We start from the raw sequence: 85,516 nt of genomic DNA, 5'->3' as shown, positions 1-85,516 counted from the left end.
CCATTATCATACTCTCCTCTAGCAGTATTTGGCAATAAGGTAACAGATTCTATGTCCTGCTTTTCCCGGGCTAAGTTTGCGATGATCTCACGCTTAATAGCAGTCTCATGATTTCTGACGAAATTCCCATCATCACTATATCCAGGATGCTCACTAAGAGAATAGAAAACAATGACCATCAGAAAGGGGAGAGAAATTAAAAAAATGATTAGCTTATTTGATTTTAACATGGAGGTTCCGCATCCTACTTATAAAAAATCTTGACCCAATCCTGCTTTGCACTAAGGATACGAGCAACATACACCCTATGCTTCTCAATATAATAAAATGTAAGATAGTTCTCTATTGGCATATAACGATAGGGTTTTCCATCATTCGTCATCTCACCATAGCCCCGGCTTGATACCAGAGGACAGGCTTCTGGAAAGAGTTCTAGGGTCTCAAGAGCGCTCAATAGCAAATCGACTTTGCCATCTGCAGCTTGCTGGCTATAAAAATTCACAAGAATATAGTCGTGAATGTCACGCAAGTCCTGCTTAGCACGATCTGAAAGAAAGACCTGATAACGTTTCAACTTAGTCAAGACCAAATTCCTTTCTCACATCGGCTACAGAAGTAACTTTTCCTTGAGCGATTTCCTGGTGCCCAACTAAAATCTCCTTCTTCAAATCTTCAAAGGCTACCTGATACTGTTTGTCCTGCAAATCACTCGAAACAAATTCTTCTGGATCCACAGTCCCATTAGCAATTTTTCGAAGTACTGCATTTAGGACATCTGACACAGAAATTTTTTTATCCGCAAGCACCTCTTTTGTTTTTTGGTAAAACATCGCATCTGCTCGAAAATTCACTGCTTTCGTGTTTGCCATTTCTACCTCTCCTTTGTACATACAATTTGTATATACATACTACCATAAGATAGAGAGGGGAATCAAGTAAAAAATGGATTCTTCTTTCACTAAATCTAATTAAGAGATACCGATAGCTAATCTATATTCTTTCTCTCGTGTCATCTGATACCTCCTAGAATCAACAATTTAAGTAGATTCCACATCTTAATTTGACAACTCCAAGTAATTGTAGTCAATTATATTAGATATATTTTATTAATTTCTTTATAGTAAATTCCTATTTTTCTAGCCAAGAGAACGCTTGGTTTAGCATTTCTTTTGCTTGTCCAAGTATACACGGTCCATGAGAAATAATAATATTCTTAGGTTCCCATTTCTTTACTATACGATAACTCTTCAATGCCTGTTTTTTACTAAATAAAAAAGTCATTCTTAAATCTCTTGGTGTTTTACCATTTGGATAGTGATTATCGCCTATTTTAAACAGTAGCTTTTCAAAAATCGATACATTCTCAGTTTCTATGTTTTCAATAAGATCCGTTAAAATCAGAGTTGAACTTTCATTATGGAAAAAAACAACCTCTTTTACATAAAAACTTCCCTCAAATGTTGTAAAACAAATTTCTTCGTTCCAATTGGCCTTGCTTAATTCCTGACCATAATCCAAACTCATTCCCGATTTTCTGGCACGCTTTTGAACACCACTAGCTAGCCAAACTTTTGCTTCAGGAAATAGTTGATGCCATTCATCTATATAACTATAATGTAAGACATTGGGTGCAATAAGGTGTTTTACCTCACCTAATCGCTTGATTTCAAAAAGTAAATTGTCATTAGGCTTAGTCGGTGAATGCACCCAAAGACCACCGTTCTGTAGACGGATAACTGTCATTCTAGTTGAAAAAGGCACTTTGAAGAATTTAAAATCCATCAGTACTTCTTCCCCATCCACAATCCATAGATTATCTGCTATCTTTTTTAAGGAATTGAGGGGACTATATTTTCTGACTTTCATGAAACTCTGCTTTCTAAATTAATAAAGTATAATCAATCGTTATTCTCCAAAAATGGGACAACCAACTTAATCCACTCTTGGGGCAGGTAAGCCGACAAAAAGCCATGATTATAACCCTTTGCTTCAAACAAGATCGTGTTGGGATGTAGCTGCTGAAATAATTTCGCCGATGCTTTCACACAGTTCAATTCTTTTTCACCATAGATATACAGAACCTGCGCCTTACTAGCAGAAATCGTATCCTTGAGCTTGTAACGCCCCATATAGGTTTTGTAAATAGTCACCAATGTTTTGATAGGCGTCCTTGGAAGATCCTCCAAATAATAAGCTTTTATCTCCTCTGGATAAGCCAGTTTAGGATAGAGTTTGTCCATCATGCTTAACTGGAGTTTGCAAGAGAATTTACTGAACATCAGTTTACCAAATAGGGATACTAGAAAGATGCTGATTTTAGCTAACCTTGGTTGAGGAATACAGAGGCTTCCGTCTATGATGGCCTTCTCAGCAATTTCACTGTCTAAAGACAAAAGCTCCATGGCAATTTGACCACCCAGTGAAACACCACCGATTGCTAACAATTTCCCACCACAGTTTGCTTTGATATAGTCTAGAATCTCCAAAGCAGAATCTTCAGTAGAAACATAATCGATGTGATATTCTTCACCGTGACCATTCAAAGTAGGTAAAATAACACGGTAGTCTTTTGATAAGATCCGTGCTTGACGAAGATAATTCCACCAAGAACTGCCACCGCCATGTATCAGCAAGATAGGAGGCAAATTCTTATCCCCAAATTCATGGAATTTCATATTTAAACTCCTTACTGTACCACTCCAACCTGTAGTGATAAAAATCATTTGTATTAAAAATAGTTAGATGTGTTTGAATTTGAGCAAATAATTGTGGCATATTTCCCAAATTGATATTCCAACGTTTACATTATTCAGTCTTCTTCTTGTTCAAGTACCAACTAGGAATGATTTTCTTCATATCATCATACCATTCTAAAATTTCCTTAGCTTGATGTTGCATTACTGATATTTCTTCAGCTCCGTATGGTACAGCCCATGGAAGAGCACCAACTAGGTTATTTAGAATATAGATAGCGAGAAGCTTCCAAAATAAATCCGGAACCTTATGATCAAAATATCCATCTATCATACCAGACGCAAAAGAGGGAGAAACTTGAGCAGACCATACAATACGATTGAATTCCTCCCAAGGATCCCCGACGTCAAAGCGATCAAAATCAATGACATAAATTTTACGATCTTCACCAATCATGAAATTTCCTATATGATAATCTCCATGTTGGAAAACCTGAGGTCTATCTTTTAACAATTCTCGATTTGCATTTAAAAAATCAATAAAGATCTGACCATTTTCATATTGAACGGGACATTCTTTGTATTTGGAGATTTTGTCATCAATTTTTCGATTATAAAAGACCTCCCAATCTTCACGAACTTCTGTAACAGAGAGTGAATGAATTTTTTGAAGGATTCTTCCTGCTTCTACACCGTATGTGTATTGTTGTTCTTTCGAAACAGTTAAAATGGTTTCTCGAGCATCTTTTCCGTCAATCCATTCGTGTAAAGAATACACTTCGTCACCACAGAGTTCTATGCTAATCGGTTTACACATCGGAACTCCAAGAGAAGCTACTTTCTCCATCATATCAAATTCAAATTTTTTAGAATCTAACTTCTCCTTATCAGAAACACGCAAGAAATATTTTTGCTGTTTTTGATCTGTCACACAATATTTTTTATCATCTGACCAGCCTTTATTTATGGCTATCATACTACTAAAATCCACCAATAACTCCTCGATTAACTTTACAACATTACTATATTCTTAACTAATGAAAAGTAATTCGTAGTCCGTCCATTCTTTCACACTTCCTAAAGATACATAAATTTTGACCACGTTCTGAAATTATAATGTCTTCTTAAAGTGAATAATTCTATTTGCCTCCTGAAATCCAATATTGAGATGAAATCTTATAGAATCCGTATTCGTTAAAGTACAGTCACTTGCAAATTCCTTACATCCTTTATTTTTCGCCCATTCCTCACATTTTGTACAGAGATTTTTAGCAATATCCTTTAAACGATATTCCTCGTCGACAATAATCCCTTCTAAGAATCCAACAGGACTATATTTACAACCTTCAACATAATCAAATCTGAGTGAACATAGTGCTAACCCTACAATTGTGTCACCTTTAACTTCTGTAAAGATTGCAGTATTTTTGCCATTCGTATATTTTTTTACTTCATCAATAGCTTCTTTATCTGTCAATTGGGGCCATAATTGTTTCATTAGTTCAGCCGTTTTTATAGAATCTTTTGTTATTCCATCCATATTGATGTTCCTCCGCAAATTACAAGCAAATGTTTCGAATCATGCTGTTACTTTGTTACTCATTGATTGATACCAATACCATCCCCTTCTACTTTTCGACTGTCTCAGATCGGAAGAGCAGAGCCACGCACTCAGCGGTTCGGACTTACCGTATCATTTCGTCGGTTTCCCCCTCATTCTACGAGTCCTATACCCCAGGGCACCTTCTCGACCTTCGGTCTCACCTTGTCCCATGGGCAGAATATCTACTTCTAATTCGCTGAAGCCTCAGCTCCTACAAGCAGTGATACCGCCTCAACATGGAACGAGTGAACACTAATTATGCCAGGTAGTCTTGTCTGTTCTATAAACTTTTTAATGATAACATAAGGTTATCGTTAAATGGTATTACCTCGGCAAACTGGAATTTTCCAGCTCGACAAGCTGTTTTTTAAGCTTTAGTTATCGGAATCCAAAGTTCCATTTTATAGTCTTTGCTGTGCATATCACCTTCATAGTAATATTCAAAGTCAGGTTTTTCTGAATGAATATAGCCATGCTCAGGGAAGAATACTTCCATCGCATATTTCCACCCGTTATGAATGCACTCCGGAACACTTCCTACTAATTCTACAACTGCATACTCTGCTTCTTCCACTTCCAAAACATCTAAGCCCATACTTGTGGCTTTATCTACATCATTAACGATATAACCAGCCATATAATTTATTGTGCTTGGATTTTCCACATCATGGCAAACGCCCATACTTTGATTGCTTCCCAAACTTGCAAGTTCATCGTGGCTATATTTTTTATATAGCTTATTCCATACACTCGGACATAATGATGAATTGATGCTTTGTTCATTTACCCCTGCAACTGTAAATGCTTGTTTCTTTTGAATTGTAATGTTCATGCTTCTTCCTCCTCTTACACTTAGTGCTAACTGCACTCGTGATACTAATTTGAATGGTTTTCCATTTCTTACCTCAGAAGGAGTAAAGCCATGAAAATTTTTAAAAGCTGTTCCAAATGAATCTGATGACTCATATCCAAATTTGAAAGCAACATCAATAATTTTTTCATCCGTATTTCTTAATATAACGGCTGCTTCCGTCAATCTTCTGCTTCTTAAATATTCTGAAAGCGTTGTTTCGGTTAGAATAGAGAACAAGCGGCTGAACATAGAATAAGAGTATCCGGATAGCTGAGTTACTTTCTTTTCGTCAATCTCATCATCAAGAACTGTTTCAAGATAATCAATCGTATTGTTAAATGACTTGATAATATTCATTTCAATCCCTCCTTTCTTTCGGTTTATTTTAGTATAGAGGAAGACTTATTTTCTTACCCTACAGTATCCGTACAAATTTTATAGGCTTCATCTCATAGAAACTTATACCTTGCTAAGTTCAACAAACTGAAGCTTGTTTGTCTCATTTAGCTTTCTTGGGTTTCTTTTCTGGCAGTTCCGCATACATACCTTTCAGTAGTTCAGTAATCAAATCCATATCCTCAAATCTGTCGAATGCATACATCAATGTCTTTGAACCCTCATACGGATAACGCAATTCTGAGTCTGCAAGAAGTTTGTCCGATGTCGGCGTTCTCTTTAAAAATAGTTCATTATCGCAAATGTCACCTATCAGCTTACCGTTAAAATATATAAGGTATCCGCCCATCATGGATCTTATGACAATATCACCTGCTGCGGAAAAAATCTCACGAACTAATTCATTAAATTCATTCACCATGATTACCTCCTTCAAAATCAAATATACCTTACTTTATGGCATACTATTTCCCTATTTATCCTCAAAATTTCAGCAATCCATTTTCATCAAATTGAAAATTCGGTCCCCATGAAACTTCCCAATAGTATCCATCTAAATCCGAAAAATACGAGTGATACCACCACAGAAAAGTTCCTGTAGATCTTTTACAATTTTTCCACCTGCTTTTTCTTACTAATTCTATTACTCGCCAATATTGTATAAACTAAATAAACAACAAAAATGATAATAAAAATAACATAGCAGCCAGTCTTACAACTTACTACTTTTCATATGATAATTTACAAATGTCTTTCCAGCCACTCGATCTTTTTAAAATCCTTATTGTTATTGTGATCATTACGATAGGAGTCTTGAGAAGAAGCTTTGTAAATACTTAGATACTGCTCCAGACTTGGAAGACGAAAAGTGATGCCTTCAATGTGAATAAGCTCTATATCCGATTCCGAAACTCCTGCAAAATCAGGTAAGGAATCGATACTTCCAAATTCAACACTCACTCGATCCTTTTTGAATTCATGCTCATGAATATCTATTAAGACATAGCCTATGTCTTTCATCACTTTCATTATCTTGTCCCAGTCATAAATTCTGAGATGATCAGGTGCTTCCCAACCTCTAGGGTCACCAGGAACATGAATGTCAATGTCAGACGGCCCCCAATTTTCTTTCGTTCTAAACTCCAATCCCAAAGACCCCATCAGTGTCGGTGTAATTCCGAATCGGTTTAAATGGAAACAAATGGTTTTAAATTCTTCAAATAAGAGACTCATGTTTACTCAAAAACTTTCATATAAATGTTCGTTATTTCTACTTTATTACCTTGAACAAAATCATCTTCATTTTCTAGAGTATATCCAGTTATTTTGGATACAAATTCTTTTCCTTCTTTTAAGGACCCAAGTGCGACTAGATCTTTATAAGAAGGAATTTGATATAATTCCAACATATACATCTCTAGTCCTTCTGATTTTTGAACGATTATCCACATTTTACTAACAAGCTTACACACTCAACATGGTGCGTTTGTGGACTCAAAAGGTTTGGGTGAACCTTTTGAGGATTAATTGCGTTTCACTAACAAGCTCACACACTCGGCGGTTCGGACTTACCGTATCATTTCGTCGTAAACTCCTTACTCTACGACAGCTATCCCATGGGCAAAACATCTGTTTCTACTTCGCTGATGCCTCGGCTCGTACAAGCAGTGATACTGCCTCAACATGGTGTGTTTGCGGGACTCAAAAGATTTGGGTGAACCTTTTGTGGATTATCTTCGTTTTACCAACAAGCTTACACACTCGGCAGTTCGGACTTACCGTATCATTTCGTCGGTCCCCCTCCTCATTCTACGAGTCCTATCGCATGGGCAGATCATCTACTTCTACTTCGCTGATGCCTCAGCTCGTACAAGTAGTGATACTGCCTCAACATGATGCGTCTGCGGAAAAAGATCCACCGGCTGTACTTTCTTCAATTCATAGCCCAACTCTTGGTAGAGTTTGATATCACGCGCCATGGTGGCGACGTTACAGGAGATATAGGCAATGCGGTCAGCGCCTGTTTGGGCACTTGCTTTGATAAAGCTTTCGGTCAAGCCCTTGCGTGGTGGGTCGACTAGGATAGCAGTTGGTTGGATGCCTTCCTTGAGCCAATTCTTCATAGCATTTTCAGCTGTGTCACATACATAGTGGGCATTGGTGATACCGTTTAAGCTAGCATTCTTCTGGCTATTTTCTACTGCTTCTGGGATAACTTCCACCCCGTAGACTACCTTGACATGTTTAGCGACTGATAAGCCAATAGTCCCTATTCCTGAGTAGGCATCGATGACCACATCATCTTCACTTAGCTCCGCAAAGTCAATAGCTGTTTGATAGAGTTTCTCTGCCATTTCAGTATTGACCTGGTAAAAAGCTGGTCCAGAGATTTGGAAATCATTGCCCAACATTTGGTCTGTGATAAAGTCTTGACCATAGAGAACCCGCCATTCTTTCCCAAAAATGGCATTGGTATTCTGGTCATTGATATTTTGCATAACGGATTTGATGGCTGAAAATTGCTTGATCAACTGCTCGATCAACTGGTCGACACGGAAAACCTTGGGACGAGTGGTCACCAAAATGACCATAATTTCTCCTGAATGGTGACCTCGGCGGACCACCAGATTGCGAATCAAGCCAGATTGTTCCTTTTCATCATAAGGCTTGAGGTCAAACCGACGAATCAAATCCCGAAGTGCCAAGACCACTTGGTCAATGACTGGATCTTGGATATAGAAATCTTCAATCGGCATCAAATCATGAGAGTTCTTGCGAAAGAAGCCTGTCTCTATCTGACCATTGACACGACGGACAGGGACCTGGGCCTTGTTGCGATACTGGACAGGATGGTCCATCCCCAAGGTCAGGGGCACTTCGATATCGGAGATACCTGCCATCTTGTAGAGACTATCCTTAACCTGTTTGGCCTTGAATTTCAGCTGCTCCGGATAAGCTAGGTGCCCCAAGTCAGCAATGCCGCTTCGCAAGTAAGCCAGGTCTAGCTCTTCATTGCGGTGCGGGGATTTTTCTAAGTACTCCTCTACTTTTCCGTAGCCGATCTTCTTGTTGACCTTGAGCACGCGCATGCGGATGACTTCTCCTGGCAGGGCATTCTCCACAAAAAAGACCAGGCCATCGACCTTAGCCACTCCTGCTCCTTCGTGGGTCAAATCGACAATTTCAACCGTTACAATTTCATTTTTCTTTAACATCGTTTTCTATCTTTCTACAAATTAAAAGGGGTGGAGTCCAAAACTCCTATCCCCTTATTATATCATCTCAGTCCCATTTGGTACAATTTCTTTTTATAAGCATCAAAATCGACCAGCAATCCTTGGCCACCGTACATATCGTAGGCATCGACCCAATCCCCATTTTCTGGGATGGTCACTCGTTCAATTCCTTTTCCAGCACTTCCGACTAGTCCAAGTCCATTGGTCAATAGGAAGGAGAAAGGAACATTGGTAGACGTCATGGCAAAGACTTTCCCAAGTGCTTCAGAACCCGTAAAGAGTTTGGTTGGATCCTTGATCTGATGCATGATAGCGGACATGACTTCTTGTTGGCGACGGGTCCGCCCAAAGTCCCCTTCATCGTCCTTACGGAAACGCGAGTAATTGAGAAGGGTCCGGCCATCCATCCGTTGTTTTCCAACCTTGATGGTTTGCTGCGGAACGACACCGTCTTTCATGTTCAAATCGTCTGGAACTTCTACTTCACTGACCTTTTCACCATCAACCGTTGAAAACTGCGCATTCATCTCGACCCCATTTGGGAAAAGAGTATCGATTGCTGTCGCAAAGGTCTTGAAATCGACCATGGCGTAATATTGGATGTCAATGTCAAAATTGTCCTTGAGCATCTGACGCACCAATTCAGCCCCTTGGTTGTTATTTTGCTCCCCGATGGTGAAGGCAGTATTGAGCTTCTGGTCGTAGTAGCCATCATATTCAGGAATATTTTGCTGGCTGACACCATCGATATGGACCAATGTATCCCGCATGAAGCTGACCATCTTGATCTTGCCTTCTTTGTTATTGACATTGACCACCATGATGGAGTCTGTCCGTGTCTCATCTGACTTCTCACCGATCCGACCATCTGTCCCCAAGATCAGGATATTGACCCCATCTCGCGACTTCTTGCCGTTAAATTTCTCGACGACAGCTGGTTTAGCATCTGGACCTGTCGGCTTGCTGTTCAGGCCTTTCACAAACATGAAGACCATGCCACCGATAATGAGCAAGAAAAAGAGAGCAAGCCACTTGAGGATCCGCTTGACGCGGATCTTTTTCCGTGGTTTCTTAGGTATATCGCTCGTCGCAGCAACTGCTTTCTTCTTAGACTTTTTGCTACGTGATTGGTAAACAGGGAGATCCCCAATTGGTTCAGCAATCTCACCTTGCACTTCTTCTGTAGCTTCTACCTCAGGTTGAAGGGCTTCTGCTTCTTCATAAGCTCCTTGGCTCTTCTTGAGCAGGTAATTGTATTCTAGTTGTTCTCGTTCATTCAAATAATGAAAATTTGAGTATAAGTACTCTAATCGCTTTCGCTCATGGTGAGATAGAAAGTTGGATTCGTTACTCATCTTTTCTCCATTCCGTTATCTTTTAAAGTATAGACCTGATACTGACCCAAGACTTTTGTCTGAATACCCAAACTGTCTAATTCTAGATAGGCAAACTGCAGAAGATCAGGCGCTTCATTCAGGAGGTCAATAATGAAAAAGTATTCTCCTAAAGCTGTTTTTAGGGGGCGACTTTCAATCTTGGTTAAATTGATCCCCCGCCAAGCAAAAGTAGACAAGCCTTTATAGAGGGCTCCTGCCAGGTTACTTGGTAAGGTCAAGGCCAAGCTAACTTTTTGCAGTCCCGGACTTAAAGTTTCTGAGATCGCTGGCTCTTTGGCTCCTAAAATCCAAAAACGTGTATAATTGTCCTCGATTTCTTGGATGTCTTTGGCCTGGACTTCCAAGCCATACTCACTGGCTGCTGCCAGAGGGGCAATCGCTGCAATTTCCAAGTCTGGATGCTCTGCCACATAGCGAGCCGCATAGGCTGTTGAAGCCGTCATTTCCATAGCCGCATCTGGATAATGGGCCCTTAGAAAAGCCTTCCCTTGGGCCAAGGCCTGTGGATGCGAATAGACCGTTCGAATGGGGCGATCTTTTTTAGCCACCAAGAGCTGTTGCTTGATGGGATAGACCACTTCTGCAACGGCCTGGATGGTCCCTTGATGAAAGAGGTAATCAAGGGTCTCATGGACACTGCCTTCAATCGAGTTTTCAACTGGGACGACTGCAAAATCAATTTCTTGATTCTCATAGGCCTTAATGACATCTGTGATCGTCCGATAGGCGATGCGTTCAGAAGTCGGAAAGCTATGAGTGGCCACATCATGGGTAAAAGATCCCTTAGGACCAAGATAGCCTACAAGCATCGAATGATCTCCGCAATTTCTTCAGGTGTTTTGTCCTCAACATCCACAATATGGGTAGCAATCGCTTCATACAAAGGCAAACGACCATCAAAAATCTTCTTGAATTCTTCTTTTGTGTGGTTTAGAAAGAGGGGGCGTTGCATGGCTTTGTCATTTTGAATGCGTCTGTACAAGGTTTCAAAATCTACCCGCAGATATATGTTGTGAGGATTTTTTTCCAAGAGTGCACGGTTATGAGGGTTGACGATAATCCCGCCTCCAGGAGAAATGATGGCCGCTTCATTTTCCAATAAACGCTCTAACATTTCAGCCTCGCGGCGACGAAAGGCAGCTTCTCCTTCCACTGCGAAATAATCATTGATCGACATGCCGATCTCTTTAACAATTAATTCATCCATATCATGGAATTTTGGATCAAGAATGCGACCAACAGTCGTTTTCCCAGTTCCCATAAAACCAAGTAAAATTTTAGCCATGCAGTAAGGTCTCCAAATCTTCAAAAAAACTAGGGTAACTGGTGTTAATGGCCTCTGCCCGATCCAGCATCACATTTCCTTCACTCACTAATAAGGCAGCAATGGCAGCCATCATCCCAATCCGGTGATCTCCAAAGGTCTCTAAGTCAGCTCCATGTAGAGGTGTCGGTCCAGTGATGATCATGCCGTCTTCCGTTGGCACGACATTGGCTCCCATAGCATTGAGACTATCTGCTACGACCTGGATGCGGTCCGTTTCTTTCACACGAAGCTCCTCAGCATCTGCAATCACGGTCTGACCATTTGCTTGTGTCGCTAGTAAAGCAATAATCGGCAATTCATCAATCAAGCGTGGAATCAACTCCCCATCAATCCGAATCCCTTTTAAGGACGAAGTCTTAACAGTGAGACTTGCAGAGACTGCTTTTTCATCGCGATCCTCCATGGTAAGATCTCCCCCCATTTCTTGAATCACATCGAGAATCCCTGTCCGCGTTTGGTTGATGCCCACATTTTCAATCTTGATCACACTATCTGACAGAATGAGGCCAGCCACTAACCAAAAGGCTGCACTGGAAATATCTCCAGGAATGATGACTTCTTGACCTTGGAACACTTGTCCACCTTGGATGCGGATGGTTTTTCCGTCCACCTGGATCTCTCCGCCAAATTGGCGAATCATATCCTCCGTATGGTCACGAGTCTTTTCCTTCTCGATAATCGTCGATTCACCCTCAGCCTGTAAAGCCGCAAAAATGAGGGCAGACTTGACTTGGGCCGATGCCACTGGCAAACGGTAATGAATCGGTTGGAGCTGATGGGTTCCTTTTTCATGTAAAGGTGGGCAATCGCGCTCTCCCTGACCAGCAATCTCTACTCCCATCTGACGCAGTGGGATCGCCACACGATCCATGGGGCGTTTGGAAAGACTATCGTCTCCAACCATGGTCACTGCAAAATCCTGACCTGCTAGGACACCTGATATCAAACGAATAGAAGTCCCTGAATTGCCCATATCAAGGGGAGCTGACGGAGCTTGAAGGCCTTGAAAGCCTACCCCTTGGATCCGAATCACATCCCCATCATCTTGGATAGAAACTCCCAAGTCTCGAAACACCTGGATGGTAGAAAGCACATCTTCGCCTCGCAAGATATCATAGACCTTGGTTTCGCCCTTTGCAAGACTTCCAAAAATAATGGAGCGATGACTAATCGATTTGTCACCAGAGACACGAATGGTGCCCTTTAGACCCTTGCTATTGGTTTTTAATTTCATTGCCATCTCCAGAGTGCTTTTCCACATATTCTATCATAAATAGGACATGAATTCAATTTTTGATCAAAAATTTGGAACAAAAAACGAATGTTTACAAGCATTTTTTGAGCTTCTTTTGATCTAGTGGCGAACGAAAATACCAGAGTGAATTCACAACTCTGGTAGCATTCTTATTTGTATAAATCTTGAATCGGCTCAAAGATGATCTTTTCAAGATCTGCAAGATAAATAGACAATTGTTGTTGTTTGGTGAAAAATTCATTCACAATCGGACTTGCTTGGATTTTTTCCATATAGTCCTTCATTTCTTGTTGCACAGCTTCTGTTGGAAGTTGACCGGATTGCATCAAGCCTTGCAGTTGATTTTGGAAAGCGACGTATTCGTCAAACAGTGTTTTCGCTTCTGGATTTGCTTCGATCGCTTGCTTGCTTTCTACGACAGCCTTGTATTCAGGAAGATCTCGAAGGGTCCGAGAGAGTTCATTTGCTACATCATAAATATTTGCCATTTTCTAGGCTCCTTTACTGATAAGATACTTCTATTACACTGTTTTTCCTTCAATATTCCTAAAATGAAGCAGGCCTTTTGATGCAAATCCTTCTGTAGACCTAGCGAGCAAGGACGGTATAAGACGTCGCCTGGCTGATCAATGTTTGAGCCCGCTCTTGATCCTCTGCATTTTTAAAGGTCAGCTGCAAATTCCCGTGGATATCTTCACGATTCTCTTCATTGATGTGAATATTGACTAAGGAAATCCCTTGTAGAAGTTGTAATATTTCGAGAATCACACCTTCCTGATCTGGGACATCGATAAAGAGATCATAGGCACTATCGCGTCCAGCACGCTGATGGATCTGCATTTCTTTTCGGTGCTTGCGCCCCTCATGGAAAAAGGACCAAAGGGCCTCTGCGTTATCTGCTTGAATGGTCTCAGCCACCTGATCCAAACGGTCTTTGAAATCTGCAATCCGCTCTAATATCGCTTGAGGGTTGGACAAGAGAATAGAAGTCCACATGCCTGGCTCACTTTCCGCAATCCGTGTCATATCCCGAAAGCCACCAGCCGCAAAACGGCGGGTCATTTCATGCTCTTCCCCATAAGCTACGGCCTGCTCGACCAGAGTTGAGGCTAAAATATGAGGAAAATGGCTGATCTGGGAAGTCACTCGATCGTGTTCCTCGGCATCGATTTCAATAAAGCGAGATCCCAATCCACTCAGAAGCTCTTTCAACTCTTCCATGGCACCCCCTGTCGTCAAGCTGGAAGGGGTAAAAATATAATAGGCATTTTCAAATAAGGTTGCATCTGCTGCTGCAGCACCTGTCTTATGACTACCAGCCATGGGGTGTCCTCCCACAAAGCGTACATCCTTATCTGTAAACACTTTTTCAGCTTGTGCGACAATTTCTGCCTTGGTAGAGCCTGCATCTGTCACCAGTACCCGGTCTTTCAAATGCAAGCTAGCTAAGGTTTCTAAGTAAGACTTGGTTTGCTTGATGGGAAGGGCCAAAATAATGATATCTGCTAAAGGGGCAAAGGCTGCGAAATCATCCGTCACCTGATCCACCATTCCTCTTTCAAGGGCGATGGTTCGAGAGGCTTCACTACGATTGTAACCAAGAATCGTCACGTTTGGGTGGGCTCTCTTAATGCCTAGAGCGAGTGAAGCACCAATCAAGCCCAAGCCTGCAATATATACAACTTTCTTCTCCAAAGGAAAACTCTTTCTCTTAAAAATTCTTCGTAAAGTCCCGGTGCTTAGCAACAGCTTCTTTCAATTCTTCCAAGTTATCGGATGAGAATTTTTCAAGCACTTCTGTAGCAAGGACCGTTGCGACCACTGCTTCCATTACCACTCCTGCAGCTGGCAAAGCCGTTGGGTCGCTGCGCTCAACCGTTGCCTTATAGGGCTCATGGGTTTCAATATCCACACTCATCAAAGGTTTGTAGAGGGTCGGAATAGGCTTCATGACGCCACGAACCAGAATGGGCTCACCATTGGTCATGCCCCCTTCAAAACCACCAAGATTATTGGTGCGACGGGTATAACCGGTGTCCTGAGACCAGATGATTTCATCCATGACTTGACTACCTTTTAGGCGACCTGCGTCAAAACCAAGGCCAAACTCAACTCCCTTAAAGGCATTGATAGAGACCACTCCTTGAGCGATTTTGGCATCCAATTTCTTGTCCCATTGCACATAAGATCCTAGTCCTACAGGCACACCACCAACCAAGGTTTCCACAATTCCCCCGATGGTATCGCCATCTTTTTTCACTTGGTCAATGTAGGCCTTAACGCCTTCTTCTTGTTCTGGCACAACGATCGAAACTTCCGACTGACCTGCCTTTTCCTTGATTTCTGAAACGGTTAGATTCTCGGGAATTGCAATCTCGATTCCCCCAAAATTAACAATGTGGCTGGCTACTTCAACGCTGATCTCTTCTAAAATCCGTTTAGCAACAGCACCAACGGCTACACGCATGGTTGTCTCACGGGCAGAAGAACGCTCTAAGGAATTACGGAGATCATCGAAACGGTATTTGATCCCTCCGACTAGATCGGCATGACCAGGACGTGGCTTGGTGATCTTACGCAGATTTTTCTTTTTCTCTTCGACCGGTGCTACATTCATGATCTCTAGCCATTTTTGGTGATCCAGATTGGTCACGTTCAGAGTAATCGGACCTCCCATGGTCAAGCCATGACGGACCCCTGATGTGATCTCGACACGGTCACTCTCGATTTTCATCCGAGCACCACGACCATAGCCACCTTGTCGACGTTTGAGCTCTTTATTAATATCCTCTTCAGATAAAGGAAGGCCTGCCGGAATCCCCTCGATGATGGCTGTTAGTCGAGGTCCATGGGACTCTCCTGCTGTTAAATATCTCATACGACCTTATTCCTTTCTTTCTAAAAAGTCCTTCATTTCTTGAAGAGGGATTTGATGAATCGCTGCTTGCCCCAACTCTGGAACAATTACTAATTTCAAGTTCGTCCCACGCGCTTTTTTGTCATGGGTCAAGGCTTGATAAAGGGCTTCTTTATCCCAGTTCTCATAGGTAACCGGAAGGCCAAATTTCCGGCACATTTCTTCGATTTTTTGAGTGATTCCCTTTGGCATCAAACCCTTTTCTTCTGCAACTCGTGACAGCTGCACCATGCCCATACTGACAGCTTCTCCATGCATAACCTGCCCATAACCAGCTGTCGCTTCAATGGCATGCCCAATGGTATGCCCAAAATTGAGATACAGTCGAATGCCATTGTCCAGCTCATCTGCTACAACATGGTCTCGCTTCACCAGGCAAGAATGAGAAATGATGCTCTCTGCATGCTCTAAAATACTCTCGATGGAACCATCCATGGATTCCAATTCTTCCCAAAGTTCAGTATCTTGGATGAGGCCGTACTTGATGACTTCGCCCATCCCCTCGATCAATTCACGTTGCCCCAAGGTGCTCAACACTTCAGGATCAATAAACACACCATCTGGTTGAGCAAAGGTCCCTACCATGTTTTTAGCAAGTGCTGTGTTGACTCCCGTCTTTCCACCGATAGAAGAATCCACCTGTGCGGTCAAGCTAGTCGGGATCTGAACAAAGGAAATTCCCCGCATATAGGTCGAGGCAGCAAAACCAGCCAAATCACCAACTACGCCACCCCCAAGAGCAACGATTCCATCACTGCGCGTCATGCCCTGGGTAGCTAGAAAGTCATAGACTTTTGAAACAGTGGTTAGATTCTTACTGGCTTCTCCTTGAAGAAACTCAAAGCGCACCATTTGAAAACCAGCTTTCTCAAGGCTCTTCTCTACGATAGAGGCATATAGCTTAGCCACGCGGTTATCGGAAATAATGGCGACTTTTTTATCGCCCCAAAGAGTGCGCAACCAGTCTCCAACCTGGTTGAGACCACCTCTTTCAATCACAATATCATAGGAATGTCCTGGAATAGGTACCGATACGTTCATAGGAATCTCCTTCACGTTTTTCTTTGATTCTATCTTATCATGAAATAGGGCACATGTCTCAATCAAAATGAAAAAGAGACTAGAGCAAGACTGTTTTTTAAAAAATCAGTTCCTGTTCTAATCTCATAAAGCTTTTTCAATAGGAAAAGGTAAAACCCTCTCTTAGTCACATACAAATTGGCGATATTCTGTTGTCAATGCTTCCCATACAGACTCTGTAGGAAATACTTTCCCAGTCATTAATTCAAAGGCAGCTTCAGCTTGATAAAAGAGCATTCCCAGCCCATTTACCCTCTGGTTTCCTTGATTCACTGCTAATTGCAGAAAGGGGGTCACTGCCGGATAGTAAGCCATCTCTACGATTAAGGCCTGTGGGGGAAAGGTCAAGTGACTCGCTATCGGAAGAGACTGACCATCCATCCCAACACCAGTGGCATTTAAGATGAGATCGGCTTGATTAAAAGAGTTTTGAACTTCTTCATCTTTCTCAATCGCATACAATTCTATCAAGAAATCAAAGCCATCTTCAATCAACTGAACTATTGAACGATAATGAACCAATCTTTCCTCTCTCACAAAGACAAGGATACGTTTCACACCTAGATGAATCGCCTGTGCAATAATCGCTAAAGCTGCACCACCTGCACCTAAGAGAACCATTGTTTTTCCCTCAATAGAGAAAGCAGGAGGTAAACTACGAAAGAAACCAATCCCATCCGTATTATAGCCTTTAAGCTTACCATCGCGGTGAACAATAGTATTGACAGAACCGATCTTTCGGGCCATCTCATCCACTTCATCTAAGTAAGGAAAGACCTTCTGCTTGTAGGGCATGGAGATATTGGCCCCAATCATATCCAACTTACGAATTTGGCTGATGGTGCTTTCTAAGTCTTCTTCAGCAATATCCCAAGCTAGATAAGCAGCATTGGTCGCTGTTAATTCATAGGCTAGATTATGGATGAAAGGAGAGATACTATGACGAATGGGATGGGCAATGACCGCTACCATCCGAGTATATCCGTCAATCTTCATTCAATAACTCCCGAATTCTTCTCATATTTTCAAGAGGGATTTGACCTGGAGCACTTTCATCTCCGACTCTAGCATAAGACCAGGAAGAGCCTGTCAAATCAGCTGTCAAACGTGAAATTTTCCCGACCTTGCCCATGGAAATGGTTACATACTCTTGCTCAGGATTCAGCGTCTTGAAACCACGCGTATAATTCATCAAATCAAGGACATCTTGTTCATTGTGGGCCATAACGGATACCTTGACTAATTTTGGAGAAAAGCTGGTCAATTCCGATAAGATCTCCATCATATTTTCCGGAGTTTCTTGGAAATTATGGTAGCTGAGAACAAGATTTGAAAATTCCAACATCTCTTCAAAGACTTCACGGTGACTATAAAACTCGAAATCGATATAATCCGGATGATAGATAGATTGAATATCTTTTAGGATCCCAACATATTCTTCATTAGTCAGCTCCATCTCCCCACCTTCAGCTCGAGTCCGCAAGGTGAATAAAATCTCGCGTCCAGCAAATTTTTCAAATACTGCTGGAGCAACGGTTAAGATCTCGCTTTTTTCTAAAAAGTCCGCACGCCACTCAATAACATCTGCATCCTCGTAACGCGAACCATCTAGTTGTTGCGCCTCTTCTAAGGAGCGAGGCATAATCGAAACAACTAACTTCATACATCCACCCTAATCGTAAATACTTTTAAGTAATTACTACTTTCTTCTTTCTTGTTCCATCGAAAATCTCCCGGAAGTCCGTATTCCGCTACATAGCGATGCTTACGGCCTTGAAATCCCTTTTCGATTTGTTTTTTAAATTTTTCTTTGGTCACATTTGCCGCATTGGTACTGAGAATCAAGGTCCCACCTGGATTTAAAATCTCAAGAGCCTCGCTGACCAACCGATGGTAATCTTTAGCGACTGAAAATGTCCGTTTTTTATTCCGCGCAAAGCTAGGCGGATCGAGCACGATCACATCATAGCTTAGGTCATGGCGTTTGGCATATTTGTAATAGTCAAAGACATCCATCACGACAAAACGATGAGCATCCAGCGCCAAGCCATTTGCCACAAAATGCGCTTCTGATAATTCTCTACTTCTCTTAGCCAGATCGACCGATGTTGTCTCAACTGCTCCACCCATTGCTGCAGCAACAGAGAAGGCCGCCGTATAGGAGAACATATTGAGCAAGGACTTGCCAGCTGCTAAGCCCTCTACCAAGCTACCTCGAACTTCATGCTGATCCAAAAAGATCCCCGTCATCAAACCATCATTGAGAAAGACCTGGTAAGAAACTCCATTTTCAAGAATCAAAAATTCTTGCGGAGCTTCTTCTCCATAGACATGAGCTGATTCATAGTCCAAGCCTTTAAAGCGAATCTTTTCATAGCCACCTCGGACTTCTGGAAAAGCCTCTTGAAAGGCCGCTAGAATGGTTTCCTTGATCTGAAATACGAAGGGATTGTACCAAGAAAAGACAACAAACTCACCATACAAGTCAACCGTGAAGCCACCAAAACCATCTCCCTCTTGGTTAAAAAGACGAAAGGCTGTCGTCGTTTCATCCGCATAATAAGAACGACGGTATTGCTTGCCCTTGATGAAAAACTTTTTAAAAAAGTCTTGATCAAAAGCGACCAACTCTTGCGAAACAAACCATCCAATCCCTTTATTTTGTTCAGATAAGTATCCGACCCCGAGGGATTGTCCATCTCCTGAAAGCAATTGAACCGCTTGATCCAAAGCAGGAAGTGAATCAAAATCTTGCTTTTCAAGAAGAGATTGTCCTTGTTTAATTTTTGTTGCGACTTGGCGACTGACTGTGAGTTTTTTCATACCCTCTATTATAGCAAAAGTCTGCAGTTTTCACAAAGGGAGGCTTTATTTACTAGAACTTTTTTTGCTATTTTATTTAAGCTCTCATCCTTTAGCTTTTTACGATTTCATATACCTGATCTTTCCTATTTCTTTCCTCTCCTTTACAGTCATTTTTTTCTTTCTCCATAAAATTGTGGTATACTTGTATATGAAAATTTTTAGGAAATAAGACAAGGAAGTAACATTTTGTGAAAAAAATTACGAATTCGATACTCAATTTCATGAGTACCAGACTAGGATTTGTCTTGACCCTTCTGTTGCTCTACTGGTTCAAAACCATGTGGGCTTATTCAGTTGATTTTAACTTAGACATTCAAGGACCCTATCAGATTTTTCTAGCAGTGATCAACCCATTGCCGATCAGTCTGCTCTTCATCGGTCTAGCACTCTATATCAAACGAACCAAGCTCTTTTATAGTTTGGCCTTTGGGATCTACCTTCTCTTATTTATTTGGTTGATTTCCAACTCCATCTATTATCGAGAGTTTACAGACTTCGTAACGGTCAATACCATGTTGGCTTCTAGCAAGGTTTCTGCCGGCCTCGGAGCTGCTGCTTTAGAATTGTTCCGCCCTTGGGATGTGATCTACATTCTAGATTTCCCTATTCTCGCTTTCTTCTTCTTTAAGAAATGGATTCGAATGGACAATCGTCCCTTCAATAAACGAGCTAGTTTTGCGGTTACCTCTTTATCGGCCATGCTCTTTTCGGCCAACCTTTTCCTCGCAGAAATTGACCGACCTGAGCTCTTGACTCGTGGGTTCTCAAACTACTATGTCGTTCGTGCCCTAGGCTTACCAGCCTTTCTAGGTTATAGCGCTAATCAGACCTATGCTGCTAACAAAGAACGTTCCAAAGCCTCTGAAGCAGATCTAAAACCGGTGGAAGAATATATCCAACAGCATTACGCCAAGCCTAATCCTGAGTACTTTGGAATGGCCAAAGGCCGTAACGTCATCTACATTCACTTGGAAAGTTTCCAACAATTCTTGATCGATTACAAGTTGAAAGTAGATGATAAAGAATATGAAGTAACACCTTTCTTAAATTCACTTTACCACTCGAAGGAAACCTTTGCCTTTTCAAATGTTTTTAACCAAGTCAAGGCAGGGAAAACGTCTGATGCTGAGACCATGATTGAAACTGGGCTCTTTGGGCTCAACCAAGGTTCCTTTATGGTGAACTATGGTGGAACCAATACTCAACAGGCTGCACCATTTATTCTTTCAAAAAATGGTTACAACTCGAGCGCTGTTTTCCACGGAAATGCTGGAAGTTTCTGGAATCGAAATACCGCCTATAAACAATGGGGCTACAATTACTTCTTTGATGCCAGCTACTTCACCAAACAAAACAGCAGCAATTCCTTCCAGTATGGTCTTAATGACAAATACATGCTCAAGGATTCCATCAAATACCTAGAAAGATTGCAACAACCTTTCTATACGAAGTTCATTACGGTTTCCAACCACTATCCTTATACGACCAGCTTGTCAGGAGATGATCTTGGCTTCCCTCTAGCTAAGACACAGGACGAAACCATCAATGGCTATTTTGCGACCGCTAACTACCTAGATTCTTCGATCAAAGCCTTCTTTGATTACCTGAAAGAATCTGGTCTTTACAAAAATTCCATCATCGTTCTCTATGGGGATCACTACGGAATTTCAAACTCTCGTAACCCAGCTCTTGCTCCTCTACTTGGAAAGAACTCTGAAACGTGGTCAAGCTATGACAACGCCATGTTGCAACGCGTACCTTATATGGTAGTTATTCCAGGTATGGATAAGGGTGGCATCATTGATACCTATGGTGGCGAAATCGATATGCTCCCAACCTTGGAACATTTGCTAGGTATTGAATCCAACAAATTCCTCCAAGTTGGTCAAGATATGCTCTCACCAGAACATGATCAAATCGTCGCCTTCCGTTCTGCTAACTACTTTGTTACTCCAGAGTATACGAGCTATAGTGGCCGGACCTATTACACCAAAACAGGTGAGGAAATCACGAACCCAGACGAAAAAACCAAGGAAGAACTGGACAAGATTAGGGAAGCTGCTAACCTGCAATTGAAGATTAGCGATAGCATCCAGACCGGTGACCTCCTTCGCTTCTTCAAGGGCAATGATCTTGGAAAAGTCAATCCAGAAGATTATTCCTACACCAATTCCTTCAAGGCATTGAAGAAGATTGAAAAGGAAAAAGGTGACAAATCAACCAGCCTTTATAACCAACGTGGCAACCAGTCTACCGTTGATCTCTTCAAGGCACCAACTTATAAAGAATTGCACCCAGAAGACGATAGTTCTTCCTCAACAGAGACCAGTAGCAGTTCTTCTAAATAAAAAGAATCCCTGAGTTTAAAAACTCAGGGATTTTACGATTTCTTTAAAAAGAACTTAGTCTAGGACTTCAAAAACAGAAGCTGTTAAATTCTCCACGTAGAATGGTCGTTTATGACGACTATTCCCAACCATCAATTTCAATTTATTTGAATTTTGGAGGTAATATGGAAGTCCGCTGGCGTTGAAGATGACCAAGTACTTCTTGTTTCCTGTAAGTTCATAGATGACAAGACCACTGGTATCAGTTGCAGATTGAATAAAGATTTGTTGGTAGATTTTATCATAGCTTTCAAGCGCTAAGAAAGGAAGACTTGTCTTCAAGGCGATTAAGCTTCGGATATAGGCAATTGATTCCTTGTTCTGACTGACCAGATCCCAATTGACCTGATTCACAAAATCTGGAGCATTGTAGGAATTCATGGCCCGTTCACGATCCAAAGGTGTGATTTCTCCATCAGGACCTGTCGCTACCAATTTGGTCCGCATAAACTCTTGACCCAATTGCATAAAGGCCATGCCCTGAAAGAGCAGATTCATGGCCGTAGCCAACTCTGAGCGCTTGACCAATCCTGCTACTTCTTCATTCGGATGAAGGGTCTGAAGCAAGTCATAGAGATTATAATTATCATGAGCCTCCACATAATTCAAGACCTGATTGGGACTTAAATAATTGCCAAGCTCTGCACTACCTAGAACAGCACGCGCAACGATATTCTCCGTCGATTTTCGGCTGACAAATCCACGTTTGATGGAACCATAAACCTCAGCCCCTTTAATGGCATCGCGCTCCGTATCATTAAAGAAACCAATTCGTGGCAATTGCGCTGCATTGTCTTTCTTAGCCTTGTCCTCTGGTGCGAGACCTGTTCCCATGTCCCAACCTTCTCCGTAAAGAAGAATCCGAGGATCCAGAGCGTCCATTGCCTCCCGAATAGCATTCATCGTCCTTACATCGTGAATCCCCATCAAATCAAAGCGGAAGCCATCGATCTGGTACTCCTTGACCCAGTGCGTGAGGGAATCAATCATGTACTTGCGGTACATTTCATGCTCACTAGCCGTTTCATTGCCGACACCTGTCCCATTTTGGAAGCGACCATCTGGCTCCATCCGGTAATAATAATCTGGTACTGTATTTTGGAAAGGACCATGTTCAGTCGAATAGATATGATTGTAGACCACATCCATGACCACAGAAATTCCTGCCTCATGATAAGCCCGGATCATGGTTTTGAGCTCTTTCATGGTTTGTTTCGGATTGGATGGATCCGTTGAAAAGCTAGTTTCTGGTGCAGAATAATTCTGAACGTCGTAGCCCCAATTATAGGTCACCTGGCCTTCTTCGTCGTACTGTTTAAAGCGATCAGAGATGGGCTGCAGTTGCACGACATTAACCCCTAACTGACGAATATAATCAAAGGCAGTTGCATCACCATGGCTATTGACGGTTCCTTCTTGGCAAGCCCCCAGATAGGTCCCACGTAAAGACTCGTCCACACCTGAAGTCGGTGACTTGGTCAAATCTCGAAGGTGCATCTCATAAATCACTGCTTGACCAGGATTGTCCAAGCGCCAAGGAGTCGCATCAGCGCCTTTTTTAGGACCCCAATCAAACTGACGATCTGCCCTCGAAAGAATGGCAGAGCGCATCCCGTCCGCTGTCGTTGCAATACTATAAGGATCGCGCGTCACTTGAGTATGGTGTTCAAAATGCACACGATATTGATAGGCCATACCACTTAAATTTCCAAGAAAATCTAAAATCCAAACACCATGGGTATTCTCTGGGTGGTAGCTAGACTCTTGTTTGCCACGTGTCATTGGCATGCTCTTCCAAATAGGCGCATCCAAGTCTGTAGATTGATAGAGCAACAATTCAACTTTCTTGGCAGTAGGAGCCCATAGTTTAAAGCAATGCTCCCCTTCTTCCTCCCGATGACCGAGCCATCCTTGATACGCCCATTTAGCATCAAACTCTCTAGGGCGCATCGCCATATCGTAGGCATGAGGCTGACGATGGCTGTATGCATGACTCGTCAAAGCAGCTTGCAAAGAATAATAGACTGTATCGTCTCCATCGAGAATCCACACTTCTCGAACATGCCCTTCTGGTAAGAGTTCGATTTCAAAATCACGGGTCTTGGTGAGCCAATCCCCTTCTTTAACCAGGACATGGCCCCGGTTCAAGGCATCCTCACTCTCGTATACCAGATTTCCCTCTACTCCAAAATAATCCAACTTGGAGAAAGAGACTGATTTTCCTTCTACTTGATCCTGCCACTGCCACATATCATAGGCAAAATAATTTCCTTTTTGCTTATGAAAATGAAGCTTTACATGGTATTGTCGCATAACATTTTCCTATTTCCAATTTAATACCGAAGGAACCATTCCTCGTAAAACACGTACATGGCTCAACTATTTGTTTTTATTCTTCAGATGGGTGAACCAAAGCATCGTTGTTGATTTCATCAATATTTGCAAAGAATTCCAAGTGGTTATGGAAGACTTCCAATTCAACTGGAGTATCTCCTCCGTACTCCCCATCTAGATTGATGCGGAATGGTTGAGCATTTTTTCCTAACATTTCGATCGTCAACTTCTTGGTCTTGAGATATTCTACATTTTCATCGTGCACATGTTTGCCCCCATTAATGGCTTGAATCATCAAGGACAACATGTTAAAGAGCTTAGCAGTTTTTACGATAATCAAGGTAAAGTTCCCATCATCAAGCTTAGCATCTGGCGCGACACTTTCAAAACCAGCAATGGAGTTGGTAAGAGCCACAAAAATCATAGACGCTGGCCCTTCAAAGACACCATTGTCGTGCTCAATCCGCACCTTTCGAGCCTTGTTTCGTGGCAACATTTTAGCTGCTTCAGCCACATAGGCAAAGTAACCCAAGCGAGATTTAACACTGCTTGGAACACTGAAGGTCAATTCTGTCATGGTTCCTGCTGCAGCAATATTGATGAAATACTTGCTACCATAGGCACGACCAATATCCATCTGAATGGTTTGATTTTTTTCAATAATGCGAGCAGCCGCCACAGGATCTCCCATCGGGATCTTCAAGGCACGCGCATAGTCGTTGGTGGTACCGGTCGGGATGAAGGCCATCTGCGGACGATTTTCCAGACCTGCAACCCCATTGACCACTTCGTTAATCGTACCATCTCCACCAGCGGCAATGATTAAATCAAAGCCTGCTTTAGCGGCTCTTTCTGCTTCATTTTGGGCAGAAAATGGTTCTGGAGTCGTTTGATAAGCGCTGGTTTCATAGCCCACGTCTTCAAGTACGTCCAAGACTTCCGCAATATTTTTCTTGATAATTTCTTGCCCAGAGGTCGGATTATAAATTAAACGGGCTTTTTTGATTCGTTCTACCATAAAGATCCTCTACAAACTTTCAAGCCAGGCCTCATCTTCTACCTGGATTCCTAATTCTTGTGCTTTGGTTAACTTGCTACCAGCGTCACTACCTGCAACGACTAAATCTGTTTTTTTGGAAACCGATCCAGTTACCTTAGCGCCTAGACTTTCTAATTTCGCCTTGGCTTCTGAACGAGTGAGTCGTTCTAGCTTCCCAGTCAAAACAACTGTCATTCCTGATAGGGCCGCATCAGCAGCGACTTTCTCACCAAGATAAGCCATATTGACACCAGCTTCTTTAAGCTCTTGCAATAGGCGCTTGGATCCTTCTTGTGCAAAATAACGCTTGAGGCTTTCAGCCACGACCATACCGAGACTGTCAATGCTGGCAATCCGTTCTGGATCAGCTGTAGCCAATTGATCGAGGCCATGGAATTCTTGGAGCAAGATTTGACTAACCTTGCTACCGACATGGCGGATCCCCAAACCAAAGAGTAACTTCTCAGCTGAATTCTCTTTTGAAGCTTGAATGGCTTCATGGAGTTTTTCAGCAGATTTTTCTTTAAAGCCTTCTAAGGTCAATAGATCCTCTACGTTTAGGCGATAGATCCCTGCCACATCCTCTACTAACTGAGCTGCAAAGAGTTTCTCTACAACAGCTGGACCCAAGCCTGTGATATTCATAGCATCCCGGCTGGCAAAGTGGTTCAATCCTTCCTTAATCTGTGCTGGACAGAGTGGATTGATACAGCGAAGGGCCACCTCATCCTCGAAATGAAGCAACTCACTCTGGCAACTAGGACATTGAGTTGGAATGGCTAATGCTTGATCAGAGACTCGCTTATCTTTGGCAACACGCAAGACCGCAGGAATGATATCACCCGCCTTGTAGACAATGACGGTATCATCCTGATGAATGTCTTTTTCAGCAATATAGTCCACATTGTGCAAGGTTGCCCGACTAACAGTGGTTCCGGCTAGCTGGACTGGAGTTAGATTGGCAGTTGGGGTCACAACTCCGGTCCGTCCAACCGTCCAATCCACCGATAAGATTTTCGCTTCTTTTTCTTCAGCTGGAAACTTATAGGCGACAGCCCATTTAGGAGCTTTTACGGTAAAGCCTAGTTCTTCTTGAACAGCTAGGTCATTGACCTTGATGACGATCCCATCGATATCGTAGGGAAGATCCTCTCGAAGCTGAGCTACTTTTTGGATGAAGTCCCAAATTTGCTCCATATCCTCAGCCAGCACTCGCTCTTGGTTCACGACAAAGCCTAAGCGGGCTAATTTCTCAAGCACGCCTTCCTGACTGCTTTGATCAGTTGGACTCACTTCTTGATACAAGAAGGTTGCGAGATTTCGCTTGGCCACGATTTTCGTATCCAATTGGCGAAGCGTTCCTGCAGCAGCATTTCGTGGATTAGCAAACTCTGGCTCGCCGTTTTCTTGACGGATCTGATTGACCCGATCAAAGGAAGCCCGTGGCATATAGCACTCGCCTCGAACTGTAATGTTCACTGGCTCTGGTAACACTAAAGGAATGTCCTTGACCCGCTTGAGGTTCTCTGTAATATCCTCACCGACAGAACCATCCCCACGTGTCGCCCCCGTTACGAGGACTCCATTTTCATAGGTGAGGGAAATGGACAAGCCATCGATTTTCAGCTCACATACATAGCTGATAGAAGGAAATTCCTTACGGACACGCTGATCAAAGGCTTCTAATTCTTCACGCGAAAAAGCATCCTGCAAACTATAAAGGGGATACTGGTGCTGGTATTTGGTAAAGCCTTTTAAAACCACCCCACCTACACGGTGAGTTGGACTCTCTGGTAAGATCTCATCAGGATGAGCGGTTTCTAGTTCCACCAACTCCCGATATAATTGATCATATTCACTATCTGAAACAGATGGAGCGTCTTTTGTGTAATACTCGTAAGCATATCGATTGAGTAATTCCACTAATTCTTTCATTCTGGTTTTCATGTTCTTATTTTATCATAAAATCTTAATTTAGCCTTGAATTTACTGCATTCTTAGCATTAAAAAAAGGAGCCAAAGCTCCCTTTTCTTATTTTGTAAAATCGATCCGTTTAGAAAGTTGATTGATCACAATCGCTCCAAAAATCAAGGATGCAAATTCACCCAATCCCATGGTCAACCAGTTATAGAAGAATGGTTGGCCTTGAAGGTAATAAAGTTCCAAGGCAATCGTAAACATGGAGATGGAAAAGAAAATCGCAAACAAGAAATGGTCCAAGCGAATAAGACCGTCAAACAAGAACTTGTTTTTGAATCGACCAAATAGAATGAGTCCAAGTCCTAAGAAGACAAAGGTTGAACCTCCACCGACAAAGACATCGATCCATCCAAAACTAAATAAGTTAGCAATCATACAACCAAGCGTCACCGCAATCAAGTACTTCTTATTGTAAAAAGCTAAGAAATTCATCATTTCCGAAACACGGAATTGATAGCCATAGTAGGCCATAGCGTTGAGAGGTGGGGTAATGGTCAATACGATATAAATCGCAGCAACAATGGCAATTTGTGCCATATCACGAGCAGTTAACTGTTTCATTTATTCTCCTTTAGCGGTTTTTCCGCGTGTAATATGCTTGGCGAAAGGATCTTAAGCACCAAGGGTTGAAGGTTTGATTTCTTCAACCTTTCAAGTATAGCATATTTTGAGGTTTTATGGTAGACTGAATTTATGAAAACACTAATTAAAAAATTTTTTGATAATGAGATTTTGTCCTATCTCTTTTTTGGAGTTGCCACAACCATTGTTTCCGTCGGAACCCGCCTCTTCATCTATCATGTGTCTCGTGATGAACGATTAGCGACCGCAATTGGAAACATTGCCGGGATCCTCTTTGCCTTTGCGACCAACGATACCATTGTCTTTAAGCAAGAAAGAAAGGGCTGGTTTCAGCGCTTGATCCGATTTGCAATTGCGCGCTCTGGGACCTTTATACTGGACATGGCCTTGACCGAAATCTTTGTCAAGCAGTTCCCAGGAATTATCGGGCAATTCGTCCACAATAACAAGAGCCAAATCAATCTGATTGAAACCCTCTTTGCACAAGTGGCCATTGTAGTCCTCAATTACGTATTTAGTAAACTCTTTGTCTTTAAAAATAAAAACAAGGCTTGAAACGATTGTTTCAGCCTTATTCTTTTAAACTTCTATACTTGCATGCTCTGCACTTAATTGATAGATGGTGCCTGCAACCCCAAAATAATCTTTGGCTAGATCTTTCAATTCCTGCATAGCTGTTTGTGCCCGTTTGGCCTGCTCCTCATTGATGGCTTCAATAACTAAAATAGCGTCCTTGGTATCTTCTGTTAACATAGTTCTTTGTGCCTCACGCCAATTCAAGCAACGGCAAACAGCTCCGTCTTGGTCGTAGTAGATAATCTCCCCTTCCAAAGCTGGAGCATCTTCTTCAGCACCTAATGGAAAGAAAGGTTCGCCTCCTTTCGCTTGTCCTAGAGAGAGTCCACCCACCAATTTATCCATATCTTCTCCCCCACAAGGAAGGGCATAAGCCATAGAAACACTATTGTAAAGATCCACCAAAGGATTAATCGGATAGAATTCACGTCCCTGATGAACCCGTTTTAAGAGCGCCTCGATGGAAGATCGGGCTCCTTTTTTTGTTTTAAACTTGCTAAAAGCCTGACGCCACTCTTGGACAAATTCACTCTGGGTATAGTTTTCTTCATCGATAAATTCCCATGCTCGCTTGGCACCCTTGTCCAACAATTCTTTGAAATAAGGATCCTTGGCTTCATCTACTGTATTATCAATACCATACAAGGACATCACTGTAATTCTAGCTGTTGGAAATAATTCCCAAAATGCTTGATCGACTGTCACTTTCATTGCTTTACCTCACTATAATTTCTTTTTTGACCTTTTTTGACTAGCTCCCAATCCAAGGTGATATTCTCACGAACTCGGATGAGATACTCCTCTAACTGTGCGACTTCTTCTTTGGAAAATCCTTTTAAGGCAGTTTTTTCAGAGTAAAGATGCTCCCCTAAAATGAAGGGGTAAATCTGCTTACCTTTTTCAGTTAATTCCCATTCCTTGATTTTAAGGTTTTCACCCCTTGGACGCTGCTGAATCAGTCCTCGTTCTTCTAGTTTTTTTACAGACCTTGCAACGGTGGATCGATCTACTTTCAAGACTTCAGAGAGTTCTTCCTGAATCATTCCAGGTTGCTCGGCAATTCGCACCAGGTAGAGGTATTGACCACGCGCCAGATCCAAATCTCGAAATTCAATATTTGCTATAGAATCCAGTGCTCTCGCAATGATGCCAATCTCGCGCAAAATACTCATCTCACTCCTCCTTTCCTATTGACAATAGCATAACACATTTTTGTTGCAAATGCAATAAAAATAGATAAGAAAAAAAGAGGCTGGGACAAAAGTCCTAGCCTCTCAATTATTTTTGGATTGTCGAGCAAGACGCAGTGGTTGAGTGGGCTCTACTACGCTGATTTCATCAGCTTTTACAGCCCTACTCAACTGTGCGGAGGTGGGACGACGAAATCGAATTCTAACGAATTACCGATTTCTGTCCCACTCTCCCTTATTCCGTTTTTTCTTTTTTTATCAAGCGTAACCGACGCTTTAATTTTTGTGAAACTTCTCTATGCCGAAAGTCCACTTCTTCTGATTTTAACTTAGAGACAATTTCTCCACTGCGCGTTTGGAACTTTGCTTCTCTAGCAAATTGGATACTGGCGTTTAAAATACAACCAATAATCATGATTTTTGCCACCAAGATAAACCAGAACATGATGACCGCTAGGACGACCGAACCGAAGAAACGAGCATCTAAGAAATGACTCACATAACGATCCACATATTTCCAAAAGATATTCAAGATCGCATACAGGACAGCAACAACAAAGGTCGCCCCTGGCAATACATATCTAAATTTCGGAATTTTGACATTTGGAAGGGTGTAATAGAGCAAGACCAGACTAACAAAAAGCAAGAGATAGATGGTCGGCTCTGTCAAATTCAGTAAGCGCACATAAATCGTCCGATCAAATGAAAAGGTCCGATAGAGATAGCGAACGATCATTTTCCCAAACATGGAAAGGATGAGCGAGAGTCCAAACAAGCCCTGCAAGGCAAAACTGATCAGGAAGCTAAAGAGTCGCCCCCAGATAATACCACGCTCTTTTTCCACCCCATAACTCTTGTTATAGGCTTTTTGGAGGTAGGCAATGCTCTGAGAGAAGATCCACAAAGCAGAAATAATCGAGAAACTCAGTAAGCCTGTCGAAGGTTTGGTCAAGACACTCGAAATCATCTGTGCCACTATTCGATATAAGGAGGCTGGCAAAATTTTTTGTAAGCTTAATAGAATCTGAGTGGGACGAATATGAAAGTAGGGTAAAATATTGGCTGCAATCAGCATCAAAGGGAAAATGGAGATCAGCAAATAATAAGCCACCGCAATGCTGGTGATATCAGACTCTGCACTTTGATAAAACCGCACGAAGCCCTTTATAAATGGCTGTTCCAGTACTTTTTGTAGGACCTTTTTCATTCGTCACCTCCCCATTTTACTAAAAAAGAGCAAAGAGCGAAACCAGACACTAGCCTTCAGCTCCATTCTTTCCTCTCTATTTTTTAGTATGTTCCTTCTTCACCTTGACTAGTCAAGATCACTGGACCATCTTTTGTAATCACAAATTGATGCTCGTATTGACAAGAAAGTCCACCGTCGAGGGTCTTATGGGCCCAACCAGTTTCCATATCTGTATCAATCTCCCAAGTACCGGTATTGATCATTGGCTCAATAGTCAAGACCATCCCTTCACGTAAGCGAAGACCGCGTCCAGCACGACCATAATGTGGGACCATTGGTTCTTCATGCATGGTAGGCCCGACACCGTGTCCGACCAAGTCACGCACAACGCCATAGCCCTTGCTTTCCGCATACTCTTGAATCGCTGCGCCAATATCTCCCAAGCGATTACCTACGACCGCTTTTTCAATTCCCTTATAGAGACATTCTTTGGTCACGTCCATCAAATCTTTGACTTCTTGCGAAACATTTCCCACCGCATAAGCCCAGCAAGAGTCCGCCAAGCCACCACTATAAGACTCAGTGTATTTCTTCACTTGGGCTACATTATCAAAATCTAATTTCGATACATCCAAAACAGATTTATCAAGCGGTTCTGACAAGACCATGTCTACCTTGAGGAGATCACCATCTTTGAGAATGACATGACGTGGAAAAGCATGGGCTACTTCGTCATTCAAACCACAGCAAGTCGCATAAGGATAATCCATGAGACTGCCTTCTACACCGATCTGAAGCGGCAAGACATTGGCTTCTTTACAGCGACGACGGACATATTCTTCTACTTCCCAAAGGTCAAGCCCTGGCTTGATCAAGTCACGCAATCCAATATGGATGCTGGCAAGGAAATCTCCCGCACGATCCATGGCTTCAATTTCACGTTGTGATTTTAATGTAATCATTGTCTCCTCATTTCTTTTTGTTTAATTAATCTTAATCGTAATGGTTGCTTTCGCGACTAGCTGCAGATCTAAATACAAGCTAAAATCAACCAAGGCCGAACGTCTAGTTCGCCGAACAAGTTGGGGTTCAATGCGGATCACATCATCCACCTGTACAGCCTGTAAAAAATTGATGATCAACTGTTCGACAATCAAGCTACGCCCACTGTGTTGCATCATTTTGCGAATAACCTTCATCAGCACTTCGATCATGACCCCATTGGCCAAAACACCGCTTTTCTCCAGCATACTTGGCTCCACTGTGAATTGGTAATGGTCGTTCTCTGTCTGAATCTTTTGTCCGATTTGCTCACTAAAAGTTGGTAAGCTTGAAAACTGTACCTTGCTGATCCGATCCATCACATCTCGACGTGTAATAACACCCAGCAAGGTCTGATTATTGCGAATAACAGGAATCATCTCATAATCTTCAGCAATCATCCGTTGGCTAATCGTCGCAATGCTAGTAGACAATTTAGTGGTAAAGATCGTCCGTGACATCACCTTATCAAGGGTCGTCTGAGGCGCCTTATCTCCAGCATCTCTCATGGTCACGACGCCCACCACCATCTGGTGCTGATTGACAACTGGAAAGCGACTAAAGCGATTTTTTCGAACCAAATCCAGATAGTCTCTTACCGTATCAGTCTCTGAAAGATAACCATATTCATGGAAGGGCCGATAGACCTGTTCTACTGTCAAGATATCCGTCTTGATCTGCATGTTAGACAAAGCCTTATTGATCATGGTAGCGACGGTATAGGTATCGTGTGAAGTTCGTATGACTGGGATTTTTACCTGATTAGCCAGATCAATCACATCCTCACTGACCTCAAAGCCACCTGTCACTAAGACCGCATTGTCATGCTTAAGAGCCAATCGTTGGATGCTAGTGCGGTCTCCCACGATCAAAAGGCCTCCTTCAGACACATAGTCTAGGACGTGCTTCTCCGTCATAGCACCGATATAAAATTTATTAAATTCTTTTTCGAGACCTTCCTCACCTGCTAATATTTCAGATCCAGTGATTTCTAAAATTTCCCGATAAGTCAAGTGCTCTAGTACTGCCTTTTGCGATTTGACACGAATGGTCCCACTTCTAGGACGCGTTTCGACAAATCCTTGATTTTCAGCTTCTTTAATGGCACGATAGGCCGTCCCATCACTAACATTCAGAAAATTGGAGATACTGCGGACACTGACCCGTTTCCCAATTGGTAATTTTTCGAGATAGTCTAAAATCTCTTGGTGTTTACTCATAGAAGTCCCCTCTACCTAGGCGGAAATCATAATAATCGCGCATTTTACGCGTATAGCGGTCACTCCCTTTGAATTGACGAAAGAGACGAAATCCAGCCTTTAAAGCGACCTTTTGACTCCCTATATTTTCAACATGGGTGACAATCTTAAGTTCCTTTAGTTGAAATTTCTCAAACGATAAATTGACCAGTTCTTTGACTGCTTCTGTCATCAGGCCCTTTCCCCAAAAATCTTTACGTAAAAAGTAACCTAATTCAGCCTCACTCTTGATTTCATCCAACTTTTCAAACTTGATGGAGCCGATCATCCGATTGGTTTCCTTATCACAGATCGCCCAAACCCCCAAAGGATTTTTCATGAAATAGTTGGCTAGTACATATTGAGTTTCAGCAAGATCAGCTTGTGCAGGAAAGATAAATTGTAGGTTATCAGGATTCGAAGCAATCTTATAAAAATCTTCCGCATCCTCAAAGAGAAAAGGTCGTAAGTACAACCTTTGTGTTTCAATCAGTGAATAGGCAGCTAAGTGCGTCCAAATATTCATTTCAAACTCCAATGTTCATGTATCCAGGCACCACTACCAGATCTCAGATTCAATCACTACTCTTCGATCAACTGGATATCTGCTCCAAGTTGGGTCAATTTATGAATAATATCTGAATACCCGCGAAGGATGTATTCCACATTTGTAATTTCTGTTGTTCCAGAAGCCATGAGACCTGCGATCACTAAAGCCGCACCAGCTCGAAGATCTGTCGCTTTCACACTTGATCCCGTCAATTGATTTGGCCCTTCATAGATAATGTGGTCGTTCAAAGTCAAGATAGTAGCCCCCATTTTAGCCAATTCTGGCACATGGTTAACCCGTTTTTCATAAATCGTATCAACGATTCGCCCACGTCCTGCAGCCGTTAAGAGCAAAGGTGTGATCGGTTGTTGCAAATCAGTCGCAAAACCAGGATAAGGAGACGTTTTGATCTGGATGGCCTTCAAGTCCGTCTGCTTTTCTACAAAGATGCTATCTTCAGAAATGGTCATGCGCACACCCATTTCCTCTAATTTGGCAATATAGCTCTCTAAATGCTCGTACAGGACATTATTGATCTGGATACCTTCCCCAATAGCAGCTGCAAGAGCAATATAGGTTCCTGCTTCGATGCGATCCGGAATTACTTGATGTCTAGTCCCATGCAAATGCGGAACACCATCAATGATAATAATATCTGTCCCTGCTCCACGAATATGAGCTCCCATGTTGTTGAGCAAGGTCACCACATCGATAATTTCAGGTTCCCGCGCAGCATTTTCGATCACTGTCCGACCTTTAGCTTTGACCGCTGCCAAAATCGTATTAATCGTTGCACCGACACTAACAGTATCCATATAGATGTTAGCTCCTTGAAGAGGCTTGCCATCTGTCGCAAGTTTCATACTAGAGCCATCCATAGTCATAGCGGCTCCCATCGCTTCAAAGGCCTTCAAATGCAAATCAATTGGACGTGGGCCGAGATCGCATCCTCCAGGGAGTCCAACAGTTGCCTGACCATAGCGCCCTAACAAACTGCCATAGAAATAATAGGAAGCTCGTAAGCTATTGATTTTCCCAAATGGCATGGGCATATCCTTCACCCCACGTGGATCAATGATCAAACTGTCTTCTTTGCGTTCGATCTTAGCGCCCATGATGGTCATGATTTCAATCAGACTTGCAACATCTGAGATATCCGGTACCCCATCGAGGGTCACGATATCGTCCGCCAGAATGGTTGCAGGAATCAGGGCCACTACACTATTTTTTGCACCACTAATGGTCACCTCTCCTTTTAGAGGGCGACCTCCATTTATTACAATTTTTTTCATCTTAATAATTATTAGCTCTTTCAAGTCTTTTTCCTTTTACTATCGTTTTTTCAACGGAAATAAAAGGGACAATGTATTTAAAATACTCTAACTATTATACCACAGATCGACCTATTTTTCCATCTGTAGGAATTTTCAAAACGAAAAAAAGCTAGGATCATCTTGACCCTAACTTTTCCATTTCAACTAATTATTTTACAGCTTCTTTCAAGGCTTCTACCTTATCCAAACGTTCCCATGGAAGGTCGATATCCGTCCGTCCCATATGGCCATAAGCCGCTGTTTGACGGTAGATTGGACGTTTCAAATCCAACATTTGAATAATCCCTGCAGGACGAAGGTCAAAGATTTGACGCGCTGCAGCTTCTAATTTGCTTTCAGCGACTGTTCCAGTACCGAAGGTATCAATACGAACAGAAACAGGTTGAGCTACCCCAATCGCATAAGCTAATTGCACTTCTGCTTTCTTAGCAAGACCTGCCGCTACGATGTTTTTGGCAATGTAACGAGCTGCATAAGAAGCCGAACGGTCTACCTTAGTCGCATCCTTACCAGAGAAGGCACCACCACCGTGACGTGAGTAACCACCATAAGTATCCACGATGATCTTACGACCAGTCAAACCTGAGTCCCCTTGAGGTCCACCGATAACAAAGCGTCCTGTTGGGTTGATGAAGAATTTGGTCTCAGCATCTAGATAAGAAGCTGGAATCACTTCTTTGATGACCTTGTTAATCACATCTTCGTGGATTTGTTCATTGCTGACATCTGGATCATGTTGAGTTGAAATAACAACTGTATCCACGCGCACAGGGCGGTCGTTTTCATCATACTCAACAGTGACTTGTGATTTTGCATCTGGACGAAGATAGCTAATTTCACCAGACTTACGAAGTTCAGCCAAACGACGAACCAACTTGTGACTGAGTGAGATTGGCAATGGCATGAGTTCTTCAGTTTCATCCACTGCGAAACCAAACATAAGACCTTGGTCTCCTGCTCCGATCAAATCGAGTGGGTCTTGATCCGCATTTCCACGAACTTCCAAGGCTTCATTAACCCCTTGGGCAATATCAGGAGATTGTTCCACCAAAGATGGGTGTACTCCTACCGTCTCAGCTGAGAATCCGTATTCCGTATTGGTATAACCAATCTCTGCAATCGTATCACGAACCACACGGTTAATATCCACATAAGCAGTCGTTGAAATCTCACCGAAAACATGCACTGAACCAGTATAAACAGCTGTTTCAGCAGCAACGTGTGCTTCTGGATCTTGCTCTAAAATAGCATCTAAAATAGCATCTGAAATTTGGTCTGCAATCTTATCTGGATGCCCCTCAGATACTGATTCAGACGTGAAAAGTTTACGTTCTGACATAAAAATGTCCCCCCTTAAAATAAATATTCGTTATAGAGTTACAAAGCACTGATAGAAAGACTATCACCTTATCGGGACCATATAACACTTCATTATAACACATTTCAACTATAATAGACTATGTTTTAAAAAAGGAGTTGATATAGTTTCAATCTATATCACTCCTGAAAGTAGCAGACATATTTCTTTACTAGCAATAAAAATATGAATAGGAAAACAGGTTGTAGTACAAATTCCTTCCAATTCGATAACTAAATTCAAGAAGATTAAGGCTGTCCTTTCTCTTCTACTTACCCAGAAGAATTGAAAATATACCTATCCCCTCATTACAGTATCCATCAGTCTTCACTTCAAAAAAAGTACAAACTAGACCAGTTCTGTCTCTGCAATTGCCTGTTTCACCTCTTCAATCGGTAAATGCATCAGTTCTACTTCTTTTTCACGGTAGAGATACTCGGCATATTCATCAATTCGATACTGATGAATGTATACCACCCGCTTGCAACCAACTTGGAGTAACTGCTTGGTACAATTGAGACAAGGAAAATGCGTCACATAAGCTGTAAACCCTTTTGGAATTCCACGTTCAGCACCTTGCAAAATAGCATTGACTTCTGCATGAATCGTCCGGACACAATGCCCCTCGACCATTAGACAGCCATCCTCTAGACAATGATCTGTCCCAGAAACGGACCCATTATAACCCGTTGCAATGACCTTATTATCCTTAACCAGTACAGCCCCAACCTTAGCGCGATTACAAGTTGCCCGATTTGAAATTAGTAAGGCCTGTGCTGCAAAATACTCATCCCATGCTAGTCGATTGTGTGTCACCTTTAGGTCCTCCATCTAATATGATTTCTCCTATAATTGATTTCATTATAGCATGAAATCAGCAAGAAAAAAAGACTGAGAAAATCTTCCCAGTCTTATAAAAATTATTTACCAAGTTTTGCTTTAGCTGCATCTGCAAGAGCTGTGAAAGCTGCTGCATCGTTAACAGCCAAGTCAGCAAGCATTTTACGGTTAACTTCGATCTCAGCCAATTTCAAACCATGCATCAATTGTGAGTATGAAAGTCCGTTCAAACGAGCTGCCGCATTGATACGTGTGATCCACAATTTACGGAAGTCACGTTTCTTTTGACGACGGTCACGGTATGCATAGTAGTAAGAGTTCATTACTTGTTCTTTTGCAGTACGGAACAAGATATGTTTAGCTCCATAGTAACCTTTAGCTAATTTAAGAATACGTTTACGACGTTTGCGTGATACAACGCCACCTTTAACACGTGCCATTTATATTTCCTCCAATATTTCCTAGAATTCTTTACTTACGAATACGCGATTATTTCAAGCGAGTAAGCATTGCTTTGATACGTTTGAAATCTCCTGCATGCACCATAGATGCTTTACGAAGATGACGACGTTGTTTCTTAGTTTTTCCGTGGAAACGGTGAGAAGTGTAAGCACGGAAACGTTTAAGTCCACCAGAACCTGTACGTTTGAAACGTTTAGCTGATGCGCGGTGTGTTTTTTGTTTTGGCATGATATTTTCTCCTTTTTTTAACTTTCTGACAGATTATTTCTTGTCAGTTGCTGGCGCCAATTGCATGAACATTTGACGTCCATCCATCTTAGCACGTTGTTCGATGATCGCCACATCTTGTGTCGCTTCAGCGAAGTCGGCTAAAACTTTAGCACCAATCTCTTTGTGGGTAATCATCCGACCCTTAAAGCGAATGGATACCTTCACTTTATTTCCTTTTTCAAGGAATTTGCGAGCATTGCGAAGTTTCGTATCGAAATCACCCTTGTCAATCACTGGGCTCAAACGAACTTCTTTCACGGTCACAACGCTTTGTTTTTTGCGTTGTTCTTTTTGCTTCTTCTGATACTCAAATTTGAACTTACCGTAGTCCATAATTTTCGCAACAGGAGGTTTAGCTTGAGGTTGAATGAGAACCAAGTCAACATTAGCGTCGTCCGCAAGTGCTTGCGCTTCGCTAAGTGGTTTGATACCCAATTGCTCACCTTCAAGACCGATTAAGCGAACTTCACGTACACGAATTTCATCATTGATGAATAAGTCTTGCTTTGCTATGGTTTTCACCTCTTTTTTATTATTCGAGAAAAACAAAGAACGGACCTGCAAAACAGGCCCGAACTACATGATGTATTTCATTACTGAAACTTGATCCGTAGGGGCCAGGCAACTTGCGTCACAAGGCGAGAAGTTCTCACTTCTGCTTTTCTCAACTTTTATATGATATCAAGTTTTTTATTCTTTGTCAAGAAGTTTTTTTGCTTTTTCTTCAATAAATGCAACAACGTCTGCAATTCCAACACCCGTCGTATCAAAATGAATGGCATCAGCTGCAGGTTTCAAAGGAGAAACGGCACGGTGGCTGTCCTTATAGTCCCGCTCAGCGATTTCTTTTTTCAACAATTCAAGATCCGCTGTGATGCCCTTTTCAACATTTTCCTTATAACGACGTTCTGCCCGCTCCTCAACAGAAGCGACCAAAAAGATCTTCAACTCTGCATGTGGAAGAACGACGGTCCCAATATCACGACCATCCATGACGATGCCCCCCTCTGCTGCAATTGCTTGCTGTAGAGTGACAAGTTTTTCACGAACTGGCGCAAGTGCTGCAACCCATGAAACATTGTTGGTCACTTGGTTATCGCGAATCGGGTGAGTAATATCTACGTCTGCTACAAAGACAAGCTGCTCTCCTTCTTCCGAACGACCGAAGCTAATTGGATACTGATCTAAAAGGTCTAAGAGGTCATCAACCTGTTCAGCTGTTAAATTATTTTGCAAAGCTAGGTAAGTCGCCGCACGGTACATAGCTCCTGTATCCAAATAGGTATAACCCAGATCCTTAGCAATAATTTTTGCAACCGTAGACTTTCCACTAGAAGCGGGGCCATCAATAGCAATTTGAATTTGTTTCATTCTCTACTCCTACTGAATCTTAACAACATCACCAGGATTGGCGTACCAAGATCCTGTAGACATGTGGGATGGATTTAACTGTTCCAATTGGGCAATGGAAATACCAGCACGCGCAGCGATCGCTGCTTCCCCTTCACCTGCTTGAACAGTGATCGTGCCTTCTTCAGAGTTCTCATCTTTTGAACTATCTTTAGTAGCTGCTTGGTCCGTCTGTGCTACAGGAGCTGATGATGTCTGTTCAACCTTAGTCTCTCCATTGTAGAAACCAGCCATTTGTTTTGATTTGTCGCTCCCTCCGGTAGAAAGGAAAATCAACAAACACACCATAGCCACAACCACCACAAAGAAAATAATCGCCAAAATCGTTAAGAGACGATCAGCCTTCACTCCATTTAATTTACTCGTTCTTTTCAATGTTTCTTCTCCATCATCGTAAATGTCTTCTTCCCATGGTTCTTTTGCCATGACTTCCTCCTTGTTTTTTCTCGTAAAAATCATTACAATAGAAGTATGAAAGTTACGTTAATTCCAGATCGTTGCATCGCTTGCGGTCTCTGTCAAACCTACTCTGAGTTGTTCGATTACCATGATAATGGTATCGTCAAATTTCCCGAAGAGGACGATCTCCTCGAAAAAGAAGTCCCTGTCACAAACGATGTTCTCGAGGCTATCAGAGAATGCCCCACTCATGCTCTCTTAAAAGATTAAGAGGGCTTTTTATTTGTTTGCATAATACATCTCATAGTAGTCCACATGAATAAAGTTATCTGTCAAAACTACTTCCCCCTTAAAATAGGGATTTAAGGCAAGTGCATTGATAAAGTATTTTTTCGGCCATTTGCGCATACAGAATGTCCGACTACGCGAACCATCATTAAAGACGAGTTTGATGGACTTCTTATTCACTTCTACTTTCTCAATGGAAGTGATCTTCACTTTAATTGGGGTAAAAGGATTGGCTGTAATAATCCGTAAAATCCCATCATCATAAATAGTAAAGTAACGATGGACCCCAATCGCGAGCAAGACCATAAATAAAAAGAACGAAAACAAAACTAGCGTTGGCACACTAGAGCTCTCATACATCAAGGCCAGTCCAATAAAGACCGGAATCACTGCAATGGACCAATAAGTCACAAGAATAGATAAGTCCGGTTGCCAATGATAATGGACCTTTCCAAATATCTTAATCATGAGCGTACCCCCATCTAATAGTTTAGCATAAAAAACAAAAAAAAGGGAGCCAGACAGCCAAAATCACAAAGATTTTTACCTGCTAGCACTCCTTTTAATTGGATTTATCAGTTGGGACTTTAAAGAAGTCTTTAGAAAGGTAACCTTTCCCACTAATCAGGTCGTATTCAACCATTTTCAAATCCTCTGCAATTTCTTGTGCTTCTCCTTCTAAGGCCTTTTTATCGACACTTGCTTTTTTCAGCACTTCTGTCAACAAAGCATAGTAAGGCGAAACTTTTGAATTGGTCTGTTCAAAGACCATAGCAGAGAAATCACTTGAATTGACCAAAGGATAATTCAATTTGGGTGCATCAAAATTACTCCAAATAAAGTAGTCTGTCTGATACTGACTCTCTGGATTATTCTTAAAGGCCGACTCAGGATAAAGACCTGGCAAGTGATCCCCATAAAACACCACTGTAATCTTCTTATCTATTTTAGAAAGACTTTCCAAGAAGGATTGGGTGGCAGTGTCGGTGAAGGTTAAAAGACGTGAATAATTTGTTAACTTTGTATTTTCATCATCCGAAAATCCTTTGGCTGTTGCTGTTAAGTCTGAAGGTTCTCCTGCTATAAATGGGGAGTGATTTTGAATTGTAATGACAGAAAAGAACTGATTCTTTTTAGCATCCATCTCTTTCAACACTACCTTATACGTAGATTCATCACTTATATGCACTTCTTGATAACCTAAATCATAATTCTTTTTATCATCAATACTTATAAATTTATTGAATTTCAATCTATTGTAAATTACATTTCTAGAATAATTAATTGGAGATTCGAAATGAATAACTTCTTTATTATTAAATGAATCACTGACTGATATTAGTCTTCTCATTTTAGGAGCAACCTCTGAGTATAATACAGAAACTGTAGGATTGATATTATAAAAAGGTAACCCCGTCAATGTTTGAAACTCCATATTTGCAGTTCCACCACCATAACCATCCGATTGCATTAATCCACTTGTAACTTTGGTCTTAATTTCTTGAATTTTTGGTATAGGGTTTCTAGATAAATTTACTCCCTCTATTCTTGCTGGGTCAGCAAAACTCTCGCTTAAAACATAAACAATCGTTTGATTTTCAATTGACTCATTTCTATTTTTATTGATTTCAAAAGCTACTTGATCATATTTCTTCTCAATTTCCTTAATTTTATCCTTACTGTAACCTTTTGGTTGTATGATTGGATCTGTTGTTATCTGATTCAACCATACATATGACAACGATCGATATCTAGCGTTTATGGAATTTCCTAACCATTTAGTATCTTGGAAATTATTTAACAAGGTAATAATCGGAACATCATCAATAATTTTTCCATTATCTTTTCTTTTAAAAATAGAATAAACATTAATGGACAATAAGAGCATAAGTCCTAATAAAACAAATCTTAAGATCGTTGCACGAATAATTCTACCTGGATAAATATATCTCCGTCCTATTATATAGATAAACGTAAAAATAACTAAGGAAATACTCACAGTCACTAAAACCGAAGTATCTACAAAACTAAATAAAACAGAAGGTTGAAGTACCCAGACCAAATCACTTGGCAAAATTGGTTCCGCACGCATACCATATTTTATAGCATTAGAAACAATAAACAGAACCCCACCAAATAAAATCAATATTGTCGTAAATAAATATCTATTAAAGATTATATATAGGAAAATAAACAGATAAGATAAACATAATATCTGAAATATTACACCTCCAGGAAATATTGAGTATCCAACCAAAGGTTCCCCATGACCTAGACCCAATTGTATTCCTGCATTAAATAATATCGCAAGACTAATACTTGTAAATATAGCTAGCGAAAAACTAGATCTATTTTTTACTATGTCCACTTGTCCTTTGACAAAAAGCAGGCCAACTAAAGACAGGAAAATACTTAAGAGTAGCAAATAAAATTCTAAAATCCAAAATTGGCTCAAGGAATACTTTCCTGCTCCTAATTTCTCAAAATTTCCAGATACATACCATGATGTACGATACAAAAAAGAAAGAATTTTAGAATCAGTAAAAATGAACGAACAAACTACGCTAGAATGTAAGACATATTCGAACATTTTCCCAATAGGTTCTAATTTTTTTCTATTCGCTTTATTATCATATGATTTTCTGATCTGACCCAAAACATAAGAAATCACTAACAATGATAAAATAAATACTAGAGAATTAAATTGCCAAAAATTATTTTTTTCAAAATGATCAATCTTATAACTAGGATTATTAATATTAAGCGAAATATCAATCGAGTATGATAGTATTAAATAGATTACGTATGAAACTAAAATTTTAAGGAAAAAAATCCATTTTAAAGCGTATTGTGAAATTAGTAAAACCAGAATTAGGAAGGCAATTCCAAACCAAATACCAAACTGATTAACTAAGAATAATACAGATCCTGTCGATTTGATCTCTTTAGAAATCAAATTTTGTGTTAAGAAAGTATTGCTTATAAAAAATAAAAGAAAGAGAGATATACAGTACTTTTGTGTTCTTGTTATTTTATTATAAATTTTAAAAAGAAAATCTCTAAAATCTAATTTCCTCTTTCTCTTCATTTTTTATCCTTCCTAAAAAATTTTTATCCCTGCAATTGAGTGTATATTCCGATACTAATTGTTAAAATATTTAAATATACTAACATATATTGCAAACTACATTCAAAATTCGAATCTTCATTCTGAATGGTCATATCTAAAAAACCAAATAATTTTCTAAACCATGATCCACAAAAAAGTGGCAAAAACATCAGAATAAAATAATAATAACGACCTTGTACACCACCTACAGTAATATCACCTTTGTGGTATACCCTCGGATCTCCTGAAATAGCAATTACTATTAATGAAGCAATACCTGCAAGTAAAAGAAGACAGTAATATTTAAAAAATGTTGGCATTTCAATTTTATTTTTTAATGCAATTACAAACATAGCGAAAAAGAAAATAACTATCGAAATTGCAATTAAAAACGGAGACGATTCTGAAACATATTTCAATGGTTCAGAAACAAAGTCATGAATAATACCGTATGGTGCTAAAAGTAAAGTTCTAATTAATGGTAATGGATGTGTTACAAAATATAATAGTCCTGGGCCTTTGCCTGACAAAGCGTTGTCTGAAGCAAACAATTTAATGATTCCAACGTATGTAAAGGAAATTAATAAATTTAAACCAAACAAGATTGAACTGAATTTTCTTACTGATTTATCCTGATAATACTTATTTGGCAATATTGAAAATAGACTTCCAATTAATACAAACGGAAATTTTGCAAATGAAAATAGAAATGTGGAAAATTGAAATGCAATAGTATATTTTTTATCAACTTTATTTTCACCAGATAGTATATTTGTCAATAAAGCAAGACTAATTAAAGTTGCTCCAAAATATAAATAATCATAATGATAACCTGCTATGATGTACAATACTGCAGGGAATGTAGAAAATAAATATATCGCTTCTCTATAAACTTTGCTGATTTTTAATGCAATAAATACTAGAATGGCATATGCTATTACTTCGAAGATTCTTCCCAAATAATAGGAAACAAACACTTTTTTAGATATTAATCTACCTATATTCCATCCAATTGCACTAGGAATGAAGGCTGGATTATCAAATCCAACTCTTACTCCTTTAATTTTACTTTCCTTATGCTCAACATTAAACCAATAATTTTTATCTTTTTTACTAGGATTTCTTAGTGCATCATATTTAAAAACTGAATTATAATCTTCCAATTTCTCATTGGAATATTTAAAAATAGGACTATCAGAAATACTAATTACGTTTGGTAAATGAGACTCTTCATCTAATCCATATTGGACTGGTTTCACTACTGAAATTACACTACCGAAAATAATTATCAGAAAAAAAGCATTAATTGGCAATTTCTTTTTGTCTTTTGGATCAAAAAGAATAAAATATATCACGATACTAATAATTAATAGTATAATTTTAAGATTGATAGTAAATTGAAATAAACTAGCCAAAAACACCCTTGAAAATAATACTAAAAATATAGCGATTAAAATATTTCTAATTTTAGTCTTATCAATAACTCCCATATAATTTACTCTACTTTCTTTTTATCATTCTTTTTAGTATATATTTCACAGCTCTTGCAGGACCGATTACGATATACTTCAAGGCTCCTTTGATCCCCCCAATTTGATTAAAGTCTACAAAGGTATGGGGTTGAAGATCTTCGCGATTGTTCAACTGCTTATTATCGATAAATGGTGTCAGAACATGTGGGTTTTGAGAGATCCTAAAGTCATATTTTTGATCCCAGGCAATATAGATCAACAAACGTTCGATCGCATGCAATATCGAATTTTGAGGAAGAGGTTCTGCTGGAACATCCGCTGCTGTCAAATTCAAATCAAAGAGTGGTTTCAAAGCATCGTATTTAAACCAAATAAAGGTCCCATAACTCATGACAAAGGTATTGAGATTTTTGAAATCAATTGTCTTGGTCGCTCCCATCAGTTGCCAGAGCTTGTTCATCTCTGGAGAAATAAGAGCTTCATTCCAGGCAACCACTATTCGATTGTAACGGAAGAAGGTTGGAATATCTGCGATTGTGATTCCGACTTTTGGATTGGCTTCCATATTGGCTAGGATTTGATCAGCCGGTTTGACCAACATCTCGATCAATTCTTTGCGCCAAGATTCACCCGCCCAGAAATCTGCTTCTTTGGATTTCTTGGTATGGAAATGGCCAACATAATCGTATTTTGAGAGTTGCTCTTTTAAGAGCAGCATTGGTAACACATCTCGTCCAATATTTCCAGTCACCACAACCGTCGCATCTTGTGCCCGATTAGAAAGGATTTGTTCAATAGCCTGCTTCTTCTCTTCTGCATCTGTCGTGATCCATAAGTCATAATCAAAATGAAAGTCTCGAAAAGCATCTAGAAATTCTTCCAAGAGATCCACATAAAAGACATGAAGATGAACCGCAACTTTTTTACCGAACTCTCCAGCTAATTCCTGGTTTTTCAAGTACTTACGAGACAAGAGATAAGGATAATCCGGACGATCAATCATAGACATGTGGTTGAGAATCAAGTCTAACGGATAGTTCGAAACACGCTCCAACTCATCAAAAATATAAGGCATAATCCCTTCGTTATTTGCAATGGTTTTGACTTTGATGAAAGGAACCTTATGATTGAGAATCGCTGTAGGATTATAGTAAGAAAAGTCTGGATAGAGCATCCCTGTGGTGTCTTCATGAATGGTATCAAAGACCGTCTTATAGCGAAAACCAGCATCCAAGAAATTCGTTGTGACCTTGGTTTCATAGTTATCAATCACATCTTGAACATTGGTGAAGTCCTGAACACCTTGCCAAAATTCATGGAAAGCACTTGATGTCAGCACCTGTTTTTTAAAGCTAAGATAATAACTCTGAATATGCTCGTTAAAATCCTTGTCTTTCCGGTAATTGGTCATTCCCCAGAAATCCACTTCATTATCCTGTTCGAACTGCTGGTAAATTGGTTCTAAATCCCAAAGAGGTCCAAAGCAGGTGTCATTCATGAGGGTGACAGAATCAAAATGAGCCAGTTGGTCAAAGCCAACTGTCTTCATTCCATCCCGCCAAGCCGCAAAGTCAAAGCCACTATTTTGGCGCTCAAGAATATCATCCACCAACTGTTGAGAGGACAAATGATCCTTCACACCTTCTGGTAGCTGACTATTGGAGATAAAGACCACCCGTGAGTACAGGGGACGAATGTTTTCTAATTGGTAGAGTACATGCCCACTAATAAAATTAAACTTATTGTAGTGAACATATAAAAGTAAACGTTGCATTTTATTTCCTTATTCTTAAGAATTTCAAGATCTTTGTTGGAATGGTCCAACGACGTGAATGAATGACTGTATTATATGCTTCTTTCGTAGCTTGTAACTCTGCCTCAAGATTTTTCAAACTATTTTGACAATCTAACATTTCGGCGGCAAAAACTTTTCCAATATAATCCGGTGCAGAGGGATTATCTATAGAAATCATTCTATAGCTCAGTTGATACACACCTTCTTCTTCAACTTCATAAATCAATTGAGGATCTGGTTCACTAAAAAGAAACAAATTATCTGTAACGATACCATTACTATAAACTGGCGAGCAAACATTTCCGTTAGAATCTCTCAATTCAACATCAGAGTAATAACTTGGACTTTCAGACAGATCAACTCGGATAACAGAAGTTCCCTTCGGAATTTCGATTGAAAAACTATCTTCTTTTTTAAGTAACGTAGTCATGGTACGATCTTCTGAATAAGTATTATCCTCATCCCCAAAATATATCGTAACAGACTCCATTCCAATGTGTGAAAGAGAATCCATTGGTTTGGAAAGACGGATCTCATAAGTATTATTACGATCTAAAAGGATCTTCGTCATCTCTTTAAAATCGGCATTTGGATATTTATCAAGATACTCAAGTTGCGTTTGCAATAACTTATGAAATCGGCGTTCTAGTTTTCTGAAATCAGTTGGACGAGAATCCGATCCTTGATTAATGGTATAAGCAACTGTCGCTTCATCCAGATATGCTAAAGAAGTCCGTTGAAAGAGCTCCAATTGGAGGTTGAAAGTATCATCTGATGTCGTTAAGTCTAACTCTTGATTAACTTCTAACATCAGATCTCTATCAACTAGCCATGTAGAGGCCATGGTAAAGCCTCTTGTTGCAAGCATCTTTTCATAGGTATCCGCTAACGGAATCGTGTGATTAGCAAAGCCAGCCTTAGAAACGAGAGTTCCTTTTTCATCATAAATATCGAAATCTGTATTGGACCATTTGCAATCAGGTTTACTTTCTAATAAGTCAACCTGTTTCTGAAGTTTTAAAGGATCCAACCAAAAATCATCTCCGTCACAGCGAGCAATATACTGTCCACGCGCTTCTCTACAGATAGAAACCCAAGTTTTAGAAATTCCCTGATTCTCATCCTGATAAAAGGCGCGAATCAGATCAGGGTAGTTGGCTTGATAATCCTGAATGATAGAACGAGATCCATCACTTGAAGCATCATCCACCAAGATAATCTCATAAGAAAACTCTGTTTGTTGGGCTAAGAAGCTATCAATCGTCTTCTTTAACCAGGGCTCTTTATTAAAAACCGTACAAATAATCGAAACAAAAGGCGTCGTTTCCATATTTCCCTCAGTCTAGTCAGTCATTGACCATGTTCCATTACGTTGGATTAAGCCACTTGCCGAATCCATTGCTGATTTATCATCCAAAGCGATATCATCTCGATTGATAAAGATCAGTGGGGTCTGAGTGGCATCTGAAAAGGCCAACATCTGCCCTTCCTCATCCCTTACTGTCACTTCCAATTTCATTTTTAAGTCATTTACAGTTGGCAGTGAACAAGTATAATGAACCGTTTTATGCCCAGTTCCACTCATCAGTTGATTCATAGAATTATCATTGTAGATCCAAATGTTCCGATCGATATCTGTTAAAGACAGAGCGATATAGGTCCTGATATCTTCACGAACATCAAAATCAATCTGGAACTGAATAGGATCTTGAGGACGTAATTTGTTTGAGCTTAACAACTGAAGCTGAAAATTTTCAACCAAGACTTTTTCTTCCTGGTTGGAATTGCCTGCTCCATTAGCTTCTCCTCCCTGTTGCAAAGGAGCTGTATTATCAAAACTGTACTGATTGGCAACATTTTCTGGACTCCCTAAAGCCTTCACCAAACCATTTTCAATCAAAACAGCCTTGTTACAATATTTCTTGACAGCTCCCATATCATGGGTAACCAGGATCGTGGTTTTCCCTGATTTCTTGCGCTCTTGGAAGTAATCGTTACACTTGCGCTGGAAGGCCTCATCTCCTACTGCGAGAACCTCATCCAAAATCAAGATATCGCCTTGGGCCTTAATCGCAACCGAAAAGGCTAGACGAACCTGCATGCCTGATGAGTAATTCTTAAGCTTCTGGTTCATAAATTCATGTAACTCGGCAAAGTCTACGATATCATCGTACATGGCATCAATTTCAGATGTTGAAAAGCCAAGCATGGCGCCGTTCATATAGACATTTTCTCGACCTGTCAGTTCTGGGTTAAAGCCTACTCCAAGCTCGATAAAGGACACCAGTTTCCCATCAATAGTGACAGTACCTTTTTCTGGCACATAGATTTCAGAAATAATTTTCAAGAGAGTCGATTTCCCAGAACCATTTCGACCGAGGATCCCGAAAAAGTCTCCTTTTTCTACTTCAAAAGAAATATCCTTAAGAACATGTTGTTCTTTGTATCCTTTTATTCCTTTGAAGCGATTGACCAGGGCAGTTCGAAGACTATTGGTTGCCTCTGTTGGCAACTTAAAGTACTTGCTGACATGGTCTACTTTTACTGCAATTTGTTTATCTGTCATTAGAGAATCTCCGCAAATTTCTTAGCATGTTTGTTAAAGTAAGCAAAGCCAGCGACAAAAATAAGAATTGGTAAAACATAAGGAATCAAAACCAAGAACTTATTTTCCACCAAAAGCCAGACAGGGGTGTTGGCTTTATCAATCAAGAAGTAACGCATGTCTTGAATAATTTGAGCCAAAGGATTCATCATGACCAACTTAGCAGCCCATGGATTACGGTCTGCAATAAAGGTAATCGGATAGATAATTGGTGTCGCATACAAGCCGGCTTGCAGGAGTACTTCCCATACTTGACCTAAGTCACGGAAACGAACAAAAAATGTCGCTAAGATCAGTGCGCATCCTGTCGCCATCAAGAATAACTCAAAGAACAACGGAATGACCATCAAGGCTGTCCAAGAGAATGTCACCCCATTAAAGAATGAAAAAATCAAGACCACTACAAGGTTAATGACAAAGTTGATGGCTGCTCCTGAAATCGCAGACAAGACAATGATATGTTTGGAGAAATTCAACTTCCGCAACAAGTCACCTCGACTAACAATCGACACCATCCCCATGGATGTTGCTTCTGAGAAGAAGCCCCAGATTACATTGGCCAACAAGAGGGCAACTGGGAAATGGGGCACATCTCCACCCAAGCGTAAGAATCGGATGAAGACAATATACATGATCGTAAAAGTCATCAGGGGCTTTAAAATCGACCAAAGATAACCGATTGCTGATCCTTGGTAACGTAATTTAAAGTCTGTTTTGATTAATTCTCTTAATAAAATTCGATTTTTCTGACTAAAAACGTCAAACATTATTTTTTACCTCGATATGCAAACTTTGTCAGAATCAAGCTGGTAAACACAAAGGTGTGAAAAGCCCGGTTCTTCCGATAACCATACTGACGAATCCGTCTCAGACGTTCTTTTAGTGGAACATCCATAATGGTGACAAAGTTTTCAATAATTTCTTTAGTTTGGGAACTGACAGGCAGATCCAATAGATTTTTTGCTTGTTCTTGACTAGACTCTATGAGATTCCAATACTTGGCAAACAGCACATGGGGTCGAATCCAATTTTTAACCCGTTTTCTGAGGGTACGAGCCCCCAGAACATTGCTACTGTGCTGACGGTACAATTCTGTTGGTTGATCGATATAGATGAGCTTCCCAAAGGCAGTTGCCAACAAGGCCAAATACCAATCATGCATAAGGAGCGCATGTTTTTCTTGACCTGTCCATAACTCCGCCAGAACGTGGTTAATCATGGCTACCCCACCAGTTACCGTATTTTCCGTCAACTCTTGAATCAGTTCGGTATTGGCATGATCAGACTGGGTACGAATCATGCTTTCATGCTGAACATTCAAGTTTTCATCGACCACTTTTAAATCTGTGTAGACCAGCAAAGGCTCTTCTTGAGGATGCTTCTCTGCTTCTGCTACCTGAAGAGCAATCTTGTCTGGTAACCAGACATCATCTTGGTCACTAAAACAATAGAAATCTGCTTCTTCATATTTCAAGAGGGCATGGAAGCTCTTGATGACACCGAGATTTTCGATAGCTCCCTGGTTGATAAAGCGAATGCGCTCATCCTGGGCCACCAACTCTTGAATAATCTTCACCGTACCATCTCTTGACCCATCATCTCGAATCAAGAGTTGCCAGTCTTGATAAGTCTGGTCTTGGATACTTTTAACCTGCTCTTTTAGATACTGTTCACCATTATAGGTGGACAACAAGATATTTACTTTCATGATAAGAATAATTCCTCGTACTCACCTACAATTTTTTCCCAGGTAAAGTTTTGTTTCATATTGGCCTTGGCTCGTTGACCCCATTCAGATACATCTTCTAAAGAATCAACCTGATCAATCAAATGTGCCAAATTCCCAGTTTCTTTAGTCCAATATTGAGCCGTGTCCTTAGCGACCGTTTGGTTAAAGGAGACCCCTAAAACTAAATTCAGATCCGTCTGGGCAAGAGCCTCTAGGAGACCAGGATTGGTCCCGCCCACTTCATGACCATGGATATAGGCAAAGGCTCCTTTACGGATATACTTCAAAAGGTCTTGATCATAAACCGTTCCTACAAACTTAACACGAGGATCCTGATCAAATCCAGTTCGAGCTCGGAGCTCCTCAAAATAAGGATTGCCTTCCTGGTTACAAATAATCACCAAATCCCGCTTGGTTGAAGAGGTCATAAATTCACGAATGGCGGTCTCATAATTATTTTCTGGGACAAAGCGGCCCAAAATTAAGTAATAGTTTTTCTCTTGAGTCTGCCACTTGTGATAGAATTCTCGGGCCTTCCTATCCTGACTGTTTAGGCTGGTCGGAGATAAGTCCGTTCCATAGGCAATATAGGTCGTCTTAGACCAAGGGTAGGCTTCCTTGATATAGGACTCAATACCAGGGTTGTCTGAAATTACCAGATCAGCATGGCGCGTCATGATCTTTTCAGAATACTTGAGATAGGCTTGGATCGGTTTAGCCCACTTAGCCCTCTTCCACTCCAGTCCATCTGGATTGATATAGAATCGACCACCCATCTTATGGATCTTACGCGCAAAAGGCGCCACAAAGGCTCCGATTGTATTGCCCAAGACATAAAAAATCGGCTGTTCAATTCCTTGTTTCTTAATAAGCTTCAAAGCGTAGTTGATGGCCATCATATCATAGGCAATGACACGCGCAGGCCCAAGCTTAGGGGCTTTAATCGTATAACAATCGACACCCTTGTAGTCAAAATGTTGATAAGCTTGATCATTAGAAAGGCAGGCAACATGGTATTGGATATCTGAAGACACTTGATGCGAAACCAATTGGTCCACAAAAGTCTCAAAACCGCCATATTGAGCCGGAAGCCCACGACTTCCGATAATAAAAACATGTTGCATAGAGTTCCCTTTCAAATCATTCACAGTCTATTCAATTATACCATTTTCTAGGCTTTTTGCCTAATACAAACAGAAAAGCGACCCTTTAGAGCCGCTTATTATAAAAACTTCTAATTATTCGAATTTTGACTCTTCACATATTGTCTCATCAACAACTTGGCCATCCATTTAGGCCAGAAGAGTTCATACATGTATAGATCTTCTTTACTACGCGTATTGTCTGCAATGGTTTTTGATGTTTCAGACTCTCCATGGATACGGTGGCACATGAGCTTGTCAGATACATAAGCAAAACGACCTTTATACTCGCTGATCTTATACCATGCGTACCAATCCAAACTCACTCTCATTCCTTCATCAAAATAGAAATTCTTCAAATTTTCACGATTATAGGTAACAGCTGGACAACAAATCGGATTCCCAAAAGCCATCACACGGTTTCGCCAAAAGTGACTAGCAGGAAAAAGATTCATGGTTTTTAACATCAAGGTTTTGATCTTCAGATTTGTATTCGCAGGAATTTTATGGCCGTCTTTTTCTTCAAAATAATCAGAATACCCAATCAACACATCTTGATTTTTTTCCATCTTAGCCAAAACTTTCTGAGCATAGTCCGGTTCATAATAATCATCCTGATGGGCAATGGTAGCATATTTCGTCTCTACAAAAGACATGGCATTGTTCCAATCCTTACCAATCCCACCACCTTGCTTGGTGTAAAATGGAATAGCATAACGCTGACAAAGTTCCTTGATCGAATCCAGTGGTGTTGAACTGTAACAGATAATCTGTGATTGGAGAGTTTGATTCTTCAAAGATTGAATACAAGCTTCTAAGTATTCGCTTTCTCCATAAGCACAAATCACCCAAGTGTGATTATTGTTCATCATTTCCCTCTTTCGTTTCTATATGACTTTTTAGAATAGACAACTCTTGAACTAAATGCTTCATCTGCTCTTTTTGTTTTGACAAAGTCATAGTTTGTAAAAAAGCAATAACCAACAAGAAAAATATAGCAAGCGACAATAAAAAATTCGAAGTCAATTCAAATCCAAGTAAACCAGCAAAATAACCAGGAATAACATCGAAAATGGAAATAATAATCATGACAAAACTGATTACAATCCACATGAATGCTTGTTCAAATAAGATATTATTTTTGTTGATATTTCTAATGACTAGATAAAGGAAAAAGATTGAAGCTACCAACATAACTATAGATAATACTGACATTATTCACTCTCCCTCATAAAGGCTGCGATTAAAATGGATGAACATACTTCAATCATATAACGAATAGACTTGATGGGGGTGATGGAGGACACTCCGCCAGTACGTTCAAACATATTAGCAGGTTTTTCCACAACATTATATTTACGTTTCAAAATGTGAACAATTGTTTCAGGCTCTGGATACTTGATTGGGTAACGTCTAGCAAATTGTTGGATAACAGCTTTATCAGCTAAACGATAGCCTGATGTCGTATCTAAAACTCTTTGTCCTGTTGTCCATTTAATCAGATTGGAAATAACGCCAATACCAAAACGTCTCATAAAAGTCGTTTGAAATTCCGACTTAACATCACCAACAAAACGAGAACCAATTACTAAGTCTGCTTCATTTTTTCGAATTGGTTCTAGCAAATCTGATAAGGATTCAATATCATGCTGACCATCGCCATCAAATTGAACCGCTACATCATAATCATGCTCTAGTGCATATTTATATCCTGTTTGAACCGCACCGCCAATCCCAAGATTCATCACAAGATGAACAGCGTTAAAATGATTATCTTCCAGAATTTGTTTTGTCTTATCTGTTGATCCGTCATTGATCACAACATAGTCCAAATCAAAATCAACTTTCTTCCGGTAATTCAAGATACTTGATACCGTGTCGAAAATACTTTCCTCCTCATTGTAGGCAGGAATTATCATTAAAACTCTCAACTACTTCTCCTTTCGCACATTTCTTTATCACAATCAATCTTTTAATAAAATTATAAAATTCAATTTATCCTCGATACTTCTTATAGAATTTTAATAAATAAGCAAATAACTTAGTTGAAACTTTCAGACCTAGCATTTGACTAACCAGCCCAGTAAATTTAAATTCTTTGTTAGTTAAAATTCTAGAATACTTTAACAAGTAACGATACTTAAATAATAATCGTTTAATCTCTGGATTTGAAATATACTGATTCACATATGGCAAAATAGAAATATACGAAATTGAAAAATAAACATCCAAACCTTTCCGTATATCTTTATTATATTTTTCGATATCTATAAGGCCGAGATGGATACTTTTTAAAATATCATGAACATTTTTTTCTTTCACAATATTTGTGATGCTTCCTAGTCTATTTTGTCTATACATATAGCACATTTCGTTCAAAACGGAATAGCATTTGATATTCTTTAATACATCTGCACAATACAAACAATCTTCTGAAAGTAATCCAACAGGAAAATCCAACCCGTTTTCGAATAAAGCCCTCTTTACACATTTATTCCAAGCAGGTGCAGTAAAAAGTCCCGTAGAGACTATTTTGGAAATATTTGTATCTATTTTTCCATAAACCGGAGCTTTATCAAACCTTACTCCAATAGTTTCTGCTTTCGAATAATATTTTTCATATGAAAAAATCACCACATCACTACAATATTTTTCAATATTCAAGGACAACTTTTCAAGAAAATTCTTAGTACTCCAAAAATCATCACCATCGACAAAGAGCAAATACTCACCTTTAGAATGCTTTATTCCTGTATTTCTCGCTGAAGATAATCCACCATTTTCTTGGTGAATGGTTCTAACAACTTCATATTTAGATGATAGTTCATCACAAAGTTTACTTGTTTGACCATCTGTAGAACCATCATCAACAATAACAACTTCATATTCAGAATTAGGGAAATTTTGATCTGCAAGACTATCTACACATTCTTCTAAATACTCTGCCACATTATATGCAGCTACCACAATTGAAAATTTCATTTTACTTATTCTTTCTAATAAAAGTGTATGGATTCGTTATAAAATAAATGACTAATGAAGCTACTAACCAAGCTACCATTGAACAAAGAAATGATAGAGAGGCTCCAAAGATTTCAAATTTCGATACTAAGGGTTTAGCAGTTAAGAGAGACACAATATATCCTACAATAAAAGAAATTACCAAATAGCGCTGCTTTCGAAATACTGTTAAAATGTTATCACATACAGTTGAAAATGTACTTGCTATCCCCCCAAGTAGCAATACTATAAAACTTGTTTTATATTGCCCTAGATCTGTCCCATATACAATATTTAAAACTGGAATTGCAAGAAAGAAACCTAAAAGGAAAATGAAGGTACACGTACCAAGTAAAATCTTGAAGAGATTATTCTTGTAAGTGACAAAATGAGAAATCTTCTTTTCTTCTAAAAAGACTGCAAGTTGTGTAATCATTGGTCTAAGAAATACAATCATAAGATTCATGGCAAAAATTGGTGTAAACAAAATACTAAAATCCCTCTGAACACCATTTCCAATCAAACCTTGATTAAAAATATCATTCAAAGCATATTTAGGCTGATTATAAATTGAGACCAACAAAAAAGCATTAATAAATAAAGGCAAGCAATCTTTCAATACATTGATAATATTACTCAACCTAACACTATTAAGATTTAAGCGATGGAAGACTTTTGAATTAGGATAATCAAATAGACCAATAAAAACAAATGAACTGATGGTTTGTGCGATCACAGTCCACAATAGATTTTTAGAGATAACTAAAGTTAGAGCAAATATAATTGTTGATAAGGTATTTCTCAGAAAGAGAGACTTCCCAGCAATATCCAAACGTTCCTTCTGCTGAAATAATCCTTGAAAAACATCTGATAAAGCTTCACTGACTCTGAAAAAAGAGACCCAAAATATGATTCCAACATTTGAATGCGTATTCGGATTAAAAATGAGATACGTCACTAAAAGAATAACCATTGCAATATTTGAAATGATCCTCGTAACAAAATAGGTATCAAAAGAATACTTTTCTCTTATATCTGTTGCCTGAAAATCTCTGACCTGAAAACTAGCAACAATAACAAATAGGTTTGCAATCGCATAGGCAAAACTGTAAATATCTGCTGAAGCACTATTCAAAGTACGTGTAACAATAAAAAGAAGAATAACTGAAACAGCTGCCGAAGACATGCTTCCTAAAATATTCCAGAAAAAAACCTTTTGGGGAGTCACATTTTCCAAGTATTACAACTCACTTTCAATCAGTATATTGCTTTTATTATAACATAAACCATATTAAAAAAAATCATTAAAAAGATAACTCTTAATCCATTTTTAAAATTAATTTATAAGTATCTATTTCATTTATCAAAAAATTCTACCAATAGTTCATTTTGAAAGTTTAGCAACAATATACTGAGAAGTTTTTGTTCCAAGCACCAAAACAAAAGTAATCAATATAGATTGCAAGAATAATAAAAATACAATCAAAGGAAACTTCGGCAATATGTTTGAAAAATCTCCCCATCTTTCAATAATCTTAGGATACCAGTAGTAATCTCCGATTACAGACAACAGATAGATTGATAGCGTATTATTTGAGATAAAATAAATAATCTTTTGAAGACATATTTTTTTTACGTCAATATGTAGATGTAATACTAAATAATAAATTAAAGAAGACAAAAACAATACAGGAAGAACTGCGAATTCAACCCCTAAACTCTTTTCTGACACCCCTGCGATTCCAACTATACTTAAAACATCAACTATGATGATAGATAAAAACACCATTTTTATATTCCATTTTTTAGTTAATGAAGCAAGAAATATCCCAAGAAAGTAATAAGTAATAGGCCAAATCCCCTTCCAATAGTCGGGAACTAGATGTTGAATAATGATGAACTTTTGATTATTGTCTATTAATGAAAGTGTAGGTGGTAAAACAGTTAGAATAATCAGAATTAATATCACTAAACCTTGGGCTCTTTGATTTTTTAATGATTTATAACCACTATTTAACAATGGAATCAATAGATACAAACCAATATACATATTTACATACCAGGCATAATGACTGAATGTAAATATATTAACAACTAATTTTTCCAAATATTCTATATTAAAAGCCTTATTATCAAATAATGTATAAACTGAAGCTGTTAAGACATATATACCAAGTACTGGGAGTAATTTTAGAAAATATGCTTTACTATAGGTCTTATCTTTCATTAAACTACCTGTGACCATGATAAACAATGGAACACAAGTCATAAAAATTATCCAAATGAAAGAAGAATAGAAAATACTTTTAAAGCTGAAAGAACGTCCATAATAACTAGTATGAAGAAAAAAATGAACACATAATACAAACATTACAGCAATACATTTTAAGACATCAATATTGATATTCCTCTTTTTCATAACACTCCTTTCAATCAAATGAAAAGATGGCTTACTACCATCTTTTTCACTTTAATTATTTCACTTCTTGTTTATAGAACTCTTTCAAGGCATCTTGCCAAGTTGGAATGACGAATCCTGTGGCCTTAGCCTTAGCCAAGCTCATCGTTGAGTTCAGTGGGCGTTTCGCCTTAGCTGGGAATTGGCTAGAATCCACTGGCTTCACTTCTACATCAGTATCTTTGAGGATTTCAACTGCAAAGTCATACCAAGTTGTATCTTCTGTTGCATCATTTGATAAGTGGTAATAACCATAATCTTTACGATTTTCAGCCAAATAAGTCATAAACTCTGCAAGAGTACGGGTCCAGGTTGGACGACCATGTTGGTCATTAACGACTGTAAGTGTTTTGTGAGTCTTTGCAAGGTTTTGCATCGTGAAGACAAAGTTCTTACCGTAGTTTCCAAAGACCCAAGCTGTTCGGATGATATAGAAGTTAGACACATGCTTCTCAACCAATTCTTCCCCCATACGTTTGGTACGACCGTACTCTGTTTGAGGATCTGGTTGATCGTCTACTTCCCATTCTTGTCCCACCGGTTTTTTCCCATCAAAAACGTAGTCGGTTGAGATATAAACCAAGGTTGCACCATGTTTTTCAGACGCTTTTGCTACATTTTCTGTACCAGTCACATTGATGGCATAGTCCAACTCTTTTCCTTCATCTTCAGCAGCATCAACAGCTGTGTAGGCAGCACAGTGATAAACCAAGGTTGGTTTCACTTCTGCGAATACCTCATCTACTTTTTCTGCATTTGTGATGTCCATTTCAGCTACATCAACAGCTACATATTCTTCATTTCGTTCATCTAACAAATGGCGAAGCTCTGTTCCAAGTTGACCATTCGCTCCTGTAATTAAAATCATGTTAAATTCCTTTCAATTGCTTTTTCCCTATCATTATAGCAAAAAAAGCAGAAGTTTTCTGCTTTTTACTCACTTTTCTCTTTGATAACATAGATTGGACGTTTCTTGGTTTCCATGAAGATCTTACCAATATATTTCCCTAAAATCCCAATGGTCAATAATTGGAACCCTCCCAGGAAAAGAATCACTGTCATAAGGGATGGCCAACCTGAAGTAGGATCCCCAAAGACTAAGGTGCGGATTACAATCAGAATCACCATGATAAAGGCCAAAATCCAAGATAATAGTCCACCAATAAAGGCAATATTTAGTGGGGCATCCGAGAAATTGACAATCCCTTCAATCGAATACTTAAAGAGGGACCAAAAATTCCAGGACGTCTCTCCTGCCACGCGCTCTACATTTTTATATTCGAGGTATTCTGTCTCAAATCCTACCCAAGCAAAAATTCCTTTTGAGAAACGATTGTACTCGGATAACTCCATAATAGCATCGACCATGGGACGACGCATCAAACGGAAATCACGCGCTCCATCGACCATTTCTACTTGACTAATATGATTGATCAATTTATAAAACGTCCGCGCAAAGAAAGAGCGGATCGGTGGTTCCCCATCACGGGTTACTCGTCTCGTTCCAACACAGTCTAGATCTGGCTGTTCCTCCAACCTCTGCTTCATTTCAATCAATAATTCCGGAGGATCTTGTAGGTCCACATCCATGACGGTCACGTATTCACCACTAGCACGCTCAAGTCCAGCATACAGTGCTGCCTCTTTTCCGAAATTTCGAGAAAAAGAAAGGTAGTGCACATTTGAATCTGTAACATGTAGCTTTCGAAGAACGGATAGCGTACTATCTGAGGAGCCATCATTTATAAAAATATATTCAAACTTTTCTCCCATCTCCATCCGAACACGTTCTATTTCTCGATAAAACAATGGAATCGATTCTTCTTCGTTAAAACATGGGACTACAATTGATATGGTCATTCAACTCTCTCCTTGATTTCTTCACTTTCTATTGTAACAAAAAACTCTCATAAACCCTAGTATTTTTCACCCCGCCCCTCCCCCTTTTCATGGTATAATAGAGTGAATCGATTACGGAAGGACACCTTATGTTAAAGCTGGGAATTATTGGTACGAGTTGGATTTCACATGAATTTATTACAGCTGCTCATGAGACAGGCCACTATCACTTGCAGGCTGTGTATTCGAGAAAGATGAAGACGGCTCAAGAGTTTTGTGAGCCTTATGGGGCGATCTCTTGCTACACGGATGTCATCGACTTCTTAGACAGTGAGCTGGATGTGGTCTACATTGCTAGCCCTAATTCTCTTCATTTCGCTCAGGCCAAGCTTGCTATTCTGGCAAAGAAGCATGTCATCATTGAAAAACCTGCTGTGACCAAGCCTTCTGAATGGAAGGAGCTGGTCAAGCTCGCTAATGAGCACCAGGTCTATCTCTTTGAAGCTGCTAGAAATTACCAAGAAGCAGCCTTTCAAGTAGTTAAGAACTTCCTCTCTAACCAGGAAATACTAGGCGCTAACTTCACCTTTGCCAAATATTCTTCCAAATTGCCGGCCCTTCTTGCAGGTGAGATGCCCAATATTTTCTCGGATGTCTATGCAGGTGGAGCCTTGATGGATCTGGGAGTCTACTGCCTCTACCTGGCCATTGGCTTCTTTGGAGAACCGATCTCCAGCCACTATACTGCTCAGCAATTACCCAATTCGGTTGATCTCTATGGCCAAGGTGTCTTGATTTATCCAGATTTTCAGGTTGCCATTCAGGCAGGGAAAAATATCACCAGCCATTTACCTGCTGAAATCTACACCAAGACTGGAACGCTAACTCTCAATGCTGTAGCAGCCATCAACCAGGCCCGCTTCATCAGCCATTCTGGGGAAATCATCGACCTTCCGATCCAGCCCTGCCCACACCAAATGCAAGAAGAGGCAGAAGCCTTTGCCATCGCTCATCAAAAGCCAGCTGCTTATCTTGAGTGGTTACAAACAGCTGAGCAGGTCCATGAAACCCTCTACCAGATGCGTCAAAGCGCTGGAATACAATTTAAGGATGAAAAAGAATGAAAGAACAATTTCCACAAAGCTGGAAAGACCAGTTAGAAACACTCGGATTTGATACATTCACTGAGATTCAGGAACAGATCTTCTCCCCTATCTATGAAGGAGAAAATGTCCTCGGGATCAGTCCTACCGGTACTGGTAAGACACTCGCCTACCTCTTTCCGAGCTTGCTCAAACTAAAACCGAAGAAGGCCCAACAACTCTTGATTTTGGCTCCTAATACAGAATTAGCAGGACAAATTTTTGATGTCACCAAACAATGGGCAGAGCCTCTCGGTCTCCAGACACAACTCTTCCTTTCAGGATCCAGTCAAAAACGGCAAATCGAACGCCTCAAAAAAGGACCCGAAATCCTGGTTGGGACGCCTGGTCGGATCTTTGAACTGATCAAGCTGAAAAAGATCAAAATGATGAATGTAGAAACCATCATTTTAGATGAATTCGACCAATTACTAAGTGATTCTCAGTACCACTTCGTCGACAAGATCAGCCACTATGCTCCCCGTGACCACCAATATATCTACATGAGCGCCACAGCCAAGGTCGATCCAGACCAGCTAGAGGAAAATACTCTTCGCATGACGGTTGATGGAGTTTCTTTGGATAATATCCAACATTTTTATATGCAAGTGGATAAGCGGGACAAGGTCGAATTGCTCCGCAAACTCGCCTACGTCGAAGATTTTCGTGGTCTGGCTTTTTTCAACAGTCTATCTGATCTGGGTAGTGCTGAAGAAAAACTACAATACCGGGGTGTTGAGGCGGTGTCGCTGGCCAGCGATATCAATGTCAAATACCGCAAGGTCATTCTGGAACGCTTCAAAGACCATCAGCTAACCCTCTTGCTGGCCACCGATTTGGTCGCTCGTGGAATCGATATTGAACATCTTGAGTGTGTGATTAACTACGATATTCCCCGTGATGTGGAGACCTATACCCACCGTGCTGGTCGAACAGGACGAATGGGGCGTGATGGCTATGTGATTACCTTTATCACCCACCCAGAAGAACTCAAATCCTTAAAAAAATACGCTTCTGTACGTGAACTGGTTTTAAAAAATTCTCAACTCTTTTTAAATGAATAAGAAAATCCTCTGCTAGTGAATTGAACTGCAGAGGATTTTTACATTAATTTCCATTGTAATAGATGCGATGACTTTCAAGTTGATAATCCAACAACTCATCCACCGTTACAAAGGTATAGCCTTGCGATTTGAGGTAGTCAAGGACGGTCGGTAGAGCGTCAATCGTGGTTTGATGGATATCATGCATGAGGATAATCGAACCCGGTTTGACTTCTTTTTTCACTTCATTGAGAATGGCCGTCGTATTATGTGTCTTCCAATCTAGGCTATCCACATCCCACATGATGAAGGATTGGTCTACTCCGTATTGGATGGCGTTATTGATGGCTCCATATGGAGGACGGGTAATCTTGGTCTGCACACCTGTCGCTTTTTGAATAGCTTCTTGGGTATCCAAGATCTCTTTTTTAGCATTATCCAAGCTCAATTTTGGTAATTGAGGGTGATCCCAGGTATGGTTCCCAATTTGATGACCCTCTTTGCGGACTTGCTTGGCAATATCAGGATTCGCACTAACATTTTTTCCGACCATAAAGAAGGTAGCTTTGGCATTGTATTTCTTTAAGATGGCCAGCGCCTGAGGAGTCGTGGTTGGATCTGGTCCATCATCAAAAGTCAGAGCAATCATCTTACGGTGGCGTTCTTCAATATAGGATTGGTAAGAAGCTAGATCGTCAGGAAGCAAGCGCTCTGTATCAATCACATCATAGAATTTAGACAAGGGAACAGTGAAGGTATCATCTCCCTTAACCTTGCTTGGAAATGGAATGGTAAAATTCCCTTTTTCATATTGGAATTCCCATTGGCTCAAATCCAACTCTGAAAAGTGGGCGACCATTTGATCAATGCTTTCCTCATCCAACTGACGAAAGTCTAGATTCCCTCGCAATTCCTCCAAAAAGATCTGTTTGGCACCATCTGGATCCGCAAAGACCTGACTCAAGGTCAGAGGATTGTTCTCATCATCCACGTAGAAGAGAGGTAGTTTCACGGTCTCATCTTTGATGAATTTTCCTTTCTTGTACTGGTATTCAGCCCGTTTAATTTGGATAGGGTGATAGCCAACAAAAGGCGCTTCTGCTACTTCACTATGGTAGAAGGTCAAATGCTTAGGCTCTTTGGTTTTCTCATCAGATCCTAGACGCTGAAGATCTTCTTGAATCTTCTCTTTAATAATCTCAACAGCTTGTCCATCCTTAGTAGGATAATAAGTGGTCACATAAGATGTCCCAATAATCCCTTCCTGAACTTGAACATCTTTCCCTTTTTCAGAGCTTTTCTCTAGTTGGGTGACCTTGGCAAACTGATCCTGATAGGCTTTTTGTTCACGAACCCTTTGAATCTTTTGATAGCCGATATACAAAAGACTCAGTAAAAGGAGATTTGTAATGATTAATAATATAGTTTTCGTGTGTTTGAATCTCATAACTTTATTATAGCAAATTTCTATCGAAAAAACATTCCTTTTTTGTAAATGGTTTCATAAAAAAGAGGGCGACTGTCGTCACCGGCAGTGGCCCCTATTTTTAATCACTCTTATTTTTCGCGAATGACTTCTACTTTATATCCATCTGGATCTACAACGAAATAGTAATTCGGTTGCGTTCCTGGAAGACCTTTTGGTTCCGTCACTTCATAGCCTTTAGCCTTGTGTTCGGCATTTAAAGCTTCTAGATCAGGAGTACTCAAGGCAACGTGTGCGTAGCCGTCTCCAATCACATATGGACCATGATCATAATTATAAGTCAATTCCAACTCATAGTCATCTCCAGGCAAGGCCAAATAGACAATCGTGAACTTGTAGTCTGGAAAATCTTTCCGACGTTTTTCTTCAAAACCAAAAGCATCTTGGTAAAAAGCGATTGATTTTTCTAAGTTTTCCACACGAAGGCAAGTGTGCAACATTTTTGAACTCATAAGTTTTCCTCATTTCTATTTTTTTAAATTATGAACGATTTTTTTACGACTTTCCGTCTTGATGGATAATTTTACTTCAAAGATGGAACCTTTTGGTTTATTATCTTTAACTTGAATGGTTCCCTTAAAAGCCTCTACAATTTGTTTAGCTAAAGATAGCCCCAAACCAAATCCACCTTTTTGGCGGGTTCTGGCTTTATCCACCCGGTAAAAACGATCAAAGATCCGTTTCTTGTCCTCGTCTCGAACACCAGGTCCATTATCCAGTGCTCTCAAAAGAAGATTTTTGTCCTTCAACTGGACTTCAAACTGAATCTCACCATCTTCGTCGGTGTACTTCAAGGCATTGTCATAGAGAATGGTCATCAACTGCTTGAGGAGCGTTTTATCAGAACAAATGACCTTGTCCACCTGATTGTCCCCCTGGAAGAATTTGCCATTTTCTTCCGCAATGATCTCAAAATTCGAGAAGGTCTGATCAAAAAAGCTTGGCTCAATTTCTTCTATCTCTGGCTTCAAGCCATCATCCCTCCGGGCAATATTAAGAAGGTTGGTGGTCAAGAGCTTCATATTTCGAACTTCATCCAAGCTGGATGCAATACTCTCACTTGACTCCATGATGGTTGCCTCAGGTTTTCTAAAAAGCGTTTCGAGGCGATTTTGGAGGACTGCTAAAGGTGTCCGCAATTCATGGGAGGCATTTTCTACGAAAGCCTTTTGCTTTTGCATACTCTCAAGAAGGGGTTTAACGCTGAGACGTGCTAGGAAAAGACTAGCAAACAAAGAAATTCCCCAGAAGCAGATCATGACAAGAGCGATTTGACTTTCGTGCTCTTCACTCGTCTGCTCCAACTGACTAATATTGGTCATGATAACCGCATACTTGACGTCACTTCCCCCATCATCAGTCAATCCCAAATCTGTCATATAAGCACGGTAACTTTCTTTTTTCCCGTAGCTATTTGTAATTTGGAGCTGGGAAACTTTGTTGAGCAACTTCCGGCCAAAAGTGACAGATTTAAAGTTTAAAAATCCGTTGCCTGTCGTCAGATTTTCATAATTTCTGTTGAGCAGTACAACAGTGGTATTGGATGTGACATCTCCTTTGGGTTCTGATTTATCATGATCTGGGATCATCACCTCAGGATCTTCATCATTATCCTTATCTTTCGATTGTCGCTGGTCCCGATAAGCAATAGCCGCTAGCGAATAAGGATCCTTACTTAAAGTCTTGAGGTTCTCATCGACAGTTGTATAGAGACTCGAGCGCATAACCTGAATGATAATCAAGGTCATTGCTGAAAATATCAAGGTAAAGAGCCCAAAATATCGGATGAAGTAGGAAAAATCATCTTCTCCGACAGTTTTCTTAATTCTGGTTAGCATCTTTTAAGATATACCCCACACTGCGTAATGTTTGCAAGCTCTCAACGAAATCAGTACCTTTTAATTTCTTACGGATTTTTGAAACATAGACCTCAACAACAGAGATAGTCGTATCACTGTCAAAGCCCCAAAGGCGATCGAAAATCTGTGTTTTTGGAAGGATGACATTTTGGTTTTGAAGGAAATAGACCAAGAGATCAAATTCCTTCCCAAGAAGTTCCACTTCCTTACCGTCCACGTAAGTCGAATTGGTAGATAAGTTGACCTTCAAATTGCCATAATTAAGGGTGTTTTCATTCACTTTTCCTGAGCGCTTCAAGAGGGCTTGAATCCGCATCTTAAGCTCTTCTAGGTAGAAAGGTTTGGTGAGGTAATCGTCTGCCCCCAGCTCAAATCCGTGTCCTTTGTCATCCAGACTTTCTTTAGCTGTCATGATCAAAACAGGGGTTGTCACGCCTTTTTCACGCAATTCTTTCAAGACATGGAAGCCGTCTTTTTCAGGAAGCATGAGGTCCAGCAAAATCAAATCATAGATCCCGCTTTCTGCTTCGTAAAGACCTTCTTCTCCGTCAAAGACCTGCATGACGTCCGCAAAATCATCTAAAAAATCAAATACTGAATTTGACAAACCAAGGTCATCTTCGACCAATAGAATTTTAATCATTGTCGTATCCTCTTCTCTTTCGTGAGTGAGTCTTTCTAATCTATTCTTAACCATTATAACACGACTTGCCTTCATTTCCTATAGTTTAGAACTTGGTTTTATGATCAAATTCAGCCTGCCTTAGGAAGGCTAATTCTATGAGTTTGTCGTGTTTTCTTTGTTACTTTGACTATCACTCGTCTTGTTTTTATTTTTTGAATTCTTCTTATTGGACTTTTTAGAGGAACCCTGGTTCCCTTCTTGTCCGCCAGATTGGTTCATGCCATTTTCTGGACCATTCCCTTGTGGGCCACCATTGCCTTCTTGCGGCATCTGACCAGGACCACCTCCTTGCGGGCCACCTTGTGGACCACCGCCTTGAGGTCCGCCATCTTGCGGGCCACCTTGTGGACCACCGCCTTGAGGTCCGCCATCCTGTGGGCCACCGCCTTGAGGTCCGCCATTCTGTGGGCCACCATTTTGCTGGTTTCCTTGTGAAGCATGGCCATTTTGACTATTTTGTTGCTGATTAGATCCTTGGTTTTGACCCGTTTGGACTGGTTGAGAAAATTGTTGGTTATTGGAAGATTGAGAGGCGATGACACCGACACCAAAGCCGCTTCCAGCACCGACCAACAATCCACCAACTGCTGCCATTCCAATCCACCACTTAGGGCTTCGTTTGAGGACAACCATTTTTTCTTTTGATTCTTGCGTTTCGACTACTTGTTTTGTTTCTTTTTGATTCATCTTTTTACCTTTTATCTTTTTTTACAAGTACTTGTCTTTTAAATTTTAAAGGGAGCTCGATCCTTTAAGTATGGCGATTATACTTCAAGATTCTTAAGCCTGCCTAAATTTTTACTTAAAAAATCCTAAAATAAGCGTGGGCTATTGACAGGATGAACCCCTTATTGTAGAATAGTTACCATAAAATAAATACGAGGTTAACTGTTATGAAGAAAACATTTCCTTTAGTCTTAATTGCCATCGGTACCGCAATGATTTGCGTCTTGTCTCAATTCACCGTTCCCTTTGGGCCTATTCCTTTGACCCTACAGACACTCATGATCGGGATCATCGGGACCATCTATAAACCCAGCCATGCCTTTGTCACAGTCTGCCTTTACCTGCTATTAGGCTTCTTAGGCTTTCCAGTATTTGCAGGCGGTGCTGGTGGCGCTTCGCATTTCCTTGGCCCTACCGCTGGTTTCCTCCTCTTCTTCCCATTCCGAGCATGGATCACATCTCTATTGACCAATGCTAAATCCAGCATTTTCACTATCTTTTTTGCCAATCTCCTCAGTAGTGCTCTCCTCTTTGTATCAGGAGCCATCGGCTTTATGCTGGTCACGCATACTGATCTCCAAAAAGCATTTGCTTTGGTCGTTGCTCCCTTTATCCTTGCCGATCTCATCAAACTGGTCATCATCACGATCACCAGCAAGGCGATTTTTGCCAGCCTCAAACACCACTGGTATTACAAATAAGATACAAAGGGCTTAGTGGATATATTAAAAAAAATCAACATCTGAACGCAGATGTTGATTTTTGTTGTAGGGAAACATTTGTAAATCTTTTCAATTAAACTCCTTTTAAAGAGAACACTGTTTTAATGATGAAAAACATAGATCCTCCTTCCTTTATTTTTCCTTATAAAGAACTCTCAAGATCAGTAACTGTGTTAACAAAATCCAGATGATCAGAATGGTGAAGTCAAAAAATGAGACATGACCATGACTATAGACACAAGCTCGTAGGAGGTTGACAGAAGGGACAAATGGAAGAACATGATAGAGATGGTTTATCCAATCTGGAAGACGACTTGCAGGGTACATGATTGGTGAAAACATCAAACCAATCATGAGAATCAACTGAGACATCAGCGTGACAATATTGGGAGAAAAAGTATACGCAATGGCAAATCCAAGACTGATCATCGTAAGACAGATAAGAAATAGGATGAAAGCAGCCAGAACAGATACATTTAGGCGGACAGAAAAACGAAAATAGCCCAGTATGACAGAAATGAACACTCCAGGCAAAATAGCAATCATCCACATCCAAAGATCTGCTAAGGAAATCAGAATTCGTGGTATTGGAAGGGCTCGTACGTAGTCTACATGTCCTTCTGACTTCGCATTTGCTATAACAGGGGATGAGATAGTACAGCCAATAGAAATGATTCCTATCAGAACTGAACCAGAAGAGAGATAGTAGGCAGCTGTCGTATCAATCTCACCGATCACTAGTGGATAACCAAAAAGAAGTGAAATGGATAACAGAACCTGAGCTAGCGTAAAGAGTAGAAATAGATCTTTTTGACGAAGATAGTTCCAACGAAGTAAGTAAAAAAATTGAGTCATATCAGTTTGTCAACTCCTCTCTATAAAGATCTGAAATGGATACGTTTTTCTGAGTAAGTGACAGATTAAAAATATTCTTTCTATCCAATTCCTGTGTTAGTTTTGGTAGCAGTCTTGTTAACTCCTCCTCTTCTATTTCAATCTGGCAAATCGAACCATTGATAATAGTATAATCTTGGAATAGAGCTAAGCTATCTTCATTCCTAAACTCAAAAGAGATTTGGTACTGTTTTTGATAGGTTATTTGCTGAACTGGGCCTGATTTGATTAACTTCCCATGGTTAAATAAGGCATAGTTGTCTGCATATTTTTCAACTTCCAACAAGTTATGTGTCACAATAATAATGGTATGACCTTTATGGGCTAGCTTCTGTAATAATTGCCACTGTTTTTCACGACGTATTGGATCAACATCGTTCGTGGGCTCATCAAGAAGAATAATGGTCGGAGATCCGATCAAAGCCATTGCAAAAGAAGTTAGACGCTTTAAACCGCCTGAGAGATCCTTTCCTTGTTTTGCCCGGTACTCCTTAATTTCCAAGTCGATTAGGAGCTGATCCATTTCCTTTTGTAAATCTAAGCTGTTTAATCCTCTCATTCTTCCAAGCATTTCTATGTTTTGTTCCACCGTCAATTTCTCAAGTGGTGCATACTGTTGCGACATATAGCTCATCATTGAGCGAGCTTGTTTACGATTCTGTACAAAAGAAATATCTCCATAGCATACATCTCCTTTATCAGGTTTGGTAAAACCAATCATTTGATTTAAGAGGGTGGACTTACCAGCACCATTGTGTCCTAAAAAGGCTGTAATTTTAGCAGCTTTTATTTCTAAGGAAATATGGTTATTAGCAAAATGTTGCTTATCGAATGATTTTGTCAAATCTCTAATAGTCAGTGTCGCAAATGTCTTCATCTCATCACTCAAGACTGAGAAGATTTTCCCAGCTTCCTTCATTTTTGATAAGATTATTGTATAATAAACATATGACTCTCCATGGTTTACGTCATGATTTACCATTTTAGTGTCATAATTAGCCAACTCAATTTGATAAGGGGGACTTATGTTAAACGTCGTTATTTGTGATGACTCAACTAGAGATGCTAGTCAGTTAGAACAGTATTTACTTTCTTACGACAAGGTTCCTGTAGAAACAAAACTATATACAAATCCACAAAAAATGCTAGAACAGTTAACAAGAGATACACATTGTGTTTTTTTGGATATTGATATGCCACAAATTACTGGAATTGACCTTGCACGTGAAATTCGTCAGTTCAATCCTTTTATCCCCATTATTTTTGTGACCAGCTATCGTGATTACATGGAACAAGTATTTGAAGTACAGACTTTTGATTACTTAGTAAAACCAATTGAACCCCAAAGGTTAAATAAGGTAGTAGACAGAATTTTACGTTATTTAGATTTAGGACAAACCATCTTTAACTTCTCATTTGGAAAACAAAGTTACTCTATTCCTTTAAGTGACATTACCTATTTTGAGAAAGATAAGCGTTCCGTTTTTATTTACACACTAGCAGATACCTATAAGTCCTTACTGAAAACTCAAGACATTTTAGATAAACTACCTGATTATTTTATTCAAATTCATGCTTCTTATATTGTAAATCCCAAATATATCAAAGATTTTGATGCGAAAACAGTAACTATTTTGCTAAATGGAACCGAGGAGCATTCACTTCCAATTAGTCGTAAGTTCCAGTCTTCTTTTAAAGAAAAATACTATAACTACCTCAGTGAAAGGAATTTCTAATGCTAATAGGATTTCGGATCATTAGTATCTTGTTTGACTTATTTCTGGCAAGTGTTTTATTTTATAGGCCAATATCCAAAAGTAAACATTCAAAAGAGACACTTTTAGCCCTTTGTTGTTTCTTGCTTTTTCATATGGCTCTTGTGTTTCTATTTTTAGAAAGTCGCGTTTTTTTAGTTAGCAATCTCTTTCTGAGTATTGTAGAATCCTCTCTTGTAGGACTCTATTTTGGCTACTCCTTTCGTGATTCTTCTTTTTGGATATTCTTACAAACAAGCCTGACATTATTAGCCGGAGCTGTCCTCAATCAAGCTATCCAACTATTTCTTCCACTGTCAAAAGTATCGAAAAATTTAGAACTGATTAGTGGTTACCTTGCTATCAGTTTTCTTTTTTCAACTGTGATCACTCTTGTTCTTCGACAGCTATTTCGAACACATCAAAAGTTAACCATGGCAACATCTAGAAGAAATTGGCTTTATCAATTTATCGTGCCGATTTTATCGATTATTTTTGCCTTTACTGTATCTGCTATTCAAGGGCAAGTATTTGGACCAGATTATCTTTCTGTCATTTCACTCTTGTCTCTTATTGTATTGTCGTTTTCCTCGCTGTATTTTACCTTACATCTTTCTCAACAACAACACGCTTATTATCAAAATAAATTAGATAAAGAACAGCTTCAGTTCCAATTACGAGAAACACAGCAGTCTCAAGAAGAATACCAACGGTTGCAAAGTCTTCGGCATGACTTAAAAAATAAACATTTAACCCTCTTGGCACTTCTAGAAGAAAATCCTGATGAAGCTAGAGAGTATCTTCAATCGTTAACCGATAGTATTTCAGGAAAACAAACCTTTTACTCCAAAAATCCAACGGTTAATTATTTACTGAATCAAAAACTGCACGATGTGGAAGATGAAATTGCATTAGAAATTGACTGCTTTGTCCCACAAGAACTATCTATTCAGCCCGATGTTCTAGCTGTTATTTTAGGAAATTGTTTGGATAATAGTATTTCAGCCTGCCTTCGATTGACTGATAAATCGGAGAGAACATTGTCTCTGAATATACGTTATTTTCAACAAAATCTATTTATTTCAATCAACAATACCTTTAATGAACAGGAACAAGAGACTCGTAAAACACGTCAAAGAGATGGTTGGGGCTTACGAAACGTTGATGCCCTAGTACAAGAATACCAAGGAACTATCAAACGATTCAAAGAAAATGGCCATTATCGAACGGAGATCCTCTTACCAAGTCCAGTAAACTAATGATTCTTCTCCTTTGAGGTCTTATTCAGGTCATTTATAAAAAAGAGGCTGGGCAAAATCTGTCCAGCCTTTGATGTTAGATAGAAATAACAGTTTGACACATTGGTTGATTGCTCATAGCACTGCTTTGAGGTGACGCAAACAGTATTTCCTTTATCTGCAACCTCCAACACTCTTCCAGACTGTTGTATCTATGCGGGGGTGGAAAAATTGAAAAGAGAGGACTTCTTTCCCATTCCATTAGGATGTAGTTAAACTATCATTAACCAACCTAAATGATGCCCCAAAAATTAAAATAATATATTTTTTAAGTCTCAATCAAATATACACTGAAACTTTCCGCCGTGAGAAAAGTGCCTGAAACACAATTGTTTCAGGCACTCGGGAGTTTTGAGACCTTAGGCTCAAAACTAAGTCATGGAACTTCTTAGAAGGTCGCTGACGTCCGTGCTCACCTAAGGAAAGTTTCAAAGATGACGTTGTCTACATTCTAAGATGCTACAGAATGAATTCTGTAGCATCTTTTTTCAATCTATTTTGTCGCAAGGATAGCGGCTTCTACTGCTGCTTTCTCCCGCTCGATAAGATCAATACGAGCTGCAATTTCTTTAATTCCCATCTTGATATTACGGCTGATCGCCATATCATCCAATTGAGGCTCAAAGAAGGCCTTGTATTCATTCAACCGTTCATGGGTCTTGAAACAGTTAGCTGGGTAGATGACAAACTTATCAAAGCTCATATCACCACCAAGTGCTTTCTTGATCCAATCCCAGTTTTCACGCGCCCAAGTCCAGGTTCTACCTTGGGTAAAGTCATCATGCAAGAAGTTGTAATACCAGCTCATAGCCAAGTCCTGAGGTTTCACCACATCCTTGTTCTTCCACTCCTTCAATAGAGCTTCCAAAGTTTCCTTATCCTTGGTATAAGAAAGTGCAGCCGCCAACTGGCGTTTAAAGTTTCCATCAACTGTCTTAACATAAGTATCCAGGTATTGTTGGCTAAGCTCCTTGGTTTCCTGGTGCTTGATTTGGTTGACCAAGATTTGTAAGCGGATGGCCGCTGGAAGTTTTTCCAAATCATCTGCATGCGCTTCAAAGATAGCGCTCGCTTGAGCTTTTGCAGCTTCATCATTGGCCTTGATCATATTAGCAATCATTAGTTGACGAACTTTTTCGTCTTCTTCTGTTTCACCAGGCTTCGCTTTTAGACCCAAGCGTTCAAAGTTGTAACGGTTCAGGCGTTTCAACAACTCATGGAAGGCCGCTTCTGTTTCAGTTCCTTCATCCACAAAGAGACTGATTCCAGCTAAGACGCTCGAAACAGCTGAAACAACCAAGTAGGAACTTTCTTCTGTCAAGTGTTCAATCACTGGCAAGAGGCTTGCATAAGAAATTTGACCACTTTCCGCTAAGAGACGGCGTTCTTGAACCACTTGTAGTTTCGAAGTGCTATCCAAGCTAGCAAGTTCAGCAAGGATGTCTTCCAACAATTCCCCACGGTAGTCACTGATATAATGAGCTGTATTTTCTGTATTGAAGCGAAGAGCTCCGCTGTTAGCTGCTTTCAAGGCACTGTAGTTTGGAATTTCTAAGACTTCAGTTTCCAAAGTATCTGGAATACCTGTCCAGTTGCTATTTAAAGGAACAACCCACTTGCGACCTTTTTCTTCTCTTTCTCCGATGAAGAACTGCTCTTGACGGATGATCAAGGTATCGTTCTCCACAGAAGCTGAGACAACAGGGTATCCTGGTTGCTCCAACCATGAATCCATAAAGGCTGCGACATCACGACCTGAAGCCTGCCCAAGAGCATCCCAAAGGTCACGACCGATGGTATTGCTGTATTGGTGTTTTTCAAAGTAGATCTTCAAGCCTTTACGGAAGGCGTCATCGCCTAACCAACGGCGAAGCATGTGCATGAGACGGCTACCCTTGGCGTAAACGATTGCTGGGTCAAAGAGGGTGTTGATCTCATCAGGGTGTTTGACTTCCACATGGACGGATTGAACGCCATCTGTAGCATCGCGTTTCAAGGCAGCAGGCACACCGGTTGTTTGGAAGTCTTCGAAGATATTCCAGCTTGGTTCGATAGCATCCAAGCTGACATATTCCATCATATTGGCAAAACTTTCATTCAACCAGAGGTCATCCCACCATTTCATGGTCACGAGGTTTCCGAACCATTGGTGAGCCAATTCGTGAGCCACCACCAAGGCTACTGTTTGACGGCTTTGGGCAGTCGAGTTTTCATCTACAAGGAGATAAACTTCACGATAGGTTACCAAGCCCCAATTTTCCATCGCTCCTGAAGAGAAGTCTGGAAGAGCGATATGAAGGGATTGAGGGATTGGATACTTAACGCCATAGTAGTCTTCGTAGAATTCAATAGCACGAACGGCAATATCTAATGAGAAGTCCAAATTTTCTAATGGGTGAGCTTTTGTTGAGTAGACTCCGACAAGGGTTCCATTCTTAGTCTTAGCTGTCACTCCTTGGAGGTCTCCAGCCGCAAAGGCCAAGAGGTAAGAAGACATGCGAGGAGTTGTGTCAAACTTCCAAATACCTGTTTCTTTGCGGTTTTCCACATCGATTTCAGGCATATTTGAGAGGGCGATTTCGCCATCTTCTTGGTCAAATTTCAAAGAAAGATCAAACGTTGCTTTAGCTTCAGGCTCGTCCACACTTGGAAAGGATTCACGCGCAAAATGGCTCTCAAACTGAGTTGAAAGGACTTCCTTCTTCACACCATCAATACTGTAGTAAGATGGGTAAATCCCAGTCATATTGTCTGTGATCTTACCAGAATAGGTCAGGGTAACTGTCACTTGACCTGTGCCTTCCAATTCAACATAGACTGCTTCATTGGCATCATCAACCGTAAATGGACGTGCTTGACCGGCTACTTCAACTGTTTCAATGGTCAAATCCTTTTGGTGAAGCGAGATCTTGTCCGCCTTGGCTTGACCTGTGATCACCACACGACCGCTAAAAGTCTTGGTTTTACGACTTAAATCCAAAAACACTTCATAATGTTCTGGAACGAATGTTTCTACAAAATGTGCAACTGCTTGCATAATTTCCTCCTTTAAATGTTTCACGCTTTTCCAATCAAAAGCCCTAATAAAACTATTTTATCACAAAGTTGGGATAAAAGAAAAGACAAGCATGACAATGCCTGTCTGAGATCGAAAAGACTCCATGATCTTACATTTCGATAATTTTACCTGTTTCAAAATAAACTACCCATTCACAGATATTTTTTGCATAATCTCCGATGCGTTCCAAGAAGTTGATCACTTGGAAATAATCACGTCCGGTCACGATGGACTCTGGATTTTTCCGAATTTCTTCTGTTGCTAATTCTTGGATGCTATCAAAGTAATGGTTGATGACTTCATCTCGTGAAGCAACTTCATAGGCCAAATCCACATCGCCTTTGAGGTAAACATCTAGTGTCGCTTCGACAAAATCTTTGACTTCACGGCCCATCTTGCTGATTTCTTCCTCAACAGATTGGATACGGACTTCCCCTTTCATGCGAATCGTTGCCTTGGCAATCGATACTGCGTGGTCCCCCATCCGCTCCAAGTCAGAGACTGCTTTTAAGACGGTCATCACGACACGAAGGTCTTGTGAAACGGGCTGTTGAAGGGCGATAATCTCAAAAGACTTACGCTCTAGCTTCACTTCGTATTCGTTGATCTCCGCATCATCTTCGATGACCTGACGGGCCAATTCACGGTCATGGGTCACGAAAGCACGAACCGTACGGTTGATCTGACTCAACACTTCATTTCCCATTGCATAAAACTGGTTATGCAACTTCTCTAAATCTTCTTCAAATTGAACTCGTAACATTTTATTTTCTTCCTATCCAAATTTACCAGAGACATAGTCTTCTGTTTCTTTCTTAGCTGGGTTCAAGAACATTTCATTGGTGTCATTGTACTCGATCAAATCACCATCTAAGAAAAAGGCAGTTTTATCGGAAATCCGACTTGCTTGTTGCATGGAACGTGTCACCAAGAGCATGGTGTAGCGGTCTTTTAGTCCATACAAGGTTTCTTCAATCTTCCCAGCTGAAATCGGGTCTAGCGCTGAAGTAGGCTCATCCAAAAGAATAATCTTTGGACTGGTCGCAAGAACCCGCGCCACACAGACCCGCTGCTGCTGACCACCGGAAAGCCCGATAGCTGAATCATGCAGGCGATCCTTGACTTCATCCCAGATGGACGCGCGTTTCAAAGAGGTTTCAACTGCTTCATCCAAGACAGCCTTGTCCTTGACACCATTAATCATCAATCCATAGGTCACATTATCATAAATGGACATTGGGAAAGGATTGGGCTGTTGGAAGACCATTCCGATTTCCTTACGCAATTCGACCGTATCGGTCCGTGGTCCGTAGATATTATGTCCATTGTAGAGGATGGTCCCTGTAGTGGTGACCTCATGGTTGAGGTCGCCCATGCGGTTAATGGCTTTTAAAAGGGTAGATTTCCCTGATCCTGAAGGACCAATCAAGGCTGTGATCTCATTTGGAGCAAAGTCCAAGGAGACACTATTCAAAGCCTTCTTTTTATTGTAATAAACCGACAAGTCCTTGACTTGCAAAATTGGTTCTGTCATTCTATTTTCCTTTTTATTGTCATATTACTTTATCCAAAGTGACCTGATACATAATCATTGGTCGATTGCAATTTCGCATTTTGGAAAATATTCGAAGTCTTATCGTACTCGATGAGGTTTCCAAGGTAGAAGAAACCGGTATAATCACTAGCACGCGCTGCTTGTTGCATGCTGTGGGTCACGATGACAATCGTGTAATCCTTCTTCAACTCCAGCATAGTTTCTTCTAATTGCGCTGTCGCGATCGGATCAAGCGCTGAGGCTGGCTCGTCCATAAGCAAGATATCTGGCTTCACAGAGATGGCCCGGGCGATACAGAGTCGTTGCTGTTGGCCACCTGAAAGTGTTAGGGCTGATTTATGAAGATCATCCTTGACCTGATCCCATAGGGCTGCTTGTTTCAAAGAAGTTTCGACCAATTCATCCAAAACCTTCTTGTCTTTCACTCCAGCACGTTCATGTGGGAAGGTGATATTTTTGTAAATCGATTTGGCAAAAGGATTTGGTCGTTGGAAAACCATTCCGATGTGCTTGCGCATTTCATAAACATTGATATCTGGACGATTGACATCGATTCCTTCATACCAAATTTCACCCGTTACACGCGCAATATCGATGGTATCATTCATCCGGTTCAAACTACGGAGGTAGGTTGATTTCCCCGATCCTGAAGGACCGATCAAGGCTGTAATCTTATTCTTTTCAAATTGCATGTCGACGCCTTTAATGGACTCGTTCGTTCCATAATAGACATGCAAATCTTTGGTCGATAGGACCACCTTTTCTTCAGGAAAAGTAATGATGTGTCTCTCATCCCAATTGTATTTTGACATTTCTTCTCCTTTAAGCAGATGTTAGTTTTTTATGGAGGTAACTTCCGAGTTTGCGCGCTCCAAAGTTAAAGATCAAGATAAAGATCAAAAGAACGGCGGCAGAACCGGCTGAAACTTCGATCGAGTCTGGAATGGTTCCTTCACTGTTGACCTTCCAGATATGGACAGCCAAGGTTTCAGCCTGACGGAAGATCGAAATCGGACTGGTCACACTAAAGACATTCCAGTTTGACCAATCAAGGGCTGGAGCCGACTGACCTGCTGTATAGATCAAGGCTGCAGCTTCCCCAAAGATCCGTCCAGAGGCTAAGACAACCCCAGTGATAATACTTGGAAGAGCTTCTGGAACCACGACATGGATCACAGTTTCCCAGCGAGACAAGCCCAGTGCTAGACCTGCTTCGCGCTGTGTATGGTGAACGTGCTGCAAGCTATCTTCGATATTGCGGGTCATCTGTGGCAGGTTAAAGACGGTCAAGGCCAAGGCCCCTGAAATGATCGAAAATCCATATTTGAACTGGACAACGAAGACCAGGTAACCAAAGAGACCTACAACGACAGATGGCAAAGAAGACAAGATCTCAATACAGGTACGAACCAAATTGGTCAAACGACCTTTTTTAGCGTACTCAGAGAGGTAAATCCCAGCTCCAAGAGAAAGTGGGAAGGAAATCACCAAGGTAATGACCAAGAGGAAGAAGGAATTATACAATTGAATTCCGATCCCTCCTCCTGCTTGGTAAGAAGAAGATTTCCCAGTCAAGAAGTGCCAAGATACATGGGGCAAGCCACGGACCAAGATATAAAGGATCAATGAGGCAAGAATCGCAACGATGATCCCTGAAATAGCATACAGCACTCCTGTTGCAATTTTATCCATTCGTTTAGCGTGCATAGTTCTTCTTACCTCTTTCTTTCGTAATCAGTTTAATCACACTGTTAAAGGCAAGACTCATGAGGAGCAATACCAAGGCGAGTGACCAAAGAACATTGTTATTGACCGTACCCATGACGGTATTTCCGATTCCCATGGTCAAAATAGAGGTGAGGGTGGAAGCTGGTGTTGTGAGCGAGGTTGGTACCACTGCCGAGTTTCCGACCACCATCTGGATCGCCAAGGCTTCCCCGAAGGCACGCGCCATTCCAAAGACAACCGCTGTAAAGATTCCTGAGCGGGCTGCCTTGAGCGTGACATGCCAAATCGTTTGCCAGCGTGTCGCACCCATGGCCATACTAGCTTCCCGGTAATGACGGGGAACAGCTCGGAGGCTATCGGTCGTCATAAAGGTGACAGTTGGCAGGATCATAACAAAGAGGACAAAGACCCCTGAGAGAATCCCAAAACCAGTCCCACCAAAGAGACTACGCGTAAATGGGACGACCACTTGAAGGCCAATAAATCCGTAAACAACTGAAGGAATTCCCACTAAGAGCTCAATCGCTGGTTGCAAGAAACGAGCTCCTTTAGGAGAGACTTCTGTCATGAAAACAGCTGCACCAATGGCAAACGGCGTTGCCAAGAGGGCAGAAAGCAAGGTTACAATAAAGGAACCTAGAATCATTGGTAGGGCTCCGAATTCCTTTGCAGCAGGATTCCAAGAGCTCCCAAATAGAAAACTAAAGATATTGACTTTATTGACAAAGAAAGTCGATAAACCTTTTTGGGCCACGAAAATCAAAATCATGGCAACGACGACAACAATCAAACTCATACATAAAAAAGTAATGGTTTTCCCAAATTTTTCTAGGCGGGAGTTTTTTGATTTCGTCAGCATTTTTTTTGCTACTTCGTTCATTTTTTACCTAATTCTTTTATTTTTTGTCACATTCCCTTTTAAATCACGGGTGACTTTCATATCATTGATTGGGATATAACCCATCTTACCAACAACCTTTTGCTGGATCTCATCGGTCATCATGTAGTCAATGAATTTTTTAGACAACTCATTGGGTTTTCCTTTGGTATACATGTGTTCATAAGACCAGATTGGCCAGTTATTGTTGACAACATTGGCTTTGGTTGGTTCATAACCGTTAAGCTTCATGGTTTTGACACTGCTATCCAAGTAGGTAAAGGCCAGATAAGAGATGGCTCCTGGCGTTTGAGAAACGATGTTTTTCACCATTCCATTAGAGTCTTGCTCTTGGGCCTGCTTGGGTTGTTTGCCATCCATGATGATGGCATCAAAGACAGCACGGCTACCAGAACCAACCGCTCGGTTCACAATCGTGATTTCAAGATCTGGACCTCCCAATTGCTTCCAGTTGGTATATTCACCCGTAAAGATCTTTCGCAATTGCTCTGTTGTCAAATTGTCGATTGAGATATTTTTATTGGCAATGATGGCTGTCCCTGCTACGGCTACCTGATGGTCGACCAGACTAGAGGCATCGATCCCAGATTTTTCCTCCGCAAACAAGTCACTATTTCCGATATCTACAGCGCCTGATTGAACTTGTGAAAGTCCTGTACCAGAACCTCCTCCTTGTACATTTACAATCTTACCAGGATGTTCTTCAATGTAGCGATCTACTACTCCTTCAACCAAGGGTTGTAAGGCAGTCGATCCGACAGCAGTGATGGATTCTCCGCGATCGATCCAAGAAGCACAAGCAGATAAACTTCCTGCTAATGCGATCGTCGCTAGTCCTAGGATCAGCTTTTTAGACTTTTTCAAATCATGTCTCCTTGATATTTCACTATTTCACTTATGATTTTGACAAGTTTTTTTCAAAAAAACCTGTACTTCCACTATATCATAGAACGGGTTCTTTGCCCAGCATTTTACCTAAAACGAAGCCCCTTTGGATAGAAATTTTTCAGGGTCTGTCCGGTCACTTTGGCAAAGCCCAAACCATTGCCTTCAACCAGGACCTGGTACCATCCATTTGGATGCGTTTCCCTCAATTGAACCGTCTCTCCCGCCACATAATGAACAAAGTCCTCAGGCGTGATCGAAACGGTCTCTTTGACTTCACTCGGTCTCAATGCTAGACCAAGGGCAAAACTAGGTTCAAATCGATTTTTCTTGAAGGTCCCTAGGTGCAAACCATTTCGGGCAATTTTTACTTTGCGCAAATCTGGTAAACCAAGTGGAACCAAGTAGAGTTCATCTCCAAAGGTTTCGAGAACACCTTCTAGAGTGATCTTCAAGTGTTTCTTAGCAAACTCCTGCCACCATTTCTTTTGCTCCGCAGATAATTGGTCCTTTTTGGAAGGGATTTTGGCAGGTCGATTCTCTCCTAGATAACGGAACTTAGCAACAAATTGTCCCTCCCCTTTAAAGAGATGTGGATACATGCGCGCCGTTTCTGGAAAGTCGATGCCTTCTGCCATACCATTGATCTTCTCGATCGTTTCCAGCTCCAGATCATAGTTTTCCAAAAGCCAGGATACGATCTCTTCATTTTCCTCAGGAGCCCAGGTACAGGTTGAATACACCAAGGAACCACCTGGAACCAACATCTTGAGGGCATCCTCTAGAATCTCTCTTTGAAGAAGACTACACTCTCGAGGGTAATCGACAGACCAATAGTCCATGGCATCTGGTTGCTTGCGGAACATCCCCTCACCTGAACAAGGGGCGTCTAGTACAATCAGATCAAAAAAGCCTGAGAAAACCTTTGCTAGACGATCGGCAGACTCATTGGTTACTAGCACATTTCGGGCACCAAATCGTTCAACATTCTCTACAAGAATTTTCGAGCGTCCCTTGTGGATTTCATTGGAGACCAAGAGTCCCTGATTATCCAAATAAGACAAGAGTTGGGTGGTCTTACCTCCAGGAGCTGCCGCTAAGTCTAAGACCTTCATCCCTGGCTTCGGCTGAGCGACTTGGGCCACTATCTGAGCTGCTGGCTCTTGCGAATAGACCAGGCCCGTTGCGTGCTCAATGGATTTTCCTGAGACCTTTCCATAATGGCCCCAAGGGGTATTGGGAATCGGATCATCAAATGCTTTTTGAGCTTCTTTCAAGGGATTTGTCCGAAAGGCCGATACTGCTTCTTGCTCAAAGGTCGCAAAAAAAGCAGCAGCATCCTCACCTAGAAGATGCTGGTATTTTTCTTTAAAACCATTGGGAAAATTCATTTAACTTCTCCCTTTCTTAAGATAGGTTTGAATTTCTGTTAACTTCACTTTTGGAACCATCATAATGGGTTCCACTGACTGGTAATTAGGTTTATCTCCATTTAGATTTAAAACGGTATAGCCCAACTGTTCCCCCATGATCGCAGCTGCGGCATAATCCCAAGGCCAGATATAGCTAAAATAAGCTAGAATCCCACCTGAGAGAATTTTTGAAAAACTAATACCGGCACTTCCGTAGACCCGAATGCCAAGAGAGTCCATACCAAGATCGGCCATGCCCCAGTCATTTTTCTCAAGCATGCCGACATTTGAAGCAATCAAAAGGTTTTCCAGAGGTTGGTCCACAAAGGGCGTCAGTTCAACCTCATTGCGATAAACAGGGAATTCTCCACCCCCGTAAAAAAGGTGATCCCGCATCACATCGTAGATCAGGCCAAACTGACCAATTCCGTCTTCAAAATAGGCCACCATCACCGCAAAATCTTCCTTTTGGGTCACAAAATTATTGGTCCCATCAATAGGATCAATCACCCAAACGGATCCTTCTGAAATCGGGGATCGAAGGCCATCTTCCTCCGCAAAAATCCGATCTTCTGGGTAGCGATTTGTAATTTTTTCAACCAAATCATTTTGAACCTGTTGGTCCATCTGGGTTACTAAATCTGTCGGCCCAGTCTTTTTTGAGATCATCAAGTCATCATGGAGATGAAGACGCAAGTAGTCTCCAGCCTCTAAAACGATTTGTTTAGCAAACTCTAATTTATTCTTCAAGAGAAAACCATCCTTCCTCTTTTTGCTTTGCAGCCTGGGTCGCGCGATAGAGAGAATAACCGCTCACTTCTTCAAACTCTCGTCCGAGACGCTTTTCTTCTCCGATACTAGGTACGACCTTCTTAAAAGCGCGGTAGGCTTCCATGTATTCTTTGGCCTCTACCTTACTTTCATAGGCTTCTTCAACTTTATTGAAAAAAGAAAGCACTGAAGCAAGCTCTTCAGTGCTCCACGATAAGTCCAGTGGGTAACTATAATTTTTTTGCATTCGACATACTTCTTAGTTTATTTCTGCTCTTAGAGTGGCAGAGCGTAACTCTTGTTTTCGATAACTCCGTGGCAAGAAGGCACGAATTTCGTCTTCGTTAAAGCCGATTTGCATGCGCTTGTTATCTAAAATAATCGGTCTCCGTAAGAGACTTGGATTTTCCTCAATCAGATGAATCAAGGCTGAGATCGATAAATCTTCAACATCAACATCCAATTTTTGAAAAATTTTTGAACGAGTTGAAATAATGTCGTCTGTTCCGTTTTCGGTCAAGGCCAATATACTTGTCAACTCCTGTTTGCTCAAAGGACTTGTCATTATATTGTGTTCTTTAAATGGAACATCGTGCTTTTTTAACCAAGCCCGAGCTTTTCGACATGATGTACAACTCGGTGATAAAAATAATGTAATCATGTGGTTCACTTCTTTTTTTATATATAACTATCTAACTCTATTATACAAAAAAATTAGGTGCTTGAAAAGCGCTTTTTTGATTTCTAGTCGATTTTTCTGAATTTCAGTAGAAAAAAAGAAACCACTTTCATTATCCCAAGAAGAGGCCCGAAAAAAGAGAGTGGGACAGAAATCGGTAATTCGTTAGAATTCGATTTCGTCGTCCCACCTCCGAACAGTTGAGTAGGGCTGTAAAAACTGATGAAATCAGCGTAGTAGAGCCCACTCAACCACTGCGTTTTGCTCGACAATTCAAAGATAATTGAGAGGCTAGGACTTTTGTCCCAGCCTCTTGGTCCAGTTTCGTGAAACTGCTTCATCTTCTTCTAGTTGAGCCACTAGTTGATCGATCCCATCGAATTTGACCATTTCTCGAATCTTATCTAACCAATGAATGGTCAGGGTATGACCGTAGATATCTCCTGTAAAATCAAAGAGATTGACTTCGAAACGAAGCTCTTTCCCATCAAAGGTGACATTTTTCCCGACAGAAGCCATCCCACGGTAGGTCTGCCCTTTAAAATCGACATTGACTACATAAACGCCATCTGATGGGAGATAGGTCCGATCAATCGGTGCTAGATTAGCGGTAGGATAGCCAATGGTACGGCCACGTGCATCTCCGTGCACGACGATTCCCCGACTGGATAAAGGGTGACCAAGTAGATGGGCAGCTTCTTGGACTCGTCCTTCTAGGATAGCTTGACGAATGCGGGTTGAACTAATCTTTTCCCCCTGATCCAATACAGGAGAAATGACTTCCACTTGACCATCAAAATAAGCAGCTAAGTCAGAGGCCGTTTTCTTATCAGAGCCAAAACTATAATCAAATCCAGCAATTAAAACTCGGGCTCTCAAGGCTGTGACAAATTGATCGACAAATTCTTTCGCAGTTTTAGAAGCAAAATCGGTCGTAAAATCAATGAGGAAGAGCTCATCCACTCCTAGTTCGTTTAATTTTTGGAACCGATCCTCAGGGCTCTGCAAATGAAGCAGTAATTCTGGTTGGTAGCGAACAAAGGCTAACTTAGGAGATTCAGGGAAGGTTAACAAAGCGACCTTCAAGCCTTTTTCATCCGCGATCTGACGCGCCTTTTTAAAGAGTTCTTGATGCCCCAGATGCAGGCCATCAAAGTAGCCCAGAACCAAAACTGTCTCATTCTCCAAATGGATCTGGTTAGCAGTAGTAATCGTACGAATATTCATGAATTTATTGTAACACACTTTCTGTGAGAAAGACTTTTCGAGGTTTGTAAAGTTCTTCTCTTTTTTCTAAAATGGCTACCAATTTTCCTTGGTAAAAAGCAGCTAACTCTTTGGAATCACTCTCAACAGGAATAAAGCGTCCTACTTGGACTTCACCGACCTCTTCGACTGTCAGCTCTACTTTTTCAAGATCTCCAGTCCCAATTTCAAGTGGGTGAAGGAAGCTCAAATCTCCTTGTCCCACTTTTTCAGCCACTTCTTCTAAGGTCAGGGAATCTTCCAGTGACAAACCGGCAGCACTGGTCCGTGTCAAATGAGACATATGGGCTGCGTAACCCAGTTTTTGACCAAGGTCCACAGATAAGGTCCGGATATAGGTCCCCTTGCTGCATTTAACCCGGAAACGAAAACGGGCTAGACTTTCTTCATAGCTAATCTCACTGGTGCGCGTGAATTCATAAATGGTTACCTGCCGGACAGGGCGTTCCACATCTTCTCCTGCCCGCGCATATTCATAGAGCTTACGTCCATTGACCTTGACCGCTGAATACATAGGTGGTACCTGCTCGATCTCTCCCACCATCTGGGCAATCATGCGATCGACCTCTGCTGCATCTAAAGGCGCTTCCACTGGGGTCCGCTCTACGATTTCACCGCTGGCATCTTCCGTCGTGGTAGAAAATCCCAGAGTGATTTCTCCCTCATAGACCTTGCCTTCATCTTGCATGAATTCGACCATCCGGGTCGCCTTTCCAACTGCAATCGGAAGCACTCCCACCACATCTGGATCCAGCGTTCCCCCATGGCCGATCTTCTTAGTTCCTAGGATCTTCCGCAGTTTGAAGACCACATCATGGGAGGTCATGCCTGCTTCTTTTTTTACATTGATAATTCCGTCCATCTGATTTGCTCTTTCTAACTCTTGTGTGACCATACGGGCCACCGACCCTTTATTATACCATGAAACAAGACTTCTTGTCCCTCTTTCCCCCTTCCCATGAGCTCCTAAAAAATCCCGTAGCAGATTTCAGACTATTTAAAATGGGTTTGATACAATAGAAAGCGAAAGAAGGTGTAACATATGTTAATGTATGATGTTATTGTGATTGGATTTGGTAAAGCTGGTAAAACACTTGCAGCGAAATTATCAAGCCAAGGAAAAAAAGTCGCTCTGATTGAAAAGAGCAAGTCTATGTACGGTGGTACTTGTATCAATATCGCTTGTATTCCAACCAAGACCTTGATTGTTGCAGCAGAAAAAGGCTTGGATTTTGAGCAAGCCATGAGCGAAAAAAATGCGGTCACCACTCGTCTCAATGGCAAGAACTATGCAACGATTGCTGAAACTGGTGTGGATATTATCGATGCGACGGCTCGTTTCGTTTCTAACAAGGTCATCGAAATTCAAGCTGGAGATGAAAAGGAAGAATTGACAGCTGAAACCATTATTATTAATACTGGTGCTGTGCCAAATGTCCTTCCGATCCCAGGTTTGGCTGAAAGTAAATTTGCCGTGGATTCAACCGGTATTCAACGTTTGGAAAACCTACCTAAACGCCTGGGTGTCCTTGGCGGTGGACCAATTGGATTGGAATTTGCTCATCTCTATAATACCTTGGGCAGCCAAGTAACAGTATTGGATGCTTCTGAAGCATTCTTGCCACGGATCGAGCCAAGCATTGCAGCTCTTGCAAAAAGATACCTTGAAGAAGACGGTATTCAATTCTTGCAAGGCGTTCATACCCAAGAAATCAAAGATGGCCAAAACAGCTTAACGGTTGTAACGGATAAGGGAGACTTCGAGTTTGATATCCTTCTCTACGCAACAGGACGGAAGCCAAACACAGCTGGACTTGGTCTTGAAAATACAGACATTCAAGTCACTGATCGTGGAGCAATCCAAGTTAACCGTCATTTAGAAACCAGCGTCCCTGGTGTCTTTGCAGTTGGGGATGTTAATGGTGGTCCTCAATTCACCTACATGTCACTCGATGACTTCCGCATTGTCTTCAACTACCTTACAGGCGATGGTAGCTACAATCTCGAAACTCGTCACAATTATGCGACAACACTCTTTATTGCTCCTCCACTGGCCCAAGTCGGCTTGACCGAGCAAGAAGCACGTGACAAAGGACTTCCAGTTGCTGTTAAAGAATTGCCAGTTGCTGCTATGCCACGCGGACACGTCAATGCAGACCTTCGAGGGGCCTTCAAAGCCGTGGTCAACCCAGAAACTAAAGAAATTCTTGGGGTGACGCTCTTTGGAGAAGCTGCAGGCGAAATCATCAACCTGATCACCATGGCCATGGACAACAAGATCCCTTATACTTACATCGCAAAACAAATCTTTACCCACCCAACCATGGCAGAAAACCTAAACGATCTCTTTGCGATTTAACTAACATAAAAAAGAGGCTGGGACACAAGTCCTAGCCTCTCAATTATTTTTGGATTGT

86 protein-coding genes, 3 pseudogenes, 1 riboswitch and 1 other annotated feature are annotated in these 85,516 nt (G+C 40.7%); of the genes and pseudogenes, 9 read left to right on the top strand and 80 right to left on the bottom strand.

Annotation, left to right across the window (positions count from 1 at the left end):
• The 25 genes and pseudogenes from HMPREF2904_RS11900 to HMPREF2904_RS04275 all read right to left on the bottom strand — a co-directional run.
• Positions 1–230, bottom strand: a pseudogene (locus tag HMPREF2904_RS11900) (hypothetical protein); the annotation flags it as partial.
• A 14-nt stretch (positions 231–244) separates the two neighbouring features.
• The gene (locus HMPREF2904_RS04380; protein ID WP_024054821.1) at positions 245–583 is read right to left on the bottom strand and encodes a type II toxin-antitoxin system RelE/ParE family toxin; all 339 of its coding nucleotides are present in this window, start codon (positions 581–583) and stop codon (positions 245–247) included.
• Positions 576–869: a type II toxin-antitoxin system RelB/ParD family antitoxin gene (locus tag HMPREF2904_RS04375; RefSeq protein ID WP_023917881.1), complete on the bottom strand. Its 294-nt coding sequence runs from the start codon at positions 867–869 to the stop codon at positions 576–578. The genes HMPREF2904_RS04380 and HMPREF2904_RS04375 overlap by 8 nt, the downstream gene beginning before the upstream one ends.
• 259 nt (positions 870–1,128) lie before the next feature.
• On the bottom strand, positions 1,129–1,866 hold the full coding sequence (locus tag HMPREF2904_RS04370; protein ID WP_070660364.1) for a DUF4336 domain-containing protein: 738 nt from the start codon (positions 1,864–1,866) through the stop codon (positions 1,129–1,131).
• 32 nt (positions 1,867–1,898) lie between these two features.
• Positions 1,899–2,675 carry an alpha/beta fold hydrolase gene (locus HMPREF2904_RS04365; RefSeq protein ID WP_070660361.1) on the bottom strand — a complete coding sequence of 259 codons (777 nt, stop codon included), beginning with the start codon at positions 2,673–2,675 and terminating at the stop codon, positions 1,899–1,901.
• A 130-nt stretch (positions 2,676–2,805) separates the two neighbouring features.
• Positions 2,806–3,684, bottom strand: coding sequence for an aminoglycoside phosphotransferase family protein (locus HMPREF2904_RS04360; protein ID WP_070660358.1), 879 nt, complete (start codon positions 3,682–3,684; stop codon positions 2,806–2,808).
• 120 nt (positions 3,685–3,804) lie between these two features.
• The gene (gene aac(6'), locus HMPREF2904_RS04355) at positions 3,805–4,233 is read right to left on the bottom strand and encodes an aminoglycoside 6'-N-acetyltransferase (RefSeq protein ID WP_070660355.1); all 429 of its coding nucleotides are present in this window, start codon (positions 4,231–4,233) and stop codon (positions 3,805–3,807) included.
• 430 nt (positions 4,234–4,663) lie between these two features.
• Entirely contained in the window at positions 4,664–5,506 is an 843-nt protein-coding gene (locus HMPREF2904_RS04350) for an AraC family transcriptional regulator (RefSeq protein ID WP_070660352.1), read from the bottom strand.
• A 142-nt stretch (positions 5,507–5,648) separates the two neighbouring features.
• On the bottom strand, positions 5,649–5,963 hold the full coding sequence (locus HMPREF2904_RS04345) for a TfoX/Sxy family protein (RefSeq protein WP_070660437.1): 315 nt from the start codon (positions 5,961–5,963) through the stop codon (positions 5,649–5,651).
• Positions 5,964–6,027: 64 nt separating this feature from the next.
• Positions 6,028–6,192, bottom strand: a pseudogene (locus tag HMPREF2904_RS12130) (VOC family protein); the annotation flags it as partial.
• A pseudogene (locus HMPREF2904_RS12125) lies at positions 6,152–6,244 on the bottom strand (CPBP family intramembrane glutamate endopeptidase); the annotation flags it as partial. The pseudogenes HMPREF2904_RS12125 and HMPREF2904_RS12130, both read right to left, overlap by 41 nt.
• Positions 6,245–6,286: 42 nt before the next feature.
• A complete protein-coding gene (locus tag HMPREF2904_RS04340; protein WP_070660351.1) occupies positions 6,287–6,778 on the bottom strand; it encodes a nucleotidyltransferase in 492 nt (163 codons plus the stop codon).
• Between the two features lie 2 nt (positions 6,779–6,780).
• Positions 6,781–6,954 (bottom strand): hypothetical protein, encoded by a 174-nt coding sequence (locus HMPREF2904_RS04335; RefSeq protein WP_256263230.1) that lies wholly within the window; start codon positions 6,952–6,954, stop codon positions 6,781–6,783.
• 435 nt (positions 6,955–7,389) lie between these two features.
• On the bottom strand, positions 7,390–8,760 hold the full coding sequence (rlmD, locus tag HMPREF2904_RS04330) for a 23S rRNA (uracil(1939)-C(5))-methyltransferase RlmD (protein ID WP_070660349.1): 1,371 nt from the start codon (positions 8,758–8,760) through the stop codon (positions 7,390–7,392).
• Positions 8,761–8,822: 62 nt separating this feature from the next.
• Positions 8,823–10,136 (bottom strand): LCP family protein, encoded by a 1,314-nt coding sequence (locus HMPREF2904_RS04325; protein WP_070660348.1) that lies wholly within the window; start codon positions 10,134–10,136, stop codon positions 8,823–8,825.
• Positions 10,133–10,987: a prephenate dehydratase gene (pheA, locus tag HMPREF2904_RS04320; protein WP_070660347.1), complete on the bottom strand. Its 855-nt coding sequence runs from the start codon at positions 10,985–10,987 to the stop codon at positions 10,133–10,135. The genes HMPREF2904_RS04325 and pheA overlap by 4 nt, the downstream gene beginning before the upstream one ends.
• A complete protein-coding gene (locus tag HMPREF2904_RS04315; RefSeq protein ID WP_070660346.1) occupies positions 10,978–11,463 on the bottom strand; it encodes a shikimate kinase in 486 nt (161 codons plus the stop codon). The genes pheA and HMPREF2904_RS04315 overlap by 10 nt, the downstream gene beginning before the upstream one ends.
• Positions 11,456–12,739: a 3-phosphoshikimate 1-carboxyvinyltransferase gene (gene aroA, locus HMPREF2904_RS04310; protein ID WP_070660343.1), complete on the bottom strand. Its 1,284-nt coding sequence runs from the start codon at positions 12,737–12,739 to the stop codon at positions 11,456–11,458. Before aroA ends, HMPREF2904_RS04315 begins: the two co-directional genes overlap by 8 nt.
• A 170-nt stretch (positions 12,740–12,909) precedes the next feature.
• Positions 12,910–13,248, bottom strand: a complete 339-nt coding sequence (locus tag HMPREF2904_RS04305; protein ID WP_003014453.1) for a YlbF/YmcA family competence regulator — start codon at positions 13,246–13,248, stop codon at positions 12,910–12,912.
• A gap of 100 nt (positions 13,249–13,348) precedes the next feature.
• Positions 13,349–14,455 (bottom strand): prephenate dehydrogenase, encoded by a 1,107-nt coding sequence (locus HMPREF2904_RS04300; protein ID WP_070660341.1) that lies wholly within the window; start codon positions 14,453–14,455, stop codon positions 13,349–13,351.
• 16 nt (positions 14,456–14,471) lie between these two features.
• Positions 14,472–15,638: a chorismate synthase gene (gene aroC / locus HMPREF2904_RS04295; RefSeq protein ID WP_070660339.1), complete on the bottom strand. Its 1,167-nt coding sequence runs from the start codon at positions 15,636–15,638 to the stop codon at positions 14,472–14,474.
• Between the two features lie 6 nt (positions 15,639–15,644).
• On the bottom strand, positions 15,645–16,718 hold the full coding sequence (gene aroB, locus HMPREF2904_RS04290; protein ID WP_070660337.1) for a 3-dehydroquinate synthase: 1,074 nt from the start codon (positions 16,716–16,718) through the stop codon (positions 15,645–15,647).
• A gap of 162 nt (positions 16,719–16,880) precedes the next feature.
• Complete coding sequence (aroE, locus tag HMPREF2904_RS04285) at positions 16,881–17,753, bottom strand: shikimate dehydrogenase (RefSeq protein WP_070660335.1); 873 nt, start codon at positions 17,751–17,753, stop codon at positions 16,881–16,883.
• Positions 17,743–18,420 (bottom strand): type I 3-dehydroquinate dehydratase, encoded by a 678-nt coding sequence (gene aroD, locus HMPREF2904_RS04280; protein WP_070660332.1) that lies wholly within the window; start codon positions 18,418–18,420, stop codon positions 17,743–17,745. The genes aroE and aroD overlap by 11 nt, the downstream gene beginning before the upstream one ends.
• Positions 18,417–19,580 (bottom strand): class I SAM-dependent rRNA methyltransferase, encoded by a 1,164-nt coding sequence (locus tag HMPREF2904_RS04275; protein WP_070660329.1) that lies wholly within the window; start codon positions 19,578–19,580, stop codon positions 18,417–18,419. Before HMPREF2904_RS04275 ends, aroD begins: the two co-directional genes overlap by 4 nt.
• Positions 19,581–19,810: 230 nt before the next feature.
• Between HMPREF2904_RS04275 and HMPREF2904_RS04270 the strand changes: the two genes are divergently transcribed.
• Positions 19,811–21,970, top strand: a complete 2,160-nt coding sequence (locus HMPREF2904_RS04270; RefSeq protein WP_049497311.1) for an LTA synthase family protein — start codon at positions 19,811–19,813, stop codon at positions 21,968–21,970.
• A gap of 54 nt (positions 21,971–22,024) precedes the next feature.
• Here HMPREF2904_RS04270 and pulA read toward each other — a convergent pair whose 3' ends face one another.
• The 4 genes from pulA to HMPREF2904_RS04250 all read right to left on the bottom strand — a co-directional run bounded on the left by pulA (position 22,025) and on the right by HMPREF2904_RS04250 (position 27,924).
• Positions 22,025–24,322, bottom strand: a complete 2,298-nt coding sequence (gene pulA, locus HMPREF2904_RS04265; protein ID WP_070660326.1) for a type I pullulanase — start codon at positions 24,320–24,322, stop codon at positions 22,025–22,027.
• 76 nt (positions 24,323–24,398) lie between these two features.
• Positions 24,399–25,361, bottom strand: a complete 963-nt coding sequence (locus HMPREF2904_RS04260) for a diacylglycerol kinase family lipid kinase (protein WP_003006748.1) — start codon at positions 25,359–25,361, stop codon at positions 24,399–24,401.
• Positions 25,362–25,370: 9 nt separating this feature from the next.
• On the bottom strand, positions 25,371–27,329 hold the full coding sequence (gene ligA, locus HMPREF2904_RS04255; protein WP_070660323.1) for an NAD-dependent DNA ligase LigA: 1,959 nt from the start codon (positions 27,327–27,329) through the stop codon (positions 25,371–25,373).
• Positions 27,330–27,414: 85 nt separating this feature from the next.
• On the bottom strand, positions 27,415–27,924 hold the full coding sequence (locus HMPREF2904_RS04250; protein WP_003006740.1) for a QueT transporter family protein: 510 nt from the start codon (positions 27,922–27,924) through the stop codon (positions 27,415–27,417).
• Positions 27,922–28,028, bottom strand: a riboswitch (PreQ1 riboswitch). It overlaps the preceding gene by 3 nt.
• Positions 28,029–28,056: 28 nt before the next feature.
• Here HMPREF2904_RS04250 and HMPREF2904_RS04245 point away from each other — a divergent pair.
• Entirely contained in the window at positions 28,057–28,500 is a 444-nt protein-coding gene (locus HMPREF2904_RS04245; RefSeq protein WP_021153029.1) for a GtrA family protein, read from the top strand.
• Between the two features lie 24 nt (positions 28,501–28,524).
• On the opposite strand, the gene HMPREF2904_RS04240 is transcribed toward HMPREF2904_RS04245, so the two are convergent.
• The 14 genes from HMPREF2904_RS04240 to HMPREF2904_RS04175 all read right to left on the bottom strand — a co-directional run bounded on the left by HMPREF2904_RS04240 (position 28,525) and on the right by HMPREF2904_RS04175 (position 39,828).
• Complete coding sequence (locus tag HMPREF2904_RS04240; protein WP_070660320.1) at positions 28,525–29,232, bottom strand: B3/B4 domain-containing protein; 708 nt, start codon at positions 29,230–29,232, stop codon at positions 28,525–28,527.
• Complete coding sequence (locus HMPREF2904_RS04235; RefSeq protein WP_070660317.1) at positions 29,229–29,693, bottom strand: MarR family winged helix-turn-helix transcriptional regulator; 465 nt, start codon at positions 29,691–29,693, stop codon at positions 29,229–29,231. The genes HMPREF2904_RS04240 and HMPREF2904_RS04235 overlap by 4 nt, the downstream gene beginning before the upstream one ends.
• A gap of 253 nt (positions 29,694–29,946) precedes the next feature.
• Positions 29,947–30,918 carry a YihY/virulence factor BrkB family protein gene (locus HMPREF2904_RS04230; RefSeq protein WP_070660314.1) on the bottom strand — a complete coding sequence of 324 codons (972 nt, stop codon included), beginning with the start codon at positions 30,916–30,918 and terminating at the stop codon, positions 29,947–29,949.
• Positions 30,919–31,001: 83 nt separating this feature from the next.
• Positions 31,002–31,862 carry a methionyl aminopeptidase gene (locus tag HMPREF2904_RS04225; protein ID WP_003003694.1) on the bottom strand — a complete coding sequence of 287 codons (861 nt, stop codon included), beginning with the start codon at positions 31,860–31,862 and terminating at the stop codon, positions 31,002–31,004.
• A gap of 21 nt (positions 31,863–31,883) precedes the next feature.
• Complete coding sequence (gene spxR, locus HMPREF2904_RS04220) at positions 31,884–33,161, bottom strand: CBS-HotDog domain-containing transcription factor SpxR (protein WP_070660311.1); 1,278 nt, start codon at positions 33,159–33,161, stop codon at positions 31,884–31,886.
• A complete protein-coding gene (locus HMPREF2904_RS04215; protein WP_070660308.1) occupies positions 33,154–33,705 on the bottom strand; it encodes a GNAT family N-acetyltransferase in 552 nt (183 codons plus the stop codon). Before HMPREF2904_RS04215 ends, spxR begins: the two co-directional genes overlap by 8 nt.
• Before the next feature lie 56 nt (positions 33,706–33,761).
• A complete protein-coding gene (locus tag HMPREF2904_RS04210; protein WP_037616817.1) occupies positions 33,762–35,021 on the bottom strand; it encodes a UDP-N-acetylglucosamine 1-carboxyvinyltransferase in 1,260 nt (419 codons plus the stop codon).
• A 190-nt stretch (positions 35,022–35,211) separates the two neighbouring features.
• Entirely contained in the window at positions 35,212–36,402 is a 1,191-nt protein-coding gene (gene metK / locus HMPREF2904_RS04205; protein WP_003015745.1) for a methionine adenosyltransferase, read from the bottom strand.
• Between the two features lie 366 nt (positions 36,403–36,768).
• The gene (locus HMPREF2904_RS04200; protein WP_100208998.1) at positions 36,769–37,236 is read right to left on the bottom strand and encodes a deoxycytidylate deaminase; all 468 of its coding nucleotides are present in this window, start codon (positions 37,234–37,236) and stop codon (positions 36,769–36,771) included.
• A gap of 104 nt (positions 37,237–37,340) precedes the next feature.
• Positions 37,341–37,700, bottom strand: coding sequence for a 50S ribosomal protein L20 (gene rplT / locus HMPREF2904_RS04195; RefSeq protein WP_000124830.1), 360 nt, complete (start codon positions 37,698–37,700; stop codon positions 37,341–37,343).
• Positions 37,701–37,749: 49 nt separating this feature from the next.
• Positions 37,750–37,950, bottom strand: a complete 201-nt coding sequence (gene rpmI, locus HMPREF2904_RS04190; RefSeq protein WP_003003453.1) for a 50S ribosomal protein L35 — start codon at positions 37,948–37,950, stop codon at positions 37,750–37,752.
• Positions 37,951–37,983: 33 nt separating this feature from the next.
• Positions 37,984–38,514 (bottom strand): translation initiation factor IF-3, encoded by a 531-nt coding sequence (gene infC, locus HMPREF2904_RS04185; protein WP_003003721.1) that lies wholly within the window; start codon positions 38,512–38,514, stop codon positions 37,984–37,986.
• Positions 38,515–38,530: 16 nt separating this feature from the next.
• Positions 38,531–38,659, bottom strand: a sequence feature (ribosomal protein L20 leader region).
• A gap of 23 nt (positions 38,660–38,682) precedes the next feature.
• A complete protein-coding gene (gene cmk / locus HMPREF2904_RS04180; RefSeq protein ID WP_003015791.1) occupies positions 38,683–39,363 on the bottom strand; it encodes a (d)CMP kinase in 681 nt (226 codons plus the stop codon).
• 9 nt (positions 39,364–39,372) lie between these two features.
• Entirely contained in the window at positions 39,373–39,828 is a 456-nt protein-coding gene (locus HMPREF2904_RS04175; protein ID WP_003015783.1) for an SAG1386/EF1546 family surface-associated protein, read from the bottom strand.
• A gap of 45 nt (positions 39,829–39,873) precedes the next feature.
• Here HMPREF2904_RS04175 and HMPREF2904_RS11045 point away from each other — a divergent pair, with 45 nt between their 5' ends.
• Positions 39,874–40,071 (top strand): ferredoxin, encoded by a 198-nt coding sequence (locus HMPREF2904_RS11045; RefSeq protein WP_071788416.1) that lies wholly within the window; start codon positions 39,874–39,876, stop codon positions 40,069–40,071.
• Positions 40,072–40,080: 9 nt separating this feature from the next.
• On the opposite strand, the gene HMPREF2904_RS04170 is transcribed toward HMPREF2904_RS11045, so the two are convergent.
• The 17 genes from HMPREF2904_RS04170 to HMPREF2904_RS04090 form a co-directional block, all read right to left on the bottom strand.
• Positions 40,081–40,557 carry an EbsA family protein gene (locus tag HMPREF2904_RS04170; RefSeq protein ID WP_014713160.1) on the bottom strand — a complete coding sequence of 159 codons (477 nt, stop codon included), beginning with the start codon at positions 40,555–40,557 and terminating at the stop codon, positions 40,081–40,083.
• A 94-nt stretch (positions 40,558–40,651) separates the two neighbouring features.
• On the bottom strand, positions 40,652–43,177 hold the full coding sequence (locus tag HMPREF2904_RS04165) for an LTA synthase family protein (RefSeq protein ID WP_070660305.1): 2,526 nt from the start codon (positions 43,175–43,177) through the stop codon (positions 40,652–40,654).
• Between the two features lie 23 nt (positions 43,178–43,200).
• A complete protein-coding gene (locus HMPREF2904_RS04160) occupies positions 43,201–44,688 on the bottom strand; it encodes a DUF2142 domain-containing protein (protein WP_070660303.1) in 1,488 nt (495 codons plus the stop codon).
• 10 nt (positions 44,689–44,698) lie between these two features.
• Entirely contained in the window at positions 44,699–46,444 is a 1,746-nt protein-coding gene (locus tag HMPREF2904_RS04155) for a rhamnan synthesis F family protein (protein WP_061604538.1), read from the bottom strand.
• A 1-nt stretch (position 46,445) separates the two neighbouring features.
• Positions 46,446–47,795, bottom strand: a complete 1,350-nt coding sequence (locus HMPREF2904_RS04150) for a glycosyltransferase (RefSeq protein ID WP_061604537.1) — start codon at positions 47,793–47,795, stop codon at positions 46,446–46,448.
• Positions 47,796–47,807: 12 nt separating this feature from the next.
• Positions 47,808–49,031, bottom strand: coding sequence for an ABC transporter ATP-binding protein (locus HMPREF2904_RS04145; protein ID WP_061604536.1), 1,224 nt, complete (start codon positions 49,029–49,031; stop codon positions 47,808–47,810).
• Positions 49,031–49,837, bottom strand: coding sequence for an ABC transporter permease (locus HMPREF2904_RS04140; protein WP_003003247.1), 807 nt, complete (start codon positions 49,835–49,837; stop codon positions 49,031–49,033). The genes HMPREF2904_RS04145 and HMPREF2904_RS04140 overlap by 1 nt, the downstream gene beginning before the upstream one ends.
• Entirely contained in the window at positions 49,837–50,778 is a 942-nt protein-coding gene (locus HMPREF2904_RS04135) for a glycosyltransferase family 2 protein (RefSeq protein WP_013903391.1), read from the bottom strand. Before HMPREF2904_RS04135 ends, HMPREF2904_RS04140 begins: the two co-directional genes overlap by 1 nt.
• Positions 50,775–51,923, bottom strand: coding sequence for a beta 1-4 rhamnosyltransferase Cps2T (gene cps2T / locus HMPREF2904_RS04130; RefSeq protein ID WP_070660300.1), 1,149 nt, complete (start codon positions 51,921–51,923; stop codon positions 50,775–50,777). The genes HMPREF2904_RS04135 and cps2T overlap by 4 nt, the downstream gene beginning before the upstream one ends.
• Before the next feature lie 110 nt (positions 51,924–52,033).
• Complete coding sequence (locus tag HMPREF2904_RS04125) at positions 52,034–52,810, bottom strand: glycosyltransferase family 2 protein (protein WP_061604533.1); 777 nt, start codon at positions 52,808–52,810, stop codon at positions 52,034–52,036.
• A complete protein-coding gene (locus HMPREF2904_RS04120) occupies positions 52,800–53,156 on the bottom strand; it encodes a DUF2304 domain-containing protein (protein ID WP_003015785.1) in 357 nt (118 codons plus the stop codon). Before HMPREF2904_RS04120 ends, HMPREF2904_RS04125 begins: the two co-directional genes overlap by 11 nt.
• Positions 53,156–53,872, bottom strand: a complete 717-nt coding sequence (locus HMPREF2904_RS04115) for a glycosyltransferase family 2 protein (protein WP_061604532.1) — start codon at positions 53,870–53,872, stop codon at positions 53,156–53,158. The genes HMPREF2904_RS04120 and HMPREF2904_RS04115 overlap by 1 nt, the downstream gene beginning before the upstream one ends.
• A 64-nt stretch (positions 53,873–53,936) precedes the next feature.
• On the bottom strand, positions 53,937–54,923 hold the full coding sequence (locus HMPREF2904_RS04110; RefSeq protein ID WP_061604531.1) for a glycosyltransferase family 2 protein: 987 nt from the start codon (positions 54,921–54,923) through the stop codon (positions 53,937–53,939).
• A 1-nt stretch (position 54,924) separates the two neighbouring features.
• On the bottom strand, positions 54,925–56,127 hold the full coding sequence (locus tag HMPREF2904_RS04105) for an MATE family efflux transporter (protein ID WP_231082280.1): 1,203 nt from the start codon (positions 56,125–56,127) through the stop codon (positions 54,925–54,927).
• A gap of 198 nt (positions 56,128–56,325) precedes the next feature.
• Positions 56,326–57,360: an acyltransferase family protein gene (locus HMPREF2904_RS04100; RefSeq protein ID WP_061604529.1), complete on the bottom strand. Its 1,035-nt coding sequence runs from the start codon at positions 57,358–57,360 to the stop codon at positions 56,326–56,328.
• Between the two features lie 55 nt (positions 57,361–57,415).
• Complete coding sequence (gene rfbD, locus HMPREF2904_RS04095) at positions 57,416–58,267, bottom strand: dTDP-4-dehydrorhamnose reductase (RefSeq protein ID WP_061604528.1); 852 nt, start codon at positions 58,265–58,267, stop codon at positions 57,416–57,418.
• A 65-nt stretch (positions 58,268–58,332) separates the two neighbouring features.
• Entirely contained in the window at positions 58,333–59,259 is a 927-nt protein-coding gene (locus tag HMPREF2904_RS04090; RefSeq protein ID WP_061604527.1) for a glycosyltransferase family 2 protein, read from the bottom strand.
• Between the two features lie 128 nt (positions 59,260–59,387).
• On the opposite strand from HMPREF2904_RS04090, the gene HMPREF2904_RS04085 reads away from it, so the two are divergent.
• Complete coding sequence (locus HMPREF2904_RS04085) at positions 59,388–60,362, top strand: Gfo/Idh/MocA family protein (protein WP_061604526.1); 975 nt, start codon at positions 59,388–59,390, stop codon at positions 60,360–60,362.
• Positions 60,359–61,444 (top strand): DEAD/DEAH box helicase, encoded by a 1,086-nt coding sequence (locus HMPREF2904_RS04080; protein ID WP_070660297.1) that lies wholly within the window; start codon positions 60,359–60,361, stop codon positions 61,442–61,444. The genes HMPREF2904_RS04085 and HMPREF2904_RS04080 overlap by 4 nt, the downstream gene beginning before the upstream one ends.
• 43 nt (positions 61,445–61,487) lie before the next feature.
• Here the strand turns inward: HMPREF2904_RS04080 and HMPREF2904_RS04075 are convergent, their stop codons facing one another.
• From HMPREF2904_RS04075 to HMPREF2904_RS04055, 5 genes are all read right to left on the bottom strand, one after another.
• Positions 61,488–62,870, bottom strand: coding sequence for a polysaccharide deacetylase family protein (locus tag HMPREF2904_RS04075; protein ID WP_061604525.1), 1,383 nt, complete (start codon positions 62,868–62,870; stop codon positions 61,488–61,490).
• Between the two features lie 110 nt (positions 62,871–62,980).
• The gene (locus HMPREF2904_RS04070) at positions 62,981–63,361 is read right to left on the bottom strand and encodes a lactoylglutathione lyase (RefSeq protein WP_049488213.1); all 381 of its coding nucleotides are present in this window, start codon (positions 63,359–63,361) and stop codon (positions 62,981–62,983) included.
• Positions 63,362–63,376: 15 nt separating this feature from the next.
• Positions 63,377–64,747: a sensor histidine kinase gene (locus HMPREF2904_RS04065; RefSeq protein WP_013903377.1), complete on the bottom strand. Its 1,371-nt coding sequence runs from the start codon at positions 64,745–64,747 to the stop codon at positions 63,377–63,379.
• Positions 64,731–65,411 carry a response regulator transcription factor gene (locus tag HMPREF2904_RS04060; protein WP_037607818.1) on the bottom strand — a complete coding sequence of 227 codons (681 nt, stop codon included), beginning with the start codon at positions 65,409–65,411 and terminating at the stop codon, positions 64,731–64,733. Before HMPREF2904_RS04060 ends, HMPREF2904_RS04065 begins: the two co-directional genes overlap by 17 nt.
• Positions 65,412–65,546: 135 nt before the next feature.
• Positions 65,547–66,140, bottom strand: a complete 594-nt coding sequence (locus HMPREF2904_RS04055; RefSeq protein ID WP_070660295.1) for a hypothetical protein — start codon at positions 66,138–66,140, stop codon at positions 65,547–65,549.
• Between the two features lie 206 nt (positions 66,141–66,346).
• On the opposite strand from HMPREF2904_RS04055, the gene HMPREF2904_RS04050 reads away from it, so the two are divergent.
• Complete coding sequence (locus HMPREF2904_RS04050) at positions 66,347–66,880, top strand: biotin transporter BioY (protein ID WP_070660292.1); 534 nt, start codon at positions 66,347–66,349, stop codon at positions 66,878–66,880.
• A 153-nt stretch (positions 66,881–67,033) separates the two neighbouring features.
• Here the strand turns inward: HMPREF2904_RS04050 and HMPREF2904_RS04045 are convergent, their stop codons facing one another.
• Complete coding sequence (locus HMPREF2904_RS04045) at positions 67,034–67,756, bottom strand: ABC transporter permease (RefSeq protein WP_070660289.1); 723 nt, start codon at positions 67,754–67,756, stop codon at positions 67,034–67,036.
• A gap of 1 nt (position 67,757) precedes the next feature.
• Positions 67,758–68,714 carry an ABC transporter ATP-binding protein gene (locus HMPREF2904_RS04040; protein WP_070660286.1) on the bottom strand — a complete coding sequence of 319 codons (957 nt, stop codon included), beginning with the start codon at positions 68,712–68,714 and terminating at the stop codon, positions 67,758–67,760.
• Positions 68,715–68,820: 106 nt separating this feature from the next.
• On the opposite strand from HMPREF2904_RS04040, the gene HMPREF2904_RS04035 reads away from it, so the two are divergent.
• Entirely contained in the window at positions 68,821–69,531 is a 711-nt protein-coding gene (locus HMPREF2904_RS04035; protein ID WP_070660283.1) for a LytR/AlgR family response regulator transcription factor, read from the top strand.
• Positions 69,531–70,808 (top strand): sensor histidine kinase, encoded by a 1,278-nt coding sequence (locus HMPREF2904_RS04030; protein ID WP_070660280.1) that lies wholly within the window; start codon positions 69,531–69,533, stop codon positions 70,806–70,808. Before HMPREF2904_RS04035 ends, HMPREF2904_RS04030 begins: the two co-directional genes overlap by 1 nt.
• A 532-nt stretch (positions 70,809–71,340) precedes the next feature.
• Here the strand turns inward: HMPREF2904_RS04030 and HMPREF2904_RS04025 are convergent.
• From HMPREF2904_RS04025 to truB, 13 genes are all read right to left on the bottom strand, one after another.
• Complete coding sequence (locus tag HMPREF2904_RS04025) at positions 71,341–73,884, bottom strand: M1 family metallopeptidase (protein ID WP_070660276.1); 2,544 nt, start codon at positions 73,882–73,884, stop codon at positions 71,341–71,343.
• 130 nt (positions 73,885–74,014) lie between these two features.
• Positions 74,015–74,668, bottom strand: a complete 654-nt coding sequence (gene phoU / locus HMPREF2904_RS04020) for a phosphate signaling complex protein PhoU (RefSeq protein WP_003006603.1) — start codon at positions 74,666–74,668, stop codon at positions 74,015–74,017.
• 12 nt (positions 74,669–74,680) lie between these two features.
• Positions 74,681–75,439: a phosphate ABC transporter ATP-binding protein PstB gene (gene pstB / locus HMPREF2904_RS04015; RefSeq protein WP_070660273.1), complete on the bottom strand. Its 759-nt coding sequence runs from the start codon at positions 75,437–75,439 to the stop codon at positions 74,681–74,683.
• A gap of 29 nt (positions 75,440–75,468) precedes the next feature.
• Entirely contained in the window at positions 75,469–76,272 is an 804-nt protein-coding gene (gene pstB / locus HMPREF2904_RS04010) for a phosphate ABC transporter ATP-binding protein PstB (RefSeq protein ID WP_049496102.1), read from the bottom strand.
• A gap of 10 nt (positions 76,273–76,282) precedes the next feature.
• A complete protein-coding gene (gene pstA / locus HMPREF2904_RS04005; RefSeq protein ID WP_070660270.1) occupies positions 76,283–77,167 on the bottom strand; it encodes a phosphate ABC transporter permease PstA in 885 nt (294 codons plus the stop codon).
• On the bottom strand, positions 77,157–78,068 hold the full coding sequence (pstC, locus tag HMPREF2904_RS04000; protein ID WP_014713132.1) for a phosphate ABC transporter permease subunit PstC: 912 nt from the start codon (positions 78,066–78,068) through the stop codon (positions 77,157–77,159). The genes pstA and pstC overlap by 11 nt, the downstream gene beginning before the upstream one ends.
• 3 nt (positions 78,069–78,071) lie before the next feature.
• On the bottom strand, positions 78,072–78,950 hold the full coding sequence (locus HMPREF2904_RS03995; protein ID WP_070660267.1) for a phosphate ABC transporter substrate-binding protein PstS family protein: 879 nt from the start codon (positions 78,948–78,950) through the stop codon (positions 78,072–78,074).
• 107 nt (positions 78,951–79,057) lie between these two features.
• Complete coding sequence (locus HMPREF2904_RS03990) at positions 79,058–80,362, bottom strand: RsmF rRNA methyltransferase first C-terminal domain-containing protein (protein WP_070660264.1); 1,305 nt, start codon at positions 80,360–80,362, stop codon at positions 79,058–79,060.
• Positions 80,363–81,133, bottom strand: coding sequence for an inositol monophosphatase family protein (locus HMPREF2904_RS03985; protein WP_070660263.1), 771 nt, complete (start codon positions 81,131–81,133; stop codon positions 80,363–80,365).
• The gene (locus tag HMPREF2904_RS03980; protein ID WP_003003480.1) at positions 81,123–81,401 is read right to left on the bottom strand and encodes a UPF0223 family protein; all 279 of its coding nucleotides are present in this window, start codon (positions 81,399–81,401) and stop codon (positions 81,123–81,125) included. Before HMPREF2904_RS03980 ends, HMPREF2904_RS03985 begins: the two co-directional genes overlap by 11 nt.
• Before the next feature lie 12 nt (positions 81,402–81,413).
• Entirely contained in the window at positions 81,414–81,815 is a 402-nt protein-coding gene (locus tag HMPREF2904_RS03975; RefSeq protein ID WP_009732658.1) for a Spx/MgsR family RNA polymerase-binding regulatory protein, read from the bottom strand.
• 309 nt (positions 81,816–82,124) lie between these two features.
• On the bottom strand, positions 82,125–83,060 hold the full coding sequence (locus tag HMPREF2904_RS03970) for a bifunctional riboflavin kinase/FAD synthetase (protein WP_070660260.1): 936 nt from the start codon (positions 83,058–83,060) through the stop codon (positions 82,125–82,127).
• A 4-nt stretch (positions 83,061–83,064) separates the two neighbouring features.
• A complete protein-coding gene (truB, locus tag HMPREF2904_RS03965) occupies positions 83,065–83,961 on the bottom strand; it encodes a tRNA pseudouridine(55) synthase TruB (protein WP_070660434.1) in 897 nt (298 codons plus the stop codon).
• Positions 83,962–84,141: 180 nt separating this feature from the next.
• On the opposite strand from truB, the gene HMPREF2904_RS03960 reads away from it, so the two are divergent.
• Positions 84,142–85,458 (top strand): FAD-containing oxidoreductase, encoded by a 1,317-nt coding sequence (locus HMPREF2904_RS03960; protein WP_070660258.1) that lies wholly within the window; start codon positions 84,142–84,144, stop codon positions 85,456–85,458.
• Positions 85,459–85,516: the final 58 nt, after the last annotated feature.

The sequence above is a fragment of the Streptococcus sp. HMSC072G04 genome (assembly GCF_001813295.1).
Classification (GTDB): Bacteria; Bacillota; Bacilli; order Lactobacillales; family Streptococcaceae; genus Streptococcus.
This window is presented reverse-complemented; position numbering and strand designations above follow the sequence as displayed.

Excerpts from the sequence above, each read along its gene's own strand:
- HMPREF2904_RS04375 (WP_023917881.1), bottom strand. The coding sequence starts at position 869 with ATGGCAAACACGAAAGCAGTGAATTTTCGAGCAGATGCGATGTTTTAC.
- HMPREF2904_RS04370 (WP_070660364.1), bottom strand. The coding sequence starts at position 1,866 with ATGAAAGTCAGAAAATATAGTCCCCTCAATTCCTTAAAAAAGATAGCA.
- HMPREF2904_RS04365 (WP_070660361.1), bottom strand. The coding sequence starts at position 2,675 with ATGAAATTCCATGAATTTGGGGATAAGAATTTGCCTCCTATCTTGCTG.
- HMPREF2904_RS04350 (WP_070660352.1), bottom strand. The coding sequence starts at position 5,506 with ATGAATATTATCAAGTCATTTAACAATACGATTGATTATCTTGAAACA.
- HMPREF2904_RS04340 (WP_070660351.1), bottom strand. The coding sequence starts at position 6,778 with ATGAGTCTCTTATTTGAAGAATTTAAAACCATTTGTTTCCATTTAAAC.
- HMPREF2904_RS04335 (WP_256263230.1), bottom strand. The coding sequence starts at position 6,954 with ATGTTGGAATTATATCAAATTCCTTCTTATAAAGATCTAGTCGCACTT.
- rlmD (WP_070660349.1), bottom strand. The coding sequence starts at position 8,760 with ATGTTAAAGAAAAATGAAATTGTAACGGTTGAAATTGTCGATTTGACC.
- HMPREF2904_RS04325 (WP_070660348.1), bottom strand. The coding sequence starts at position 10,136 with ATGAGTAACGAATCCAACTTTCTATCTCACCATGAGCGAAAGCGATTA.
- pheA (WP_070660347.1), bottom strand. The coding sequence starts at position 10,987 with ATGCTTGTAGGCTATCTTGGTCCTAAGGGATCTTTTACCCATGATGTG.
- HMPREF2904_RS04315 (WP_070660346.1), bottom strand. The coding sequence starts at position 11,463 with ATGGCTAAAATTTTACTTGGTTTTATGGGAACTGGGAAAACGACTGTT.
- aroA (WP_070660343.1), bottom strand. The coding sequence starts at position 12,739 with ATGAAATTAAAAACCAATAGCAAGGGTCTAAAGGGCACCATTCGTGTC.
- HMPREF2904_RS04305 (WP_003014453.1), bottom strand. The coding sequence starts at position 13,248 with ATGGCAAATATTTATGATGTAGCAAATGAACTCTCTCGGACCCTTCGA.
- aroC (WP_070660339.1), bottom strand. The coding sequence starts at position 15,638 with ATGAGATATTTAACAGCAGGAGAGTCCCATGGACCTCGACTAACAGCC.
- aroB (WP_070660337.1), bottom strand. The coding sequence starts at position 16,718 with ATGAACGTATCGGTACCTATTCCAGGACATTCCTATGATATTGTGATT.
- aroE (WP_070660335.1), bottom strand. The coding sequence starts at position 17,753 with ATGAAGATTGACGGATATACTCGGATGGTAGCGGTCATTGCCCATCCC.
- aroD (WP_070660332.1), bottom strand. The coding sequence starts at position 18,420 with ATGAAGTTAGTTGTTTCGATTATGCCTCGCTCCTTAGAAGAGGCGCAA.
- HMPREF2904_RS04275 (WP_070660329.1), bottom strand. The coding sequence starts at position 19,580 with ATGAAAAAACTCACAGTCAGTCGCCAAGTCGCAACAAAAATTAAACAA.
- pulA (WP_070660326.1), bottom strand. The coding sequence starts at position 24,322 with ATGCGACAATACCATGTAAAGCTTCATTTTCATAAGCAAAAAGGAAAT.
- HMPREF2904_RS04260 (WP_003006748.1), bottom strand. The coding sequence starts at position 25,361 with ATGGTAGAACGAATCAAAAAAGCCCGTTTAATTTATAATCCGACCTCT.
- ligA (WP_070660323.1), bottom strand. The coding sequence starts at position 27,329 with ATGAAAACCAGAATGAAAGAATTAGTGGAATTACTCAATCGATATGCT.
- HMPREF2904_RS04250 (WP_003006740.1), bottom strand. The coding sequence starts at position 27,924 with ATGAAACAGTTAACTGCTCGTGATATGGCACAAATTGCCATTGTTGCT.
- HMPREF2904_RS04245 (WP_021153029.1), top strand. The coding sequence starts at position 28,057 with ATGAAAACACTAATTAAAAAATTTTTTGATAATGAGATTTTGTCCTAT.
- HMPREF2904_RS04240 (WP_070660320.1), bottom strand. The coding sequence starts at position 29,232 with ATGAAAGTGACAGTCGATCAAGCATTTTGGGAATTATTTCCAACAGCT.
- HMPREF2904_RS04235 (WP_070660317.1), bottom strand. The coding sequence starts at position 29,693 with ATGAGTATTTTGCGCGAGATTGGCATCATTGCGAGAGCACTGGATTCT.
- HMPREF2904_RS04230 (WP_070660314.1), bottom strand. The coding sequence starts at position 30,918 with ATGAAAAAGGTCCTACAAAAAGTACTGGAACAGCCATTTATAAAGGGC.
- HMPREF2904_RS04225 (WP_003003694.1), bottom strand. The coding sequence starts at position 31,862 with ATGATTACATTAAAATCACAACGTGAAATTGAAGCCATGGATCGTGCG.
- spxR (WP_070660311.1), bottom strand. The coding sequence starts at position 33,161 with ATGAGTAAACACCAAGAGATTTTAGACTATCTCGAAAAATTACCAATT.
- HMPREF2904_RS04215 (WP_070660308.1), bottom strand. The coding sequence starts at position 33,705 with ATGAATATTTGGACGCACTTAGCTGCCTATTCACTGATTGAAACACAA.
- HMPREF2904_RS04210 (WP_037616817.1), bottom strand. The coding sequence starts at position 35,021 with ATGAAAAAAATTGTAATAAATGGAGGTCGCCCTCTAAAAGGAGAGGTG.
- metK (WP_003015745.1), bottom strand. The coding sequence starts at position 36,402 with ATGTCAGAACGTAAACTTTTCACGTCTGAATCAGTATCTGAGGGGCAT.
- rplT (WP_000124830.1), bottom strand. The coding sequence starts at position 37,700 with ATGGCACGTGTTAAAGGTGGCGTTGTATCACGCAAACGTCGTAAACGT.
- rpmI (WP_003003453.1), bottom strand. The coding sequence starts at position 37,950 with ATGCCAAAACAAAAAACACACCGCGCATCAGCTAAACGTTTCAAACGT.
- cmk (WP_003015791.1), bottom strand. The coding sequence starts at position 39,363 with ATGAAACAAATTCAAATTGCTATTGATGGCCCCGCTTCTAGTGGAAAG.
- HMPREF2904_RS04175 (WP_003015783.1), bottom strand. The coding sequence starts at position 39,828 with ATGGCAAAAGAACCATGGGAAGAAGACATTTACGATGATGGAGAAGAA.
- HMPREF2904_RS11045 (WP_071788416.1), top strand. The coding sequence starts at position 39,874 with ATGAAAGTTACGTTAATTCCAGATCGTTGCATCGCTTGCGGTCTCTGT.
- HMPREF2904_RS04170 (WP_014713160.1), bottom strand. The coding sequence starts at position 40,557 with ATGATTAAGATATTTGGAAAGGTCCATTATCATTGGCAACCGGACTTA.
- HMPREF2904_RS04165 (WP_070660305.1), bottom strand. The coding sequence starts at position 43,177 with ATGAAGAGAAAGAGGAAATTAGATTTTAGAGATTTTCTTTTTAAAATT.
- HMPREF2904_RS04160 (WP_070660303.1), bottom strand. The coding sequence starts at position 44,688 with ATGGGAGTTATTGATAAGACTAAAATTAGAAATATTTTAATCGCTATA.
- HMPREF2904_RS04155 (WP_061604538.1), bottom strand. The coding sequence starts at position 46,444 with ATGCAACGTTTACTTTTATATGTTCACTACAATAAGTTTAATTTTATT.
- HMPREF2904_RS04150 (WP_061604537.1), bottom strand. The coding sequence starts at position 47,795 with ATGGAAACGACGCCTTTTGTTTCGATTATTTGTACGGTTTTTAATAAA.
- HMPREF2904_RS04145 (WP_061604536.1), bottom strand. The coding sequence starts at position 49,031 with ATGACAGATAAACAAATTGCAGTAAAAGTAGACCATGTCAGCAAGTAC.
- HMPREF2904_RS04140 (WP_003003247.1), bottom strand. The coding sequence starts at position 49,837 with ATGTTTGACGTTTTTAGTCAGAAAAATCGAATTTTATTAAGAGAATTA.
- HMPREF2904_RS04135 (WP_013903391.1), bottom strand. The coding sequence starts at position 50,778 with ATGAAAGTAAATATCTTGTTGTCCACCTATAATGGTGAACAGTATCTA.
- cps2T (WP_070660300.1), bottom strand. The coding sequence starts at position 51,923 with ATGCAACATGTTTTTATTATCGGAAGTCGTGGGCTTCCGGCTCAATAT.
- HMPREF2904_RS04125 (WP_061604533.1), bottom strand. The coding sequence starts at position 52,810 with ATGAACAATAATCACACTTGGGTGATTTGTGCTTATGGAGAAAGCGAA.
- HMPREF2904_RS04120 (WP_003015785.1), bottom strand. The coding sequence starts at position 53,156 with ATGTCAGTATTATCTATAGTTATGTTGGTAGCTTCAATCTTTTTCCTT.
- HMPREF2904_RS04110 (WP_061604531.1), bottom strand. The coding sequence starts at position 54,923 with ATGAAATTTTCAATTGTGGTAGCTGCATATAATGTGGCAGAGTATTTA.
- HMPREF2904_RS04105 (WP_231082280.1), bottom strand. The coding sequence starts at position 56,127 with ATGTCTTCGGCAGCTGTTTCAGTTATTCTTCTTTTTATTGTTACACGT.
- HMPREF2904_RS04100 (WP_061604529.1), bottom strand. The coding sequence starts at position 57,360 with ATGAAAAAGAGGAATATCAATATTGATGTCTTAAAATGTATTGCTGTA.
- rfbD (WP_061604528.1), bottom strand. The coding sequence starts at position 58,267 with ATGATTTTAATTACAGGAGCGAATGGTCAACTTGGAACAGAGCTTCGC.
- HMPREF2904_RS04090 (WP_061604527.1), bottom strand. The coding sequence starts at position 59,259 with ATGACCATATCAATTGTAGTCCCATGTTTTAACGAAGAAGAATCGATT.
- HMPREF2904_RS04085 (WP_061604526.1), top strand. The coding sequence starts at position 59,388 with ATGTTAAAGCTGGGAATTATTGGTACGAGTTGGATTTCACATGAATTT.
- HMPREF2904_RS04080 (WP_070660297.1), top strand. The coding sequence starts at position 60,359 with ATGAAAGAACAATTTCCACAAAGCTGGAAAGACCAGTTAGAAACACTC.
- HMPREF2904_RS04075 (WP_061604525.1), bottom strand. The coding sequence starts at position 62,870 with ATGAGATTCAAACACACGAAAACTATATTATTAATCATTACAAATCTC.
- HMPREF2904_RS04070 (WP_049488213.1), bottom strand. The coding sequence starts at position 63,361 with ATGAGTTCAAAAATGTTGCACACTTGCCTTCGTGTGGAAAACTTAGAA.
- HMPREF2904_RS04065 (WP_013903377.1), bottom strand. The coding sequence starts at position 64,747 with ATGCTAACCAGAATTAAGAAAACTGTCGGAGAAGATGATTTTTCCTAC.
- HMPREF2904_RS04060 (WP_037607818.1), bottom strand. The coding sequence starts at position 65,411 with ATGATTAAAATTCTATTGGTCGAAGATGACCTTGGTTTGTCAAATTCA.
- HMPREF2904_RS04055 (WP_070660295.1), bottom strand. The coding sequence starts at position 66,140 with ATGAATCAAAAAGAAACAAAACAAGTAGTCGAAACGCAAGAATCAAAA.
- HMPREF2904_RS04050 (WP_070660292.1), top strand. The coding sequence starts at position 66,347 with ATGAAGAAAACATTTCCTTTAGTCTTAATTGCCATCGGTACCGCAATG.
- HMPREF2904_RS04045 (WP_070660289.1), bottom strand. The coding sequence starts at position 67,756 with ATGACTCAATTTTTTTACTTACTTCGTTGGAACTATCTTCGTCAAAAA.
- HMPREF2904_RS04040 (WP_070660286.1), bottom strand. The coding sequence starts at position 68,714 with ATGAAGGAAGCTGGGAAAATCTTCTCAGTCTTGAGTGATGAGATGAAG.
- HMPREF2904_RS04035 (WP_070660283.1), top strand. The coding sequence starts at position 68,821 with ATGTTAAACGTCGTTATTTGTGATGACTCAACTAGAGATGCTAGTCAG.
- HMPREF2904_RS04030 (WP_070660280.1), top strand. The coding sequence starts at position 69,531 with ATGCTAATAGGATTTCGGATCATTAGTATCTTGTTTGACTTATTTCTG.
- HMPREF2904_RS04025 (WP_070660276.1), bottom strand. The coding sequence starts at position 73,884 with ATGCAAGCAGTTGCACATTTTGTAGAAACATTCGTTCCAGAACATTAT.
- phoU (WP_003006603.1), bottom strand. The coding sequence starts at position 74,668 with ATGTTACGAGTTCAATTTGAAGAAGATTTAGAGAAGTTGCATAACCAG.
- pstB (WP_070660273.1), bottom strand. The coding sequence starts at position 75,439 with ATGACAGAACCAATTTTGCAAGTCAAGGACTTGTCGGTTTATTACAAT.
- pstB (WP_049496102.1), bottom strand. The coding sequence starts at position 76,272 with ATGTCAAAATACAATTGGGATGAGAGACACATCATTACTTTTCCTGAA.
- pstA (WP_070660270.1), bottom strand. The coding sequence starts at position 77,167 with ATGCACGCTAAACGAATGGATAAAATTGCAACAGGAGTGCTGTATGCT.
- pstC (WP_014713132.1), bottom strand. The coding sequence starts at position 78,068 with ATGAACGAAGTAGCAAAAAAAATGCTGACGAAATCAAAAAACTCCCGC.
- HMPREF2904_RS03990 (WP_070660264.1), bottom strand. The coding sequence starts at position 80,362 with ATGAATTTTCCCAATGGTTTTAAAGAAAAATACCAGCATCTTCTAGGT.
- HMPREF2904_RS03980 (WP_003003480.1), bottom strand. The coding sequence starts at position 81,401 with ATGCAAAAAAATTATAGTTACCCACTGGACTTATCGTGGAGCACTGAA.
- HMPREF2904_RS03975 (WP_009732658.1), bottom strand. The coding sequence starts at position 81,815 with ATGATTACATTATTTTTATCACCGAGTTGTACATCATGTCGAAAAGCT.
- HMPREF2904_RS03970 (WP_070660260.1), bottom strand. The coding sequence starts at position 83,060 with ATGAATATTCGTACGATTACTACTGCTAACCAGATCCATTTGGAGAAT.
- truB (WP_070660434.1), bottom strand. The coding sequence starts at position 83,961 with ATGGACGGAATTATCAATGTAAAAAAAGAAGCAGGCATGACCTCCCAT.
- HMPREF2904_RS03960 (WP_070660258.1), top strand. The coding sequence starts at position 84,142 with ATGTTAATGTATGATGTTATTGTGATTGGATTTGGTAAAGCTGGTAAA.